The sequence below is a fragment of the Pseudoalteromonas sp. OOF1S-7 genome (assembly GCF_022347765.1).
Lineage (GTDB): Bacteria > Pseudomonadota > Gammaproteobacteria > Enterobacterales > Alteromonadaceae > Pseudoalteromonas.
In genome coordinates, this window is the sequence record NZ_JAKRFZ010000003.1 from 115,344 (window position 1) to 230,686 (window position 115,343).

54 protein-coding genes and 1 tRNA gene (2 of these 55 cut by a window edge) are annotated in these 115,343 nt (G+C 49.2%); 38 read left to right on the plus strand and 17 right to left on the minus strand.

What is annotated here, in order from left to right; translation table 11 throughout:
* The 8 genes from MHN33_RS05625 to MHN33_RS05660 form a co-directional block, all read left to right on the plus strand.
* Positions 1-478, plus strand: the 3' end of a protein-coding gene (locus MHN33_RS05625) for an NAD-dependent succinate-semialdehyde dehydrogenase (protein ID WP_239397004.1). It extends 959 nt beyond the left edge of the window; only the last 478 of its 1,437 coding nucleotides appear in the window; the start codon falls outside the window, past its left edge; the stop codon is at positions 476-478.
* Positions 479-717: 239 nt separating this feature from the next.
* Positions 718-1,602 carry an NTP transferase domain-containing protein gene (locus MHN33_RS05630; protein WP_239397005.1) on the plus strand — a complete coding sequence of 295 codons (885 nt, stop codon included), beginning with the start codon at positions 718-720 and terminating at the stop codon, positions 1,600-1,602.
* 43 nt (positions 1,603-1,645) lie between these two features.
* Positions 1,646-2,719, plus strand: a complete 1,074-nt coding sequence (locus MHN33_RS05635) for an aminoglycoside phosphotransferase family protein (protein ID WP_239397337.1) — start codon at positions 1,646-1,648, stop codon at positions 2,717-2,719.
* A 197-nt stretch (positions 2,720-2,916) separates the two neighbouring features.
* Complete coding sequence (locus MHN33_RS05640) at positions 2,917-4,293, plus strand: Gfo/Idh/MocA family oxidoreductase (RefSeq protein WP_239397006.1); 1,377 nt, start codon at positions 2,917-2,919, stop codon at positions 4,291-4,293.
* 101 nt (positions 4,294-4,394) lie between these two features.
* Positions 4,395-4,931, plus strand: a complete 537-nt coding sequence (locus tag MHN33_RS05645; RefSeq protein WP_239397008.1) for a nuclear transport factor 2 family protein — start codon at positions 4,395-4,397, stop codon at positions 4,929-4,931.
* A gap of 29 nt (positions 4,932-4,960) precedes the next feature.
* Positions 4,961-5,215, plus strand: coding sequence for a hypothetical protein (locus tag MHN33_RS05650; protein WP_239397009.1), 255 nt, complete (start codon positions 4,961-4,963; stop codon positions 5,213-5,215).
* A complete protein-coding gene (pnuC, locus tag MHN33_RS05655; RefSeq protein ID WP_239397338.1) occupies positions 5,215-5,835 on the plus strand; it encodes a nicotinamide riboside transporter PnuC in 621 nt (206 codons plus the stop codon). Before MHN33_RS05650 ends, pnuC begins: the two co-directional genes overlap by 1 nt.
* The gene (locus MHN33_RS05660) at positions 5,789-6,610 is read left to right on the plus strand and encodes a phosphotransferase (protein ID WP_239397011.1); all 822 of its coding nucleotides are present in this window, start codon (positions 5,789-5,791) and stop codon (positions 6,608-6,610) included. Before pnuC ends, MHN33_RS05660 begins: the two co-directional genes overlap by 47 nt.
* 90 nt (positions 6,611-6,700) lie before the next feature.
* Here MHN33_RS05660 and MHN33_RS05665 read toward each other — a convergent pair whose 3' ends face one another.
* Entirely contained in the window at positions 6,701-6,883 is a 183-nt protein-coding gene (locus tag MHN33_RS05665) for a helix-turn-helix domain-containing protein (RefSeq protein WP_239397013.1), read from the minus strand.
* Positions 6,884-7,104: 221 nt separating this feature from the next.
* On the opposite strand from MHN33_RS05665, the gene MHN33_RS05670 reads away from it, so the two are divergent.
* Positions 7,105-7,179 (plus strand) — tRNA-Arg (locus MHN33_RS05670).
* A 35-nt stretch (positions 7,180-7,214) separates the two neighbouring features.
* Here the strand turns inward: MHN33_RS05670 and MHN33_RS05675 are convergent.
* A complete protein-coding gene (locus MHN33_RS05675) occupies positions 7,215-8,174 on the minus strand; it encodes a zinc transporter ZntB (RefSeq protein WP_239397014.1) in 960 nt (319 codons plus the stop codon).
* A gap of 59 nt (positions 8,175-8,233) precedes the next feature.
* Positions 8,234-8,980 carry an alpha/beta fold hydrolase gene (locus MHN33_RS05680; RefSeq protein WP_239397015.1) on the minus strand — a complete coding sequence of 249 codons (747 nt, stop codon included), beginning with the start codon at positions 8,978-8,980 and terminating at the stop codon, positions 8,234-8,236.
* 1,107 nt (positions 8,981-10,087) lie between these two features.
* Between MHN33_RS05680 and MHN33_RS05685 the strand changes: the two genes are divergently transcribed.
* From MHN33_RS05685 to MHN33_RS05725, 9 genes are all read left to right on the plus strand, one after another.
* Positions 10,088-10,249 (plus strand): hypothetical protein, encoded by a 162-nt coding sequence (locus tag MHN33_RS05685; protein ID WP_239397016.1) that lies wholly within the window; start codon positions 10,088-10,090, stop codon positions 10,247-10,249.
* Positions 10,250-10,377: 128 nt separating this feature from the next.
* Positions 10,378-11,133, plus strand: coding sequence for a 4'-phosphopantetheinyl transferase superfamily protein (locus MHN33_RS05690; protein WP_239397019.1), 756 nt, complete (start codon positions 10,378-10,380; stop codon positions 11,131-11,133).
* A gap of 814 nt (positions 11,134-11,947) precedes the next feature.
* On the plus strand, positions 11,948-13,204 hold the full coding sequence (locus MHN33_RS05695; protein ID WP_239397020.1) for an HlyD family efflux transporter periplasmic adaptor subunit: 1,257 nt from the start codon (positions 11,948-11,950) through the stop codon (positions 13,202-13,204).
* Positions 13,205-13,228: 24 nt separating this feature from the next.
* Complete coding sequence (locus MHN33_RS05700) at positions 13,229-13,933, plus strand: ABC transporter ATP-binding protein (protein WP_239397021.1); 705 nt, start codon at positions 13,229-13,231, stop codon at positions 13,931-13,933.
* Between the two features lie 12 nt (positions 13,934-13,945).
* The gene (locus tag MHN33_RS05705) at positions 13,946-16,357 is read left to right on the plus strand and encodes an ABC transporter permease (RefSeq protein ID WP_239397022.1); all 2,412 of its coding nucleotides are present in this window, start codon (positions 13,946-13,948) and stop codon (positions 16,355-16,357) included.
* Positions 16,358-16,604: 247 nt separating this feature from the next.
* Positions 16,605-28,160 (plus strand): non-ribosomal peptide synthetase, encoded by an 11,556-nt coding sequence (locus tag MHN33_RS05710; protein ID WP_239397025.1) that lies wholly within the window; start codon positions 16,605-16,607, stop codon positions 28,158-28,160.
* A 14-nt stretch (positions 28,161-28,174) separates the two neighbouring features.
* Positions 28,175-29,179, plus strand: a complete 1,005-nt coding sequence (locus MHN33_RS05715) for a TauD/TfdA family dioxygenase (protein ID WP_239397027.1) — start codon at positions 28,175-28,177, stop codon at positions 29,177-29,179.
* A 97-nt stretch (positions 29,180-29,276) separates the two neighbouring features.
* Entirely contained in the window at positions 29,277-35,588 is a 6,312-nt protein-coding gene (locus tag MHN33_RS05720; protein ID WP_239397029.1) for a non-ribosomal peptide synthetase, read from the plus strand.
* Between the two features lie 48 nt (positions 35,589-35,636).
* Positions 35,637-36,338 (plus strand): hypothetical protein, encoded by a 702-nt coding sequence (locus tag MHN33_RS05725; protein WP_239397030.1) that lies wholly within the window; start codon positions 35,637-35,639, stop codon positions 36,336-36,338.
* Between the two features lie 92 nt (positions 36,339-36,430).
* Here the strand turns inward: MHN33_RS05725 and fabG are convergent, their stop codons facing one another.
* From fabG to MHN33_RS05760, 7 genes are all read right to left on the minus strand, one after another.
* Positions 36,431-37,168 carry a 3-oxoacyl-ACP reductase FabG gene (fabG, locus tag MHN33_RS05730; RefSeq protein WP_239397031.1) on the minus strand — a complete coding sequence of 246 codons (738 nt, stop codon included), beginning with the start codon at positions 37,166-37,168 and terminating at the stop codon, positions 36,431-36,433.
* 91 nt (positions 37,169-37,259) lie between these two features.
* Complete coding sequence (locus MHN33_RS05735) at positions 37,260-38,903, minus strand: cyclic peptide export ABC transporter (RefSeq protein WP_239397032.1); 1,644 nt, start codon at positions 38,901-38,903, stop codon at positions 37,260-37,262.
* A 54-nt stretch (positions 38,904-38,957) separates the two neighbouring features.
* Positions 38,958-40,493, minus strand: a complete 1,536-nt coding sequence (locus tag MHN33_RS05740; RefSeq protein ID WP_239397033.1) for an NAD(P)-binding protein — start codon at positions 40,491-40,493, stop codon at positions 38,958-38,960.
* Positions 40,483-41,382: a diiron oxygenase gene (locus MHN33_RS05745; RefSeq protein ID WP_239397034.1), complete on the minus strand. Its 900-nt coding sequence runs from the start codon at positions 41,380-41,382 to the stop codon at positions 40,483-40,485. Before MHN33_RS05745 ends, MHN33_RS05740 begins: the two co-directional genes overlap by 11 nt.
* A gap of 15 nt (positions 41,383-41,397) precedes the next feature.
* On the minus strand, positions 41,398-41,649 hold the full coding sequence (locus tag MHN33_RS05750; protein WP_239397035.1) for an acyl carrier protein: 252 nt from the start codon (positions 41,647-41,649) through the stop codon (positions 41,398-41,400).
* 32 nt (positions 41,650-41,681) lie between these two features.
* Positions 41,682-42,494 carry a MaoC/PaaZ C-terminal domain-containing protein gene (locus MHN33_RS05755; RefSeq protein ID WP_239397037.1) on the minus strand — a complete coding sequence of 271 codons (813 nt, stop codon included), beginning with the start codon at positions 42,492-42,494 and terminating at the stop codon, positions 41,682-41,684.
* Positions 42,495-42,521: 27 nt separating this feature from the next.
* Positions 42,522-43,772 (minus strand): beta-ketoacyl-[acyl-carrier-protein] synthase family protein, encoded by a 1,251-nt coding sequence (locus MHN33_RS05760; RefSeq protein ID WP_239397041.1) that lies wholly within the window; start codon positions 43,770-43,772, stop codon positions 42,522-42,524.
* A 631-nt stretch (positions 43,773-44,403) separates the two neighbouring features.
* On the opposite strand from MHN33_RS05760, the gene MHN33_RS05765 reads away from it, so the two are divergent.
* Positions 44,404-48,384, plus strand: coding sequence for a type I polyketide synthase (locus tag MHN33_RS05765; RefSeq protein ID WP_239397043.1), 3,981 nt, complete (start codon positions 44,404-44,406; stop codon positions 48,382-48,384).
* A 60-nt stretch (positions 48,385-48,444) separates the two neighbouring features.
* Here MHN33_RS05765 and MHN33_RS05770 read toward each other — a convergent pair whose 3' ends face one another.
* Positions 48,445-52,344 carry an amino acid adenylation domain-containing protein gene (locus MHN33_RS05770; protein ID WP_239397045.1) on the minus strand — a complete coding sequence of 1,300 codons (3,900 nt, stop codon included), beginning with the start codon at positions 52,342-52,344 and terminating at the stop codon, positions 48,445-48,447.
* A gap of 568 nt (positions 52,345-52,912) precedes the next feature.
* On the opposite strand from MHN33_RS05770, the gene MHN33_RS05775 reads away from it, so the two are divergent.
* The 11 genes from MHN33_RS05775 (at position 52,913) to MHN33_RS05825 (ending at position 80,509) form a co-directional block, all read left to right on the plus strand.
* A complete protein-coding gene (locus MHN33_RS05775) occupies positions 52,913-53,911 on the plus strand; it encodes a TauD/TfdA family dioxygenase (protein ID WP_239397047.1) in 999 nt (332 codons plus the stop codon).
* 126 nt (positions 53,912-54,037) lie between these two features.
* Positions 54,038-54,904 (plus strand): 3-hydroxyacyl-CoA dehydrogenase family protein, encoded by an 867-nt coding sequence (locus tag MHN33_RS05780; protein ID WP_239397049.1) that lies wholly within the window; start codon positions 54,038-54,040, stop codon positions 54,902-54,904.
* Positions 54,905-55,035: 131 nt separating this feature from the next.
* Positions 55,036-55,278, plus strand: coding sequence for a phosphopantetheine-binding protein (locus MHN33_RS05785; RefSeq protein WP_239397051.1), 243 nt, complete (start codon positions 55,036-55,038; stop codon positions 55,276-55,278).
* An 11-nt stretch (positions 55,279-55,289) separates the two neighbouring features.
* Positions 55,290-56,411 carry an acyl-CoA dehydrogenase family protein gene (locus tag MHN33_RS05790; protein ID WP_239397053.1) on the plus strand — a complete coding sequence of 374 codons (1,122 nt, stop codon included), beginning with the start codon at positions 55,290-55,292 and terminating at the stop codon, positions 56,409-56,411.
* 24 nt (positions 56,412-56,435) lie between these two features.
* Positions 56,436-57,509, plus strand: a complete 1,074-nt coding sequence (locus MHN33_RS05795; RefSeq protein ID WP_239397057.1) for an HAD-IIIC family phosphatase — start codon at positions 56,436-56,438, stop codon at positions 57,507-57,509.
* A 205-nt stretch (positions 57,510-57,714) separates the two neighbouring features.
* Entirely contained in the window at positions 57,715-64,311 is a 6,597-nt protein-coding gene (locus MHN33_RS05800; protein ID WP_239397060.1) for a non-ribosomal peptide synthetase, read from the plus strand.
* A gap of 210 nt (positions 64,312-64,521) precedes the next feature.
* Positions 64,522-75,165, plus strand: a complete 10,644-nt coding sequence (locus tag MHN33_RS05805; protein ID WP_239397062.1) for a non-ribosomal peptide synthetase — start codon at positions 64,522-64,524, stop codon at positions 75,163-75,165.
* Between the two features lie 303 nt (positions 75,166-75,468).
* A complete protein-coding gene (gene prfC, locus MHN33_RS05810; RefSeq protein WP_239397064.1) occupies positions 75,469-77,058 on the plus strand; it encodes a peptide chain release factor 3 in 1,590 nt (529 codons plus the stop codon).
* Between the two features lie 198 nt (positions 77,059-77,256).
* A complete protein-coding gene (gene argS / locus MHN33_RS05815) occupies positions 77,257-78,999 on the plus strand; it encodes an arginine--tRNA ligase (RefSeq protein WP_239397066.1) in 1,743 nt (580 codons plus the stop codon).
* Between the two features lie 95 nt (positions 79,000-79,094).
* Positions 79,095-79,733: a pyridoxamine 5'-phosphate oxidase gene (pdxH, locus tag MHN33_RS05820; protein WP_239397067.1), complete on the plus strand. Its 639-nt coding sequence runs from the start codon at positions 79,095-79,097 to the stop codon at positions 79,731-79,733.
* 11 nt (positions 79,734-79,744) lie between these two features.
* Positions 79,745-80,509: a TatD family hydrolase gene (locus MHN33_RS05825; RefSeq protein WP_239397070.1), complete on the plus strand. Its 765-nt coding sequence runs from the start codon at positions 79,745-79,747 to the stop codon at positions 80,507-80,509.
* On the opposite strand, the gene MHN33_RS05830 is transcribed toward MHN33_RS05825, so the two are convergent.
* Positions 80,476-81,096 (minus strand): AhpA/YtjB family protein, encoded by a 621-nt coding sequence (locus MHN33_RS05830; protein ID WP_239397072.1) that lies wholly within the window; start codon positions 81,094-81,096, stop codon positions 80,476-80,478. The two genes, MHN33_RS05825 and MHN33_RS05830, sit on opposite strands and share 34 nt — an antisense overlap.
* A 120-nt stretch (positions 81,097-81,216) precedes the next feature.
* Here MHN33_RS05830 and serB point away from each other — a divergent pair, with 120 nt between their 5' ends.
* From serB to MHN33_RS05845, 3 genes are all read left to right on the plus strand, one after another.
* Positions 81,217-82,230, plus strand: a complete 1,014-nt coding sequence (gene serB / locus MHN33_RS05835) for a phosphoserine phosphatase SerB (protein WP_239397073.1) — start codon at positions 81,217-81,219, stop codon at positions 82,228-82,230.
* Positions 82,231-82,437: 207 nt separating this feature from the next.
* Positions 82,438-82,824 carry a hypothetical protein gene (locus tag MHN33_RS05840; protein WP_239397074.1) on the plus strand — a complete coding sequence of 129 codons (387 nt, stop codon included), beginning with the start codon at positions 82,438-82,440 and terminating at the stop codon, positions 82,822-82,824.
* Between the two features lie 60 nt (positions 82,825-82,884).
* On the plus strand, positions 82,885-83,556 hold the full coding sequence (locus MHN33_RS05845; RefSeq protein ID WP_239397078.1) for an abortive infection system antitoxin AbiGi family protein: 672 nt from the start codon (positions 82,885-82,887) through the stop codon (positions 83,554-83,556).
* 90 nt (positions 83,557-83,646) lie between these two features.
* Here MHN33_RS05845 and MHN33_RS05850 read toward each other — a convergent pair whose 3' ends face one another.
* The 4 genes from MHN33_RS05850 to MHN33_RS05865 form a co-directional block, all read right to left on the minus strand.
* Positions 83,647-103,413, minus strand: coding sequence for a non-ribosomal peptide synthetase (locus MHN33_RS05850; protein ID WP_239397081.1), 19,767 nt, complete (start codon positions 103,411-103,413; stop codon positions 83,647-83,649).
* A 108-nt stretch (positions 103,414-103,521) separates the two neighbouring features.
* Positions 103,522-105,261, minus strand: coding sequence for a carbamoyltransferase C-terminal domain-containing protein (locus MHN33_RS05855; RefSeq protein WP_239397082.1), 1,740 nt, complete (start codon positions 105,259-105,261; stop codon positions 103,522-103,524).
* 66 nt (positions 105,262-105,327) lie between these two features.
* The gene (fabD, locus tag MHN33_RS05860) at positions 105,328-106,383 is read right to left on the minus strand and encodes an ACP S-malonyltransferase (RefSeq protein WP_239397083.1); all 1,056 of its coding nucleotides are present in this window, start codon (positions 106,381-106,383) and stop codon (positions 105,328-105,330) included.
* A gap of 17 nt (positions 106,384-106,400) precedes the next feature.
* Complete coding sequence (locus MHN33_RS05865) at positions 106,401-107,816, minus strand: PfaD family polyunsaturated fatty acid/polyketide biosynthesis protein (RefSeq protein ID WP_239397084.1); 1,416 nt, start codon at positions 107,814-107,816, stop codon at positions 106,401-106,403.
* 191 nt (positions 107,817-108,007) lie between these two features.
* On the opposite strand from MHN33_RS05865, the gene MHN33_RS05870 reads away from it, so the two are divergent.
* The 3 genes from MHN33_RS05870 (at position 108,008) to MHN33_RS05880 (ending at position 111,382) form a co-directional block, all read left to right on the plus strand.
* A complete protein-coding gene (locus tag MHN33_RS05870; protein ID WP_239397085.1) occupies positions 108,008-109,054 on the plus strand; it encodes a fibrinogen-like YCDxxxxGGGW domain-containing protein in 1,047 nt (348 codons plus the stop codon).
* Between the two features lie 388 nt (positions 109,055-109,442).
* On the plus strand, positions 109,443-110,585 hold the full coding sequence (locus MHN33_RS05875; RefSeq protein WP_239397086.1) for a hypothetical protein: 1,143 nt from the start codon (positions 109,443-109,445) through the stop codon (positions 110,583-110,585).
* Positions 110,586-110,707: 122 nt separating this feature from the next.
* Entirely contained in the window at positions 110,708-111,382 is a 675-nt protein-coding gene (locus MHN33_RS05880; RefSeq protein WP_239397087.1) for a penicillin-insensitive murein endopeptidase, read from the plus strand.
* A 147-nt stretch (positions 111,383-111,529) separates the two neighbouring features.
* Here MHN33_RS05880 and MHN33_RS05885 read toward each other — a convergent pair whose 3' ends face one another.
* The gene (locus MHN33_RS05885; RefSeq protein WP_239397088.1) at positions 111,530-111,865 is read right to left on the minus strand and encodes a hypothetical protein; all 336 of its coding nucleotides are present in this window, start codon (positions 111,863-111,865) and stop codon (positions 111,530-111,532) included.
* A gap of 512 nt (positions 111,866-112,377) precedes the next feature.
* Here MHN33_RS05885 and pdhR point away from each other — a divergent pair.
* Positions 112,378-113,127, plus strand: a complete 750-nt coding sequence (pdhR, locus tag MHN33_RS05890) for a pyruvate dehydrogenase complex transcriptional repressor PdhR (protein WP_046003630.1) — start codon at positions 112,378-112,380, stop codon at positions 113,125-113,127.
* Positions 113,128-113,195: 68 nt separating this feature from the next.
* Positions 113,196-115,343, plus strand: the 5' portion of a protein-coding gene (gene aceE / locus MHN33_RS05895) for a pyruvate dehydrogenase (acetyl-transferring), homodimeric type (protein WP_239397089.1). It continues 519 nt past the right edge of the window; 2,148 of the gene's 2,667 nt are visible here — the first part of the coding sequence; the start codon lies at positions 113,196-113,198; the stop codon falls past the right edge of the window.

Below are 115,343 nucleotides of genomic sequence, written 5' to 3' on the forward strand. Positions count from 1 at the left end.
GAACACGGATATCGGGCCACTGATCAATGCGAAGGCCAAAGATAAGGCCGAATACTTGGTTGAGGATGCGCTTAGCAAAGGTGCTCAGCGGGTGTTCCAGGGAACAGCAGGCGCTGGTCACTTTATGGCACCGACGATTTTGCGGGGTGTCAGCGAAAAGATGGACATTTACCATCAGGAGATTTTTGCGCCGGTGGTCAGTATCATTGCATTTAGTGATGAATCCAGTGTTGTGCGTCAGGCAAATGATGTAAAAGAAGGGCTTGCCGCTTACTTCTATTCTCAGGATGTGTCTCAGATCCATCGGGTGTCGATGGCGCTTGAATACGGCATGGTCGGGATCAACGAAGGCGCAATTTCAAATCCGGTTGCGCCCTTTGGTGGCGTAAAGCAATCTGGACTGGGGCGTGAGGGGGCCAAAGAGGGACTCCAGGAGTTTCTGGAAAGCAAATACCTGTGCCAGAAGTTTTCTAGCTGATTGTTCCGTATACTGGAACTTTTCTCTGGTTCAGGTGAGTATGATGCGGATAAAACCATCACTTTATCCGCGGTGTCTTTCGATTATTGTTAACAATATCAGGTGGTTAACCTTCTGCTTTTGATTTTTTCTGGTCTTGTTCAGTACCTGTCTGCTATCGCACTTTTTACAACGACTTTTAATTTATGTCGAAGCTATGTACACTAGCCGTTTAATTTTTGAGTGGCTGGAAAATGTCTATGTACAAGGGGAAGGAACCGACTCTGGTGATCCTGGCGGCAGGCCTGGGCACCCGGTTTGGTGGCAATAAGCAAATCGCGCAATTGCCAGACTTTAACTGTACTATCATGGAACTGAGTATTCAGGATGCCTATGCCGCCGGAGTACGTCATCTGGTGCTGGTGATTAACCGTCAGGTTCGTCCGCTGATAGAGCAACAGACTTTGCCGCGCTTACCCACCGCTTTGCAGGTAGACCTGGTTGAGCAGGCCGTTGATAATCTACCTTCGCGCTTTGCCAGTAAAGCGCTATCGCGTGAGAAGCCCTGGGGGACCGGGCATGCGTTGTTATGCGCAAAACCTTATATACCCGGGGCTGCGATAGTGATCACGGCGGATGATTATTATGGTCCAGGTGCTTATGTGCAGCTTGTCCGACATTTTGCTGATGCAGGACAAAATGATATGGCCATTGTGGGCTATCCGCTGGCACAAACTTTGTCACAACAAGGTGGCGTAAATCGCGGAATATGCCAAACTCAAGATGATTACTTACTTGAAGTTGTTGAATATTTGGATATTCAACAAGATAGCACGGCTTTGTCAGGGGTTGCGCCTGATGGCAAGCGTGTAAACTTATCGGGCACCGCACTGGCTTCTATGACTTGCTGGGGCGTTACACAAACGCTGTTAAAGCAGCTGGAGATCGAATTTTCCCAGTTTCTAGAAAGTTATGACAGCGATGTCAAAAGCGAGTATTATTTGCCTGATTGTATCCAAAGCTGTATTCAGCAAGCGCTATTTCAGATCAGGGTTTATAGTGCATGTGATCGCTGGTTTGGTATCACCTATAAAGAAGAATTAAAGAGTGTCTCAGGATTATTATATGAACTACGTCACGGATGAGCCTATCACCTGCCACCATATAGAAAGTGGCAATGAGGTAACAATGAAAAATCGTGTAATTGCAGAGGTCTTGTCGCAGCAATTTGGCTTGCAGGGCGAGTCTGTTTCTCTACGTCCTATCGGTAATGGACATATTAATACAACGATGTTGCTAAAAAACAAGCAGCGCGCTTTGGTTGTGCAAAAACTCAATACCGGTGTTTTTCCAGAGCCTGAGCAATTAGTAACAAATGCCAGAAAAATAGAGCAACACTTGGTAAGCAAAGCACGTGACGGTGACTATGAACTGGCGATCATTCGCCACGTACCGACTCTAAAAGGTGAGTATCTTGTGCACATTGAAGGTGAAGTCTGGCGTGCACTGGAGTTCATTGGGGGCAGTTATAGTGAAGATGTGGTCGACACTGAAATCAAAGCGAAAGTCGCGGCCAATGCATTTGGTCAGTTTGCAGCGGCATTAGATGACTTTGATGCAACACAGTTACATCATGTGATCCCGGACTTTCATAATCTCGCTATGCGTATAGAGAAATTTGAGGAGACACTCAGCCAGGATCCTCAGGGGCGTGCAGCCTTGTGTCAGGCAGAAATTGCTTTTTGCCGGGCGCAGTTTTCGCTTGCTCAGGAAGTTGAGGATGTCGAAGCGCAATTACCGCTGCGAGCTTGTCATAACGATACTAAGATCAACAATATGTTGTTCTGTTCAGAGTCAAATAATGCACGTGCGGTGATTGATCTGGACACCTGCATGCCTGGTTACTGGCTCTATGATTTTGGTGATATGGTCAGAACATTTTGCTCTCCTGAAGCGGAAGATTCAACCAACCTGGCTAATGTCCGGGTACGTGAGGAAATTTTTGCGGCTTTGGTGAAGGGATATAAAGGACCTTTATCGGCCAGTCTGACAGACACCGAGAAGCAGAGTTTTATACTGGGTGCGAAAGTCATGCCGTTTATGATTGGCCTGCGATTTTTGACGGATTACCTTGATGGTGATAACTACTTTGCCACCAAGCACGCGGAGCATAATCTACAGCGAGCGCAAAATCAGTTTGCGCTCTACCAGGATATTGTCGCCAAGCAAGACCAGCTAAGCGCCATTATGTCGAAAATATAAGTCCACAAGTCATAATCCATCGGCACGACAGGTGGTTTTGGTTGGTTGTACCCTATCAGTAAAAAGCGCCGAAACGCGCTTTTTTTATGGCTAACAGAAAACTCTGTACCGATTAAATATCTATTTGTCGCAATGTTTTTGCAACGCAGAATACAATCCGTTAGCGTGCAGAGGACGTATCTTCGAGGACAATAATAATGACAAATTTAAATCGCCGTGATTTTCTCAAGGCAGCGGGCGTTGCGGCGGCCGCCGGGGTCGTTTCAGGTTGTACACAAACTAACGTGGATCCGGTGCAGGCCGTCCCTGAGCGGCAGGGGAAATCCGTGATTGGGCTGATTGCGCCAAAAATGGAGCGCGTACGAGTTGGCTTTATCGGGGTCGGTCAGCGGGGCTATGGTCATGTAAAACGTATGAGCCATATTGAAGGCGCAGACATTGTTGCCCTATGTGACACGCATGATGAAGTGTTGCAGCGCTCGGCGAGTTATTTAGCGGGGCGAGGAATGAAGGTGCCGGCCTTATATCAGGGCTCTGAATTTGCGTACCGTGAAATGCTTGCCCGGGACGATATTGACATCGTGATTATTTCAACCCCGTGGCGCTGGCATGCCCCAATGGCTGTGGATACCATGGAAAGTGGCAAGCATGCGTTTGTCGAGGTGCCACTGGCCCTGACAGTTGAAGAGATGTGGCAGCTGGTCGATACCGCCGAGCGGACCCAGAAAAACTGTATGATGATGGAAAACGTCAACTATGGTCGCGACGAGTTGATGGTGCTGAATATGGTGCGACAGGGGTTGTTTGGGGAGCTATTGCACGGCGAAGCCGCCTATATCCATGAACTGCGCTGGCAGATGAAAGAGCTGGAACACAAAACCGGCTCCTGGCGTACGCAGTGGCACACTAAACGCAATGGTAATCTCTATCCCACTCATGGTCTTGGCCCGGTTTCTCAGTATATGAATATCAACCGGGGCGACCGGTTTGATTATCTGACGTCCATGAGCTCCCCGGCACTAGGCCGTGCGGCTTATGCTGCGCGTGAGTTTGCGCCGGACCATCAGCGCAACCAGTGGCGATATGTGGCCGGGGATATGAATACCACTTTGGTAAAAACGGTTAAAGGACGCTCTATCATGATCCAGCATGATACGACGACGCCGCGCCCTTACTCCCGACACAACCTGATCCAGGGTACCAATGGGGTGTTTGCCGGGTTCCCGAATCGCATTGCACTGGAACAGGGCGGCACAAAGTCGTTTCATGAGTGGGATGAAGATATGAGCGCCTGGTATGCCAAATACGATCATCCTCTGTGGTTAAAAATGGGGGCCGAAGCGGAACGTAACGGCGGTCATGGTGGTATGGACTTTTTAATGTTCTGGCGGATGATCTATTGTCTGCGAAACGGTGAACCTTTGGATCAGGATGTCTATGATGGCGCCGCCTGGTCTGTGATCTCGCCCTTGTCAGCAATATCGGTCGCTAATCGCAGTGAGTCAGTCACCATTCCGGACTTTACCCGAGGGGCCTGGCAAAGTGCACAGCCTCTGGGGATCGTCGGCGCCTAGCAGTGTGTCTTCGGCACAGATCATTCCGGTTAGGTATGATACAATCGACAGGCCCTCATGCGGGGCCCGTTTCAGGTTGATACTCATACCCGGAGGTAGATTTGCGCGCAACAATAATCACACAGCTCACAGTGTGCCTTGTGTTAATGGTCATGACTGCGATGGCAGGCTGTGGTGTAACACAACAGGCCCATCAATCTTCACAAGCACCCAGTGTGCTAAAACAAACGCTCATTGACTATATAAGTACTTATCAGGCACGTCAGAACTTTGAGCAATTCTTATCTTTTTATGCCGACGAGGTGCAGCTGGAAGACATGCATTACGGCTTTGCCGTAGAAAACAAGCAGGCTTTGGCTGAGTTTTTTAACTGGTCAGCCGGTAATGTAAAAATTCTGGACGGTGAGCAGACTTTTACATTGAGTGAGGTGATCCTTGACGAGCAGCAACGGCGCGCCGTGATCCGTGGCACTTATGTCCGCTTTGAGTATGAAGGGCGAGAAATGGGACCGTGGCGCTTCACAACCGTGTTACACTTTAATTCTGACAACAAGATCACCTATCAGCAGGACTGGATCAATTATTGGCCCCGTTCATTAACCGATGGTGGTCGCAACTTAAATCATACTGCAAACTAATCCTTTATTATTCTGGCGAGGACACTGAGATGCAACTCTCTGTTGAGATCAGCAAATATCCATTACATTCTGACTATATCCCTTTTATTAAAGATTTTATCGAGCGCCTCAATCAGCATCCACAGCTCAAAGTACAGACCAATACTATGTCTACCCAGGTCTTTGGTGAGTATGAACTGTTGATGCGCACCTTATCGGCAGAAATGAAGCGCTCATTTGAGCAGTTTGGTCGAATCGTGTTTGTCTGCAAGTTCATCAGTGGCGATCTGTCTCCCCAGTCATGATGCAGTGGCTCATTGAAACCCTGGCCGGGTTTACCGCGATGTCGGTGTGGGAATATCTGGCCGTGATTTTATCCGCAGCGTATTTGTTGCTGGCTATCCGGGAAAACTCCTGGTGCTGGCCTGCGGCCTTTGCCAGCACCTTTATCTACACGGTGATGTACTGGAATGGCGCATTGCTGATGGAGTCCTTGCTGAACTTTTACTACATGTTTATGGCGGTAGTGGGGTGGTGGATGTGGCGCAGCGGCAGGCAAGATACGTCACTGGCGATTGTTTCCTGGTCTTTATATCGACATAGCATCATCATCCTGAGTACCTTAGTTGTGGCACTGGCCATCGGCTATGTGATGGATAATTACACCCATGCTGAACTGGCCTATCTGGATAGCCTGACGACGTGCTTTGCCGTGGTGACCACCTACCTGGTAGCCCGCAAGGTGCTGGAAAACTGGTTGTACTGGATAGTGATCGATGCCGCGTCGATGTACCTCTACTATCTCAAAGGCTATTACCCGACTCTGGTGCTATTTGGTTTTTACACCGTCATGGTCTGCTGGGGTTATGTACGCTGGTATGAAGTACATCAACGAAAAGAGGGTAAACCCCTTGCCGCCTTGTGATACGCAGTTGAGGGCGCTGATCAGGCAGGCCTTCCCTGAAATGGCAATTCACTCGCTACGCCCACTCAACAAAGGCTTAAGTAACAAAAATTACTTTCTGGAGCAGGCGCAGCAGGGGTTTTTGCTAAAGCACTACTCAGGCACTCTGCCTGTCAAAGCACTGGATGCACAGTCACAGCTGGCTCAGCTTGGCGTGGCACAGCCTTTAATTGGGTACCATGCAAAAACCCGGCTGGCGTTATTTGAGTTTATGGATCAGAGTGATGACGCAATGTTGCTCAGCGATGGCTTGTTAGAGCAGCTACACATGCTACATAGTCTTGCACCGCCCCGGGTGGGGAAGCTTGACCTGTATGGCGCGCTCACTGAAGCAGGTCAGGTACTGGCCTGCTCAACACAGGTTGCACAGTTAGGTCAGCTGCTGGCTCAGTATGAGGCTGATATGTGTTTTTGTCATAATGATCTGGTTAAAGACAATATCCTGGTAACGGCGCAGGGGCCTGTATTTATTGATTTTGAGTATGCACAATACAACGATCGGTATTTTGATTTGGCGGCATTATGTGTGTCTTTTGCCTTGTCTGTGGCTGACGGGCATAAGATGCTCGAGCGGTACTATCGCCTGGCAAAACTGCCGCTGCCAGGATATGGCGGAAAAAAATTGACCAGCTATGTACAAGCTTACCTGTTACTTTGTATTGCATGGTATCAGCAGCGTGATTTAAAGCGGTACATCGGCCCTTTACAGAGCCAACTTAAGGTGTGGCAGAGCTAGTTGCTTCGCAGACAGCTGAGGCCCGAGGATCATTCGGGCACTATCATTGTCTGGTGTCGAAGTTCTGCCGGGCAGTAGCTTGTTTCGCAGTTAAATCCCTCCTAAACGCTGCGCCAGCTCTTTGTATTTTTCAACGTCGTCTTTGTCAAAAATAGGTTCGCCCTGATCATCCTGCTGTTTGGCAACCAACAGGTTCTCTCGTGCCAGTCGTCTGACACGCTCCACTTTAACATCTAAAAATTCAGCAACTTGTTCAGTGGTCATTGGAGTCATAATACGGTCCTCTCAGATGATGTCGTGTTAATACAGGGAGACCAATTTTCCGCATATCAACAGGTCGTCATTATTGTTATTGTTCTAAGCATAGTTAAATATCGCGAATTTCGCTCTGTGTGAAGTCTTTTTTCGAGTTTTAGGCCATAAATTAAGCATATAGACAACAATGACTGGTATTTGCCACAGGATATGATTATTATTGGCACCACTAAGATGATGCTCTCGTGGTGAAATGGATATCACGTGGCCCTCCGGAGGCCAAGTTCTAGGTTCGATCCCTAGCGAGAGCGCCATTTTACGTTACCCTCGCAATTGCAAATTCCACCCACTATATCCATTTTCGACGTTTAAACAAGATGGCAACGGCAACGGTTAGTATCACCAGCGCAATCACGAAAATGCTAAATGACCAGGGGTGCTCGGTGCCCGGAATGCCACCAATATTGACACCCAACAGGCCAGTTAAAAACCCCAAGGGTAAAAACAACGCTGCGACCACCGACATAATATACATGCGCTGATTAAGCTGTTCATTAAGCTGATTGGCAATACTTTGCTGCAGCACCTGCGCCCGCTCAATGCTGGCTTCAAGCTCTTCGATATAGCGGCTCAGGGTGTTATTGGCTTCGCCGAGCAAGCGGCGCTGCTCGAGGTTCAGCCAACTCACCTTAGTATCAATTAAATCATAGATAGCCTGACGCTGGGGTTTAATATAGCGTTTTAAAGAAATAACCTGACGTCTCAGCAAGGTTATTTGGTGATAGTCGGGCTGGCATTCTTCTTTGTCCAACTGCTCTTCAAATTCGTCCAGCTGTTCTTCGACTTGCCATAATGTATCCTGCATTCGGTGCGTCAGGCGATCAATCAACGCACAGATCAGATCACTGATGGTATTGGCTCCGGCGCCATCCAGCAGCGCGTTGCGTAGATCTTCGATAGAGATCAACACTCGTTTGCGGCAGGTGATGAGCACGTTTTTACTGACAAAGCAGCGCACTGAGACCATATCTTCCGGGTTTTGCCTTGGGTTGAGGTTGACACCGCGCAAAAACAGCAACAATCCATGATTGGCACGGGTCACACGAGGGCGCGTTTCTTCGGCGAGTAAGGCTTGCCATTCCCACTCTTGCAGAAAATCCAGCTGACTTAGAAAGTGCTGAACCATCTCGCTGGTATAGTCAAAGTGCAGCCACACAGGCGCATCGTCTTTGAGCGCCTGTGCCAGATCTGTTACCGGAGTTGCGCCACCCTGACCATCGAGTACGAGCGCATGAAGTAAACCTTCCATTTTATCACCTACACATAAACTGATGTGTTTATCATTGGTCAACTTAGGGGTTTTGGCAATCAGTATTGTAATATTTTACCGAGCACCTGGTTAACCGTCCGCACGACGTCATCGCGGCATTGGTTGATGAAAAAGTGACCACCATTAAAGTAATGAATGTCAATCTGATGTTCACTTAAATCCTGCCAGCTGTGCAGCTGCTCTGTGCTGATCTCAATATCATCATGGCCATGGAATACTGTGATTGGGCACGGCAGACGGGTCGCCTGCGCCTGATAGCATTCGGCAATCTGAAAATCTGCTCTGAGTAAGGGCAGCAATAATTCCATCAATTCTCTGTGTTGCAACAGCTCCTTTGGTGTGCCATTGAGTTTGAATAGTTCTTCAACAAAGGCATCATGGGGGAGATCATAAATAGGTTCTTTTACCGAGCAGGTATGGGGGGCACGGCTACCCGATGCGATAAGGTGACACGGTAGCGGTGCATTTTTCTCGACCAGATGTTTTGTGACTTCAAAAATCACCCGGCTACCTAAACTGTGGCCCATCAGCACATAAGGTTTCTCTGTCAGAAAGGCCTGGTGAGATAACAACTCACTCACCTTGTGTTGCATCTCGACGTGAGCGACTTCACCCATTCGCGCACCGCGGCCTGGAAATTGCAGAAGAACCAGTTCTACCTCAGGAGGCAACGCACTACTCCAGGGCATATAAATAGCTGGTGAGCCACCTGCATAAGGAAAGCAAAACAGCCTGAGTTTGGCATTGGGGTTGGGTTTAGGTATTACAAAAAGCTTGCTGTTCATGATGATATATCTTTTTCTGAAATTGGGAACTATCCTACCAGACGAGCTCCAATCAAGTCATTTTATTCAAGCAATATTCACATCACTGTTATCCGGAGATTGCCAGGGCCGATGCCAAAATGCTGAATAATGTTTTACTTACCACTGTTATGCCGGATTCGGGGTGTTAAAGCAGTGAATGGTAATGCGACACAGAACCGGATTGACGACCCTATTCCTTTTGATCGTTTGGTTTTTATCAATGAGGTCGTTTCAGTGGATCAATTTAAAGTCTGCGGAAGATACTTTATTGTGTAAATCGGGATAAATGTCGGGTGGAGGTGAAAGTAGAAACGACAGTGCTTGCAACACAGTGAATGCCTTCGACCAATGTGCTGCGCGCGACAGGGACTGTTGCAGTGCCAGACTAACGCTGACAATAGCAAATCAAGGGGACTCAGCTGGATGCAGTGACCAAGAGGGCATTCAGATAGTCGGCGCTTTGAAAGCGGTGCGTTGCAGTGTCATTCAGTTTGACCGATATTCTGACGGGATGTTCGCCCCTGAATACACAAGGAAGCACTCAGCTTTCTGTCAGTGTAAACGTGATACACAAAGCAGCTCATGCTCAGTTTAATGCCATCGAATACAAGCCAGCCAGAGCGGGTTGTTTAAATTGTCACCGCAACAGGTGGTTACTATAAGAAAAATCAACTTCAATTGAAGATAATAAGTCCGTAAAATCGCCGCGAACAGGGGCCGGGCGTCTGAGCTAACTGGTAACACAACCGTGCTGTTTTTCTCTGGGCAGTTAAACAATACAGCGCATTCAGTAGCCAGATATGACTGAGCCGTCGACTATCAAACGCATATGGATTGCAGTTAGGGCCCTTATTTGGTACAAAGTGTGTGCCTAAAGCGTAAAAAATGTCTCACTACCTTATCCGTTACAACCCGTTTGTTCGGAGTTACATCTCTATGGTCATTTTTACATTTGCAATAGTTTGGTAGCCAATATGATGAGGAATAAACAGCGATCATCGTTGAATACGCTATAGTTTCGTTATGAAAATAATGGTAAGGTTCGATTCGAAAGTATAATAACTCATTTTGTGAGGTAAAGGAAGTATGAATAATAATAAAAAAAAGAAAAATAAAAGTTACATTTTCGAGGTAAAAAAAGCGCTCTTAATGGGATATAATTTGGGGAGAAAAGATGAGTCCGAAGGGGTCTACATCGATGAAGAGGCCTTGGTTTCATTTTACTTAGAAGAAAAAGTGAAGTTATGATCCAGCGGTAACATGCGTCTACCGTCACTATCAAGTCTGCAATGCTCAGCAAAAGTCACAAGTCAATAAACAGAACAAACCGTTGCTTATTATCAACCCAGTTCTGGAAAGCAAATTAGGAGTTTGTATTGATATCGGATACTGTTCATGTATGGATATGTGACCTGAAGCACCGCAGACTTGCACTGCAAGGTGAGCCTGATCCACTGAAGATACTGAATCAGGCTGAGCTGAACCACTATTCTTCTCTTGGAGACGAAGCGCAGAAAATTGCCTATTTGTATTCAAGAGTTATGTTACAGCGATTACTAACTGATTGTTTCATAGGAAGTAACAGAAACATTTCAGTGTCTAAAAATGCGAACGGTAAACCAGTGTTACTGGGGCCGGAGAAGGACATTGAAAACCTTCATATCAGCATAAGTTATACTGAGCACTGGGTTGCTGTTGCACTAGGGAAAGTTGCAGCAATGGGTATCGATATCGAGTGTATTGATCAGCTTTTTGCAACAAAAGAAATTGCCCAACGCTTCTTTCATAAAAATGAAGTGAGTGATTTATCCAGGCATCACACAACGTACCCGTTTCGCTTTGCGCAGTTTTGGACCTTGAAAGAGGCCTTTCTTAAATGTACTGGCACCGGGTTGGACATGCCGCTGGATTCGATCGAATTTGCGCTGGATGCAAAGCAGATCGTCTATAAAATTCATGATCGTCAATATGACGGGCAATATCAATTTTCTCAGTATCTGTTGAATAATGAGGTATGTTTATCTGTCTGCACCAGTCCGATGGGAGGAGATAAGGTTACATTGAGAGTTAGTGCTTTTCCTACAGATACAACTGACACCCCTGGGTTGTGTACTCAGCTTGGTGACTGCTGAGCGAATTGCAATTGTTAACATGCGCTGGTCTGCTGATAGTTGCGCCAGGAAGCAGGGAATATCAGCTGTTATCAGTATCAGCGTAAATAGAAGCTGTATGGCGAACATAGCCTGATCGGCGAAGGAGTTATGCTGGATTACGGTCGGGATCCCGGTATGTCAGTGACTGTCATAAGTGGCACTGAAATTATTTATACTGCATTGATTTTAATAAAAAGATTTATTATTGATTAATTGGTAGTCGCTTCTTGGGTGAGTCAGATGTACAACTCACATAGTGGATAAAAGGATGGTTTGTAATATTTTTATAGTAATTAAGTTGTAATCAGATGGGGGCCCCACACGTCGTATTCGTAATTTGAAGCAAACTTTGATTTAGCATTTTACCTTTACTTCACTTTAGTGTTTAATACCGATACTAAGTATTTTCGTAAACAACAGGTGCTATGCCTGTGATACTAGCAACCCATTGGATAAACCTCTGTCTCATGCGTGAGACACTTAAGGTTTCTTTGTTGTGTTTAGACACTTAATCGCTATTGTGTAGTTACATGCTTCCAGAAAGTAAATCTTGGTTATTAACTAAGTTGACGGAAGAACTCAATTCAATGTTTCTCTGCAATTTCAGTGTGTTAAGGTGGGGTTGCTGTATGTACTTAGATGCGAGGAGAACGTAAATAGCAAACTGATACGGGTATTGAAAAGTCGTCTTTCTGTCGAAACAGCTAACCTGCAGCTTATTATAAACACACTGAGCATGAGCGCATTGCAACATGCTGGCGTAATAACTAACTACTAATTTCAGAAAATTGTGATGGATGTAATTAAAAAAAAATCAAGTAAGTCAATTAATAAAAAGTTGGCTCTGGCAATACTCTTAGCGATTGGTGTAGGACTCGTTTGGTATTTTTTGAAACCGTCAACCCTCGCATCGTTTTCGGTAGACAGAAACCGTTTAACCATCGCAAAGGTCAATACGGGTCAATTTGATGTCAAAATCGCGGCAATCGGCACCCTGGTCAGTGATAAAGTACAGTGGGTAACTTCGACGGTAGATGGGGTTGTGACCGAAGTGCTTGTGCGTCCGGGAGAAGTCGTTGAGCGAGGCCAGGTGATGGCTATTCTTTCCAACCCTCAGGTTAAACAAGAAATGGATGAACTGTCCTGGGATATTGAATCACAAGAAGCGGCATATCAGGCTGAGCAGATAAAGACAGAAACTGAGCTATTGCAATCTGAATATCAATTTTACAAGACTCGGATGTCATTTGAAGAAGCCAAAATGCGCTTTGAAGCCTATGTAAAGCTTGAAGCATCGGGCGATCTTTCGGTTTCAAACCTGGAATTTCAGCAGGCCAGGTTAAAAAAAGAACAGTTAACAGAGTCTATCAGAATAGAAGAAAAGCAGCTGCAACAGTTAAGGCTGAGTTTAAATGCATTGCTCGATGCTGAAGTAGCGGCATTAAATAAGTTGAAGAAAAAATACCAACGTGCCAAGGAGCAAGTCGAAGCGCTGACAGTCAGAGCGAGTGCTTCTGGTATCGTGCAAGAAATGCCCTTGGAGTTGGGGCAACGGGTCAACATTGGTGATATGGTTTCAAAACTTGCTAACCAGGAAGATTTGATTGCAAGGTTACAGGTCCCTGAGCACAAGATCAGCAAAGTGGCAAAGGGTCAGAAAGTTCAGGTTGATACTCGCACCTCAGTGATCAACGGAGAAGTCTTCAGAATTGAACCCAGAGTGGAAGGGGGGAATGTCAGTGTGGATATTCGGCTACCGGCTGAGTTACCCCAGGAAGCACGCTCAGACTTGAGCATCGACGGTGAAATTTTTATTGCCGAAAAAGCAGACGCCATGTTTGTCCGCAGACCGGCATTTTTTCAAGAAAATCAGGAAATGATCGTTTACAAGGTAGACGAGTCTGAGTCTTTTGCCGAGCAGGTAAAAGTTAAATTCGGCATTTCTTCCAGCACTGAAATTGAAATAGTCGAAGGACTACAGGCGCTGGATCGCATCATTATTTCCGAACAAAACAATTTTGAAAGATTTGAACGGATTGCCCTTAAATAGACTAATAAGAAAAAGGTATATGGCATGAACCCCCTCATTCACTTAGATAATTTCAGTAAAGTATTTTCAACTGAAGAAGTTGATACTCATGCACTGCAGAGCATCAATTTGTCCATAGACAAAGGCGAGTATGTCATTATCACAGGCCCTTCAGGTTGTGGAAAGTCTACACTTTTATCTATGCTTGGCCTGCTGGACAATGGTTCATCAGGTAGTTACAAGCTTGGAGAGAAGGAAGTAACAGGTCTCAATGCGTCAGAAAGGGCAAGGGTACGCAATACAGATATTGGCATCGTGTTTCAGTCATTCAACCTGATCAGCGACTTAACCGTGGCAGAAAATATCGGCTTGCCAATGACTTATCGCAAAGATATTGCAAAGAAAGAGCAAAAAGAACGAATAGAGAACGCGCTTCAGCAAGTAGATATGTCGCATCGTGCGAATCACTATCCCGGGCAACTATCAGGGGGACAGCAACAACGTGTCGCGGTCGCCAGAGCAATCGTGAGCAGCCCTTTAATACTGCTTGCTGATGAACCTACCGGTAACCTGGATAAAAAGAATGCCGAAGCGGTGTTGGCACTTTTTGATAAATTGCACAAGCAAGGCACTACCATCTGTATGGTTTCCCACGATGTAGACGTAGCCAGGCACGCACAACGTGTCGTCCGCATGCTAGACGGAAAAATAGAAAGTGACAGTGGCCAGCAAGCAGCGATAGTGGCTTAGAGGTTAATTACTATGAATGGGATGATCCTCGATATAAAGTATGCGCTGCGCCTGATGCTGCGCAATCCAAAGTTTACGATTCTGACACTGTTTGTGATGACAACCGGTCTGACTCTCTCGATCTTTCTTATGTCATTCTTACCGACGTCGGTTTCTGCAACGATGCCGTTTGAAAATGGTGAAAAGTTGCGCCGGATCGATGCGATGTCTAAGGACTTTGTTTACAACACGCCTTTCATTACCCTGCACGAAGCCGAGTTTATTGCAGAGAATAGCAATAACTGGGAAAAAATGGGGGTTTTCACCCAGCGAGATGTCAGTCTTGGAATTGGTGAACGTGCCATTTCCTACAACGCTACGTTTGCACAATCTGAGTTTTTCGAAGTGTCTGATGCCGTTCCTCTGATGGGCCGTTTGTTCGATACCAAAGATCTGTCTTCCGGGGCTTCTCCTGTTGTGATTATAGGTTATCCAGTGTACCAGAAGTTTTTTGCACAACAGGATGACGTAATAGGGCAAAAAATTCGTGTGAATGGCGTGCCAACCACCATTATTGGCGTCATGCCAGAGTCCTATAAATTTCCAGATGCTGCTGAAATCTGGCTGCCACTCACTGAGCGGGCAACAGACTTTACGTTTCCTGAGGGCAGTCGCGTGATTATGTTTGGCCTGTTAAAAAATGGCATAACTGATCAGCAAGCTAACTTTGAAGTAAAACAGCTGGCGCGCGAGTTCCACAACAACCAACCCAAATCAGACAACTCCGGATCTGTGCATGTTTGGAGCTTTCAGGACGCCAAAATGGGAGATGGTCATGAAAAGCTCGAACTGGCCATGCAACTGTGTGTCGGCTTTATTCTTATTCTGTGTTGTATAAACGTCGGTAACTTGTTGTTTTCTCGTGCAATTGAAAAAGGTAAAGAGACCGCGATCCGAATTGCCATCGGAGCACCTCGTAGTCGTCTTATTTCTCAAATCATGTGGGAAAGTGCCATCATCTGCGTGGTCTCCGGCTGCATATCTGTCGCTATTGCCAGTGTGTGGCTGGACATAGTGAACGAGCGCTTACCGACATTATTACCATTTCCCGTGCCTTTTTGGTTCGATATTCGCATCACGGGTTTCAGTATTTTAATGGCAGTTTTGTTAGTCATAGTAACAGCCGTAATCACGGGTATTTTGCCCGCGGTCAAAGCGACGGGAGGGAACTTTAACGATGTGTTGCGCGCAGGCACCAGAGGCGCACAAAGCAAATCGCAAGGCCGGGTAAGTAAGGTCTTGGTCATTGTTGAAATCCTGCTTTCTTGTACGCTATTACTGGCCTCCACCGCGATGGTGAAGACTATTTTTGACCAGCACCGAACTGACTACGGAGCCGATATTGACAATATTTTGCGCGCCAATGTGACGTTACCGGACACCTATGACACCGCGAAGAGGCAAAGATACTACGATGATTTATCTGGCTTATTACAGCGGGATGCAAGAGTGGAGAGTCTGTCCCTAAGCACTAATCTCCCCAGCGAAACAGCCTGGTATGCAAAGGTCAATATTGAGGGTAAAAACTATGGAACCAATCAGTTTGATGCTGCCCACAATGTGTTTGTCGATGAAAACTATTTCACAACTTTTGGGATTGAACTGTTGGAAGGGCGTGATTTTAACCAACACGACAGGCCTGACACCACGTTAGTGGCCGTCGTAACGGAAAACTTTGCGAAGCAGCACTGGCCAGACGAATCGGCGGTGGGTAAGCGAGTTAAGATCCTGGCCAAAGATCCGGTCTGGTATACAGTCGTCGGTGTGGTAAATAAAGTTGTACACGGAAAGGAGAACCGCTGGACGAAATCCAGAGGCACTGTGTATATCAAGTTAGATCAGAACCCCAAACTGGGTATTCGCATTGCACTGAAAACAACGGGTGATCCCTATGAGCTCAGTGAAACGATCGTCAAGGCCTCGTCACAGCTCGATTTTAATGCGCTTGCGTTTGACATTAACTCATTGCGGTACAACGTAAATAAACGCATGGCGGCGATGGATTTTGTGAGTGAAATGTTCCTTATTATTGCGATTGCGTCTTTGATCATCGCTTTTTCCGGGATCTACGGTGTGGTGTCAAAATCTATTTTCCAAAAACGCCACGAAACCGGAGTGAAAAGGGCTATTGGTGCACAAAATGCCGATATCTATAAGTTTTTCATGGTATCTAGCGCTAAGCAGTTGTTTGTTGGCCTTTTACTGGGTATGCCGTTGGGGATCTTCACGCTGCAAATGCTGGGCTCCACTGGGGTTGCAGAGATGCACAATATTCTTTTGATAGGTATTCCGGTTTCGATTGTATTGATCATTGCATTAGCAGTTGTATTACCCACCAGAGCCGTTTTACAAAAAGAGCCTAGTGCGGCTTTAAGGCACGAATAGTGTCTATGCCAGTGCCTGGCAGAGTCGTCAGGTACTGGCATAGCAGTGAAATCTGGCGGTAATCTCTGTGCTGAAGTGTTTCATCGGTACGGTTAAAAAGTGTCGTCGCAGTTTTCGTATTTTAATTTTGGCATTCACAAATAGCGTCCACATGCAGGAAGGCTTCCTGACATCAGATTAAGGCTATTTATCCACCATATTGAGTGTGTGGTATTTGCACACAATGTTAGTTTAATAGGTAAAATCCATGGATTTTCAAAACAATTCTGTTTCAGCGGATCGCAAGGCTCTGCTTAAAGCAATTCTTGAAAAAAAAGGCATTTCAAATAATAAAACAGCCACGGAAATTCCTAAGCGGAGCACGTTGACTCCGGCTCCGGCCTCTCTTGCCCAGCAGCGAATGTGGTTGCTGGAGCAAATTGAATCAAATCGCGCTGTGCAAAATATGTCGGGTAAGTTGAATATCGATGGAGATCTGGACACTCAAAAATGGTGCGAGACATTTCAGGTTTTAGTACAACGCCATGAAATATTGAGAACCCACTTCCAGCAAAGAGAGGGGGCAGTGTGTCAGATCATTGCACCGCGTTGCGACATGCCTCTGGAGGTGATCGATCTGTGCGGAAATTCCGTTGCTCAGCAACAAGCGGTGCTCACTGAATGCGAAACGGAAGAAAGCTTGCGACCTTTTGACCTCGAGCACGGGCCTTTGCTCAGAGGTAAACTCATTGCTTTAGAGCGCAATAAACATGTGTTCTATTTGACTATGCACCACATTATTTCAGACAGTTGGTCTCTGGGCGTGCTCTTTCAGGAAATACAAGCCATTTATCAATCATTGATTGATCCTGAGGCAAGTTTACACCCGGCACCACAACTGCAATATGCCGATTTCGCATGCTGGGAAGGCCGTGACGACAAGGCATCGACTGGGGTTGAGTACTGGCGTAAGCACCTGGAAGGCGCGCCGGAGCTGCTCAGTTTACCGACTGATTTTGCCAGACCTGCGCAGCAATCTTTTAACGGTCAGCGTATCAATGTCGCAATAAACCCTTGTCTCACGCATGGTCTGAAACAGCTCGCCAGAAAGCACAATCTTACGCTATTTCAGCTCTTGTTTGCCGGCTGGAGCGCGACTCTGTCTAAGTTAAGTGGGCAGTCAGACGTTGTGCTGGGGGTGCCGGTAGCGGCACGGGGTAACAAAGCACTGGAAAACATGATTGGGTTATTCACCAATACACTGGCAATACGCAATAACGTTCCATCAGGGGCGTCCATTTTGCAGTATCTGCAAGACACTAAAAGCAATGTTGTTAATGGCTTTGGGCATCAGGATGTGGCATTTGAGCGGGTCGTTGAAGCGTTACAGCCATCGCGTAACATGAGTCATAGTCCAGTTTTCCAAAGTTTGATTGTGTTGCAAAGTGCGCCGACTGCTCAGGCCGCTTTACCGGGACTGACAATCGACATGACTGAGGTTGCCAGTAATTCGGAGCTCTTTGATTTATCTTTGAATTTGGAAGAAAAGGGCGATCAAATAGTTGGCTGGTTGAATTTTGCTACCGATCTCTTTTCGGACAGCACCATCAGCACTTGGTTTTCTTATTTTAACAATGTGCTCAATCAGTTTGTCATCGATGAGCATCAGCAGCTGGCTGATGTAAGCTTAATGACAGAAAGTAACAAAGCGCGCATCTTACAATCCCGGAATGACACGGCGGGACCTTTATCAGAGAGGGAGCAGATCACCGACAGGCTGGAGTCAGTCGCGGTATCTCAGGCAGACAAAACCGCGCTTCTATTTCGAGATAGCACGGTCAGTTTTGCACGGCTGAACGGACAGGCGAATCAGCTTGCCAGACATTTACTGGCACAGGGCATAAAGCCTGCAGACAGAGTCGGTGTTTGCCTTGAGCGCTCAATTGATATGGTCGTTGCGCTTTTGGCTGTGTTGAAGGCCGGGGCTGTTTATGTGCCTTTGGATCCGGCTTATCCAGTCGCCAGACTCAATTACATGCAAAATGATGCGGCACTCAGGGGGATTATTACTCAAGCAGAGCTCAAAGAGATCTTATCTGCGGATACGCAGCAAGCGCTGATTCAGACGGTGCTGGACGACGCGAATACGCTCGCAGCGATTGCTGAGCAGTCTGCCGACAATTTGAACATCACACCGGAGCGGGACAATCATAACCTGGCTTATCTCATTCATACTTCAGGCTCCACCGGCCAGCCCAAAGGCGTGATGGTAACGCATCGCAACGTTATCAATTTCTTCAATGCACTGGACAATCATTTTGGTGTCAGTGAATCATCCGGTGTTTGGTTAAATGTAACCAGTATTAATTTTGATATTTCGGTCCTGGAGTTGTTCTGGACGCTGAGCCGAGGCGAAACCATTGTTATTGCACCAGAGAAACCAGCCGTAACACATCGTCATGAGCTTGCCCGAGTTGAGTTACGACCTGCATGTGCAACAACGTCATGCTCTGCGGCGGGCCTGAAAAATGTGATTTTCTCTGACCTTGCTAAGCCAGGCGACGTAGCCAACCAGCCCCTGAAACTGCACCTCTGCGTGGTGACAACAGCAGGATCTGAGGAGCGTGTAAAGGCGCACCTGGAGCATCATCTGGTGGAGGCGTTGAGCGATAATGCCTCACAAGGAGCGCAGGATACAATTCACCAATATGTGCACCAGCATGCCATCATTGGTGATGTGGAGTATTGCCATGCTCGTTTACTGGATTATTCTGAACGCGGAGTTGCCCATATTGAGCTATTCATTAACGAAGGGCTTTCTGCCGAGGAGCAACAGCAACAACGCGCGTTGGCTGATGCTTTGGTGCAGCGGTTTGAGCAAACTCGTCGGCAGCAAATTTGGCTTGCAAAGTGTGTTGATAATGCGCAAGCACCGGATCAGTTAATGCGCCAGCATGGCGTCAATAAGCTGCAATGTACGCCATCTCTTGCCAAAAGTTTACTACAACAAGCCGGAGGCCGAGAGGCTTTGTCCGCTCTGGATCTTTTGTTAATTGGTGGTGAGGCCTGTTCGGCCGACCTAGCAACTAAACTCACCGCGCTGTCAATTGGCAAAATATGCAACATGTATGGGCCGACCGAAACGACGATTTGGTCTGCAATCAGTGAGATTAATTCTGCCCGGGTCACGCTGGGCGGGCCGCTGCTTAATACTCAGTTTTATGTCCTGGATGAGCATTTGCAACTGCTGCCTGAAGGGGTTGTTGGCGAGCTTTATATTGCAGGTAGTGGTGTCTCAAAGGGGTATTTTAATCGCCCTGAACTCACAGGTGACAGATTTATCCCCAATCCATTCCATGCACATTACCCGGCCCATGGCGACATCATGTACAAGACTGGTGATCTGGTAAGGTGGACGGCAGCCGGTGAACTGGAGTTTATTGGCCGGGCCGACAATCAAGTGAAAGTGTCGGGTCATCGTATTGAGCTGGATGAGATTGTCGCGAAACTGAACACTCATCCCCTGGTATCCGATGCCGTGGTGAGGGTGTCTGAACAAACTGAACAGCTGGCTGCCTGGGTGACACTCAACGCACAGCCACAGGACGGCAATTTAAGTGCATCTTTCAGGCAGTTCCTGCGAACCAAGCTGCCCGAATTTATGGTACCATCGCATTTTGTTGCGGTTGACGAATTTCCTCTTACCCCCAACGGTAAAGTCGATCTGAAAGCACTACCCGCATTGTGCTCGGAACAGTCTGGCAATAGCAGACGCAGGCCTGAAACTGAGATAGAAAAGCGCTTGGTTGCATTGTACAGCGCCGCTTTGGCGCTTCCAGGCGATTCGATCAGTACCGATAGCAGCTTTTTTGCACTGGGGGGGAGTTCCTTAAAGGCCGTCAACCTGATATCTGAGCTTAGGCAATGTCTGACAACGGCCCTGCCGGTAAAAGTGATTTATCAATATCCATCCATCCTTGAACTGGCCAATTATTTGACGACGGAACTGGGCGTTGAATCCCTCAGTCAGACGCATGCTGAGTCTGAATTCCCAATACTGGATGAAACTCAGCAGGACTACGCATGCTCATTTGCTCAGCAAAACATGTGGTTTGCTGAGACCATTTCTGCGCCTGAATACTCAGATTACGCCATGACTGGTATGTTTGAGCTAAAAGGCACGCTCGACGTGGCGCAATTGCAAACAGCACTGGACAAATTACTGGCTGATAATGCCACACTAAGAACCTCTTTTGCCGAACGTGATGGTGAGATAGTACAGCAAGTGCACAACAGTGGCGTATTTCCGCTTGCTGTCACTGAGGTTGAGGCGGGGGGCACTTATCAGACGCGGTTGTCTGCAATTGTGGCGCAATATGCGCGTTACAAGTTCGATCTCAGTCAGGTGCCATTGATCCGCGGTACACTACTCAAAGTATCAGACAGGCAGAGTTTTCTGGTTATTTGTTTGCATCACATTGTTGCAGATGACTGGTCTTTAGAGTTGATCTATCAGCAAATCTGTCAAAACTATGCGCGTGAAACGGTGCAGCTCGGAGTGCCATATGCACGCTATGCTGAGTGGCAAAAACAGCAGTACGGCAATGTCAACGATGTGCCAGGTGCTGCGGATCTGAATTATTGGCAGGCCTATTTGCAAGGTGCACCTGCCACCACGTTATTGCCCTATGATTTTCCAGCCAGCAACAAAGCGGATTTGTCGGGTAAAACGCAGGAGTTCACGATTGAGGGCGCCCTTTTTGATGCTTGTTTAGCATTCTGTCAAAAGCATGAGGTGAATTTATTTACCCTGACCTATGCTGCATGGGCATTGGTTGTACATAAAGTCACCGGGCAATCTGAAGCCGTTCTGGGGGTCCCGGTTGCGAATCGACCACAAAAAGAAGTGTCAAATACGATTGGCTTATTCATGAATCTGGTGGCATTGCGTACCCGGTTTAACGAGGAAACCCCCGTATCAGCGTTTCTGAACGACATAAAAGCGTCGTTAATTCAGGCGATAGAACATCAGCAATTACCATTTAGCTTGCTGGTTGAAGCCTTGAAAACCAACCGCGTGACGGATCATCACCCGCTATTCCAATCCATGTTCAGTTTTCACAATAAAGTGACCAATAATGCAAAGTTGCAAGACATGGAAATTATCCCTCACTCCGTGGAGCAGGGGATCTCAAGGTACAACACGGTATTTAATTTATATGAATCGGATGACGTCCTGACCGTAAAACTGGACTACTCGGCGCAGCTTTACGCAAGTGCCACAATATCACAATGGCAAGATTTGTTTTTGTCGGTGTTAAATCAAATTACGACTAAAGGAACGCAAATTTTGAGTGATATCAATGTTGAAGGTAAATCCACTTCTCCAGCTCTGCTGCCTGTGCAATCTATTTCCGACGTGCCGTCTGGGCAGCAAACTGTGCAGTGCTGGCAGCACTGTGTAACAGAAGCAGCGCAACAGTTTCCGGATACCATTGCTGTGTATTCTCAGTACAAACAGCTGACCTATGCAGAACTGGAGCATCAATCAAATCAGGTGGCTAACTACCTCTGTGCTCAGGGATTTGGACCGGGTGACAACATCGCCATTGTAATGAACAATTGTCCGGAACTGCTGGTGGCGACTCTGGGAATTGCCAAGTCTGGGGCGAGTTTTGTGCCTGTCGATCCTGATGCGCCACAAAAACGCATTGAGTATATTGTCCGTGACAGTGGCGCCCGATTGATTTGTACCGACGATACTGCATCCGCAAAAGCGCAGGCCTGCTTGCGTGAAACCCTGTCTTTAACCGATGCTGAGGGGCGCGCGCTACTGGCTAAACAAGATGCATTGGCTGAAAGCCTGTTGAGTATTAGTGATCCTGACGCGCGTTGTTATGTGCTTTATACTTCTGGCTCTACCGGGAAACCCAAAGGGGTGGAGATTCAGCACAGCAACCTGATGCACTACCTCAGACATGCCACCCATCACTATCTACGGAAAAATGTGACGCTATCTGTGGTAAGCTCGGGTCTCTATTTTGATGCAACGATCACCAGCTTACTGGCTCCTCTGTGCAACGGGTTAACTGTTAAACTGCTTGATAAAGAGCAACTTATTGACGGCTTAGTTGCCTCTCTCAGTAGTGATCAGGCGAGTTTGTTTAAGCTGACACCAGCCCATCTGGAAATGATCTCAGCCAAACTCTCACAGCCGGTAGCGACACCGCATCTAATGGTCATTGGCGGAGAGGCCCTTTACCGAAGTACAGTACAACGTATACAACACTGGTTGCCCGCTGCAACCCTGATCAACGAATATGGTCCGACTGAAACTGTGGTCGGGTGTAGTACTTTCGACTGTTCAAATGCGGAGCTGACCGAGGAACGAGTACCTATAGGTAAGCCTATTGAAGGCATTGACTTTTTTGTACTGGATGAGCAGCAGCGTTTGTTAAACAAGGGCATGGAAGGGGAGTTATACATTGCCGGTAATGGCGTGGGGCGAGGCTATCTCAATGATCCTGAAAAAACAGCTTTGGCCTTTATTGATAATCCATTTTCATTTTCTCAATACCAGACATTTTATAAAACCGGCGACCGGGTAAGGGAGTTGGCGGATGGCAACTTTGAGTTCCTGGGTCGCACAGATGAACAAATAAAACTTCGTGGCTATCGCATCGAGCCTGACGAGATTGCATTACAGATGTCGGCAATTGATGGCATAAAAGACAGCCTGATCTTGCTTGATGAATCCGATCCGCAGGACAAAAAACTCATCGCTTTTTATGAGCAAGACAGTGCGGGGCCGTTGTCTGCTCCTCAGGTGGGCGAGATCAAAACGACGCTGCAACAAAGCTTGCCGGACTACATGGTCCCGGCCATTTTTTGCCAAGTCTCACAGTGGCCATTGACAGCAAATGGTAAAGTTGACCGTAAAGCGTTACTCGCGAGCGATTACCAGTATTCTCAATCTGAATATGTGCCACCTGCTCCGGGTGTTGAAACCCAGCTTGCCAGTATCTGGTCGGTCTTGCTGAAAGTCGAGCAGGATAAGATCGGGGCAACAGATAGTTTCTTTGACCTGGGCGGCCATTCGCTATTGGGCGTGCGGCTGGTATCTCATATTCGTAAAACACTCAACAAAGAACTGCCTATCAACGTCGTGTTCAATGCACCGACAATTCGCGAACTGGCAGAGCTGATGACCGGAGCCGAACAGCAGACCAGTCAAAGCATGGCAAAGATCCCCAGAAATCAAACGCAATATCCGGCTTCTTCCGGACAAAAGCGCTTGTGGTTTATCGATCGATTAAATGACGGAAGCTGGGGCTACAATATGCCTGGCGCATTTATGGCAACGGGGCCGCTCGATCTCGATATCGCTAATCAAGCAATGCGTGCCGTGATACAGCGTCAGGAAGTGTTGCGCACCCGCATTGCTGAGACTCCCGAAATCGTTCAAATTCTGGATGCTGAATTTGAGTTCAATATTGATGTATATGATTTCTCTGATCGCGAAGACAGCATTGAACACGCTCGCCAATTAGCAGAACAAGAAAAGTACCGGCCTTTTGATTTGTCTTCTGACTTGATGATAAGAGTGCTGTACATCCGTGTTGCTCCGGATGCGAACAACAATCCCAGAGGGGTTATCCTGTATAACATTCACCATATCGCGTCGGATGGGTGGTCACAAGGCGTGTTGCTGAAGGAGTTTATGGCTCATTACAACGCCATTTATCATCACACCAAACCGGACGTGCCAGAATTAGATGTTCAGTACATTGACTACGCTCACTGGCAGCATGAGTTGCTACAAAAGGATGAAGTGGAGAAGCAGGAAAAATACTGGCAGGAACAATTTCAGGGGGTGTCTTCACTGCATAGTATTCCTTTGGATTACGAAAGACCCACAATAAAAAGCTATCAAGGCAAATTTGTACGAGGTCTTGTGAATAACGAGGTGCGTGACAAGTTGTTGCAGGTGGCAAAAAAGCACGATATGACCCTGCATATGCTACTGCATGCAATGCTGAGCCTGGTGATCAGCAAAAACAGTAATAATCACGACGTCGTCATTGGCATGCCTGTGGCAAACCGCACGAAAACAGAACTTGAGTCTATTATGGGATATTTCATTAATACTCTGGTTATTCGTGTCGATACCGACTTTGCCAATATCAGTGATTATCTGGCACATGCCAAACAGGTGATCCTTGAGGCGCATGCCAATCAACATGTGCCGTTTGAAAAGCTGGTGCAGTTAAGTGGTGTGCACCGCAGTAATCAATTCACCCCGCTGTACCAAATTCAGTTCAACATGAATACGAATGAAAATGTTGAGCTGCAATTGCCGGGTATGGCCTTTGAGCCGTTCGATATTCAGGATGCACAGGCTAAATTTGATCTGGAGTTTCTGGCCAGTGAAACAGAAGCCGGACTGCATCTTGATTGGTTGTACGATGTGACGGTATTCAAAGAAGAGACTATCGCGCGTATAAACGCGCACATGGAATACTTACTTAACAATTTATGCGAGCAAACTGTCGCAGAGGCGCCGTCAGATAAGATGAGTAATCTGGCGCTGATGTCGACGGCGGAGCAGCAGCGATTAGTTGCGCAACACGTGTCGCCGGCGCGCTACCCACACCCCAGTTGTATCCATCACTTTTTTGAGACTCAGGCGGCACAGTACCCAGAGCGTACAGCAATTAAATTCAAAGGCGAACAGATTAGCTATGAGCAGCTCAACGCCAGAGCGAATCAGCTGGGGCACTATTTGCGAGAGCAGGGAGTCGCGCCCAACCACATTATCGGCATTTGCTTGCCGCGTGGCATAGACATGATAGTGGCTATTTATGCCGTTTTAAAAGTCGGCGCTACCTACTTAGCACTGGACCCGCAATACCCAGAATCGCGGTTACAAACTATGATAGCAGATGCCGAGCCTGTTTTGGTTTTGGGTGAGCAGCCAACACGTAATATTACAGCTGACAGCACAGTCCAATATCAGGTGTTCGCTGAGCTGCAATCAGAAGTGTCGCGCTACCCCGTGGATAATCTGCCTGCACCTGTTGCTCAGACTACAGACAGCCTTGCCTATGTGATTTACACGTCCGGTTCTACGGGTAAGCCTAAAGGCGTCGCTGTGGCCCATAGCAGTGTTTCTTTGTTAATGCATTGGTGCAAAGAGGTATTTACGGAACATCAAAGAACCGGGGTGTCTGCATCGGCCTCTATTTGCTTTGATTTTTCGGTATTTGAAATATTCCATCCGCTAAGCTGGGGCGGCACCTTGGTATTGCTGGATGATATCTTCGATGATACACAGCTCAATGATGAGATAGTGTTGCTCTCTGCCGTACCGTCCGTTTTTGCGACACTGCTGAGTAAAGGTATGATCCCGGATTCTGTGGAGTGCGTGGCATTTTCCGGAGAAGCCGTGACCAAAAAAGTCGCGCAAGATGCTTATAAAACCAATATCAAGTATGTCTACAATCTGTACGGTCCAGCGGAAGATACGGTATTTACCACCTTTAAGCTCATTCCGAAAGGAGATGACGAGCCCGTCTCCATAGGGGAGGTCATCGCGGGTAAACGAGTCTATATTCTGGATGATGCACTGAACCCAGTGCCAGAGGGGGTCCCAGGCGAGCTGTATATTGCTGGTGCAGGGTTAGCAAAAGGTTACCACAATCAACCAGAATTGACCGCGGAACGGTTTTTAACGGACCGGTTTGCGCAAAACGGCGAACGTATGTATAAAACGGGCGACCTTGTAAGGTTTAACCGGGCCACCGGCCTGGAGCACTTAGGGCGCCTGGACGATCAGGTCAAAGTGAATGGCTTCAGAATAGAGCTGGCTGAAATCGAAGCCAATATCAGTTCCAGAGACTATATCGAACAGGCGGTTGTGGTTGCCCATAACGACGCACATCGAGGCAAAGTGCTGGTGGCCTACTACACGTTTAGTGAAGCCATGAAGGATGATAAATCCGATGAATTACGGGAATACTTAGGCTCAGTATTGCCGAGATATATGGTACCTGGCGTTTATATGCAGCTGGATAAGATGCCATTATCCAGCAACGGTAAGTTGCTGCGCAAGCAATTACCCGATCCATTTGCCAAAGAAATTGTGGCAGAGCAAAATCAGCAACCAATAGGCAAAGTTGAAGAAGACGTGGCGGCAATTTGGCAATCACTGTTCAACATCCCCCATGTCAGCAGACATGACTGTTTCTTCCGTCTGGGTGGACACTCACTTATGTCGATTGAAATTATTCGCCAAATCAAAGCACGCTTTGGGTTGAATATTGCTGTAGCGGATATTTTTAAACATTCGGTGCTGGCAGACTTCTGTCGCCATTTGGAAAGCCAGACTCAGACTCACAGTCAGAGCCAGCTACAGGCATTCAGTCGCGGTGCGGTTGATGAACCTGCCCCTCTGACTTATTTACAAGAAGAGTTTTGGTATCTGCACCATTATCAGCATGCCGAGTCAGTGAATAATTTAAGTATCGAAATTGATTTTTCCGGGACGCTGAACAAAAGTGCGGCGAACTCTGCTTTGCAACAAGTTGTACAACGACATGAAAACTTTCGCACACGTTTTGCGTATTCTGACGGTCAGTTGCTGCAAAGTGTAGCGCGAGATTTTCAGCCAGAATTTTCCCACGCGTGGATATCAGTAGCCGATTTTGAAAGCTGGAAGCGTGATTTCGTTAAGCAAGCTTTCGATTTAGCGCAGCCAGGGCAATTTCGACTGCAGTTTGTAGAGTCTGTGTCCGGGCACTATAAGATGGTTCTGGTGGTGCATCACATCATTGCCGATTATCAGTCTTTAAATGTGTTTATTCAGGAGTTTATCGAGCTTTATAGTGCCGAAGTGGAAAACCGGGCTGCCAACCTGACTGAGATGCAGTTCCAGCTGAGTGATTACGCTCGCTATTTACGTAGCGAAGCACAATCCTCACTGATTCAACAGGACAGTGAATTCTGGCGTGACAAGCTCAACCCGCTCCCAGCACCCTTGGCGTTGCCTTATGACAATAAAGTCGATGAGCACTCGCGCTTTAGCGGTCAGGCGTTAGCGCCATTAACGTTGGATATAGCGGCAGTAAAATCGATATCAGAAAGTTGTGCGATTACCCACTATATGACCCTGAACATTCTGTTTTCTCTGGTACTTAATCAATACAAAGTAACAGATGATTTCCTGATATTTTCACCCCTGGATATGAGGGATGACGAACTGTTCAATCGCATAATAGGGCCCATGCTCAACGTTACTGCTTTTACGCATAAAATTGATTTGTCTGCTTGTTTCTCTGAGCTTGCACAACAGTTCAAGCAAGATATGTACGACGCCTTTAAGCACAAACATGTGCCTTTTGGCAGCCTGTTTAGAGAAGTAAAGGAGCAGCAGGGTGAGCAAGAAACCGGCTATCAGATCTGGTTCAACTACCTTAATGGAATGGAGTCGACATATGAGCTGCCGGATGCGTCGATGCACCTTAATCTGAAAGATGATGATGTGTCGAAATACGAACTGATGCTGGTGGTGACGGAATTGTCTGACCGACTGGAGTTAGTGTTCAAATTTAACGCCGGCTTGTTCAGGTCCACCACAATTGAATCAATCAAGCAGGATTTCGACCTTATTTTTAAACTGCTACATGAAAACCCGACGCGAAAGATAAACGACATTTTAATGCGCTTAGCACAAAGTAAAAAACAGCGTGCAGCAGTTGAACAAGAGCAACTCGTAGCACGTGGTGCTTCAACACTTAAACAATTTGTAAAACGAAAAAATCGTTGATAAGGAGAGTCATTGTGTCACTCGATATGCCCAAACTTAAAGAACAAAAAAGAACAAAAAAGCTCATTGTGCCGCAGACACCTTTCACTGAATCTCATTTATTCGGTGCAGATGAATTTGGCTGGTTGATCGATGTCTCAAAGAGCAAACCAAATGCCGCATCCTGGCTTGCGCAAAACAAAGCGTTGATCAATACCAGATTAAATGAAAAAGGTGCAGTGCTGATCAGGGGGACCGCTTTTGATGGTATCCCGGATTTTGATGATTTCATTTGCGAGGTGGGGGAAAAGCTCAGTTACGAGTACCGTTCGACGCCTCGTTCGGAGTTAAAAGGCAGAGTCTATACCTCCACAAACTATCCTGCGTCCGAATGGATCCCGTTGCATAATGAAAATGCCTATTCGGCGGTTTATCCCAATAAAGTGATTTTTGGTTGTCAGCAGGCCCCTGAGACCGGAGGCTCTACAACATTGGCAGACAGCAATCGCATATTTGAGTTATTGCCTGAGCAAGTCAGAGAGAAGTTTCAACGCTTTGGTGTCAAATATGTACGTAATATGGGGATGGGCTTTGATTTACATTGGCATGAAGTCTTTCAGACTCAGGACAAGGACAAAGTGGCACAGATCTGCTCAGCGATGGGGATCAACTTTACCTGGAATGGGGAGATGTTGCGCACTGAACAAACGTTGCCGGCAGCAAAAATCCACCCCGTTTCGAAGTTAAATATTTGGTTTAATCAAGCCCATCTGTTTCATTATTCGTCTATCCCTCAAGACATAGCGGAAGAACTGATCAGTGCCTTTGGCGAAGAGGCGCTGCCTCGCAATGCTTATTATGGTGATGGTAGTCCACTGGAAGTTGACGTACTGGACACCATTAATCAGACCTATGAACAATGCTTAAAAGCATTTCCGTGGCAAAAGGGCGACTTACTGGTGGTGGATAACTTGCGTGTCGCCCATGGCAGACAGCCGTTTACCGGTGAGCGAACCATTCTAACGGGGATGACTTTATAACCCGGAACATGTTTGGACTGTCAGCCCAGTAAGTGTGTAAAGCACGGAAAATGAACACAACTTGTAACCTGTGAATTATTATCAATAGGACTCATTAATGGACACTTCTTCTCACGAAGGTTATGCCTTATCACCAGAACAAAAGTTTCAATGGCAGCAGAGCCAGCAATTTAATCGTCATAGCCTGCTAAGCGTCGGAGCTACGATCGAAGGGCAGTTTCAGCCTGTGGCTTTTGAACAAGCCATTGCAGAGCTGTTAGCAAAGTTTGAGATCTTACGGTGTGACTATACGGAGTCAGGACAGGATGGCTTTCCTCTGCAGTTTATCGTTGATAACGCCGCTGCCACGAAGATTACGCTACCCGGTTTCGAGTCACCAGAAAAAAGTCTGGCTGACTTTCATCAGCAATTACGGCACCAGACGGGACATTTTTATTGGTCCGTTCAACAAACCGCGGATGCGGATAAGTCATTCATTGTGTTTGGCGGCTCGCAATTGCAACTGGATACCCGTAGCCTGCAGTTGCTGATACAGGACGTGGTGACTCGTTTGAACTCTCAGGGGTGTGCGGATCATGATGAAGAGGTACTGCATTATATTGACCTGGTCGACTGGTTTACAGAGCAAACAGAGGAACAAGACAGTTCCTCTCAGCAGCTGATAACCGTACCGCAACGAGAGAAGCAGCCCGGGTGTTTTCTCCGTAATCAACTCCCTCAGTGCGATGTCAGTGCGACGACTTTTGCGCTCAATGAACAACACTGGGAGCGAATTCGCGACATAAGTCTCACGTCAGAGATAGCGCCGGAAGATGTGATACTGTCTGTGTGGCAGCTAACTTTGGCAACGGTTTTGGACGCGTCGACCTATAGTATGACACTGGTCACTGACGGCCGTAATTACCCTGAATTAAAAGACGTGATTGGTCCTTTAGCCAGGCAAGTGAATTACCAGGCTGAGATCCATAATGAGCAATCTTTTCAGGCTTTTTGTGTCGAGACATCCCATGCTTGTGCGCAGTTAAAAACAATACAAAACTATTGTGATCCGCTCGATTGTGGATTTGTACTTGACAGATTAAATCTTGGCTTTCAGTCACTTCGCTTATGGGATGGCAGCAGTACTGCGCGCTCACTGAAACTGACATCGGGTTGTGTAATCAAAGACATGAATCAGGATGTGTTTCTTCATTGCTGTAGTGCGGACAGTGAGATGCGCTTAACACTGGGAGTAAATCAGGCGCGTACTGAAAAGGGACTGATGGACTATCTCAGGTTTACCTTTGAGCAATTGATGCAGCACTTTCTCTGTGCGCCTGAGCAATTGACTGCTGACAGACACCAATTCAGAACGCAATATTCAAAAGTCCTTGCTGCACGTAATTTCACTGGTGATACGGCAATAACAGTCAAGCCCACATTCCACGGACAATTCGAATATCAAACCAGTTTGACGCCTGACAATATTGCCGTGATTGGCGTCGATCAACAAGAATATACTTTTAACGACATAAACCGTCTTGCAAACAGCCTGGCGCGACGCTTAGTGTCAAACGGCGTCAAACCAGGCGATCGTGTTGCACTGTTTTTGGGGCGCTCCGTTGAAACTCTGGTGAGTATTTTGGCGGTATGTAAAGCAGGGGGGTGTTATGTGCCGGTGGACGTTGAATACCCTGAAGCACGTATCGCTTATATTTTTCGCGATGCCAGTATTCGACAGTGTTTGACTACATCACATTATGTATCCAGGTTAGCGTCCCTCAGCGATGCCGGTATTATGGTATTACCTGAGCTGTCGGTGATGTGGGATGAAGCTGCTGAAAACCTGGCTTTGGCGGTGTCAGCTGCTGATCCTGTATATACGATTTATACTTCTGGCTCTACCGGGGAACCCAAAGGGGTGCAGGTACGGCATCAGAATTTAATGAATTACCTCAACTGGATAACACAATTAGTCACTTTAACGCCGGATAACATTACCCCGTTTTTTGCCACGGTGAGTTTTGACTCAACGGTGAGTAGCTTATTTCCACCTTTAATGACGGGTAATCCTGTTGCTGTTATTGCGGAAGGGCAGGAACTCGAAGCACTAAAGCACTTTTTGTGTGCCGATAAGCAATCGGGGATCTTAAAAATTACCGCATCCCTGATGCAACTGGTTTTAGAGCAATTACCCGACGGGCCTTTGCCTGCCGGACCAAAGTATATCTTGCTGGGCGGAGAGACACTGCCGAAACAACTGGCAGAAGCTCTGCGGGTTCGTTTTCCACACAGTAAAATCATTAACCATTACGGACCAACTGAAACGACTGTAGGGGCATGTTTTTCCGATCTCACCGATACCTGGCCCGAAACGGAACTGGTTCCTGTTGGGCGGCCAGTGAGCCATGGGCAAGTGTACATTTTGGACGATCAGCAGAACTTAGTTGCGCCGACTCTGGAAGGAGAAATTGTCATTGCCGGAAAAGGGGTGGCGCTTGGCTATCTCAACCGGCCTGAACAAACTCATGCCGCGTTTGTCAGCAATACGATTGACCCGAAGTTGAGTGACAAAATGTATCGCACCGGTGATATGGGCAGGCAGCGTCTTGATGGCCAAATCGAGTTTTTAGGCCGTAAAGATCAACAAATTAAACTCAATGGCTATCGGATTGAACTACAAGAAATTGAAGCCGCTATTCAGGGGTTTGAGGGCGTGATGAGTGGCCATGTTGTGGTTACGCAATGGCAGGATGGCCGGCAGAAGCTTAATGCTTACGTGAAAACCCGGACACCGGATTTTGACAGTGTGGCTTTACGCAGTCACCTGAATGCCGTCCTGCCCAGGTTTATGGTACCAAGTGATTACTTTCAGATAGCAGAAGTCCCGCTTAACCACAATGGTAAGCTGGACCGCAAGGCTTTGTTGGCATTGAGTGACAATCCAGTTTCACTGGATACGCAGTTTGAGGCCGCTGAATCAGCATCCGAGATCGCTCTGGTTCAAATCTGGGAAAAGTTACTAAATAAATCCAATATCGGTGTGGGCCATAACTTTCTGGCTCTGGGGGGAGACTCGATCAAGCTGATTCAGATGCGTGTCGAACTAAAGAAACTGGGTTACGACGTATCGTTGCAGCAGATGCTGAAATCAGCAAATCTCAAAGCCCTTGCTGCCACACTGGATAGTCAGGTGGCATCGGTGACGCAATCCGAGCGTCTGCAACCGATGCAGCTGGTCCCGGCGCAGGACCGGAGTGCGTTGCCTCAGACATGTGAAAATGCCTACCCTCTATCAAGACTGCAACTTGGCATGTTGATGCACAGTCAGCAAAACGGTCTTTACATCGATGTGGACAACTTCAAAATTGCTGCACCGGTGGATCTGGAAAAGCTTCAGTCTGTGGTGGATGACATCGTAGCAGCGCATCCGGTGTTAAGAACCTCATTTGATTTAACGAGTTACTCCATACCGCTGCAACTAGTCAATAAAACGGTTAAAGTACCGGTGGAGTATTATGATTTGTCTGCTGAAAGCAGCACATCTCAGCAGGCGCTTATCAGTGAGCTAGAGCACACTATTCAGCAAACTGGTTTTGACTGGCGAAAGCCTGGTTTACTGCGTCTGGCTGTGATTGCCATCTCCCCAACAACTTTCCATTTAATTATCAGCCGACACCATGCCATTCTGGATGGCTTTAGTTCAGCACGGTTATTTGCTCAAATTGCCGAGTTATACAGCAACGGGAAGCACCACTTCGAGGACCATGATGTACTAGGTTATGATGCCTATATTGCACAAGAGGTTGCCAGCCTTGGCTCGGAACACCAGATAAAGTACTGGTGCGAAAAACTGTCTGATGCAACAGCGCTGCGATTAGATGATACGCACCGTGTTCAGGGACAAGCGAGTACTAACCTGCGTCAGGGCGTGTATGAGTTTGAGTTGCATCGTGACTTGGTATGCAAAATTAAACACCTGGCAGGGCAATCGTCGACCAATGTGAAAACGGTGCTGCTTAGCGCATTTATTAAGATGCTGGGGCATTTTTCTGGTAGGCAGGATGTGCTGACTGGCCTAGTTACCAACGGCCGTCCGGAGGTTGCTGGCGCTGAAAACACCCTCGGGTTGTTCCTGAACAACATGCCTTTCAGAATTGATTTGGTCGAATGTTCGTGGCGAGATCTTATCCAGCGGGTTTTTAATGAAGAGGTCGAAACACTGCCGTATCGCCTTCTGCCACTGTCTGAGATCTCGGCAAACACGGCAATTGAACTTCACTGTCTGTTTAATTTCATCAAATACGATTTTTATCAGGCTCTGGATAACCTGAATGAATTTGAGGTGCTGTCTGCAAAGAGTCTGGCACGTAACAATATCGATCTGATGTTGTCTTGTATGCATTCAGCGAATGGCGAGCAATTAACTTGTTCCTTCTATCACAGCCAGAACCACAGTTTAAACTATGTAAAGCAGCTTGCGAGTGTATATCAACACGTGCTCACTCTGATGGTGAATGACCAGAATCAAAGCCATTGCAAACAAGTATTATTAGAGTCTGCTGACGTGTCCCGGATTATGGCATTGGGTAAAGGAGCTGTCACTCCGTTATCTGAGCCGACATTCATCCACGGCATGTTTGATGTTGCAGCAAGACGTTACCCCCAGCAGCTGGCAGTAAATACCACACAATCTCAGCTAAGCTATGCACAACTGAGCCGCAAAGTGGAGCAATTGGCAAGACATCTGCAACATTCCGGAGTACAGAAAGGGGATCGCATCGGTGTTTATAAAACCCGGGACACAGATCTGATTGTGACCTTGCTGGCGAGTTTAAAAGTAGGGGCCTGCTATGTGCCACTGGACCCTAATTATCCTGAAGAGCGGATCCGCTATATTCTCTCGGACGCACAACCTCGTGTTATTGTGACCGAACAGCAGTTCGTTTCAAGACTCGGTGAGAGTAAAACGCCGCTGTTGGTTTTGGATGAAGTCGTACTGGAAGAGTGTGTATTCTCCGATGTGATTGTCCCGGACGCTCATCCGGATGATCTTGCTTATATTATCTATACCTCAGGCTCAACTGGCGCACCAAAAGGGGTGAAAATATCCCACAAGGCAGCGACAGGGCTTATTTCATGGGCCGCAGATACCTTTAGCCCGGCACAATACCGTGGCATGCTTGCAGCAACCTCTATTTGTTTTGATCTGTCGGTATTTGAAATTTTCTTTCCTTTAACTCAGGGGGGAACTGTGCATCTGGTGAATGATGTGCTGGAATTTGCATCCCTGGATGCGGCGGATAACATCACATTTATCAATACTGTGCCCTCCGCGATTGAGAGGTTGCTTGATGCCGGCGTATCTTTGGCACATGTACAGGTTGCGGGTTTGGCAGGTGAACCGTTATCCAGAACTCTGGTCAACAAAGTGTATGGTGCTGGCGTTGAACACGTTTACAATCTGTATGGGCCGTCTGAGTACACAACTTATACGACTTTTGCCCGGATTGATAAAGCGCTTGACGGGCCTGTCCCCATTGGTACTGCGGTCGCCAATACCGAGCTGTATGTGCTCGATCAGGCAATGAATCTGGTGCCAGCAGGAGTCCCGGGCGAGCTGTTTATCGCAGGGCGTGGCATTTCCTCCGGCTATTTCAATAAGCCGGAGCTGACCTGCAAGAGTTTTATCAGCCATACCTTTGCAACGGGAGAAACTCGAACCCTTTATAAAACCGGAGACTTTGTCAGGTATGATGAAAACGGTATGCTGGAGTATCTTGGTCGCATAGATGAGCAAATTAAAATTCGTGGCTTCCGTATTGAATTAGGAGAAATACAGGCTGTCGTCAGCCAGTGTCCGCTGGTAGAGCAGGTGGTATTGACAGTGACTGGTGAAGGGGCTGATAAGCAGCTGCTTTGTTATGTGCGTACCTGCAATGAAAATGCGACAGAGCAGGCCGTAAAAGCACTGGTACACAGCCAGCTACCTAAACACCTGCATCCGGACTTTTTCATCTTTGTGGAAGCATTTGTGTTGACGCCAAATGGTAAAGTGGATAAGCAAAAATTGCCCGCACCGGTGCAAAAGCGCAGTCACAATGTGATGGTACATGCCGAAAGTGAAAAAGAACAAATGATCGCAAATCTATGTCGGCAGGTACTGAACTTGTCGGAGATCTCTGTGACCGATAACTTCTTTGATCTTGGGGCCAATTCCTTGAAACTTTTCAGCCTGTTTAGCAAATTGCAAAACCATTATGGAGACTCTGTGACTCTGACTATGGTGGATCTATACACCTATGGAACCGTCCGACAACTTGCCAGTTTTATTCAGGGTCAGGATGATCAGGATAAGATGAAAGATGAAGTGTCACAGCGAGCTGAAAATCGACGTCGTAGCAGACGCAGGAAAAACCTGATAAGCTAGCCGGGATTTCTAGCCCATAACATTGATATTGTTAGCTAAAGGTAGGTAATGAAAAGCATATTGAAGCTCGGCGGACTCGTTGCCTTCCTGACGGGCAGTTTGACCGCCTGGTATGAACACCAGGTGGTCTTGCTGTCGTTTTTAAAATACGGCAGTTATCAGGAAGTTTTACCAGGCTTTTATCTGCATGACAGTATTGATGACGCACAGCAAGAAAACTTTTTGCAGATCAAACAAGCCGCAGAGCACAGAGTACTGAAGCACTTCGATACGCTAATGTCGGACGCTGTTATCTTTGTCTCAAATGACCCTTGGTTATTAGATATCGGCTTTAATCCTGCGGGTATGAGTCGCAGTTCACCGTTCACCCAATATATATTTATCGGCCCAAAGGGGCAGAATGTTGATGTCATGGCGCATGAACTGATGCATGCTGAAATGGCAGTACGCGTCGGTTATCTGGCTGACAGACATAGATTACCCATCTGGTTTAAGGAAGGTTTTGCATTGCAGGTGGATAAACGAAGCCCGTTTGTTGAACAACTTAATGTAACGCAGCAAGAAATAGATGCAGTGCGACAGCTATACACCATAAGCCAGTTTCAAAACGCACCATCAGTAAAATTACGCAATTATCAATTGTCACAACTGGCGGTAGCCCAGCTTAATCTGGACAACCTAGATGAAAAGCTTTTGGCAATTAAGCAAGGCAAATCATTTGAGTCAGTCTTTGTGAGGAATTCGTACTAATACTCATCATAAAAAACCCTATCATGACTGGGCATTAATAGGGTTTTTTCGCGCGTTTACAGGGGAGTCCCTGCCTGGGGGCGTGAACACAACTAAATTGTTAAACCGCCATCCACCGTGAAACTTTGCCCGGTGATATAACTGGCCTTTGATGATGCCAGAAAGAGCGCCAGTTCAGCAACGTCGTCAATTTCGCCGAGCCTTCTCAGGGGGATTTTCCTGCGAATACTTTTCTTCTCTGTATCAGGAATGCTGTCCAACATTTCTGTATTGATGTAGCCTGGTGCAATCGCATTTACCCGGATACCAAAGCGGCTGAGTTCGGCAGCCAGTGAGCGAGTCATACCTTCTAATCCCGCTTTCGTGGCGGAATAATTACACTGCCCGGCACTGGCATGGCTGCCTGATACCGAAGACATATTAATAATGACGCCTTCTCCAGCTTCAATCATACAGTTTACAAAGGCGCGAACCATAAAAAATGAGCCGTTCAGGTTGGCATTGATCACATCCAGCCAGTCGGAGGACGGCATCGACATGAGTAATCCATCCCTGGTGATACCTGCATTATTAATAATCGTTGCAGGCGCGCCTTTTTCGGCTATCAACTTTGCGGCAAACGCATTGACCTGCTGTTCATCTGTACCATTACAGCGATATCCGCGTGCACTGTGGCCTGCAACTTCAAGCTCTTCTTGCAATTTACACGCGGGTTCGCTGGAATTCAGATAGGTAAAAACGACTTCATAACCTTGCTGGCAAAATGCTTTGACCAGGCCTTTACCTATACCTCGAGACCCTCCTGTTACCAGGACCCATGGTGTTTTCATGATTATAGTTCCTCAATTTTTTTACAGTAAATATCGTGCAGTCATACTCTGTCAGCCTGATGCTGCACGTCTGTCACGGGGAGTTGCTTCCTCACCAAACTTTCTCTGTATCCTTCGATTCGGATGCCTGTACGGTCTGTTTGGAAATTAATCCATCCTGTAATTTTATCGTGTGCTCAGCTCTGTCGAAGTAGGCATCATCATGGGTAACGACAATGATGGTCTTACCAAGCTGCTTCATTTCAGGGATGATTTCTGTATAGAAAATTTCTTTAAATTCAGGGTCTTGTTCTGCTGCCCACTCATCGAATAGGTAGATAGGTCGATCTTCGATGAAGGTGGAAATCATTGCCAGACGTTTGCGCTGCCCTGTAGACAGTGCGGTAGTCGAAAAACGCCCATTGCTGATGCTGACTTTGTGGTCGAGACGAAACTTTTTAAGATAATGTCTGGCGAGTTCGGCTTTGTCCTCAGAGCATGCCTCTGGCAACTCTTCGAAAACGTAGCCATCAGAAAAGATTGCCGAGAAATATTGTCTGTAATCCAATAGGTTGTCTTTATTGATCTCTGTAGAGTTAAACCTGATCTTGCCTTCTTCCGCCTGAAATAATCCCAGAATAAGCATGCCCAAGCTGGTTTTTCCTGAGCCGTTGCCACCGACAATGAATAAGATTTCTCCAGGTTTGATCTCCAACGAAATTGGCCCGACGGTAAAAGATTCGTCATTTGCATTGCTGTAGGTAAAGCTAATTTCTTGCAGCGCCAGTGACTTGAACTCCTTGCCAAAGGCATGTGATTTGGCAATGCTGGTGTCATTGGACAGTTTGTCGTCGATTTCTTTGATTTTGTTGAGGCTGACAGTGGCTTGCCTTATGCTGGGCATGGCAAACAGTATCTCGCTGATGGGGCGTATAACATAAAGCATGACCAGTGTGGCTGCGATGGTTTCTTCTGCAGGAATATCGAAAAATAACGGGGCGATAAACAAGGTAGCGGCAATACTCTGATAAAACAAAATATTGCCCACATTATTGGTCCAAGTGTAACGTCCCATACTGTTGACATACAAACCAGCAAATTCTTTGGCATGATGTCCTATATTGTCATTGATATAGGCATTGCTGCGGTGTTGGTTTAATTGTAACTCACGGCTGCCATCCACGAGCCCACGCAGGTAACGATAGAGATCACCAAGCTTTTCACGTGCCATAGACAGTTCTTTCATTGGGCTTCTTTCTGCCACCAGGTAGCCGCCTACACAAATCACCATCGTAATGACAAAAATGACAAACACTTCTATGGAGATCCAGGCGGTGTACGCCATACAGGCCGTGAGCACAATAACGCTGCTTAACACGCCAGGGATGACCTGAAATGCGATGGCAAAGTTATCAATGTCTCTGGTTAAAATAACCATCAGGCCGTCTTTGCCTATTTCTTGCAGCTTTTTCGGAGACGTTGATAGTAATTTGTGTCCCAGCCTGAGACGCAATTGGATCATTTTATTTTGTGTAAGCTTAAGCAGCGCCACTTCCGACAAGGACTTGGTCAACACAAACAGCAGGCAAACCCCCAAGAACATGAACCCTAACTGGGATGCATCGCCATCACCCGTCACTGCTTTGCCAATGATAGCAACCAAAGACGCACCAGCAATACCCGATACAATTGAGGCGGCAGATATGGCGCTCAGTTTTGCAACTGAGTCTTTAAATAAATAGTTTAAAAGTCTCATCAGAGATGCCTTTTGATTGTCCTTTAATGAACGTTAGAAATCTGGATTCTGGATTCAATTTTGCGGTGCAGACTGCCATTTTTGCGCCATCATTTCGGCATAGACAAATGCGGCTTCATAGCCAGAGCCTGATGCCCATGCGCTCAAAAATTTCACGTTTTTGTACGGGAAAAAATGATGGAAGTTATGCGCTGAGTTTTTTGTCTGAACTACCGCGCCATATCCGGAACCTTGTTCGTTATATGTATACCTGTAATATGTTCTCGGTGTGGCCAGCTCAGCATGTACTATATGCCCTTCAAGCGCCGGTTTGGCTTTGAGCAGTCTTGCCATCATCACCGACATTGCTCTTTGTTTTTTCCCTTTATAGTCTGGGTCTTTGCGGTCAGGCCAGTGTTCAACGCTATCCAATACATTGACGCACAACACGTTGCCACCGTCGGGATTCAAAGTGTGATAATTCGTGACTTCCATTGGGCCGGTATGCCAAAAAGCATTTTCATAATCCTGCTCAGGAGAAGTCTCATTCAGGGCACTGCGGGCGGCCATACACTGTTCCTGAGTGTGACTGAATATCATAGATTCACTGGACTCAACGCCCAGCGTCTGAGGTGGTTGCTTAGTTACAAGGTACAAGGTTGTGGTGGAGCGCGCTGGTTTTAAAACCGATAATCTCTCTTTGGCAGCTTCAAGTTCCGGAGCACTATCAAAGAGTTTATTCAATGCATGGTGGGGTGCGGCATTGACGTATACCTTCCTGGCAAAGAACGCTTCTTTTTTGGTTTCGACCTTAAAAAGAGCGTCTTCCAGTTTGGTGATCCGCAACACCTCGGCTTTAGTCTTAACCTGGCCGCCACTGTTGTTGATCCGCGCGACCAATACATCAGAAAGCTGTTGCGCAGATCCTTTGATGTAAGCATTACCCTGGCACAGGGTGGCATACACCACGTGTAAATAATAAAGGTAACTCATATCTTCTGCAAAACCGCCGACATAGATGGTGGCCGCGGCTAAAATTTCTTTCAGCATACCGTCTTTAAAGCGGGCATCGAGTGCTTCTGCGACGGTTATGTCTTTCAGGTTGCGGTGTGCAAAACGTAAGTTCTTGATATCTACATCGTAGCTGCCGGTCATTATCTGATAGTGATAATACGCGTCTTTGCCATGAATCAGCAGCTCATCAAAGTATTGTTCAAGGCCTGCTTCTTCATCAGGGAAGTGGGCCAATAAGATCTCTTTGACCTTTTTATGATCATTAGGCAATGAGAACTGCTTCTCGGGCAAGCACGTTTGAAAGTGGTCGGGATGTTCCACCATATCCAGCTCTTTTCCAAGATCCAGGTTCTCAAACAGTCGGCGAAAATTACCGCCGTCTGTCCGGGAGCCTGATATCTTGTGCATACTACAGTCAAAATACGCTTGTGCTCTGCGAGGGCGTGTAAACAGTGTGGCGTACCCACCCGCCACACTGTGTTTTTCCAGCACGAGTATTTTTGCATGTGGATCTTTAGCGACCACTTGCGCACCAAATGCCAGGCTGGTGATGCCAGAGCCAACACAGATAGCATCCCAGATGTTGTCAGTCTTCATACAGGCCTTGTTCTACAATCCAGCGGGTCAATGGCGCAAAGCGTTTTTCGTTCAGAGCCTGATTGCTCTGACTGTTGCGAATTGCTTCGTGTACTTCTTTATCATCCGGAGAAATCGGGAAGTCAAAAGAGGTATATCTGGCGATTTCCGGGTTATAAGAAAATGCTGGCAGCAGACGCTTGATCATGGGTGAAACCATTTCAATGATAGCCTTGCGTTGTTCTGCAGAGGCATTCTTTATGTGTGACTCACACAGCCACTTACCAAAAGAAATGTGTCTGGCTTCATCCACATGGTGCTCATAAAACATCTTTTTGGTCAGAGGTTCAATGTTGTCTCCCTGAGTGGAGTACAGCGCACCAAGTTCAGCCACCCATTCCAATATCAGGGTATAAAGTACACCCATGATAGGCGGCATGTCCGGTAATCTGCCCAACAGGTTCTTAATGGCAGCGTCACCGCTGTACATGGGCAACTCTGCCTTTTTCAGATAACGCTTAAACATCATCGTATGCACGATTTCTTCTTTCGAAAAAATCATCAGGTATTCAGTGATGTCTTTTGGGATCTCACTGCCATACTTGTTGATGTAACCCATGTAAAGTACAGGCAAGGTCTGTTCAAGGGTAATGAACATAGAGACATCTCGGGCTGTTTGCAGCCACAACAGCTCACTTTTTTGTTGCTCGCTGAAGTTGTCGTAAAATGAAGTTCCGTACAACCAACAATGGGTTGGTTCTTTTGGAGCCACTGATTTATCTATGGTGTTTTCCCAGGGTAAGACATCTGCCAAGTTCATAGGTCGCCGGTGCGACGTGTCAATGAGCTTTGTTAATCCCCGTTGTCGTTGTGGCTCTACACCAAACTTACCAAGTTCTGCTGAGTTCATAATTATGTGTCCGTATTAGGCGAGTTCAGGCGACTTTTCCTTGTGTGTATCGATATACTCAGCAAAATCACCCAACGTATTAATTTCACCCGATTCAAAGAGTTCTGCGTTGATGACCGAGCCGTAAGTCTTTTTGAGCACCACCTGAATTTCGATGTAATCCAGGCTTACCAGTCCCATCTCTTCAATTGTGGTGTCTGCATCCAGGTCAGTGTCTACGTCTACCAGTTCTTCAACAGTGTCAATTAACAATTCCAGTGTGTTCATAATTTAGCCTTTTTCTATATTAGTTTTTAACTTCAGTTTTTGTTTAGTAAAATTAAGCCCATCTCAACAGCCATCAGCTCAGAATTACCTTGTTTAACCAGCACTTTCACCAGACAAATTATTTTGTTTGATTCCACAATTAATTCCGGTTCTGGAATAAAGTACTCAACCTCACCAGTCACGCAGTCCGCCAGATCTTTGCCCTGCAGTAACGTGGCATTCATGAATACAGAGTGATTACCATGGACAACGATCAGGTTGTCTGGCACTTCACCAAAAGCGCTGGTGATTTGCTCTGCAATATGATTACGCAATGGTTTAGCCTGCTTATTCATAAATTCAGAAAATACGATTGCGTCAAGTACGACCCAGCTGGCGAAGTTTTCACGGTAGTGGTGCTTAAAGCTCGAAAGCCGCTGTGACACGTTTATCTTGCCCGAAAGGACAGGTGTTGCATGCCATGCATCAGGCTTGCTAACGTCCCATTTTATACTGCCTTTGAAATAGTCTGCGCCCGACGCTTCACACTTACCTTTGTAGTTAAGCGATTGGCGTTTTCGTACCGGAGCCAGTAATAATTGTTTATTGTAAGGCAGTGGGTTGCAAATCATTGCTTTGAATGCGTGCCAGGTTTCCTGCTCCGGGGGGCTGTGTTCAACTGGCTCAGTCAGATGTTGTTTTAAATGCAACATTGCCAGCATACCGTGAACCACCAGGTTCTCGACACCGAGTCGCTGCGCCCAATCAAGATCAAAATGAATTGGGTTAAAATCACCGGAAAAATCCGCCCAATTTTTTACCTGATCTGAGCCAAATTCAAGGTGACAGCTTTGTATATCGTACAAAATGCAATTCCTGTTCTGTGCAAAATATTATTGGTTGAATTTTTCTAGGATTAACGCGCAATTCGCACCACCAAATCCAAAGCTCAGGTTCAGGGCCCTTTGCATATTGTCAACCTGCCTGTGTTTGTTAGGCGTGTAGTCCAGGTCACATTCCGGATCAGGTTGGTTTAGATGCACTGTGGCGGGAATGGTACCGGTTTGCAAAGCTTTCAGACACAATATGGCTTCAAAAGAGCCTGCCGCGCCGATAAGGTGACCTGAATAAGACTTGGTGCTGGACATCGGAATGTCATACGCTGCGTTGCCAAGCGCTTTTTTGATGGACTCGGTCTCATTTTTATCATTCAGCGGAGTCGAAGTGCCATGTAAGTTAACATAGTCTATTTGCCCCGGAGTCAGGTTTGCTTCGTTCAAAGCGACTTCAATGGACTTTACCCGGGCGCCCATATCTTCAGCCGGAGCCGTCATATCATAGGCATCGGAGAAATTTGAATATCCGGTAATTTCACCAAGGATAGTGGCATTGCGAGCTTGCGCGTGTTCCAGCTCTTCGAGACATAAAATAGCAGCCCCTTCAGAGAGAACGAAACCACTTCTTCTTTTGTCAAAGGGACAACAGGCGGTTTCGGCTGACTCTTGCTCTTTACTCAAGGCCTGAATGACGTCAATGGACCAGACATTGAAATGCTCTTTTAAGGATTCACTGCCGCCTGCAAGCATCACTTTTTGGCGACCAGATTTAATTATTTCGTAGGCATCACCCAAAGCCATTGTGCCGGTAGCACAGGCCGCAACAGGGGTGTTTTGATAGCCACGTAAGTTCCAGGTCAAAGAGACGGCTGCGGTTGCCACACTGTTCATCGACATCAGTGTTGAGAACGAAGTGGCAATGCCGGCATCACGAAAATCATTGTTGTTGTAGTTTACGTTATCAACGCCACCCCAACCAGTACCTATAATAACCCCAAAGTCAAAAGGGTCAACAAAGTCATTAGGCTGATTGCCAACACCAAAGGCCATGGTTAGCGCTTGTTTTGATGCCAGGACCGCGTACTTAGAAAAGTCCGGAGACATCTTCATGATGCTTTTAGGCAACCCTTTGAATCTTTTCCTGTCAGCTTCGATATAGCCAAAAAACTTAGCATTTACGCTGTCATTAGGAAAATCAAAACGCTGGTAACCAATTTGGTAGGCCATAATAGCGTCCCAGATTTCCTGAACATTTTCACCTAACGAACTGATGGCCCCATAACCTGTTACAACAACACGTTTATTCATTTACAACTTCCATTATTTTAAAGTGCTAACGAAATCAACCCACGACAAGGTGCAACGATACATCACGCGCACGGGTGCCGCAGAACAGTTAAGCGCTCGTCTGATGACAGACGTGCAGGTATCCCAAAGGATTTATTTGTGAACTCGTTAGCGAGTGAAAAACTAATTGAATATGTTTATCAGGAACATTTATTTACAGGCAGAAAAGTTCACTCTCGTTGAGAAATGAGGATCATTAGCCTGATTTGAGCCGTACGATAGCACTCCTTTTGCATTTACTCAACCACAATAATACCCTTGCTTTGCACTTTTTACATGAATATTGACGCAGGTTTGCCGAGATGTGATTTACCTGTCATCATTTTTCATGTTTAATGTACCCGATATTTTTCAGGTGCCTGCGTCTGTGGGCATTTATTTAATAATACTTAAACGTTTAATTGCGGTGTCTCACGCATGAGACAATGTCTGGTTGCTGATTGTTGTGGCTCTGCCTCAACACAAGATTCCTTTACGTGATTGAGCGGCCTGTAAAATTGAATATTAAAAATAATGAACTTCATGGGCAAAGGAAGGGGTGTGTGCTACTCATTTTCTATGTCACCCAGTCTAAAAAGTGGAAGAATAAAATATGTCTGGTTTGCAATCTATTGGTGAGAGCAATGATATTGCTATCGTAGGAATGTCTGGCTTATTTCCGGGAGCCCGGAATCTTGATGAATATTGGCGTAATTTGAAAAGTGGTGTTTCATCAATAAGTTATTTTGGAAAAGAAGAATTGAAACAGGCTGGTGCACCAGCTGACATTATTGATAACCCATCGTTTGTACCCGCCTATGGCTGTTTGCAGGACAGAGAGATGTTTGCTGCGGATTTCTTTAACTTTACGCCAAACGAAGCCATGTTCACCGACCCGCAAATCCGGTTGTTTATAGAGTGTGCCTGGCACGCTTTTGAAGATGCGGGCTATCATATCAAGCAGTATGATGGCAAAGTCGGGGTATTTGCTGGCGCGGGACTAAACACGTATTTTATGCATAACCTGCAAAATCACACCGCGCTAGACAGTGCCGGCGCACTGGCTGTGGCTATCGGTAACCAGGTCGACTTTCTGCCCACTCAAGTGGCTTACAAACTGAACCTCAAAGGCCCTGCTGTAAATATCAATACTGCCTGCTCCACCTCGCTTGTTTGCATTCATATGGCTTGTGAAAGTTTATTAAACCATGAAAGCGACATCATGCTGGCAGGGGGGGCATCTGTAAACGAAACCGCTTATCCCGGGTATCTTTATCAGGAAGGCGGTGTCTTTTCAAAAGACGGGTATTGTCGAGCTTTCGACAAACAAGCCAGTGGCACTGTACCGGCTGATGGTGTAGGCGCAGTTGTCCTTAAACGACTTGATGATGCGATTGCTGATGGGGACAACATCTATGCAATTATCAAAGCGACGTCGATTAATAATGATGGCGCACAAAAAGTTGGATTTACCGCACCTGGTATTCAGGGGCAAACGGATGTGATTGCGTCAGCGTTGGCGTTGGCGGAAATTGATTCTGACTCTATTGGGTACGTCGAAACCCATGGTACAGGCACCCAAATGGGTGATCCCATTGAAATTAAAGCCCTTACAAAGGCCTTTCGCCTCAGCGCAGAGAAAAGCAAGCATTGCGCAATTGGCTCAGTGAAGTCAAACGTAGGTCACCTCGGGGCGGCAGCAGGTGTGGCCGGTTTGATAAAAACCGCGCTGTGTTTAAAACACAATACCCTGGTGCCGAGTCTCCATTATGAACAAGCGAATCCTGAAATTGACTTTGAGGCTTCTCCCTTTTATGTCAGCGACAAGCTCCATGCGTGGCCAGAGTCTCCAGCATTTCCGCGCCGGGCAGGTGTAAGCTCTTTCGGGATTGGTGGGACAAATGCTCATGCAATTCTTGAAGAATACAAAGTTCCTTCAAAGGGTACTGGTGATGCCAAGCGCAACTGGCGCATCTTGCCTGTATCGGCACAAAATCAAAGTTGTCTGGCACAAGCAAAAACCCAGTTAGGACAATGTCTTGAGGCAACCTCAGACTTACCGATTCAGGATGTGGCGTATACGCTACAGGTTGGCCGGGAAAGTTTTGCCCAACGCAGTGCTTTACTGGCAAATAGTGTGCAAATGGCTGTTACTGCCGCCACCGCCGAGTGCCCCAGATTGCTTGTTAACGGGGAGCAGGTGAAAGATAACCGCGTCGTGTTTATGTTCCCTGGAGTGGGAGAACAATATCAAAATATGGCCGCTCAGCTATATCAGGTTGAACCTGTATTCAGAGCATGTGTTGATCAGTGTAATGACCAAATCATGTCGCAGTTTGGTATAGATTTAAAAGCGTCTTTGTTCGGCACAGATGGCAGGCAGTTTGATCCAAACAAGGAACTGGCAGAGCTAACCGGCAGTGGTAAAATTGACCTGCGCAGTTTGCTGATGCAGCAGTCCGATGAAGGGGCGCGCAGTGAAGTACTGTCACAAACCCGGTACGCACATGTGGCACTGTTTGTCGTGCAGTACGCGCTGGCGCAACTGTGGCAGTCATGGGGAGTTCGTCCCAAAGCGATGATTGGTCATAGTCTGGGCGAGTACGTTGCCGCCTGCCTTGCTGGCGTGATGTCTTTGGCTGATGCGCTCCACATTGTGGCTCAAAGGGCACTGTTTATCGATGCGCTGCCAGCAGGCAATATGCTGGCGGTAGGTGACTGCGCAACACGGCTGGATGGCCTGCTGACACCAGGCGTTAACCTGGCGGCCGTTAACAGCGACAACTCTTGTGTACTGGCTGGTGAGGAAGCGGAGTTGCTGGCATTACAAACAAGCTTGCAAGAAAAAGGAGTGGTGTCGCGTTTGGTTAACTCCTCTCATGCCTTTCACTCTGCCATGATGGAACCCGCCAGGCCTTATCTGTTGAACTTATTCAACAATGTGACGCTGAATCCACCTGAAATTCCGTATGTTTCCAATCTCACCGGTGACTGGATCACCCCGGAGCAGGCGACAGATCCGGCGTACTGGGCTGCACATACCTGCCAAACGGTGAAGTTTGCAGACGGTATCAATACGCTGACTGATAAAGCCATGAATGTTTTCCTGGAGATCGGGGTAGGTAACAGTCTGGGCAGCTTTGTGCAGCAGTGTCAAAGTCTGCGTTCAGTGCAAGACGGTATAGTGTTACAGAGCTTACCTGCACGAAGTGATAAGACAGGTGATGAATTTGTTATTAATCATGCGCTTGCTACATTGTGGTGTCGAGGCGTGGAAGTTGACTGGCATGCGTACCAGCTTGAAGAGCCGTTGAGCCGCACCAGTTTGCCCGGCTACCCATTGCAGCGCGAACCTTTTTGGTTTGAGCCAGAGGCCGCTGACACAGACAATGGGCAGTATCACCAGCCGGCGAAGGTGATGAAAAGTTACACCATTTCAAAAGCGAATGCCCAACAGGCTTCACGAGAAGAGGTCCATGCAGCGCCAAAATATGCAGCACCTGAGGGGGACATTGAAGCGCTGTTAGCAGAGCAGTGGCGACTGATACTGGGGGTTGACAGCATAGGGCGAAACGATCACTTCTTCCGCCTTGGAGGTAGTTCTTTACTTGGTGTGCAGATGATCTCCAGGCTTAAGGAAAACCTTGAAATTGGCATCACATTGAGAATGTTATTTGACCACCCTGTGTTGCAAGACTTTGCCAGTGTGATTGAACATCTGCTGCTGGCAGATCTGGAGGGCATGAGCGATGAAGAAGCCAATGCTTTGATTGCGCAAAATAGCGAACCTTCTCAACCTGACTTTCAGGCCACGCCTTATGTTCTCCCTAATGGCATGGAAATCATGCAGTTTAATCGGGTAGAAACGGACCATTTTTACCACGACATTTTTGATACACGTGTTTATGCTAAAAATGGCATCGTATTAGATAACAACTGTACGGTATTCGACGTAGGTGGCAATGTTGGTTTATTTTCCTTGTTTGTGGTGAATACGGTGAAAGGGGCCAATATCTATACATTCGAACCGGCACCGCCGGTATTTGACGTGCTCAGTCAAAACCTGGCCAATGCCGACGCAAACATCAAACTGTTTAATATGGGGATTTCCAATACCAACCATGAGAAGCAGCTGGTGTTTTATCCAAATAGTACAGGTATGTCTTCGTTCCATGCAGACAAAGATGAAGAGAAAACGGTACTGCGGGCTATCATAGAGAATCAAGGGGTTAGCAGTGACACCCTGATGGATGATATCGGTGGTTCAATGGATACCATTCTGGAACAGCGGTTCCAGGAGATCCCATTTAATTGTCAGTTAAGAACCCTGTCCAGCATCATTGAATCAGAGGCTGTTACTCAGATTGATCTACTCAAAATAGATGTACAGAAGTGTGAACTGGAGGTACTGGAAGGTATTGAACAACAACACTGGCAACGCATCAGGCAGGTAGTGATTGAGGTGCACGATGTGGGTGAGCAAATGCCACGTGTCATCCGTCTTCTGGAAGGCAATGGATTCAGTGTCTTTAAGGAGCAGGACGACCTCTATGAAAACTCCAATATCTGGAACCTCTATGCGACCCGTCCATAATCGGTCAGCATACTAACAAGAGTACCTGTCGGAACCTCAGTTCCGACAGGTACTCAGCACTTAGTGCAGTTCCGTGTTCTTTAAACTTTTCAGTTCCTCTTCTGACATACTGGCCAACAGTAAATAAGTTTCAGATATTTCCTCGACGATGTCCTGATCTCCGTAGTGTGATACCAAAAACTGAATGATGTCAGCCACATTTTCCGATACCAGAGTGGTTTGCACAGGAATGTTGACCTGATAAATATCTTCTAATTGCAGTGCTGCTTGCGCCGCCAGGATGGAGTGCCAGCCGTTGGCAAACAATCCTGATGTAACGCCAAGCGCACTGACGCCTAACAGCGTACTGCAAATTTGTGTGACGACGCGCTCGGTTGCGGTACTGGGTGAGACGAAATCTTCATGATTAAGGTCGGATGCCGGTAACATGTTGATCAGTGCTTTACGGTCCAGTTTACCATTTAGTGTCTGCGGAATGCGCTCAACTGTGACTATTTTACCGGGTACCATATATTCAGGTAAGACGGTTTTCAGGTGTTTCTGAATCTCGCTGGCGCTGCTGGTATGTTCTGACGTTACGGTGATAAAGGCCGCCAGATCTGTGGCTGAATGGGCGTTCTGAACACCTATAACAACCGCCTGGGTCACGGTTTGCAAACACTGCAGTTGATGCTCTATTTCGCCGGGCTCAATACGATGCCCTCGTATTTTTAGTTGATCATCCGTACGCCCCAATATTTCAATGGTGAGATCTTCAGTCCATTTAGCACTGTCCCCGGTTTTATAAAGCCTGATGGAGGAACCATCCGGCAATTCATAAGTGATAAAGCGATCCTGCGTGAGTTCTGGCATGTTGTGGTAACCTTCTGCAAGACTCTCGCCGGCAATGTATAGCTCTCCTTGAACACCAATGGGTTGTGGCGCAAGAAAGTCATCCAGAATATAGTGACCGTAGCCTTTCAGACTGGCGGTAAGACAGAGTTGTTGGTACTCGCTTTGTTGCTCAGAGATCTCCCTGACCATCGACCAGACGGTGGCTTCTGTTGGCCCATAACAATTCCACAGACGTTGCACTTTAGGTAACAATCGCTTTATCAGGTTACTGTTGATGGGTTCGCCGCCAGATAGCGCTGTGAGTGCGTTGTTGCCTTGCCACTGATGATCTAAAATCATCTTCCATGAAGAAGGTGTGGCCTGTAAAAAGTTGACGTTATACTGACCTATTAAACTTTCAAGCCGTTTGGGATCCAAAGATTCCCCGGGCTGGACCAGGATCACTTGCCCGCCATGCGCGAGTGGACCTAATAGTTCCAGCAACGAGATATCAAATGCTATCGTGGTAATGGCAAGCCAGCGGGTATTTTCATCAAGGGCAATACGTTCACCCATGGCAGATATGAAGTTACTTAGTGCCCGCTGAGAAATGACCACTCCTTTTGGTGTGCCGGTTGAGCCAGACGTAAATAGCATGTATGCAGGCTGCGTTGGCGAGGCGGGCGGATTGGTAAAGTGCTCAGATGCCGACAGCCAGTCGACCCTGGTTAAGTCCACCAGCCGCGGATCCTGCGTATCGGGTAAGGCCGTTTTGCTCAGTTCATCGACAAGGATAAGCTGCGGTTTTGCACTGCGAATGATGCTGGTAATTCTGGCATCGGGGTATCCCGGATCTACAGGCACAAACGCAGCACCGACCTTTAAGGTGGCCAGCATAGCAACCAGTAAATTGTGGTCACGGCTAAGACAGATAGCAACAAAATCCCCAGATCTGATGTGCTGACTTTGCAGGTAGTTTGCCAGCTTATTTACCCTGGTATTGAGCTCTGCGTAGCCCATGGCGCTGTTGTTGGCATATACCGCCGTCTTGTCAGGGAAGGTGTGACATTGTTGCTGCACAAGCTGGGGTAACAACACCCCCTCTGTCGTGTCGCTATTTGTGTGCTCTGTCATGAGGATGCGCTGTTGTTGCGCTAATGACAGCAGTGTAATGTCGGCAAAGGAGCGTGCATGCCCGTCCGTGAGCTGGGTCAACAAGTTACTGAGGTGATCTGCCCAGCGTTGTACGGTGTCGCGAAGTTGCGATGCCGTATCATGCCACAGTTGCAGGCTGAAATTGCCCTCTGCCAGCGTAATGCTCAACGTCATATCTTTGTGGCCAAATAATTCAGATGTTGTGCTGGCATCAAGGGGCACTGTATTTGGTAAAAACATCACTTGCGTCGAAACATCATTAATCTGCCATGAATCCGGCTGTATTTTGGTTGGATCTGGCATCAGACTTTGCAAAGTTGATAGCTGAACATCCGCGGGAAACTGCATGGTCCAGTTAGGTATTTGCTGAACTGCCTGCGCTGAGCAAGACAGGCCCTGGACGAACATTTCTGGCAATCTGACGATGTCAGCAGAAATGTACGCTTGTTGGCTTATTTTTGCCAGTAATAAGAACCAGCTGAGGCTTATGAGATGCCCGCTTTCTGTTTCAGGAAGCTGCAACAAGGCATGATACGTCGCTTTGGTTAAGGGAACACAAACTGGTTCATGTGCTGGCTCAGCGGCAATCTCAGTGGCACCCTCTTTATGCTTGCAGTAGGGTAACAGTTTAGTTGAATTGTGGAAATAAATGGCACTGTGTAATGCGTTCAGACTGGCTTCACAAGATGCATTGAGATGTGGAACCTTAAGGGGGGAAAATGAAATCTGTGTGAGCAGAGAAATTAAGATATCCGCCAGAATTTGGCTGTGATATTGGCCAAAAATACTTGCCACTTTCAGTGTCATAGGCTGTTGTTCGCCGTAATCGCACAAAGTGATGTGTATTGGGGTATCATCTATTTTTGAAGACAACTCGTGAAACGTCACTTCCATCCCGTTTACACCGGGAGTCTGATAGAACGGTTGAAAGTTCGCGACCACATCAAATAACCTTTGCTTGTCCTGATGGCTTTCCCTTATCTGTCTTAACGTATGCGACCATGGGTATTTTCTATGAGCCAGATCTTGCTGTTGTGTCTCTTTAACACGCTCGAGCAGCGTTGTGACTGTGTCCGTTTCTGATACAGAAGTAAACAAGGGCAATATGGAAGACAGCATGCCGTACATACGTTTTTGGCTCTTGTAAACGCGATTGTGAATTGGGTAGCCCACAACCACATCTGAGGCATCCGTGAGTTTGCTTAGCAGGAGTGTCGTCACTCCCAGCAGTGTTTGGTGAACGGAATAGCCATTTTCTTTACAGAATTTTAACAGCGTGTCTTTTGTCTTCGATTGTAACGGGTATTCAACTTGTCCCCTTTTTTGTTGCTTGCCAAATGCTGTTGTGGGTAGTGAGGGGGCGTGATTGATGGCCGCTGTTTTAGCCTGCCAGTAGCGCTGATCTTCATGGTATTGTTCAGAGTCAAAGTAACTCGCGGCTTGTATCGATTCTTGCTGATAGCTGGGGAAGTCAGGTGTTACTGCCTGTAGCTCTTCACCGTTAACCAACGCCTGATAGAATGCCAGTGTATGCTTAATGCGTAATGAGATGGACATGGCATCGCAGCAGATATGGTGATGGCGTAAGAAATACCAGTGTTCCTGATCATGTATTTTTAGAATGGCCTGTTCTTCTAGTGCCTCTGTTTGCAGTTCGTAGCTGTGGTCCATTCTACTTTGCATCCAGTTCACGGCGGCTTCTCGAGGTTGATTATTCAGGTCTATCCAAGCTATAGCGGGCATCGTCAGTTGTTCAACCCTTTGCTGCCCTTCGCCTTGTACTGAAGTGATAGATATTCTGGTTGTTTCATTCAGCATCCAGAAATGTTTGGCAGCAGTCTCAAGGTGATCTCGTGCGAATTTCCCCACAAAGCGCACATAACCACCAATGTTATATTTGGCTGAAGCGCCATGGATCAACTGCTCAATATATAAACCTTTCTGTGCCGGGTGCAACGGGGTGCCCAGGTTTGACATAGGGACTGATAACATACTTTAAACTCTTTACTTTTTGAACATGACGTATCATAAGCTGAGCGCTATCCATCGCAATTGATATGGAAGCCACAGTGTGTGCCTGACGCCAGTGTATATTGCGAAAACCGATGACTCTCCAGAGCAAACACATAGAATTTGCAGATACGTCGAGACTGTTGTCGGAAATAAGAACAACTATGTTATGCTTACCTCACTGTAAACTCAACAAAAAGCGTGTATGCGGATAAATTAAGAGGCGGCCCTTTTAAAAGCATCTCACGTGTGAGACAAAGTTGTTTTATCTATTTCGACAATAACTACATGACAATGATTGATGAAGTCTGATATCGTTAGTCGTTGATTAGTGTGATCAAAATCACTACTATATCAGCGAGCTATTTTTTCATAAAAAAACACTGTGGCGAAATTGTATGTGCGTCCGCTTGGATAGCAGCGCCACTTTTGAACTTTGAATCAGAATCATTGACCTAGAGCGACATTCAAGGTGATCATGGCCAAAGATGGCCCGCTTTTGATGCTGCGCATAACCTGGTTAACAAATTGGACTAGCATTAGCATGCGAGTGAGTAACGAATATTTTGACGGCATGAGTCTGACTTATGCATCTGATGAACAGGAAATTCCATTGATCATCACTGCGCAAGACCCGACCTTGAGCCTCTCGCAATGGGCGAGCAATAATAGAGATAAGATTAACCACTTATTGTCTACATATGGTGCGATACTTTTTCGCAATTTCGATGTGAATTCTTCGACGGCTTTTGAACGCTTTGTTGAGCAGGTATCCGGCTCAGCCCTGAGATATACCGAGCGCTCATCTCCCAGGAAGCAGGTTGAAGGCAACATCTACACGTCAACGGAACAACCTAAAGAAGAAAGTATTTTCTTGCACTCTGAGCAGTCTTATAACAACCAGTTTCCGCTTAAACTGTTTTTCTATTGTGCGCAGGCAGCCGAGCAGGGAGGTGAAACTCCCATAGCCGATGCGCGGGACATATTAGCGAGTCTACCCGCATCGGTTGTCGAAGAATTTCAGCGACGAAAATATCGCTATGCCCGTTATTTTTGGCCTATGATGGGCATGACCTGGCAAAAAGTATTTCAGACTGAAGATCCACAGGTGGTAGAGAATTACTGTAAGCAAAATGATATTGAGTATCAGTGGATGCCTGACGGTGCATTAAAAACCCACCAAATCAGGGCAACAGTGGCCAGTCACCCTGACTCAGGTGACAGATGTTGGTTCAATCACTGTACTTTTTTCAATGTATCGACACTGGCTCCCCATACTCAGGAAATTTTATTGGGGTCGTTTGCCGAAGATGAACTGCCAAACAACACTTACTACGGTGATGGTAGCAAGATCCCGGATGATGTGCTCGACACCCTGCGGGCTGCATACGAGGATAATAAAAAGGAATTTACCTGGCAAACCGGTGATGTGTTGATGCTGGATAACTTACTAATGACGCATGGCCGAAATCCATTTTCAGGTGACAGAAAGGTCCTGGTCGCTATGAGTCAAACTGGCCACTGGCAAGAGCTTGAAGCGAAGCCTTAATGCGTTTAGGGGGAAACCTCAAATTACTTTATAAAAATCTGCAGTGCTTGTGTGCTGTGGAAAGTGAGTAAACCCGCCCCGGTCGTGGGTGACTCAAAACATACTATTAATTGGTTTGGAAAGTATATGAATAAACTACAACATATCGCTGTCATCGGAGCAGGCGTAATGGGAGTGGGTGTTGCCCAGTGTGCAGCCGAAGCGGGATTTAAGGTCACACTGGTTGATACCAGCTGGGAAGTTTTAGATAAAGCTAAAACCACGATCGCCAACAATGTGCGCTTTGCCGGCCTGATGAAAGGCATTAAGTCGGTGGCTAATAGTGCAGACATCATTGAAAAGATTAGTTTCACAACCACTTATGAACAGCTCTGTGATGCTGACCTGGTGGTAGAAAATGTCACTGAAAACTGGCAGGCCAAACAGGAAGTCTATGGACATCTGGAGCAGCATTGCCCGCCACAGTGTGTTTATGCCGTGAATACCTCTGCCATTAGTATTACTAAAGTGGGCGGCATTACGAAAAGGGCGGCAAATGTTATCGGTATGCACTTTATGAATCCCGTGCCGTTAAAGGGTACTGTGGAGGTCATCAAAGGATTCCATACCAGCGAAGCAACGATTGCCACTGCTGACGCATTCCTGAGTGCGATGCAAAAGGAAATGGTTTTGGTCAATGATTCTCCGGGATTTGTAAGCAACAGAGTCTTGATGTTAACGGTGAATGAAGCTGTAAACCTGGTTCACGAAGGTGTGGCAACCGCCGAGCAAGTGGATAAAATATTCACCTCTTGTTTCAGCCATCAAATGGGACCGCTGGAAACTGCAGATTTAATTGGTCTGGACACCATTTTGTATTCAATCGAAATGTTATACGAACAATTCTCAGACAGTAAATATCGTCCTTCAACATTGTTGAAAAAAATGGTGGATGCCGGTTTGTTAGGTAAAAAAAGCGGAGAAGGGTTTTTCAAATACAGCAGCCTGGAGTAACTGGCGTGCCCCATTTTGTTTGCTCAGATAGCGGTGAGTAACCAGCTACTTTGCACAACAAACACCAGAATGTATCGCCGCTGTCTTTTCGATAGCGTAAAAAATAACCTAATAAATACAGGAATAAAACTATGTCACAGGCAATTGTCAACACAGTACGACAGTTTTTAGAAGAGTACATCCGAGTCGAAAAATTTGAGAATGATGAAAATATCTTTGCCAAAAAATACGTCAACTCTCTGTTTGCTATGCAGTTAATTCTGTTTATTGAAAAAAGCTTTGGGATCAAAGTGGAAAACGAAGATCTGGACATTGACAACTTTAGCAGTGTCAACGCCATCACCGATTTTGTCTCATCTAAATCAACCGTCTGACGTATTTTATAATGAAAAATAAGCAATTATTGGAAAGCCTTTCAGCGTATAGCAAGGAAGTCTTGATACCACAGGCTGGCGAATATGATGCTTGCCAGGCTGTACCGCAAAGTGTTGTCGCTGAATTGGCGAAAATGGGAGTATTTGGGGCCAATGTTGACACTGAATACGGTGGTCAGGCTCTGAATGCGTTTGAAATAGGTAAGGTGAGTGAGTTACTGGGCTATGCCAGTGGTTCTTTGTTGAGCCTGTTTACGGTACACTCTATGATGACCTTTGCCTTGCAGCGCTGGGGGAGTGATTGGCAGAAGGACCGCTGGCTAACGCCTTTGGCCGCGGGCAATTTAATCGGTGCTTTTGCTGTTTCAGAGCCTGAGGTCGGCAGTGACGTGAATGGACTGCTTACGGAATTCACTTTGGAAGATGACTGTATTGTGGTTAATGGCAGCAAACAGTGGATTTCTTTTGCACAAACGGCCGATGTTTTTTTTGTCGCAGGAAAACTAAATGGTGCGCCAGCCACTTTGGTTGTTGAACGAGATACTCCTGGGCTGGAGATCACCCCTATCAGTAATATGTATGGGTTTCGCGCAGGTATGCTGGGCAAGCTGACCTTTAACCACTGTAAAGTGCCCAAAGCCCACATGTTGGGGCAGAACCCGCTGATCCTGGCCCAAATTGTAGGCTCTGTTCTGGATCATGGCCGGTTTACCATTGCCTGGGGAGCATTGGGTCTATCCAATGCCTGTGTTGACGCCAGCATTCACTACACTAAAACGCGTTACCAGTTTGGTGAACCGCTCTACCAACACCAGTTAATACAACAGATGTTAACCAATATGCTGGTGGCTACGCGTTCTTCCCGGCTTATGTGTATGGATGCCGCGAGCGCGCGCGATGAGTCGGACGCTGACATGATTATTAAGACGGCAGCGGCCAAGTATTGCAGCGCGGAAAACGCCTTGAAAACCGCCAATGACGCAGCGCAAATTCATGGTGCCAATGGGTTAAGCGATCAGTTCCCTGTAGAACGCTACCTTCGCGATGCCAAAGTGTTCGGCATCATAGAGGGCAGTGTACAGATGCTGCAAATGATGATTGCCTCTCAGGGTAATCAGTGGATTTCGCATTAAAATTCAATTTTTAAGGTGATTAAAGTGGAAAAAACTAAAGCCCCCGGGCAGGTTAAGTGCGTTGTCTGGGACCTTGATAATACACTGTGGGATGGCATCCTGATTGAACAGGATGAACTTCAGCTGTCGCAAAGTGCAGTGGATACCATAAAAGAACTCGACCGTAGAGGGATCTTACAGTCCATCGCCAGTAAGAATGATCATGACCTGGCTATGCAAAAGCTCGAGCAATACAATCTCGCAGAGTATTTTCTCTACCCTCAGATCAACTGGGGAACGAAAAGCCAGTCAGTGAGCAACATTGCACAATCTTTGAACATAGGCATTGATACTTTTGCATTTATTGATGATCAGCCTTTTGAACGTGAAGAAGTTTTAAGTTGTCATCCGGAAGTGCTATGCATTGACAGCCTCGATATTCCCCAAATAATTGATATGCCAGCCTTCATGCCGCGATTTATTACGGATGAATCCGTTAAACGACGGGGGATGTACCTCAATGACATTGAACGCAACAAAGTTGAGCAAAGCTTTGAAGGCCCTGCCGATGAGTTTCTGGCTTCTCTTGGCATGGTGTTTAAGATTGAGCAGGCCAAAGAGGTCGATTTAAAAAGAATGGAAGAGTTGGTCGCCAGAACCAATCAGTTAAATACCACTGGCCGCATTTATAGTTATGAAGAGCTGGATGCGTTTCGTACTTGTCCGCAGCATGAGCTACTGGTGTGTTCATTGCAGGATAAATACGGTGAGTATGGAAAAATTGGCTTGGCATTGCTGGCGTTGTGTCCGGGTGGGTGGACGATTAAAGCCTTCTTAATGTCATGTCGGGTGATGTCCAGAGGCGTAGGTTCTATCTTTTTAAACTATCTGATCAATGAAAGTATTGAACAGCGACAAACCTTATATGCTGAGTTAATACCCAACGACCGCAATAGAATGATGTACACAACCTATCGTTTTGCCGGTTTCAGTATTTACAGCGAAGACGCCGGGGTCGAAACATTGCACTATTCCAGCGGTGCCCGTCAGGGGTATCCGGAGTTCGTCAATATCGAATTTCCCGCCAGCGGCCTGTTTGAATCGGTAAAAGCCAGCTAGTCGTCGCCAAAATAACAGAACTCGTCATTACTAATAACTATCCCGGGAGCCAGAGCGACAAGGGCTCCCGCCAAAATCGAGTTTGTAATCACCAGCAATAAGCGGATGAGTGATGCCTCACCTCACTCTCCTTACAGGAAAATACGAATCATCCTTTTTGTTTCTGAGTGCCCATTGACACTGAAATGTGAGAGTAATAAAGACTATGAATGACAATCAAATAAACAAATCTTCGGGGTTGCTCTCTAATAGCGCAAAACTTTCTGCTGAAAAGAAAAAACTACTACAAATGCGCTTACAGGGGAAAGTAAAAAAGAATAAAAATGCTATTTCAACTCGAGATAAACAGTTGAATATTTTACCATTATCTGCGACTCAACGTCGCTTGTGGGTGGTGGATCAACTGGAGAAAACGGGCACCCAGTCAGCATACAATATTTCTGGTGGTCTGGAAATTAACGGTGAATTAAATATCGACGCTTTGCGACAAGCTTTAAACCACATGGTGGCTCGTCATGAAAGCTTACGTACCACATTTAGCAAAGACGCGGATGGCAACGGGGTGCAGATTATCAATGATGACTCTGCTTTCGAGTTGCTGTTTACCGATGTTTCCGGGCAGGCAGACAAGCACACAGAGATCAAACAGATAGCACTGAATGAAGCCAAGGCGTCATTTGATTTGGCTAAAGGGCCGCTGCTGCGCACCAGGCTTATCAAATCTGGGGAAGATAGCTATGTTTTTGTTTATACGTTTCACCACATTATCTCAGACGCCTGGTCATTGAGCGTATTTTGCACTGAATTACTGGCGTTGTATCAACAGTATCAGACGAGTGGCGTTGCAACACTGCCACCTTTGCCTGTACAGTATGGCGATTTTGCGCTGTGGCAGAATAAACAGCTAAATGACTATCCGCAGCAGTATCGGGATAAAGTGGATTTTTGGAAAAAGCATCTCAGTGGTGCCCCCGATTTATTGGCACTCCCGACCGATTATAGCAGGCCAGCGGCTCAGAGCTTCAAAGGCAGCGTGTTACCTTTGACCATTGATTCAGCATTGCGAAGCAAGCTTATCAGGCTGAATCAATCTCATAACCTCACTATGTTTATGACGTTATTTGCGGGGTGGGCCATCTTGCTTGCCAAGCTGACACAGCAAGATGATCTGGTTATTGGTATGTCTTCGGCAAACCGGGGGCAGCAAGATATTGAAGGATTAATTGGGTTTTTCGTCAATACCTTTGCACTGCGACCAGACCTTACTTCATCGCAACACATATCTGAGTTTCTGAAACAAGTCAGACAATTATTGCTCGATGGCTATGCCCATCAGGACGCGGCCTTTGAAGATGTGGTGGAAGCGGTCAATCCGGCACGGAGCTTGTCGCACAGTACTTTATTTCAGACGATGATTGTACTTGTTAATACTCCGCTGGATAATTCGGCTGAGCAAGCGATGGGGCTATCGCCTTACCCTATTTCATCGGGTGGTGAAAAATATGATGTCACCCTGGTGCTTAATGATACTGGCAGTGAAGTGACTGGTCACTTTAGCTATGCCACCGATCTTTTCAAGGCCGATACGATTGTCAGATGGCGTGATTATTTCCATCGGGTATTACATGCCTTGTGTGACTCTGCAAACCAGACACTCGCACAGCTCAATATTCTGCCGGGCGATGAAACAGCGCGCTTGCTGACTCAATACAATGATACATCATGCGAGTTGCCGGAACCGGCAGCACTGGTGCATCAATTATTTGAGCAACAAGTCGCCTTGCACCCAGCGCAAATTGCATTGCAGTTTGCAGATACCCAGATAAGTAATACGCAGCTCAATGAAATGGCCAATCGGCTTGCCCACTACTTGCGCGAACAAGGGGTGGGCCGTGAGACGATCGTGGCTATTTATATGGAGCGCAGCATTGACGTTGTAGTGGCAATATTGGCGACTATGAAAGCGGGAGGGGCGTATTTAATGTTGGATCCCGAGCATCCTGAACAGCGCATTACCGCGTTGCTGGACGATGCCCGGCCGGGTCTGATTTTAACCCAGCAAGACCTTAAGGAAAATTTGCCAGAATCGGCGTGTCCCAAGGTCCAGGTGGATTCAGAGGGGGCTTTTGATGCTTATTCCGCAGCTAATCTCTCTTTACTACCTGGGGCGTCAATCGATGATCTGGCGTATGTGATTTATACATCCGGTTCTACAGGTCTGCCCAAAGGTGTCATGGTGGAGCACAGTGCGCTGCGCAACCACCTGCACTGGATCCAGGATACCTACCCACTGCACCACGACGATGCCGTCTTGCAAAAAACGGCCTTTAGCTTTGATGTCTCTGTGTGGGAAGTATGGTGGCCTTTGACCACGGATGCCCGGCTGGTTATGGCGATACCAGGAGGACAACGAGACCCGGATTATCTGCTCGATGCTATTGCACAGCATCAGATTAGCCATATTCATTTTGTGCCTTCTATGCTCAGTGTCTTGTTAGAACACCCGAGTTGGACAAACTGTGTTTCGTTGAAGCGTGTGTTTAGTGGTGGGGAGGAACTCTCTGTCAGTTTGCAAAATCAGTTCTTTAGCACCAATATGCAGGCGGACTTGGTGAATTTTTACGGACCCGCAGAAACCACCATCGAAGTGGCTAGCTGGGTGTGTCAGCGAGACGCGCAGGAGGGCGAGGCGAGTGACATTCTCAGAGTACCTTTAGGGTATCCGGTGCACAATTGTCAGCTCTATGTGCTGGACCAGAATCAAAAACCGGTTGCTACCGGGGTGACAGGCGAGCTCTATATTGCGGGTAAGTGTTTATCCAGAGGGTACCTCAACAACGCAGAACTCACTGCACAGCGTTTCATCGCGAACCCTTTCAGTGATGATATTTCTGCCCGAATGTACCGCACCGGTGACAGGGTGAGGTTTAATGAGAATGGGCAAATTGAGTATCTCGGCCGAAACGATGTGCAGTTTAAGATCAGAGGAATTCGAATTGAACCCGGTGAAATTGAAGCGGCACTGAAGGCGCAAACAAATGTACATTTAGCGCTGGTAACCTGTCGAGAGGTGTCGCAGGGCGATAAACAGTTACTGGCTTATGTTATCCCCGCATCAGGACAGCAAATTGATATCGAAGCACTGAAACGTCAATTATCGGTGTCTTTGCCTGAATTCATGATCCCTGCATACATTATGACACTGGACGCCTGGCCTTTAACGGTGAACGGTAAAATCGATGTTAAAGCTCTGCCTCTGCCTCAGGACGATGGCAGTATTGCCTGCGCTGAACAAGCTCCGCAGGGGGAAATCGAAACCTTTTTGGCGACTATTTGGTGTGATTTGCTTGGGATTGAGCAGCCCGGGCGCAATGAAAGCTTTTTCGAGCTAGGTGGACACTCTTTGAGCGCTGTCCGTTTCCTGACGTCCATAAAGCAGCAAAAGGGGTGGTCACTCACCTTAAAAGATTTGTTTGCCTGCCCGACTATCCAACAGCTTGCTCAGTTGATACCTGATGAGCAAGAGGCAGCAGCCATGCCCGTCGCAAAAGTTGACCGCAGCCAGCCTATCCCCTTGTCATTAGCACAGCATCGTTTGTGGCTAATTGATCAAATGGGGCAGACCAACAGTGCTTATAACCTTGGCGGCTCGTTCCGGCTACGGGGGGAGCTGGAGCCGGTGCTATTGCAACAAGCGCTAACCGCGATTCAGGACAAGCACGAAATTTTGCGTACCCGATTTGTCAAAGCAGATAGCGGTGAGGCTTGTCAGGTCATTGAACCCGCAGGCTCTTTGCAGCTGGATGTATGGGAACTGCTGACGGAAGATGATGCAACGCGCTTTGAGCAGATCCGGGAAAAAGTGGCAATCACATTAAACGCCCCTTTTGACCTTGAGCAGGGGCCTCTGGTTCGGGCTTCTTTACTGAAGCTGCCTGAACAATCCTGGGTATTGACGCTTGCCATGCATCACATTGTATCTGATGGCTGGTCTACCAATATTTTGCTGAACGACCTGATCACCAGTTATCGTCAGTGTGCACAAGGACAGTCCGGGGCGCTGCAGCCAATGCCGTTACAGTATGCCGACTATGCACAGTGGCAACGTGATGAGTGTCAGGGAGGCAAAATTGCTGAGTCTCTTGACTATTGGCAACAAAATCTCACAGGGGCATTGCCGTTACTGGAGTTACCCTATGATAAATCGCGACCAGCGGTGCAGTCATTCAAAGGTGATATCCACAAGTTTCAACTGGATAATGCATTGGTAAGCCAGTTGGAGCAACTGGCAAAAAGCCATAACATGTCTCTGTTTATGGTCTTATATGCAGGCTGGTCTATCTTAATGGCAAAACTAAGCGGGCAGTCGGACATAGTGACAGGGGTGCCTGTTTCAAACCGGGAAAGAGTTGAGTTTGAGACAATCATTGGCTTTTTTGTGAATACGATAGCCTTGCGGGCTGAGGTAAATGACACCGATACCATCACGGCATTTTTGCAGCATGTAAAACAAGTGGCCATCTCTGGCTATGAGCATCAAAGTGCGCCGTTCGAAAAAGTGGTAGAACAAGTGCAGCCTCAGCGAAGCATGAGTTTCACACCTGTTTTTCAGACCATGATTTCACTTCTCAATACGCCTAATGATGTTGCCGGTATGCCGGGTGTCGAGGTGCAACCGAATACGTTGCCAGTGGCATCATCACAGTTTGATTTAATTCTTGCAATGCAAGAGTTTGATGGTGTTGTAAATTGTGGGTTGACCTTCGCAACCGATTTATTTGAAGCCCAAACCATTCAGCAATGGGCACAGTATTACATTAATGTGTTGCAAACCATCTGTCGTGATACACAAGTGCCACTGGCGGAGATGTCGCTGCTGGACTCACAGCAACAACATGCCCTGCTAGACGTATTAAGTGGCCCATCAAGTAAAGCGACTCAGCAGGACACCGCATTGCACTTGTTTGATAGTCAGGTCGTGCAACGTCCCGACAGCCTCGCACTCACTTGTGGCTCAGTCAGTTTGTCGTATGATGAACTGAATAAACGCGCTAACCAACTGGCCCGCTACCTTGGCAAACAAGGGGTAGGTAACGAGAAAGTAGTTGGTGTTCTGCTGGATCGTGGCATAGACATGATAGTGTCCATCATGGCGATCTTGAAGGCAGGGGGCGCATTTATGCCACTTGATCCACAGTACCCTAAAGAGCGCATTCGTTTTATGGTGCAAAATAGCCAGCCTGTGTTGGTTATTGCGCAAGGTGCTTATGTACCCGAACTGCGTGATGCCGGGGTGACTTGTTTCGATCCTGATGCTGACTGGGCTGTGGTTGCATCGGAGTCGACTGGAAATCTGGTGCTGGACCAGCCCATTACACCGGCAAGTCTTGCTTATGTGATGTATACATCAGGTTCAACCGGTGAGCCCAAAGGTGCCATGTTAGAACATGGCAATCTGTATAACCTGATGGATGATTTTGCTGACATTGCCCATTCACCCAGTGAACAAAATGCGATGTGGTGGGCTGCCTCAAGCTTTGATGCGTCTGTGTATGAGATATTTACTGCCCTGTGTTTTGGCATGAATCTGCACATAGTAGAAGACGATGTCAGGTTTGATCCTACTTTGTTGTTCAACTGGATGGCGGATACTGCCATTCATTTTGCTTATATACCGCCATTTTACGTGCAACCTTTGCACAAGCGCTTGGCTGAAAGCGGCGATTTGCAACTGCGTCATATCATGGTTGGAGTGGAGCCAATTCCTCATGACACCCTGTTAGGAATGAAGCGTTGTCTGCCGGATCTGAATATCGTTAATGCCTATGGCCCGACAGAGGCCGCGGTGTATTGTGCCAGACATGTCATTTCGCAGGAGAGCCGCCAAAGCAATAAACCCGCGCCCATTGGCACGGCCGTCAAAAATACGCAACTTTATGTCTTGTCGCACGATCAGCAACCGGTACCCAAAGGGGTAGTGGGAGAGTTGTATGTGGCTGGCAAAAGTGTGGCCAGAGGCTACGACAATAATGTGCCAATGTCTGAACGACACTTTGTTTGTATACCGTCACTCGCACCAGGTTTAAGGCTGTACAGAACCGGAGACATGGTTCGCCTGACAAATGATGATTTACTTGAATATGTCGGCAGAAATGATGAGCAGGTAAAGATAAGGGGAGTACGCATTGAACTCGGCGAATTGCAAGGGCAGCTGAAGGCTCTTCCGGAGGTCGAAAACTGTGTTATTAAGCTGATTGCTGATACGCAGGGCCAGAAGCGCATTATTGCTTATGTTGAGCCAGTGGCTGAATTTTATCAGCAGCAGAGCGATGAACAGTTGGAAAGTATATTAAAGACCAAGCTTGCAAAGCATCTGCCTGTCTACTTAATGCCCTCGGGTTGGGTTGTTATGAGCCGCTTACCTCGGTTGCCCAACGGCAAAATTGATCGCGCAACGCTGCCTGAGTATCAGTTCCAGTACACAGAACGTCCGTATAAAGAGGCCGTGACTGAGACCCAGAAGCAGTTGCAACGCATCTGGTGTCAGTTGTTGAATAAAGCCGAAGATCACGTTGCGATTGATGTCAGCATGTTCGAGTTGGGTGGCCACTCCCTACTTATGCTCAAGCTGCGAAGCATTGTTCAGGAGCAAATGGAGGTGCAATTAGATGTGCGGCAGATATTTGAAAACCCAAACATCGAAGATATTGCCGTGTTAATTGACAGGGCGAAAAGGCAGCAAACGCTACAAATGCAGATAGAGAATACGCAAGACTCTGAGCTGGAAATCATGGAATTTTAACTCAATCACTCTATTTTGTTTTGCCAACACAGAAACGGTTTCCTCTGTGTTGGCGCACAGGCTCTGGCAGTCACCCGGGCCAAGAGCTGATGCTGAGCCTTCTGTTGAAGGTTTCTAAAAAGCACACCGGCATCTGCATACCCAGCAAGCATGGTCATGCTTGCTGGGTATGCAGGATGTTGAGTAACAAACAATTATGGCTAGTAGGATATGAAAGCAGAACATTTATTTGATCGTCTGTCACAAAGTGGCATTTTGGTGACTTTGGACACAGGAAAGCTAGTGGTTAAAGCGGCCAAAGGGGCTATGACCCCCGACTTTGCGGCGCAAATTAAACAACATAAAGCGGCGCTGATGGCTTTTCTGGAAAAGCAAAGTAGCTATCAGTCGGCGCCAAATTATCCTGCGATACAGCCTGTTGAGCGCACACCGGAGAACCTGTATCCGGTGTCGTTTAATCAGCAGAGGTTATGGTTTATTCATCAGATCTCCGGAAATAGTGCAAACTACAATATCCCCATGGCATTTATGGTGGAGGGGCAGCTTGATTTTGAGGCAGCACAAACCGCCTTAACGCAGATTGTGCAGCGGCATGAAATTTTGCGCACCAGCTATCACGCAGTAGCTGGCACGCCGATGCAAACAGTGCATGATGCCGAGCATTTTTCCATACAGTTTTTCGATGTTACTCAGTTGCCCCCGGAGCAACAGCTTATTCGGGCGAAACAAATAGCAGCAGAAGATGAACGTAACCCCTTTGCACTGGACAAAGATTTTATGATCAGAGCGGGGTACATACAGATGTCGCCGCTTCAACACACGCCTCGCTCAGTACTGCTACTGAATGTCCACCACATTGCCTTCGACGGATGGTCGCTGGGGATTTTGCTGCAGGAGTTCTCTGAAAATTATCAGGCATGCCTGCGCAAAGAGCCGGCACCACGTGAACCGCTGGCGATCCAGTATCTGGATTTTGCCAGCTGGCAGCAAGATAATTTCAATGAGGTGACACTGCAAAAGCAATTAAACTACTGGCAAGAAAAACTAGCTGCACTGCCTGAATCTCATGGTTTGTATATGCCGGCCAAGGCGTCTGAAGAGAAATCAGGGAAAAGCCAGTTTGACAGTCAGTTGACGGTCAGTGTCACAGCCAAGATGAAGGGGCTTTGTCAGCAATTTAATACCTCGCCTTTTATTTTTATCCACGCGGTGTTTAGTATACTGCTGGCGCGTCACAGTGGTCGAAATGACATTGTGATTGGGACTCCTGTGGCTAATCGGCAGGTCAATCAACTTGAACCACTGCTGGGGTTTTTCGTTAATAGCCTGGTGTTGCGTACAAGCTATCATCCTGAGCAGAGCTTTGCCGAGTACCTGGCTTATGTTGGTAAAGTTAACCTGGATGCTCAGGCGAATCAGGATGTGCCCTTTGAAAAATTAGTTGAGCACTGCGCCCAGACTCGCTCTCGCAGCCACAGCCCTTTATTCCAGATCATGCTGAGTATGAATTCTAACGACAGCGCCGAATTGCCCATTCCCGGTGTCAATATTAAACCACTACAGCAGCCAGAGCCGGGACTAAAATTTGATATCAAACTCAATGTGGCAATGACCGAAGAGCATGTTGCACTGAAATGGACTTTTAACCCGGAACTGTTTGATGTCGCCAGTATACAAGCGTTGGATGGGCATTTGCATAGTCTGTTTACAGAAGTGGTAAAAGACCCTGCGGCCCCATTGCATAAATTGCCGATGCTATCCGTAGCTGAAATGCGTCAGGTGCTGGCAGCCGAAAATATCTCGCGACAGAGCGAACAGCACGCTCAGAGTCTGATTGAACTATTTCACCGACAAGTCGTTGCCACTCCAGAAAAAACGGCGCTGATATTTGAACAAGAAAAGCTCAGCTACGCCCAGTTGAACAATTATGCAGAGCAGTTTGTTTGTCAGTTAAATCAGGAGACACAACAACCATACATAGGTATTTGTCTTCATCGGTCTTTTGAGTTGATAGTGGCTATCCTGGCAATCTGGAAAATCGGCAAGGCATATGTCCCTATTCACCCCGAGACGCCCGAGACCTTAGTACAGCACATGATCACAACAGCGGATCTGCAACTTGTTGTCAGCACCAGACAATTGCGTGATGCTGTCATGGGAGATCTTTGTCCGGTGCTTGAAATAGCACTTAATCCCGATGCTGAGCAGAGCACCGTCGCGACGATGGCAGACTGGCAGTACAATTCAGACAACACGCGTTATGAAGCAAGCGATCCTGCCTATATCATATTTACATCAGGCTCGACTGGTATGCCAAAAGGCGTGGTCGTTGAGCATAAAGGGCTGCTTAATCTGGCTGTCAGTTTGCAGCAATTGATAGACGCAGAGCCCGATAGTGCCTGGGGTTGGACTGCGTCATACTCATTTGATTCATCGGTAAAAGGTTTAACTCAGTTAATGCTGGGACAGCCACTGGTTATCATCAGTGATAGCATGAAAATGGACCCGGAACTACTGCAAAGCTGCGTGCAACAAAACGCCATTGGGATCCTGGATTGTACCCCGTCTCTACTGGAACTGTGGCGGCCGCTTGGCCTGCAAAACCTGCCACAGCTCATTATAGGAGGGGAGGCAATTAATGAAAGCCTGTGGCAGGAACTGGCTGAGCGAGATGAGCAGACCCCGGGCCGAAAAGCCTTCAATGTATATGGACCGACAGAGTGTTCCGTCAATAGCTGCTGGACACGGATTAGGGGCACAGCACCACACATAGGTCAGGCCATTCCAAATACGCTTTGTGTGGTTATCGGTCAGGATGGCAATCTTGCCCCAACCGGGGCTGTTGGTGAACTCGCTATTGCTGGTATCGGACTGGCGAGAGAGTATTTACAGGATGAGGCGCTGACAGCGGCAAAATTCATCCCTAATCCTTTTTCTGACAGCGCTGATTTTCCTCGTTTGTATCGCACTGGAGATTTGGTACGTCGCTTACGTAATGGCAATTTTGAATTTATTGGCCGGGTCGACAATCAAGTGAAGATACGGGGCTACCGCATTGAGCTGGATGAAATTCATCGGCGGGTAGCGGAATGCGCTCCCGTGGAGTCGTGCTTGATCCTGGTTGATGGTGACAATGAGCACAAGCGGATTGTCGCGTATGTACAGTTACATGATCAACAAGCGGATGCCGATCAGCATCTTATTGACATAACACAGCAATTGTCTAAAACGCTACAAGCATACATGCTGCCTGCTGCCTGGGGCGTGGTCACACAGTGGCCGCTAACAATTAACGGCAAAATCGATAAAGCACGGCTTCCGGCAGCGCAAGTGGTCAGTAGCAACGAAACAATCGTACTACCCGAAACCGAAACTGAGGGAGTGCTGAGACACATTTGGTCCCAATTGCTGGGACTTCCTGACGATCTTATTGGTGTGACACGTAGCTTTTTTGAACTTGGCGGACACTCACTCTTAATCGTTCGTCTGACTGCAGAGATACGCCATCAGCTTGAAAAAGAAGTGAAAGTAAAAGACATCTACGAGCATATTACGCTGCGTGACCTGGCTGCACATGTTGATGAGCTCACCGCCATTACTCAGCAGCCACGCATTGTGCCTATTGCGCGGGAGCAGCCTCATTACCCGGTATCATTTACTCAAAAACGACTGTGGTTTATTCATCAAATGGATCCGGGCTCTGCAGAATACAATATGCCTATGGCTTTTGATGTCAACGGCGCATTTTGTCTTGCTACTGCTTCACGGGCCATGTCCGCCTTGATTCAAAGACATGAGTCATTGCGCACTGTGTTTGTAGACGTCTCAGGGGAGCCGGCACAGAAGGTCTTAGAAAACGTTGATTTTCAGCTTCAGTACCGGGATTTAACACTGGCGGGTGATGAGCAATACACACGGCTGCAAGAGTTTATTCGCAATTCTCGCAATCATCAGTTTGACTTATCCGCTGAGCTCATGGTGAGGGCAGAGTATGTTGCATTGGTAGATAACGGTCATGAAAAATCAGGTGTTTTATTGTTTAATATGCACCACATTGCGTCTGATGGCTGGTCTGTGGATATTCTCATTCGGGAGTTTACCGAGCTGTATAAGCAGCAACTGTCAGGCAACCCTGTTGAGCTGCCTTCCTTACCCGTCCAGTATCTGGACTATGCGGCATGGCAGGCGACGCACTTTACATCGCACAATATGCAAAAGCAGTTTGAATACTGGCAAAAACAACTGGATGATGTGCCTTCATTGCATGGTATCGCATTGGATAGGCCTCGCCCTGCGGTCAAAGCTTATGTGGGTGGGAAGGTGAGTGCAAACCTCAATAAAAACACAGCGCAGCGCATCGCTGCTCTGGCACAGGATCACCAAATCACCCCTTTTATGCTAATGCACGCTGCCCTTGCGCTGGTGATTTCTCGGCATAGCAATAGTTCGGACATTGTGGTGGGGACACCGGTCGCCAACCGCAGATTTGTTGAGCTGGAGGGGTTGATCGGGTTCTTTGCCAATACCCTGGTACTTAGAAACTCAACAGATTTTACTACCCTGAGTGCGTATTTATCGCATATCCGCGACACCCATATTCAGGCACAGGACAATCAAGACGTACCTTTTGAACAGCTGGTGGAGAAACTGCAAATCCCACGTTCGCTGTCCCATACGCCGTTGTTTCAGATCCTCATCACGACTCAGACACAAACGCAAGGTGCAGAGCATGCAGAACAAAGAGACATGACGCTGCCCGATGTGAGTTTGCAGTTGCGCAATGACCCTGAGCCGATTGCCAAATTTGACTTGCACATAGCCTGGCAGCAACACGATGATGGCATCAAGGTGAGCTGGATATTTGACACTCACATTTTCAATCAGGCGCATATTGAACAACTGAGTCAACATCTGGTGAATACGCTGGAGTCGATGGCACAGATGTCGTCAGCAAGCCCACAACAGGGGGACGCGAAATTATCAGACATTGTGATGCTGAGTGCCGTTGAACAGAAATCTCTGGAAGCGATGCAAGCGAAAGTGACGTCATTGCAAAGTATGCCTGCCAGCATTCAAGCACTGGTGGAACAAAACGCCATACAAGCGCCCGACAAGATTGCGCTTAACGGCGCTTCCGGCGTCATGACGTATAGCGAATTGAATAAGACAGCCAACCGTTTGGCAAACTTACTGGTGGCAGAAGGGGTATGCGCGGGCGACCTGGTGGGGATCAGTTTATCTCGTGATCTGGATTCGGTGATTGCCATTTTAGCGATATTGAAAGCGGGAGCCGGATATGTCCCATTTGATACCCAGCTTCAGCAACAGCGAGTTGCTTATATTGCTGCTGAAACAGGCATTACCTTGAGTATTACTCAGCGAGATAAAGCCTCAGTATTCACAGAATGTGGTGTAAACCTGTGTATTTGCCTGGATGATACCGACACCCAAAAACGACTGACAATGCAGGCGTCGCATTTTACGCCCACCCGTGCGACCACACATGATGATATTGCTTATGTGATTTATACTTCAGGTTCAACGGGTAACCCCAAGGGAGTGGTGCAAACTCATGGCACAATTGTGAACTTGGTGACCAGTTGCGCTGAGTCACAGCATATCTTCCAGTCTTTGAGAACACTGCATTATACTTCCGTGTCATTCGATGTGTCGATCCAGGAGCTGGCAACCAGTTGGGCGACCGTCTCAGAACTGGTTATTTTATCTGATTTGGATAAGCAAGAGTTGCATCGCTTTGGTGATTATCTCATTCATACCCAAATTGAACGGGTCTTTGTGCCGCCAGCCATATTACAAATGCTGGCAGAACAGTGCATTGATCAGCAACTGATTTTAAGTCATCTGCGTGAAGTAATCGTGGCTGGAGAAGCGCTTAAACTGACCCCAGAGATCAGGGCATTTTTTGTCAAACACCACAATTGTGTTTTGTGGAATCACTATGGCCCGACCGAAACGCATGTTGTCACGACACACAAGGTATTGACGACCAATGCGGATACGCAACCATCACTGTTCCCGCCCATTGGTCAGGCGGTCGCTAATCACCGACTGTATGTCCTTGATAAGCAGTTAGCCCCCGTGCCCGCAGGCTGCATTGGTGAGCTCTACGTTGCAGGTCCCGGTGTTGCAAAAGGTTACCTGAATCAGCCAACTTTAACGGACGAGCGATTTATCCTCGCTGAGGAAGGAAATACTCAACAACGCTTGTATAAAACCGGTGACCTTGTGCGCTTGCTGGACAATGGTGTATTGCAGTTTATTGATCGAGTCGATCAGCAAGTAAAATTAAGGGGGTTCAGGATCGAGCCCGGGGAAATTGAGGCAGTGATCAATCAGCTGGAGGAAGTACGTTCATCGTTAGTGATGTTAAGCAAAGAACACAGCAGCGATGGGCAACTGATCGCCTGGGTACAACCTGAACAAGACCACGCCGAGCTGGCCGATGAGCAGCATACAGCTGCCTTTAGAGCGTCTGTCAAAGCGCATGTGCAGGCACAATTACCGGCGCATTTGCATCCTGGTGATATTGTTCTGGTGGCGCAATGGCCTGTGACAATCAACGGTAAAATAGACAAAAAAGCCTTACCGAAGCCACAATGGTCGCATGTAGCCAGTGAGATCAAGGCGCCTGAAGGCTCAACCGAAATTGCGTTGCGAAGAATTTGGGCGGTTTTACTGAAAAAAGAAGCCGCTGTAATCAGTGTTGAACAGGACTTTTTTGAACTTGGTGGACACTCTCTGCTGACCGTGAAAATGGTGGGTAAAATAAGTCAGGAATTTAACAAGGCGATATCTGTCCGGTCTGTCTTTGAACATGCCACCATCAGAAGTCTGGCGGCTGCGATAGATGCGCAAACTCCCCTAAAGCAAGCAGACTCGTTGCATAAAATACCGCAAACAGGACCCTATCTGGCCACCTCTTTTGCTCAGCAAAGAATGTGGTTTATTGACCAAATGCAAGGCGGAAGCGCCGACTACAACATGCCTATGGCGTTGCGGATTAGTGGTAGTTTTCAGCAGTCGATTGCCATTCAGGCACTCGCGCAAGTGACACAAAGACACCGGGTATTAAGGTGCATTTATCAGCAAACACCGGAGGGCTTAAAGCAGCTGGACACAGGCCAGTCTGTACCTGTGGCTTTTCACACGCTTTCTCATCTGGCACCTCAAGAGAAACAAGTGCAACTGCAGCAGTTGCTGAATCGTGATGCCGGCACAAGTTTTATGCTGGACTCTGAGTTGCCAGTCAGAGTAACGCTGGTGGCATTACAGGATAAGACAGAGACATCTGACGCTGAGGTGGCACTGCTAGTTAATATGCACCACAGTGTTTCTGACGGCATTTCCTGCCAGATCCTGATACGCGAGTTTAGTATCCTCTACAATCAGATGCTGCAACAAGGCGCCCCGGTTCTGCCAGAATTACCAGTGCAATATAGTGATTATGCGCATTGGCAACAGCAAAAAATGCGCAATGGTGGATTTGAACAGTCTCTGGTCTACTGGAAAAACCAATTGAATGGCATCCCTCTTACTCATGGCCTCGAATTAGTACATCCTCGCCCTGAGCGCCGACAGGCTAAAGGAGAAAGAATTCAGCAGCAGCTGACGGGATATGAGTTTCAGCAGATACAGGCTGTGAGTCGTCGCTACAATGTAACGCCATTTATGCTGTTACAAGGACTATTCGCATTGTTAATTGCTCGCCACAGCAACAGCACCGACATCGTCGTAGGTACGCCAGTCGGCAACCGCACACAGCACGAGACGGAATCGCTCATTGGTATGTTCGTTAACACTATCGCACTGCGTGTGGACACCCACCAGAAAACCCTGAGCGATTATTTTGCGCATGTAAAGCAGGTGCATGTGGATGGCCTTGAACATCAGGCGCTGCCTTTTGAGCAAGTGGTCGATGCATTGCAAATACCCCGCTCAAATGCCTTTAATCCGATATTTCAAATTATGTTTACGCTGGATACTCAACCGGAAGAGGCGTTGGGTTCAGAAGTCAACCCGGTGGCATTAAGGGATTGCCAGATCCAGCCGCTGTCGCGCGATGCCGTTGTGGCAAAATTCGATTTGGATGTCAGCTGCCAGCTCAAGGATGAAACGTTATCGCTGAACTGGACTTACGACAGCTGTATCTTCAATCGAGCTCAAATCCAGCGCATGGCAGGTCATTTTGAAAATATGCTGAGTAGTTTGCTAAGTGATGCGGCACAATACACCTCAGGTTTGACTATGCTGAGCCCGGACGAAATGCAGCAGTTATTGCAACGTCCAGAAAAGGTCGCGGCTAGTAATGGTCGCCAAGATTACACACAAAACTGTGTACATCATGTCTTTTCCCGGATTGCCGCGCAGCATCCGGATGCCATCGCCGTGGAGTTTGGTGAAACTCAGTTAAGCTATCAGGCGTTGGAACAGCAGTCCGATGTGCTGGCTGAATACCTTATTCGTCAGGGAGTCACTCCTCATTCTATCGTCGGGCTGTACGGCAAACGCAGTGAACAGCTGATCATCGCCATTCTGGCAATATTGAAGGCGGGAGCGGCGTATCTGCCTATTGACCCGGAATACCCTGCAGAGCGCATTCAGTACATGCTGGAAAATTCCGGTGCACAACAGGTTTTATGCCTGATGCAAAGTATCAACGTGGATGTGGGGGATATCCCAGTCTTATCCATGGAGACTGCTCTGGCTTGGTGCAATGACGGGGCTGCCAACTGTACGCAGTTGCCACATTCGGTGTCACAGGACACGGCATACGTTATTTACACCTCTGGTTCGACCGGACAACCTAAAGGCGTGGCGGTCAGTCATAACAACTGGTGCAGCTATGCGCAATCTATCAGCGAGCATTACGATCTGGGACAGGAAAGGGTGCTGCAAAGCGCTTCTATTTCGTTTGATATATTTATTGAAGATCTATCTGCATCGCTGCTGAGCGGAGGCACTTTGATCATCCGTGAAACGGATTGTGCCATGTCCTGTCGGGATTTCTGGCAATTTGTAAAATGCCAGGAAGTGAGTTTTGTTTCACTTTCAACGGCTTATTGGCATTTACTCAGTGCGGACGCAAAATTAGCGGAGGATACTGCAAACACGCCGTTGAGGACGCTTATTACAGGCGGTGAGGAAATGTCGGCGATGCGTTTGCAGCACTGGCAAGCACATGCCTGTAAGCACATCAGGTTATTTAATACTTATGGACCAACCGAAGCCACAGTCATTGCCACTTTTGTTGACGTAACCCGGTTGCAGCCGGTACCGGAACGACTGCCCATTGGGAAGCCCATTGCCGCGGGATATACCCTTATTCTGGACAGGGATAAAAACTTAGTACCCGATGGCGTGCCAGGGGAGCTGTATCTCGGTGGTGCGACGATTAGCAAAGGGTATTTAAACAATGCACCTCTGAACAACGAAAAATTCATCAACAACCCTTGGAGTAAAGACCAGCAGGGTAAGATTTACAAAACAGGCGATTTGGTCAAGCGCCAGCCAGACGGCTCGATTGTCTTTTTGGGGAGGATTGATAGTCAGGTCAAAGTGAATGGCTTTTTAGTTGAACCACTTGAAATTGAGGCCGTACTTTGCGCTCATAAGCTGGTATCTGAATGTGTAGTAGTGCCCCAAAAGTTGACCGGCAACTGGCGTATTTACGCGTATGTTACCCTGCAACAAACAACCGCCGATGGCAAAGCAGGTAAAACACTGGCAAGTTATGCAAGAAGCAAATTACCTGCCTATATGCAAGTGGATGAAATCATCGTACTGGATGAGTGGCCTGTCGGGGTGAACGGTAAAATTGACAAGTCAGCGCTGCCACAGCCCCAAGGTATCACTGCTGATGAGGAGCTGCTTCCCTTAGCTAACGAGTTCGAAATCAAACTTGCGCAGATATGGGCACAGGTTATGGGATTGGACACGCATCAGATCGGCAGCAATAGCCACTTTTTTGAACTAGGCGGGCACTCTCTGATGGCAGTGCAACTTGCTTCATTACTCAAATCTGAGATGCAAGTGACAATGCCGATAAAAGCGCTGTTTGAAACTCCCGTGTTGTCGGATTTAGCGCACAATCTGCGCAGCCAGTCAGCAGCTGACGAAATAGTCAGTCGCTATGGTTGTATGACATTCAGTGACGACCCCACGCTGCCTAATCTGTTTGTGGCCCCGGCAATGGGCATGACAGGGGCGGCGTATCAAGGCTATGCGGCGCAGCTGGCAAGTGCATTGAATGTGCATATTCTCACCACCCCTGGCATTGATGAACTGGTCGCCATTGATTCGCCGTTGCTGACACTGTCGTACGAGCAGCGTATTGAAAGTTGGTTTGCTGCGATAAAAGACAAGCAGGGTAGCGGCCACTACCGCCTTGCCGGGCATTCACTCGGTGGGGATTTTGCTGTCTCACTTGCTCATCGACTGGAGCAAAACGGGGACTCTGTGGAAGTGCTCCTCATTGATGCTGTGCTTGGCTTACACGCTGGTGTTTATGATGACAAAAAGCCTCCGGTGCCAGACTTGGCTGATCAAAACGTGGGTATTGATAGCCAACATCAAGCCCTGTATCAACAGAGTTGTCACAACCAGCTAGCACTTGTACCATCCGTGCAGTTTAAACAAGCGGTGATCAACAAAATCAGTGTGCTCATGGCCCAGCAGGGGCTTGCAACTGCACATAACAAAGAAGCAGTATTGCAACGGATCCAGGACAGGAGTGTCAATAAAATTAAGCAAGTCACATGTGCCGGGGATCATTTATCGATCCTTAAGCACCAGGATGTGGCTGAGCAAACGTTATTGTTAAGCGAGCCTGGCTGATTTCAGTGGATTTCGCAGTATTACCGGGGCTCACGCAGTTATAGAGTGCGCTGCCCCGAGCTTTAGACAAGGTGGTTAATGAGCAGTACAAGTCATAAAACAAGCAATTTGGGCTGTGCCGTGGGGGGGGCGCTAAGCGTAAATGGTGGCCGATTGGATAACCATTGATTGTTTATAAAGTCAAGATAAGCGAAAATAGCGGTCAACCTCGATTAACATGACGGATTTGGCAAGCGAAGCACTGAACAGAGAGTACTTCCGATCAGGTGCATAAACCCGTATAGAAACCAAAAGAATTGACTAATGGCAGATCAGACTTTCCTCAATGAAATAAACAAGCGACGTACTTTCGCTATTATCTCGCACCCGGATGCGGGTAAAACCACCATCACAGAAAAAGTCCTGTTGTTCGGCAAGGCCCTGCAACAGGCGGGTACCGTAAAAGGCCGTGGCTCTAACCAGCATGCAAAATCAGATTGGATGGACATGGAGAAAGAGCGTGGCATCTCGGTGACCACGTCTGTGATGCAGTTCCCGTACAACGACAGTCTGGTAAATCTGCTGGACACCCCGGGACACGAAGACTTCTCGGAAGATACGTATCGCACACTGACCGCTGTGGACTCTTGTTTGATGGTTATCGATGCCGCCAAGGGGGTTGAGGATCGCACCCGTAAACTGATGGAAGTGACCCGTTTGCGCGATACGCCCATCGTGACTTTTATGAACAAACTGGACCGTGATATTCGCGATCCAATGGAGCTACTGGACGAGGTTGAGACGGAGCTGAACATCATGTGTGCGCCGATCACCTGGCCGATTGGCTGTGGTAAGGAGTTTAAAGGCGTTTACCACATTCACCGCGATGAGACCATTTTGTATCAAACGGGTCAGGGTCACACCATTCAGGAAGTCCGCACCATTAAGGGGCTCGATAACGCTGATTTGGATGCTGCCATCGGTGAAAGCCTGGCAGAGCAGCTGCGTGAAGAACTGGAGCTGGTCATTGGTGCGTCGCACGAATTCGATAAAGCGTTATTCCTGAGCGGTGAACTGACACCGGTGTATTTTGGTACTGCATTGGGTAACTTTGGCGTTGACCATATGCTGGATGGCCTGACAGAGTGGGCACCGTCACCGTTGCCGCGTCAGACGGACGAGCGCGAAGTGAGCGCCGACGATGAGAAATTCACCGGCTTCGTGTTTAAAATTCAGGCCAACATGGATCCGAAACACCGCGACCGTATCGCCTTTATGCGTATCGTGTCAGGTAAATACACGCAGGGCATGAAAATGAACCATGTACGCCTTGGTAAGCAGGTGAGCATTTCCGATGCCGTGACCTTTATGGCAGGCGATCGTGAACGTGCTCAGGAAGCCTTTGCCGGCGACATCATTGGTTTGCACAACCATGGTACGATCCAGATTGGTGATACCTTCACCCAGGGTGAAAAGCTCAAGTTCAGCGGCATTCCGAACTTTGCACCTGAGCTGTTCCGCCGTATTCGTCTTAAAGATCCGCTCAAGCAAAAGCAGCTATTGAAAGGCCTGGTACAGTTATCAGAAGAAGGCGCGGTACAGGTGTTCCGTCCGCTGATCAACAACGACCTGATCGTCGGCGCCGTTGGTGTGCTTCAGTTCGACGTGGTTGTGGCACGTCTGAAGTCTGAGTACAACGTCGATGCCATTTATGAAAGCATTAGTGTACAGACGGCGCGCTGGGTGAATTGTGATGATGAGAAAAAACTGGCCGAATTCCGCCGTAAGTGTGAGCAGAACCTGGCGCTTGATGGGGGCGATAACCTGACCTATATCGCGCCAAGTCGGGTTAACCTGAACCTGTCGATGGAACGCTACCCGGACGTCCAGTTCCATCAGACACGCGAACACTAGCCTGATTCGGGGTGGCCAGCTCGTCTGACTGCCCCAAAAGTGACTCTGCGGGTTGATTTGACTCACGGGCTTCCTATAAGCTGGTGCATTCGATCCGACTGTTCGCTTACTGTATATTAGCTGCGTTTTATTCCGGCGCCTGAGGGCGCTGATGATGTTTGCTCAGTGCACACTTTGCACTGAGCCAAAGGAAACACAATGAACATTAAAAGTATTCTAATTGAAAAAGCTCTGTCTGCGATGGCCGCGGCAGGGATCCCTGAAGGCACCAATCCGGCGGTGACGCAAAGCACCCGTGCGCAGTTTGGTGACTATCAGATCAATGGCGCAATGGGCGCTGCGAAAGCCCTGAAAACCAATCCGCGTGAGCTGGCACAGAAGATCATTGATAACCTGGATGTCAGTGATTTGGCTGCTAAAACCGAAATTGCAGGCCCGGGTTTTATCAATATCCACTTAAAGCCTGAGTTTCTGGCAGCTAGCCTGGAAGCGGCCAATCAGGATGCCAAGCTGGGTGTGGCTGAACATGCTCAGGCGCAAAATGTGGTCGTCGATTTCTCTTCGCCCAACCTGGCCAAAGAAATGCACGTGGGTCACCTGCGCTCTACTATCATTGGTGATGCGGTGGTACGCGCCCTTGAGTTTCGCGGTGACAAGGTCACGCGTCAGAACCACGTGGGTGACTGGGGAACTCAGTTCGGTATGCTGATCGCCCATCTGGAAGATATGCTGGCACAAGGCATCGATCTGGAAAATGTGGCCCTGGCCGATTTAGAAACTTTCTATCGTGATGCCAAGAAGCGCTTTGACGATGAAGAAGGCTTCTCAGATAAAGCCCGTGATTACGTAGTTAAACTGCAAGGCGGCGATGCGCACTGTCAGAAACTCTGGCAGCTGTTTATCGATACCTCAGTGAAACACTCTGAAGAAGTTTATAAAAAGCTCAATGTGACGCTGACTCGCGACGACATCATGGCCGAAAGTGCCTACAACGATCGTCTGGCTGGTATTATCGAGCTGCTAAAAGAGAAAAACATTGCGGTTGAAGATCAGGGCGCGCAGGTGGTGTTCCTGGATGAGCTGGCAAACAAAGACGGTGAACCGTCGGTGTTTATCGTGCAAAAATCGGGTGGCGGCTTCCTGTATGCCACAACCGATCTGGCGGCCTGTGACTATCGCTCCAATGAGCTGGGTGCCGAGCGTATCCTGATCTTCGTCGATGCGCGTCAGAGCCTGCACTTTAATCAGGTTGAGCTGACTGCCCGTAAGGCCGGTCTGCTGCGCGACGAAACCAGCTATGAGTTCTGTCCGTTCGGCACTATGATGGGCAGCGATGGTAAGCCATTTAAGACCCGTACTGGTGGCACCGTTAAGCTGGCTGAACTACTTGATGAAGCCGTCAGCCGTGCCAGCGAAAAGCTGGCCGACCGCGCGTCTGAGCTGAGCGAAGAAGCCCGTGCCGAAATCGCCCGCAAGGTGGGTATTGGTGCGGTGAAATATGCGGACTTGTCGAAGCATCGTACCAGTGATTACATCTTTAACTGGGATACCATGCTGAGCTTTGAAGGCGCCACGGCACCTTATTTGCAGTATGCTTACACCCGTGTGCGCAGTATCTTCCGCAAAGCCGGTATAGACAGTGCCGCACTCAGTGGCAGCATCAGCATTGTTGAGCCACAGGAAAAGGCGCTGGCACTCAAGCTGTTGCAACTGGAAGAAGTGTTAGATCTGATGATCGGCGAAGCAACACCGCACGTATTGTGTGGTTATCTGTATGAGCTGGCGAGTCTGTACATGACCTTCTACGAAGCTTGCCCAATCCTCAAAGACGATGTGGCTGCAGATGTTCGCGAAAGCCGACTGTTGCTGTGTAATCTGGTTGCCAGAACACTGCACACCGGTCTGGAGCTGCTGGGCATTGAGGTGATGGAGCAGATGTAAGCACCGGGTGAGATCATGCAGCTCACACAGCGCATTACATGTTAGACTGAGGCCGCAATATTGCGGCCTTTTGTGTTATATAAGGAATGACCACCATGAAACTTGATGATATTCGTCGCGAATATACCAAAGACGGCCTCTCCCGCGAGAAGCTGGACAATAACCCCATAGTACAGTTTGAGCACTGGTTGCAACAGGCGGTGGATGCCAACCTCAGCGATCCGACCGCCATGGTGGTGGCTACAGTAGATGAGCATGGCCAGCCGTCACAGCGCATTGTATTGCTTAAGCAGGTGGACGATAACGGTTTTGTGTTTTTCACCAATACCGGATCGCGTAAGGCACAGGAACTCAAGGGCAACAATAAGATTTCATTGCACTTTCCCTGGCATAATCTGGAGCGTCAGGTGATAGTCTATGGCGAGGCCGAGCCAATGCCGACCTCAGCGGTGGCTAAGTACTTTCTGTCGCGTCCAAAGGAAAGCCAACTGGCTGCCTGGGCATCACAACAGTCACGTCCGGTTTCTTCTCGTCAGGCCCTGATGCAGACTTTTAACAGCATGAAAGCCAAGTTCGCTAAAGGTGATATTCCGCTGCCGGATTTCTGGGGTGGGTATTGTGTTAAGCCCCACCAGATTGAGTTCTGGCAAGGGGGGGAGCACCGTTTGCACGACCGTTTTATGTATCGCAAAGAAGCCAGCGGACAGTGGCTGGTCGAGCGTCTTAATCCATAGTGTCATGCCTCATGCGCTTTATTGATACCCACTGCCACCTGGACTTTGAAGCACTCAGAGACAACTTGCCACAGCATCTGAGCGAGGCCCAGGCGCTGGGCGTTGTGCACTGTGTGGTGCCGGGCGTGACCTTGGCCCAGTGTCGCACCTTACCTGCCTTTGCGAAGCTGCATCCCGGTGTCAAAGTCGCATTTGGCCTGCACCCGTATTTTATGGCACAGCATAAAGCGGGCGATATGACGCAACTGGTCGCGCTTGCAAACCTGCATAGTTCAGAGCTGGTGGCCATTGGTGAGTGTGGCATAGATGCGATGGTGGAGCATGTTGACGCACAGCAACGCTTGTTTATTGAGCATATTGCGCTGGCTAATGCACTCGGGCTGCCACTGATTGTGCATCACCGCAAAAGCCATCACCTGCTGGCGGCGGCGTTTAAACAGTTACCGCCTCTACATGGTGGTGTGATCCATGCCTTTTCCGGTTCATTGCAAGATGCCAGCATCTATCTGAAACAGGGATTTAAACTTGGCGTAGGCGGCACCATCAGCTATCCACGGGCGGCGAAAACCCGCACCACGCTGGCACAAGTACCGTTGGATGCATTGGTATTGGAAACGGACGCGCCGTCGATGCCGTTAGCGGGCTATCAGGGCCAGGTGAATGTGCCAAAACGGGTGGTTGAGGTATTTGAGCACTTGTGCGCTATTCGCGACGAGTCACCTCAAGTCATCTCTGACGCCCTTTATTCCTCATCGGCAACGCTATTTCGGATCTGACGTTTCACTTCCCAGCGTTTTAGTGCGCGCCCTATCTGCCAGGTAAAAATACAGGCGATGCCCAGCATCAGCAGTACCACGCGACCCAGTTCATGAAAATGGCGGTGGCTTTGTGCCATGGCAGCTTCCGTTAAGTACTCGACGCTGACAAAGCCTACAGGTTGCTGTTGAGGGTCATAAATGGGCTCAACAATGGGTTGTTTTGACTGGGTCAGCCCGGCCAAATGGCGAGGCAAGTCAGTTATTTGGGGTGGTGCATTCTGGCCATCATTACCAATTATAAACTGACCCTCGTGGTTGTAGAGCCTGACCGACAGCACATATTCGTCACTGGCGAGGTGATTGCTCAAGGCTCTGAGTTGTGGGGTATCCATACGGCTCAACGGCAAAGCGGCGTTGAGCGCCAGTTGCTTAGTCAGGCTGCGGCCGGTGTGATCGGCATTGGTGTGCAATAGTTGGTGGCTGCGAAAGCTGGTGTTAAAGGCCAGCCAGGTAATGGTTAAAAAGCACATTGCAGCGATAAGCAAGCGCAGCAAGCGGCGGCTGCGTGAAGAAGAGAGGTACTCAAGGGCTTGTGTATTTTTCATAGATCTTGTTTGCCTGCTGACATGCCATGATTAAGATGTTACAAAGGGCGCATACCGTTACCAAGCAAGTATTCACACTTAGGCTCGATGAGCCGGGTATGACCCCAATCAGGAGTATCCATGTCAAAGTCATTCGCGTCAATCCAGTTGTGTGCCACCGCTGAGCCTGCTCTGCAGTATCTTACCTTAGCAAATTGGTACCAGATTGAAAACGATGATCAACTAACGCCGTGCGCCAGTCCCGCGTCGCAAGCGGGCCAGTATCTGTGTTTCTTCGGTGCTGAGCTTAGCGGTGTCACGGTTCTGGAGATCCTGAACTTGTGCCGCGAGGCAGATATTGAAGTCACTCAGCTTGCACTGTATCAGCCCACAGCTGACATGACACCCGGACTGGTTTTGTCCACTCAATCGACACGAGATGTGCGTGCGCCGGTTCGTGCTTTAGCGGCGCAGTGTGGTCTGCAAGGCGCCGCCATCAGCCAGCCACCCAGCATACGCAAGCCCGGCTTACTGGTGATGGATATGGATTCCACGGCAATTAAAATCGAGTGTATTGATGAAATCGCCAGGCTGGCCGGAGTCTATGATGAAGTTGCAGCTGTCACCGCGCAAGCGATGGCAGGTCAGCTGGCATTTAACGACAGTCTTTACCAGCGTGTTGCCAAGCTGGCCGGCGTTGAACTGCCGCTTATCCAGCAGCTCAAGGACAACCCACCGCTAATGGAAGGCATTGTTCAGCTATGTGAGGTGCTCAAAGCCCATCACTGGTATCTGGCGATTGCTTCTGGCGGATTTACCTGGTTTGCCGACGCGCTAACAGCGCCGTTGCAGCTGGATGCCGTGTTTGCTAATACACTGGAAATACAAGATAACAAGCTCACTGGTAAAGTGCTGGGTGAAGTGGTCGATGGCAGCAAAAAAGCCGAGGTTCTTAAAGTCCTGACTGAACAGTATGGCATCTCAGCCAATCAAACTGTGGCGATGGGCGATGGCGCCAATGATTTAATCATGATGGCCGCTGCGGGACTGGGCGTCGCTGTACATGGCAAACCTAAGGTGGTCGAGCAAGCCGATGCGGCGATTACCAAAGGGTCGTTGACTCAGTTACTTTATCTACTGAATGTCCCGGTCTAGGCTTCTACCCTGAGCATGAATGAACTTTATTTAAAAGCGCGTGTTTAGTGAACCTTATTGCTTCTTGAGCTTTGACATTAAAGTGGTTTTCTTTAATTAGTTTGTAGCTTGTACTATCTTTAAAATGCAAGTTTTATTGAAGATTGAGTTTTGGATTGTTTGTATTTTTAAATTTTAATTTTATAAGGATAATATGTAGGTGTTGAAATGAGTTTTGAAAAAGTCGAAAAATATTTAAGTATCTATAACTCAAAAGATAAATTAATCTCTTCTTCTAAAGGGATAATGAAGAAAAGAAAAAGTCCATTAGCGCGTAAAGTTCAAATTGGAGACGTTAAATCTATTTGTGCTGTTTCCAGTTCTAAATTTTATGGAGGACTTTCAAAAGAGGAAAGGCTCAAAGTGTGTCAGCTTTTTTCAGACTATTATGAATCTAAAAAAGAAAACTTTCCATGGGGTTCGGAAGATGATTCTAGAAGAAAGATAATTGGCGATATAATTGAACTTATTAGCCCGTCGAGAGGGTTGATGATCTGTTTTTTAATTATATTGAAATATAGGAAGGTACATAAGGTCTGTAAAAAATACAGATAAGGCATTGTTATGCTCGCAAGATCTGCTTCTTTATTTCATTTCACTAGGAATAGGGATAATTTGAAAAAGATATTGGAAAATGGTTTTTGGCCTAAATATTGTTTGGAAGAGTTGGACTGGTTTAAGAGTAGCAAAGGTAGTGTAGCATACCCGATGGTGTGTTTTTGCGATATACCTTTATCACGAATACAGGAGCATGTCGGAAAGTACGGGGAATATGGTATAGGGCTAACAAAAGAGTGGGCCAAAAGAAACAAGCTTAACCCAGTCATATACCTGCAAAAAGACAGCGAACTTGGATTTAGTTTTAATAAAGTTTATGGTCAGAGTTTAAAGGGGGCTGGTGAGCTTTCGATGAATAAATCGCTTCGTTTTAACCTGATGAAAATGCTATCTTATATTAAGCCAGTTCAAAGTGTAGATGGTTATGATTATTACCAAGAAAATGAGTGGCGATATGTCCCTGTGCATTCAAAGGTCGAACTCTGGGTCAATGAAGGGGAGTTCTCTGATCCGGAGGTCGAGGAGTCCTTGAATGAAGTAACCAAAGATGTTTGTATGTTAAAAATTGAGCCTAAGGATATAAAGTACATTTTTGTAAAAAATGACTCTGAAATAGATGACATGATAAGATTTATAGGTCGAATATACTCTAGATCCTATCAATCATCAGAAGTATCTACATTGATGTCTAGGCTTTTATCTGTAGAAAGGATTAGAGAGGACTTGTGATTTCATTTGTTTTTCTGGGTTAAAAACTCATTGTTGAATCTCTAACCCAGAAATTTAGATGTCTCTTGTATATTGGGGTTTCTCTTACTATCAGTCAGTTTTATTTTCCTGCCAGATCTCCCGATAGTGTCTGTCTTCCAGCCACTGGGTAAAGTAAGTATCAAACAAACGTTCCCAGTCACCCAGCATGATGTCATAGCGCTCTGTCAGTGCGATAAAGTTGTCCTTATCATACGGGTCCATCGGCATAAAGTAGGCTTCAAACAGGTATTCGTCGTAGCCAGGGCGTGATGACAATAAGCCCTGCATAATGACCTGATCTTTGCCTTCACGCTGCGCCGCGTAGGCTTCACAGGCACCGATAAACTCGGCTTTATCCGTGTGTGTAAAGTGCAAACCCCGCTCAGCGGCAAAGTCATAAAAGGTCGCAATGCTCAGAGGCGCTGGGTTGGCGACATGATAGACCTGATTGCGTTTTTGCGGGTCACTCATGCCTGCAACGATACACGTAGCCGCGCGGTCAACCGGAATAATATCCAGCATGTAGGGGCTCTCAGTCGGGCGCACCTCAATGCTGAGCATCATTTTCAGAATGCGGTGGAAGACATCATCCGTGTTGCCAATGCCGGTTTTAGATGACCCCGAGATTTCCGAAAAACGATAAACCGTGTAGGGCACACCAATGAGTGATGCCTGGCGAATGTTTTCTTCCTGCACCCATTTCGACTGACCATACCCGCTGCACAGCAAGGCCGCTTCGTCTGTTGGAATGAAGGATTCACGCGGGTTAACCGAGAAGTGGGAATCCTTGATCTGGGTGCTGGTGGTGGTGCTGGAGACAAAGTGGATCATCTTCAGCGTGTCCGTGCAGCATAGTGTTAGCAGGGCATTGGTACCAGCCACCGACTTTTTAAAGGCAAAGTAGGGCTGGATATGATTCACATACGAGGCTGTATGTACCACATGCTGGATGTCCCGGCACAGCAGTGCCCAGTGCTCATCGGATACGCCTAACCGGGATTGCTCCATATCTCCCGGGACAGGCACGATGCGTTCCAGATCCAGAGTCAGCGCATACTGTTTGGCATTATCGGCAATGCGAGTCAGTGCTTGCTCTGCACTGTCGGCGCGCACCAGGCAGTATATTTTTGCCTTGGTGGTGGCCAGCAGCTCTGCCAGCAGGTGACTGCCTAAAAAGCCGGTTGCTCCGGTGAGCAGCACATGACGGACGTCGCCCTCATAGGCATGCACTATCTCATCGGGCAGCGTCGGCAGGTTAATGCCCGCATCGACAATAAACTCAGGTAACGATGCATCGTCCTCATGCTGAACCTGGCCGTGGGCCTTGTCGATTTCGTCGATCAGTGCCTGAATGGTATTCATGTTCTTAAAGGCATCGGCCTGAATATCAATATTGAGCCGGGCTTTGAGCTGCTGGAAGGTTTTCAGCAATGAGATGGAGTCAAAGCCGTAATCATACAGATCGCAATTCAGATCCAGCTCATCGGGAGCTATTCCCAGCACCTGGCCAACAATGCTTACCACAGTGCCAGCAATATCCTGAGACGCGTCAGATAAATCTTCCGATACTTGCTCCAGACGTGTATGCGTCAGGCGCTTGCGCTGCAATAGTGCCGCTGTGTTGTGCATGATGCGTTCGGGCTCTGTGGTGCAGATGGCCGCCAGGGTACTGCGCTTGGTGCTGAGCAGCTTGGGTAGTTGTGCAAAGGCATCCGACATCTGGATCAGCTGATAGCCCTTTTTCTCGGCAAAGCTGTTTTCAATACTTTTCAGCGGATCATCTGAGTGCCAGTAACCCCAGTTAATTGCCAGGGTCTGACCATAACGCTGCCGCTTATCCACTTGCTGGTTTCGGGCCCGGGCAAAGGCATTCTGAAAGCCATTGGCGTATGAGTAAGACAGATGATTCAGGCTGCCAAACACGGCCATGGAAGAGAACAGCACGAAAAAGTCCAGCTCACAGCTGCTGAGCAGAGCGTCCAGCTGCTGCGTGCCTTGTACTTTGACCTGCATTGAGCGGGCAAAGTCGGCCCAGCTGTTTTCTTCTTCCGTATAGGTGGTGCCGAGGTGAAACACGCCGTTGAGCTCTAGTGACTTGTCGTTCAGTAGGGCACTGAGTAGTGCCAGCTGTTGGGCGTCGGCAATATCACACGCCAGGTAATGCACTGTGCCTTTACCTCTGAGCTGGGTCAGTTGTGGCTGCACGGCTTGCTCATCGCGCCTGCCCAGTAAGATGAGGGTCGCATCAAAGTCTTCCAGTAAGCGCTGGCTCAGTGCCATGCCCAGTTCACCCAGTGCCCCTGCGATCAGATAAGTACCGCCGTGACGTATTTCATACTCAGGCTGAGTTATGTCGTTTGCGCCCGGCAGTTGCGTTAGTTGCAGTGCAAAGCGCGTACCATCGCGGTATTGCACCTGATTTGGCTGATGCTCAGATGTGTTTAGTAAGGTACTGGTAAACTCCTGCAGCAATAATTCGCCCAGACAAGCAGCCTCATCGAGTTGCTCGACTAACGTCCAGCTGTGCTGCGGATTGCGCAGGTTGTAGCAACGCAGCAGGGCACTCAGGTCGTCCCGGGTTTCAATTTGCGAGTCGGTCTGAGTGGCATAAAACAGCTGCATCGCGTGAGTGTCGTGACGGGCGGTGAGCTGCATCAGCTCGAACAGGGGTTTTATCTGCTGCTGCGGCTCAATCAATGAACCACAGCCCAGCACAAAAATGGTATCCGGCAGATCTTCTGGATCCAGCGCTGAGTGGTCCAGTTGTTCAAAGCACAGTGAAGTCACCTTACAGCCACTTGCGTATAACGGCTTACTGAGGGTTTCAAATTCGGCCTGGGTGTCTGAGACCAGCAAAATATGCCTGTGTGCCAGTTGTGTACTCAGTGACGTTTGCCAGTCCTCCGGCAGAGTCAGTGCAGCCGGTTGAAATTGGTTGTCGAGCAGCAGCCAGGGACTTGTTTGTTCAGCCTCAACCGCGTTTTTGCTGATAAAAGACGTACCAGGCAGGTGCAGTTTTGGCAAAGACGTTGGGTAAAGCGGTTGCCAGCTCACGACTTTGCCAGATTGCCACAGACGCACTATGGCGGCATATTCCTGGGTTTGATGCAGTGTCAGCAACTGCTCTGCTGTTAGCTGCTCGCTGGTGTTATGGCTCACTTTTTGGGTTTGTTCTGGCATGGCTTCGCTCAGGGCGGTGCGCAGCGCGTCCAGTGAGGACACTACCCAGCCGAGTCTGTATGCCTGTGCCGTGCGGCCCAGCGCTAGGGTCGCGGCCAGCTGCGCTAGTATTTGCGGCGTGTCAGGTAAAGTAGCAACATGATTGGCAAGCTCAGTGACTTTTTGTGCCAGTGCTGCTTTGCTGGTGGCCGAGAGTACCACCATCGCCGGGGCGTCTGGTAAAGCTGAGTGTTGCTCAGTGATGTTCGGCTGATACTCTTCGAGCACCACATGGGCATTTACGCCACTGATCCCAAAGGCACTGACGGCTGCCCGCCGTGGTGTATCGCCATGCTCCCAGGGCTGCGCCTGGGTTTGTACCGTGAGCGGCGTATCCTCGAGCGCCAGATAGGGATTCAGTGCCTGCACATGGAGCGATGGCACCAGGGTCTGATGCTTAAGTTGCAAAACAACCTTGATAAGCCCGGCGATACCGGCGGCAATTTCGGTATGGCCTATGTTGCTTTTTACTGAGCCCAGCGCACAGTGTGCTGGCCACTGATGTGTATTAAAGGCAGTCTTGAGCGCATCCAGCTCAACCGGATCGCCAAGCGTGGTGCCGGTGCCATGGCACTCAATGTAACTGAGTGTGGCCGGGTTTATGTTGGCGTTGCGCCAGGCTTTATCTAGTAGCTGAGTTTGTGCCCGGGCATTGGGCACGGTAAAGCCCTGTGATTTTCCGCCATGGTTAACCGCCGATCCCAGCAAGGTGGCGTAAATGGCATCCTGATCGCGCTCGGCGCTGGAGCTTTTTTTCAGCATGATCATGCCAACGCCTTCACCGCGCACTATGCCATCGGCATCGGCAGCAAAGGTTTTGCATCGTCCATCCGGCGACAGCGCACCTATCTCCTGCATCGCCACAGAGGCGGTGGGAGTGTCTATGATATTGACGCCGCCAACAATGGCCTGCTCACATTCACCCATGCGGATCGCCGCCATGGCCTTATGTACGGCAACCAGCGATGACGAGCAGGTGGTATCTACCCCTTCGCTCGGGCCGTGCAGGTCGAGGAAGTAGCTCATGCGGTTCGGCGCGAATGCGGGGGAGGTGATCAGCCCTTCGTGATATCCGGACTGACAGCCAATAAACAACCCGGTGCTGGTGCCTGCCAGCGATTTGGGATCGTATCCGGCATTTTCAATACACTGCCAGACATGCATCATCAGCAGGCTTTCCTGCAACTGAATGCGCTCACTCTCTGCCGGGGCAATATTAAAAAATAACGGGTCAAACTCAGTGTCGCGTCGCAGGCGGCCCAGCCAGTTAATTTCGCCGGGCCAGCTGAGCTCGCTGTCTTGCGGCTGTGGCCAGCTGTGGCGGGTCACACAGTCTTTGCCTGTGCTCAGGTTGTGCCAGAATTCGTCGAGGTTACTCGCCTCGGGGAAGGCGGCACTGATCCCGACTATGGCAATCGCTTCATCATTTGAGGCATTCACCGGAGCTTGTTCTGCTACTGTAGCCGTTGAGCTTGTATGCGTCTCGTTAGTCGTGGCGATCAGCACATCGCCATACTCGGCGATAATATGGGCTCTGAGGCTGTTCAGGGTCGAGTGCATAAACAGCACGCTGGGTGACAGCTCAAGCTGATAGCGGCTGTTGAGCTGATTGATAAAGGTAATAAAGGCAATGGAATCCGCGCCAAACTCGCCCAGATCGATATCTCCATCCAGTGTATCCGGTTGCACGCCAAGTAAAGCCGCCACCATAGTGTTCAGCTGCTCGGTCAGGGCGGCATCCAGCGCGGCTTCACTGGTAAACTGGGCCGCTGGTGTAGCGGTATCACTGACTTGCTTCTGGTTTGTGTTGGCCGGGGCATATTGCACCAGCGTCTGAGGCTGTTGCAGTGCCCGGTAAAAAGCGTCTATGCCACTGTTGGTGGGCATGGCCGCATCCGTATGGGCAAACTGGGCATTGCGCTGCATACCGCCGTCTTGCCAGAAAGGCCAGTCGATACTGGCACTCAGGCCATGACGCTTACCGCTGATAACCTGAGCATGACGCTGATGCATATAGCTGTCGAGAAATGCATTGGCCATGGCATAGTCACCCTGAGAGGCGGCGCCGTGTACGCCACTGAGCCCGGCAAAACAGGCGAAGAAGCGCAGCGGCAGATCCGCTGTGGCCTCATCCAGCGTCACCACGCCCGTGACCTTGGGCGCCAGCACTTGCGCAAAGGAGGTCGGGGTTTTGTTGCACAGTAAAGTATCCTGCACTATGCCGGCCGCGTGGATCACACCGTTGAGTGTGCCAAATTCGCGTACTATGTCGCGCACCAGCAGCAAGGTATTCATTTTCTGAGCCACGTCCAGCTGACGATAAACCAGTTGTACCCCACCTTGTTTAAGGTTGCGCAGCTGCGTCTCTACCTGAACGTCATCAGCGGCTCGTCGACCTGTCACGACCACTGTAGTGGCAAACGGTAAAGCGGCCAGTTCGGCAATAAAGTGACGACCAATGCCACCAAGCCCGCCGGTGATCAGATACACGCCATCGGGTTGCCACGCACTGACCGGGTTCACATCGCTCACTGGCTGATAGTCCAGTACTGTGCGGCTCGTGCCCTGATAAGCAATGACCGAGTCGGGCGCATTGCGGTTATCTCTCAGCAGAGTGTGCAGCGTATCTGAGCTCAGCGTCGGGTCTACCAGCAACAGCTGTGTGCGCAGCATAGGGTGTTCAATGCTGGCGGTTTTCAGCAGGCCGTGCAGGCAACTGTTGAGGTTAGCCAGCGGCTCGGCCTGAGTGTTGCCTATCACCAACTGTAATAGAGTCGGCTGTCTGGTTTTCGCGAGCGACTGTATGATGTCGAGCAGCTGAGTCCCATAGTCACTGACCTGCTGCTCCGGTGCGTAGTGGCTTGAGCTAAGCACCTGGGTGATGGCACCGGCGACTTCCAACTCCGGCAGGTCGCACAGCACCACACAGTGTGACGCTGCACTGCCGGACGCAGCGGTATTACTGTTTGTAACCACAGGCTGGGTGCGCCACTTGGGTACACTCAGCGTGCACGTGACCAGCTCTTCTGATTGAGCTTGGCTCAGGCCGAGTGTGTACGGCTTCAGATCAAACGGGTAAGTTGGCAGGCTCAGTTTGCCTACTTGCTCTCCCTGATACAGGAAGTCCCAGTCTTCAAAGCCGCTGTCCAGCCAATGGCTCAAAATAGCCTGATAGTCGCCCTGTGCCAGCCAGCTGGCTGGTGTACCAGTGGAAACTGGCTTCAAAGATGTTTGTTCACTCCTTGCTAGGTAATGCGTCAACTGAGTTTTAAGCTCGTTTAGAGAAGACACCACAAAGCCTGCGCGATGCGCCATCACCTTGCGACCGGTTTGCAGGGTGTAGGCCAGGCTGACTCTCAGTGCATCATCGCACAGGGTACGCTCAAGCCAGCACAACAGCTCATTCACCTGACGTTGCAACACTGCTGGTGTGGCTGCCGACAGTACCACGATGGAAGGCTGGCTGCTCAGTGCATTCTGTGTTTGCGCAACCGGTGCTTCTTCCAAAATGGCGTGGGCATTGGTGCCGCCAATCCCAAATGAGCTGACTGCGGCCCGCCTTGGTAACAAAGGGGTTTCCCACAGGCGCGTACTGTCGACGACATAAAACGGCGAGTTAGCCAGGTCCAGGTGTGGATTCGGCTCGTTGTAGTGCAAGGTGCCGGGCAGCAGTTTGTGGTGCAGCGACAAGCTGGTTTTCACCAGTCCGGTAAGCCCAGCCAGGGTATCTGTATGACCCAGGTTCGATTTTACGGCACCCAGCCCACAATATTGTTTTGCTTCGCTATGCGGCTGATAAACCTGTTGCAGCGCAGCAAATTCAATGGGATCGCCCAGCGCGGTGCCGGTGCCATGGGCTTCGACATAACTGATACTCGCCGGTGAGACATCAGCGCTTTGTAGTGCCTGGGTGATCACCTGCATCTGGCCTTCCGTGCCCGGGGCAAAGAAACCGGCCTTGTTGTTGCCATCGTTGTTCACCTTCACCGCCTTAATCAGGCTGTAAATGTGATCGCTATCCTGGGTTGCCTCATCGGCCCGTTTGAGCACCACCACAGAGACGCCATTGCCGCCTATCATGCCATCGGCTTGGGCATCAAAGACTTTGCAGCGCGCATCGGGGGCAAAGTTGAGGCCTTTTTCTATTTTGTATCCTGTGCTGCGCTGCGGGAATAAACAGGCTGCGCCGACAATGGCATAGTCAATGTCACCGGCTTTGAGTGCCGAACAGGCCAGTGCCAGTGCGCTCAGGGATGAAGAGCAATTGGAGTGCACAAACAGACTCGGACCGGTCAGACCCAGATGATAGGAAATACTGGTTGCCAGCGTGCCGGGCTGATTCAGCGTCGATGCAACATAGTCCTCGGCATTAAGCACAAACTCCCCGTTGCTGAATTTTTCATACAGGTTAAGATCGGTCAGGTCGCCGCCTGAGGCGGAAATATACACGCCGGTATTGGGGATTTGGTCACAGCGATAACCGGCGTCTTCCACCGCTTTCCAGGCATGCAGTAACAGCTGGCGCTGTGCATAGCTCATGGTACGGGCTTGCTTTTCCGAGAGATTAAAAAAGCCGGGGTCGAATGCATCCTGGCCTTCAACCCAGGTATCGAGCCAGATCATAGACGCGTCTGACTCGGCTCTGTGGCTGTGGCGAACCAGATTTTTGCCTTCAATGAGGTTTTGCCAGAATGTCTGCGCGTCGGGGGAGTCCGGGTAATGACAGGACAAGCCAATCATGGCGATGGCCTGATTGGCGGTTGTCGGCTTTGCAGGGCGCACCGGCTCTGGCGTTTGTACAGGCGCTGCAATCGGGCTGGTGACTTTGGTCGATAAATAGTCGCACTGGGCGTTAATGGTACTGTACTGAAACACCTCCGCCAGCGGCAGGTCGATATTGAACCTGGCGCTCAGTTTGGTGGCCAGTACATTGGCCAGCAGGGAGTCGCCCCCAACCGTGAAAAAGGGCGCATCCGGCGCAACCTGACTCACGTCCAGCACATCACACCAGACGGCCGAAATCTCGGCCTGTATGTTTCGCTCTGGTGCGGCTGCGCTGAGGTTTGCTTCCAAAGTTGAGAGCCCGGCCTGCGCGGTGTGTGAGTTAAACGGCAACTGGCTGAGCAGCGCCTGTTTATCCACTTTGCCATTGTTGGTCAGCGGCAACGCGGGCACGGAGACAAAATACGCCGGCACCATGTATTCGGGCACAAGCTTTAACAACTCGGCACGGATCGCTTCATCGGATAGCGGCACCTGGGCGACCAGGTAAGCCACCAGTACGTCACCATGACGTTTGCTGGCAGCCAGCACGCAGGCATCCTGAATGGCCGGGTTGCTCAGCAGGGCATGCTGTACTTCGCCCAGCTCTATGCGGTGTCCGCGGATCTGAACCTGATCGTCGCAGCGGCCCAGATATTCATATTGACCCTGCGCATTAAGGCGCGCCAGATCGCCGGTACGATATAGGCGCTCCTCGCTTTGTCCGGCAAGCGGATTAGGGATAAAGCGCTCTGCGGTCAGTACCGCTCTTTGATGATAACCCCGGCTGACGCCGCAGCCTCCAACATACAACTCGCCGGACTGACCCGCCGCGACAGGACTTTGCTGTTCATCCAGTAAGTACAGGCGGTAGCCGGGCAGCGGCTTTCCTATGATGCTTTTGCCCGGGTTCTGTTCGACCAGCTCGCGGGTGATTAGCATCTCGGTGACATGCACGGTGGTTTCTGTGATGCCATACATGTTGACCAGCTTGGGTAGCGGCTGTGCTGCCTCAAACCAGGGCGTGAGTTTACTCAGCTCCAGCGCTTCACCGCCAAAGATCACAGTGCGCAGAGAGCGTGTCAGCGCTGGTTGCGCCAGCAAATGCGTCATCAGCGGATAAAACGCCGATGGCGTCTGATTTAAAATGCTTACCTGATTGTCGTGAATAAAGCGTGCGAACGCAGCACTGTCTTTTTTGCAGACATCATCCACAATCACCAGTTTGCCACCATGGGCCAGCGCGCCCCAGATCTCCCACACCGAGAAATCAAATGCAAACGAGTGGAACAGGCACCAGGTATCCTGGGCATTAAACCCAAACCCAGGCTGGGTGTTGTTCAGCAAAGCGGTAATGTTGCTATGCTCAACCAGCACGCCTTTAGGCTGACCCGTTGAGCCCGAGGTATAGATGATATAGGCCAGCGCTTGCGGCGCCAGCGCTATGCCCGGAGCTGTGACGGGCGCCATAGTGCTGCTTTGCAGGCAGTCACTAAGTCGGTACGCCCGGCTGTGCGCGACAGGCAGTGTTAGCTCGTCGCTCATCAGTACCAGCGCGGGATCGGCATCGGCCAGAATAAAGCGGGCTCTGCCCTCTGGTGAGCAGGGGTCCACAGGTACGTAGGCACTGCCGGTTTTCAGCACCGCCAGCATGGCAACTATCATGTCCACACCCGGGCGCAACAGCAAGGCAACCCGGCTGCCGGGCCGCGCGCCTTTGGCGATTAGGGTATGGGCCAGCTGGTTGGCCTGCTGCTCCAGTGCCTGATAACTCAGCGTGGCACCGGCAAACGAGACCGCCGTCTGGGTTGGGCGCTGCGCGACCTGTAAGGTGAAGCTGTCAACCAAAGTAGCGGGTTTTGCGCTCGGTGCCTGTGGCTGACCATCGGGTGGTAAGTCACCGCTAAGCAGCACATCTTCCAGTAGTTGCAGATAATTATCTGCCACGGTTTGCACGCTGTGACGTTCATAAGCGTTGGTCGCAAATTTAAAGGCCAGCTGGTAGCTGCCACCCAGCGGGGTGACCTCCAGGCTCAGATCCAGCTCGGCATCTTGCTGGAATTCCTGCCACAGTGCGTCCAGCAGTGCCTGATTGTCCTCTACCCAGTCGGCCTGAATAAAATTATGACAGGCATAGCCTATCTGAAACAGCGGGTGAACACCCGGTATACGCGGGGCATTGACGGCACTGAGCAGCTCAGACAAGGGCAGGGCACTGTGACTGATCACGGCGTCCAGCTGTGTCTGATTCGCCCGTGCCTGGCTGACAAAATCGGTGCTGTTATTGCGGGTCAGCGGCAGAGGTAATTGATTTACAAACAGACCCAGCGACCGCGCCATACTGGCTTTTGGTCGCTGCATCACAGGCGTACCCAGTATCAGCTCATTGCGGCCACACAGACGGCTCAGTAATGCCTGAAACACAGTTAAGAAAAACACCGAGGTGCTAAGCTTGTAGCGGGTTAAAAACTGCTCGAGTTGCTGCTGCGTGCTGGCTGGCAAGCTGAGTGTCACGCGCGCACTGTTTGGCTCGTTCGGGCAGATCTCCGTCGTGCGCTTACCCGGTAAGGTCAGCGGTGCGTACGCAGGATTCAGAGACTGCTGCCAGAATTGTTTCAGCGTGTCTGCGCTCGGACTGGCCAGCAGCTGTTGTTCCCAGTCAAGATAGTCGAAAAAGCCCTGATCAGGCTCTGCCGCTGGGATGCCTTCATGATAGGCCTGCCACAGCTGAGACAACAGTTGGGTGGCGGAGACCCCGTCAATGATCAGATGGTGCAGCACAATCACCACCACATGGCGCGACTGAGCGCCCGACGCCACTTGCCAGGCAGTTGCGCGCAGCAATGGACCTGATAGGTCAAAAGGCACCGCAATGGTCTGTTGAATTGCGTCAGTCAGGGCTGCCTTAGAGGTCGGTGCCAGAGACGTTTGTTCAATCCGGATTGTGTCCGGGTGGATCTGTTGCGTGGGTCGGCCATCCTTTTCGTGAATACGCAGGCGCAGCACCGGGTGGCGCTGACAAAGACTGTCCAGCGCTTGTTGCATACGGGCAACATCCAGGCTGGCAAGCTCGAATACCAGCGGGATATTGTAGCTGCTCAGCGTCGGGTTTTGCTTGTGCAGTAGCCACAGGCCTTGCTGGGCTTTTGACAGCGGCAGAGGACCTGTTAGCGTTTGCTGGCTGAGCGGCTCTGCGTGTGTTGCCTGCACCGTGGCGATATTGGGTTGCTGTTTAACAAGGTAAGCATGCAACTGGTTGAGGGTTTTCACCTCAAATAACAATGCTGGTGGCAGGGCGTCCAGGCCAAGCTGAGGGTCGGCCTCAAGCTGTTGTACCACGGACATCAGCATAATGGAATCAAAGCCCATGTCCCGGAAGTCAAGGTCGCTGTCGAGTTCTTCCACCGGCAGTTTACTGACTTGCGCCACCACGGTTTTAAGGTGATCCATTAAAGCGCTATCACTCAGCGCAGCCGTGTTATGTGCTGCGGATGTCTGGGCGTCAACCTTGGCTTGCGGGGTTATCCAGCGTGTGAGTTTATCCGGGTTACCGTATAAAAAGCACTGTTGTGTATGCGGCTTGGCAAACAGCTGATAAAAGGCCTTTAAACCAATGCCATCAGGCATAGCAGCAAGGCCCTGCGAGCGCAGTAAACTTTGCTTAATGGCGTCCATTTGCATGCCACCCTGTGCCCACAGCGGCCAGTTTACCGACAGGCTCAGGCCATGGCGCTGACCCTGCTCACCCCATTGCTGGCGCTTGAGCATATAGGCGTCCAGGAAAGCATTAGCGGTGGCATAATCGGCCTGACCCGGGTTACCAAAGCACGCGGCGATAGATGAAAAGCAGATAAAGAAGTCCAGCGGTACTGCTTTGCTGGCCTCATCCAGCGCCATCACCCCAGAGACCTTGGGCGCCAGTACGCGCCGGACTGCCTGCGGAGTTTTGCTCGCAATCAGTTGGTCGTCAATCACACCGGCGCTGTGCAAAATCCCGGTCAGGGCTCCGTGCTGCGCACCAATGCGGTTAAGTAGCTCAGCACACTGGGTTTGAGTGCTGATATCGGTTTGGTAATAGTGAATTCGGCTTGTATCTCCCATGTCGCTGAGCGACTCTGGTGCGGTGCGACGACCTGTGATAATCACCTGAGCATGGCGGGTATGAGTGAGTATCTCTTTGGCGAAGCTCTGGCCCAGCTGGCCAAGGCCGCCGGTGATCAGATACAGGCCATTTTCTTTCCATGGCATCAAAGCGGGCGCGTCGCTGTGTTGTGGCGTCAGCGTTTGTATCTCGCACTGACCCTGAGTAAAACGCAGCACCTTGTGCTGGGTATACTGGCTTGCCTGAACAAGGTGCGCCGCAGATTGTGCAGGTGTATCGCTTTGTATTAGCTGGACACTCAGCAGGTGATGTTCCAATGCGGCGGTTTTCAGCACCCCAGCCAGCGCCATTAGCAGAGGTTCACTCGCAGGCACAAGCAGCTGGATAAGCACAGGCTCGGTGGTGCTGGCAAGCTGTTTGATATGTGCAATCAGGGCGATGGTCAGCGCCTCAATACGCTGTGCTGTGTCACCCGATGTATCTTGCAGCACAATGGCATCTGGCATGTCGTTGTGTGGCGCCAGCGCGATGACCTGGCGTTTGCCAGACCAGCTTGCCTGTGAAGTCACATCCAGTGGTTGCCACTGCGGGATGAGGTGCAACAGCGAGTCTTCTGCGATGGCAGTCGGGGCTGGTTGCGGATTCATCTGGGTGAGTTTGGGTGCCCCGCTAAGCCAGTACGGTGTGCTGGCAAACGGATAGGTCGGTAAGCGCAGTAAGTTTGGCTTAGCTGAGTAAAATGCAGACCAGTCGAGTTCGGCGCCGACTACCCATAAAGCGAGCAGCTTGCTGAGCTCACCGGCTTGCGTCCAGCGGTTAAAATCGTCTTTGTCCAGCGCTGCCAGAATGGCTTTGCCTTGTTTACTGTTGCCCTGTTTATAGGTGCCGGCTTGTTGGTTAGCAAAGTCACTCAGCTGGGTGTGTACCTGGGCCAGCGTTTCGGCAACAAAGGCCATACGACAGTCCATGGCTTCGCGCGCACTTTGCAGTGTATACGCCAGGGCTTCCAGTGCGCTGTCATCCAGTTGCGCCTGAGCGAGCCAGTCCGCCAGTTTGCGGGCTTTGTCGCGCAGCACCTCGGGTGATTTGGCTGACAGTGCGATGATCACCGGCTGTGAGTTTGCGTTTTGCACCGTGGTTTGTTTCGGTTGATATTCTTCGAGGATCAGGTGTGCATTGGTGCCACTGAAACCAAATGAACTGACACCGGCGCGGCGCGGATAGCCATCCGGCACGCTCCAGGGTTGCGTTTCCTGCGCGACATAAAACGGCGTATCCTGCCAGTCGATATGACTGTTACCCTGCTGATAATGTAGCGAAGCCGGAATGGTTTTGTGCTGCATGGCGAGGATGGTTTTGATCACACCGGCGACGCCTGCGGCGGTCAGGCAGTGGCCGATATTGGTTTTGACCGATCCCAGTGCACAGAACTGGCTGCGCTGGGTCGCTGCACGAAATGCCCGGGTCAGGGCCTGAAATTCAATGGGGTCACCCAGCTTGGTCCCGGTGCCATGGGCTTCAATCAGGCTCAGAGAGTCCGGGGCAATATCAAATTGTTCATAAATGCGGTTATGTAACTGTTGCTGAGAAACTGAGCTGGGCGCGGTGATCCCGCTGGTGGTGCCGTCCTGATTGGTGGCTGAGGCTAAAATAACCCCCAGAATATGGTCGCCATCACGCTCGGCATCACTCAGGCGTTTTAATACCACCACACCGACGCCTTCACCTGGCACAAAGCCATTGGCTCTGTCGTCAAAGGTATAGCAGGTGCCATCGGCACTGAGCATGCCGGCCTTACCGGCATGTTGTGAAAACTGCGGGGTGCATAAGGTGGCAACGCCCCCTGCCAGTGCCGCGTCTATTTCGCCGTTTTTCAGCGCCTGGCAGGCACTGTGCATGGCCACCAGTGACGACGAGCAGGCCGTGTCTATGGCCAGCGCCGGCCCCTTGAGGTTCAGATAATAAGAAACCCGTGCCGGGATCACCGAGCCCGCATTGCCCCAGAACAACTGCGCCGGAGCATCCTGGGATGCCAGCGAGGCATAATCGCCCTGCGCGCAGCCCAGATAAACGCCGGTATTGCTGCCGGCAGCGCGAGTGATCATGTTAGCGTCTTCCAGCGCCCGGTAGGCTTCTTGCAAAAACAGTCGTTGCTGCGGGTCCATCACCTCCGCTTCTTGCGGTGTGATGGAGAAAAACGGTGCGTCAAAGCTGGCAATGTCATCCAGCAGGCTGGCATAACGACACCAGTTTTGTGCTTCGGATGATAAGTCGCTTAAATCCCAGCGCTGCTGGGCACGCACCGAGGTACGCTTGTTGCTCAGCATCTCCCAGAATTCGTCGACACTGCTGGCATCACCAAACTGACCACTCATGCCCACGATGGCAATTTTGTCTGTGTTGTTATGGCTGGTTTTGTGAGCCGGTTTTACTTCATCTGTAGCGGGTTGAACCGACTTTGGCGCAGCCTGTTGTGTAGTCGCCATGGCAGGCTGCGTTTTGTGCATGAGAGCCATTGCCTTATCGCGGTGCTCAGCCACTATGTGCGCGCTCAGCGTCGCGATGGACGGAAAGTCGAACAACAAGGTTGGCGGCAGACTCAGGGTAAAGCGAGTGTTGATCTCATCGAGGATCTGAATGGCCAGGATCGAATCCACGCCGTAATCGGCAAACGAGTCATCCGGGTCTAATTCATCCGCCGTCATGCTCAGCGCCTGGCTGGCGATCCCCGCGAGGGTTTGGACGACGAAGTCGCTCAGGGTTGCGCTGTCTGTTGCTGGCTGGGAGTCGGTCTGTGTCTGTTCGAGTTGTTGCATTGCTGTATCGTGGTTTGAAATTTGTGTGGTCTGTTGAGCCGGTTTTGCGCGTTGTTGCACCAAACGGCCATTACTTTGCGCGTACAGCACTTGCTGCGGCGATTGAGCGTCTGTGGCAGAGGCTGCAAGAGTAAAGCCATTGCTGCTTAGTAACTGCTGCCAGCGCGGCTGCGACAACAAAGGTGAGCCTGGCAAGCGCAGCGTGGTGTCTTTGCTCAGCCACCAGCCTTCGAGCAGGCCAAAGGTCAGCTGAGTAAACAGCGACGGCTGAGTCACTTCGTTGATCAACAGCAGGCCTCCGCGCTTCAGACAGGCCTTGGCGTTGTTCAGCGTGGTTAGCATGTCGGCGGTGGCGTGCAGCACATTGGTGGCAATCACCACGTCATAGCTGGCTAAGTCAATATGCTGCTCCGAAAGTGGCTTGCTGACGTCAAAATAGGCGGTCTGCACAAAGGGGTAGTCTGATTGAAATTGTGCTTTGGCATGACTGAAAAAGGCCTGTGATAAGTCGGTGTAAGCGTATTCAGTGACATTAAAATCACGCAGTGCGGGCAGTACAGTGCGCGTGGTGCCACCGGTGCCTGCGCCAATCTCCAGGATCCTAATGGGCTGCTCACCTAAACTTGCCAGATAGTGGGTAAGCTGAGTAACCAGCGCCTGATTGGCGTGCATGGCCACCGGGTTATCCCGGTATACCGATTCAACCAGCGCCAGTGAGCCGCCGGGAAACAGCACATCAGTGGCTTTACGCTGGCCGGATAAAATTTCGGGCAGTGCCGCCAGTGCTGCGTTGAGTAAGGCATAGTCATCCTGAACCAGTACAGTTTGCACTGTTGGTGGCTCGGGCAGAGTCAGTACGTCGTCTTGCAGTAATCCCGCCTCGCTCAGGTAGCGGGCGGTTTCCTGCCACCATAATTCAAAGTAATCCGGCAAGGCTGATAGCGCCTTGGTGCGCTCAGCCGGATGCTGCCAGCCTGCACTGATAAGTGCCTGACACAACGCATAAAAGATCTCGGTGTCAGCAGGTTGGGTATCGAGTGCCAGCGCAGGAGCAGCTTGTTCAGACTGAAATACGTTATAACTGGACTCTGAAGAATAACTGCTACGTACCAGCGCCGCCTGTGCCCGCTCTGGTGTCATTTTCACCACGCCCACCTGCGTTAGCGATGAAGACATGAACTTTGCCAGTGCCGCCATGCCTGCTTGCGCGTCGACAGAGCCAATCCCGGCCTGGCGCATTTTACGCTGATAATACGGGTCGCTGACCCGGCCAACGTCGCCCCAGTAACCCCAGTTAACCACCTTGATGGGTAGTTCAGTACTGGCCGAACGGGCCAGACCATCCAGATACTGACAGCCCGCAGCATAGTTACTCTGGCCAGGGGCAGGTGAGAAAGACTGCATTGAAGAGAACAGCAGGACGAAGTCGAGCGACTGGTCTTTACACACGCTCAGTAAGGTTTCGCCACTGACTTGTTTGGCTTGGTAAGCTCTCAGGAACTGGGCGTCGTCCATGTTGGCCAGGCTCTGATCTTCCAGATGCAACACAGAATGCACCACGCCATGGAGTTGCCCATAGTCTTGCTCAATGGTGTGCATCACGGCACGCATGGCTGCTTCATCACAGGCATCGGCCTGAATATACTGCGGTGCAGGGCCCAATTCACTCAATCGGCCGATGGCCTGCTCTATGTCCTCGTTCAGTACGCGACGACCAACCCAGACAACCTGCGCCTGATGCTGGCGGATCATCCATTCACTCCAGACCTGACCCAGACCCCCTGCGCCGCCTAGTACCAGATAGACGCCATTCTTGCGATAGGCTGACTCTCCTGAATCCAGGTAGGTGTGCTCGCAGGCGCTGAAGGTATGCCAAATGTCGTCGCGGTGTGCATAAAAGCCCGCAGGCAAGTGAGTCGCCTGTTGCCAGTGGCTTGTGTCTTCTTTGCATTCAGCACTTAAATCGACAATGCGCACATGCCAGCGTGGGTATTCCTGGGCCACGCTTTGTAGCAATCCAATCAGCCCGGCGCCGTGCGCCTTAACTGTTTCGTCATGCACTTGCTGCGTCTGGAAGGTAAGCAAAGTGATGGCCAGCGGCTCTGTGCCATTACCTTGTTCTAGTAAGGTTTTTAGATGAGTAAACAGCTTAAGTGGATCTGCGTACTCGTCCTTGGCGACCCACAACAGGTGATCAGCAGGCTCCGCCGAGTCTGAGCACCAGGCTGGTTTGAGCGACGCGGGCCCCTGATAATCAAAGCGGGATTGAGTCGTTTCAGCAGGTGGCAGTGCTGTCAGATGCTGCCAGCCAGGGAGTACCGTAAACAGCTGAGTCGCATCGGCATCGTGCGCCATTGAGCGGGTCGAAAAGCCTTGCAAGCGCGCATACACCGCACCTTGTTCATCGCAGATATCTACATCGAACTTCTGGCTGCTGGCATCAGTATGGGTGGTTTGGGTCGCACAGGCTGTCAGTGTTTTACCCGATGGCAGCGGCGTGAGTAATTCAGCCTGTTCCAGTGCAAAGGGCAATCCCGGGCGGGGATCTTGTGTAAAACCCAGCAGGGTATGGAGGGCGCTGTCGAGTAGCTCTGGGGCAAAGGCAAAGTCGGGGGCAATAACCGGGTTGAGTTCGCCTTGTGCCTGTTGGTCTGCTACAGATAATGAGGTAATGCGCTGAAAAGCCGGGCCATAGTCAACGCCTGCGGCGCTAAATTGCTGATATAACTTAGAAGCTGCGACTGTGCGGGCGTCAGGTAGTGCTTCGATGGCTCGCGTTGTGACACTGTGATCTGTGACCTCGGCCTGACCACCGACATACACCTGGCGCGCATCGTGTGCTTCACGGTATAACTCAAATGTTACTCGATCACCGGTTTGTTTTAGCGACAAATAAATCGGGCCGCTTTGCGCGTCGACGGTCACAGGTTTGCGCCAGTTCACCTGACTCAGGCGCAGCGACTGGTTATCCGTCAGCTGGCCTGACAGAGTCATGGCGGCATGGACCATTTCAAGCGTACAGACGCCGGGCAGCATTGCCTGGCCATGCACCTGATGGTCACGTAAAAAGTACTCATTGCCTGTAAAGTCACTGGCAAAGATCAGCTCTCCCAGCGCTGGTATACTGCGATGCAACAGCGGGTGCAGATGTGAGGGCTGCGCTTCGTTTTCTGTATCGAGCCAGTAAGGTTTATGTTCAAACGGATAGGCCGGCAGACTAATACGTTGCGGGCAGAGCTCACCATAGTTGGCCTGCCAGTCGATGACATCGCCTTGCACCCAGCCGGTTATGCGCGCAGCGAGTGTATCGTGGGTGACCTCGCTCTGCTCTGCAGTAGCGGCAACTTTACTATAGTGCCAGTCGCCAGCCTCACTTGAGACAAACTTGCTCAGTTGTGCTTTGACAGAAGCCAGTGAGTCTGCTGCAAATCCCATCCGGTGTTTCATTGGCTCCCGGCCCTCCGTGAGCGTATAACTTAAATCCAGCAGCTCAACCGGGTTATCCGATTCAAGGTAGGCAAGCAAGTCTGCGGCGCGCTGCGTGAGCGCGGTCCGGGTTCTGGCCGACAGCAGTATAGGCAGGGCGGAGTCTAACGCTGGGCGCTGTGGGTTGAGGCGTTGTGGTGATTCTAAGATCACATGGGCGTTCACCCCGGCAAAACCAAAGGAGGATATGCCGGCAAGGCGCTGCTCGCCCGCCCAGGGCATACACTCGGTGGCTAACTTAAATGGCGATTTCTCCAGAGAGATTTTCGGATTCAGCGTCGCAAAGTTTTGCAGCGGCGGCACCTGTTCATGCTCAAAGGCCAGCAAGGTTTTGATCACCCCGGCAATACCGGCGGCTGACTCTAAATGGCCGATATTGGTTTTCACGGTACTGAGATAGCAAGGCGCATCGGGCGTTTGCTGTTTACTGGCGCGAAAGGCGCGTTTCAGACCCTGGATCTCCAGTGGATCCCCCAGCACGGTGCCGGTGCCATGTAATTCGACAAAGCCAATCTGATCAGAGCCTACCTGCGCATGGTCGATGGCTTGCTGGATCACCCGCGACTGTGAAAACGGGCTCGGTGAGGTCAGGGTATTGGTTTTGCCCGAGTGCCCCACCGCGCTGCCTTTGATGATGCCATAAATGGTGGCATTCAGCGCTTTGGCGGTCTCTACCGGCAGCAATAACACCATGCCGACACCTTCGCCACGGACATAACCATCGGCCTCGGCATCCAGGGTTTTGCAGCGCCCCTGAGGTGACAGCACGCCCAGCTTACTAAAGCTGACATAGCGGTTTTTGGTGATCAGCAGGTTAACACCACCAACCAGCGCGGCACAGATCTCGCCTGAGCGAAAGTCATTTATGGCCTTGTGAATGGCCACTAAAGACGAAGAGCAGGCGGTATCGACGGTTTCACTCGGTCCCTGAAAATTAAAATAGTGTGAGATGCGGTTAGCAAACACCCCAGTCGACATGCCGGTCAGAAAGTGCGGGTCGATATTGCCGGTCGAAAACTCCTGATAGTCGGTATTGCTGCACCCCAGATACACACCGGTGGCAGTATTTTTAAACTGCGATGGCGTGAGCCCCGCATCTTCAAAACAGGCCCAGGCCAGCTCCATACTCAGGCGCTGCTGGGGGTCCATACTCTGCGCTTCTTTGGGGGAGATAGCAAAAAAGCCGGCATCAAACCCGGCGATATCACCAATAAAGCCGCCCCATTTGCTGATGGACTTTTGCGCCTGCTTATCAGGCTTTGGGTCGTAGTATTTTTTCCAGTCCCAGCGCTCAGCAGGCACTTCGCTGATACTGCTGATTTTTTGACTGAGGTTGTGCCAAAACTGATGTTTGTTATCGGCGCCCGGAAAACGCAGAGACAGGCCGACGATGGCAATATCCGGTGTCTTGTCTGGCAAAGAGGGAGTCTGCGGGTTGTGTTTGCTTGTCATGATCTGTCTCGATAAACGTCTAGTCGGGCTGCGCGGACGCTGTTGTCGATGCGTCGCGCGGGTCTTTCTCAATCGGGCAGCCACATCAATACAGTGACTGCCACAGGGTTACTTCTCGTAAATGGTGTTGTTGATCACCAGCACATCAATGCCAGACATCAAAAACACTGCCAGCATGTCCTCAACCGAGTGGACAATGGGCTTACCCATAATGTTAAAGCTGGTGTTCAGCAGCACCGGCACACCGGTGATTTCACGGAAGCTGTCGATCAATTTGTAGTAGGGCGCGTTCCACTCTTTCTTCACGCTTTGCAGACGCCCGGTGTTGTCGACATGCACCACGCCCGGGACCTTGTCGCGCACCGCTTCTTTAAACACCAAAGTACGCTCCATATAAGGAGATTCCTGATAATCCTCAAAATACTCGTCGCCATATTCATGCAGAATTGATGGCGCAAAGGGGCGGAATTCTTCGCGGAACTTAACCCGGGCATTGACGGTGTCTTTAATGTCCACCAGACACGGGTTGGCGAGGATTGAACGGTTGCCCAAAGAGCGAGGACCGAACTCGGCACGGCCCTGTGCCCAGCCGATAATTTTACCTTCTGCCAGAAACTCAGCGGTTTTCTTATACACGTCTTCGCCGTAATCGGTGGCCTTAAGGTGGCTGTAACGGTGCAGTTTATCCAGTGATTTTTGCTTCACCTCAGAGCCGGTATAGGGGCTCTGAATTTGCGTAGCAGGCTGCCAGTTTGGGTTATCCTGCTGGTAGCACAGCAAGGCGGCACCAATGGCATTGCCATCATCTGCCGGGGCCGAGGGCACAAAAATGTTTTCAAATTTGGATTTCGCCAGCGCGGTACCCATAAAGGAAGAGTTCAGTGCGCAGCCGCCGGAAATCGCGAGGTTTTTCGACGGAGCATGCTCATAGATGGCATCGATCAGATCCATAAAGATTTCACTGAATACCAGTTGTCCGGTGTAGGCAAAATCTTTGTAGGCTTCGATGGATTCGCCGGGCTCGCGTGCCATGGCTTTGATCTCTTTCATGATGGCATTGAGGTTTTTCGGTACCACGAAGTTGCCATTTTTCACCTGCAAAGACGCGCGCAGCAGGTCGTAGATTTTCTGATCTTTTTTACCATAAGGTGCCAGGCCCATGACTTTCCATTCTTCGCCCTTAAGCGGATCAAAGCCCAGGTTTTCACAAATAATGGTGTAAAACAGGCCCAGACTTTTGAATGAACGTTTTACTTTGATAGGCGCCGGGGTGATCTTGCCATCTTTATAGGTGAAGTAGTCGATACTGCTTTTCTCGCCCATCCCGTCTACCACCAGGCAGGACGCTTCGCTGAATGGGCTGTTAAAACAGGCATTGGCGGCATGCGTAAGGTGGTGGTCAAAATAGCGTACTTCAGTGGGCTTTTTATTGCGGTAGTTACCCACGATAAAGTTACGGCATGAGGCTTCAAAAAAGCGCGACAGGGTGCGCCCTGCAGCGGCCTGTGACGCTCTGGCAAAGTAGAACTGATCTTTGATGTCGCGGGTGTTCACGTCGATATTAAACGAGAAGGTTTCGAGAATGCTCAGTACCACGTTTTCGAGAATGTTGGTGCTCTTTTCCCGGCCTTTACTCCAGGTTTTGGCTATCACCAGTTCAGTACAGTCGCTGCAATAGGTCTTCAGGACTTCCTCGATGTAATAGGGGTTATCCGGCAGGCAGTACAGGCCCCGTTTGTAGCCCAGAAAACGCTCGGCGTCTTCGGCAAAAATCACGTCACCCTGCTGATTGACAATCGCAATGGCAGGATCATGAAAGGAGGTGGCAAGGCCAATATAGTATTTCATCGTTTCAGTCCAAAAGTTGGGTCATTATTCTGTGTCCGGCCTGGGCCGGGGCATATTCTTTCTCTGTTACAGCGCTGTGGCTTCGTCTAATGCGATATAGCCCTGCGCGCCTTCCACATACACCGCGGGTCGGTGGCCAAACAGCAGCATGGCCGGGGTACGGGTGCGCATTGGCTCGCTAATATGGGCGACTTTGATTGTTGTGCCGACGCCATGCGTTTGATTCCACTGCTCAACCTGCTGTGCCAGCGTTTGGGTATCGCGTTGTGCGTACTCAGCTGCGTATTGTTTGATCTCCGCCACTAATTTAGTGAGGACCTTCTTCGGGCCCAGCTCGATAAATGTCATGTCACCCTGCGCCAGCAGGTAGGTAATTGTTTCAGTCCAGCGCACTGAGTGGGTCAACTGCGCGACCAGCTGTGACTGGATAGTGTTGCGCTGATGGGGCAGAGCGCTGACGTTGGCAATCACAGGGACTGTGGTGGCTTTGAATTCAACCTCTGCCACGCAGCGTGCAAAATCTGCCTGTACATCGGCCATATAGCGGGAATGGAACGCGCCGCTGGTGTTAAGCCGGATAAACCGCCCACCGGCCTGCTCTATGGCATGCTGAGCGCGACCGATGTCGTCGCTCAGGCCTGAGATCACGCTTTGCTGAGGGCTGTTGAGATTGGCCATGTCCAGCGTATCCAGCTGGTACTCTGTCAGACAGGCTCTTATCGCAGCTTCGTCTAATGTCAATACCGCGGCCATTGCACCACCGTTTACCTGGCTCATCAGGGCGCCACGCTGCTGCACCAGTCGCAGGCCATCTGCAAAAGACAGTGCACCGGCGGCAAACAGCGCCGTGTATTCGCCCAGACTGTGCCCGGCCATAAAGTCCGCAGGTGCCGGGTCGCGCTGCTGGTGTGCCAAAAATGCCAGCACACTGACCACATACAGGGCAGGCTGGGTATATTCAGTCTGGTTCAGCTGGTTACGCGGGTCGTCCAGACACAGGGTTTTAATGCAGTAACCCAGCATGTCACTGGCTGTCTGGGTTTGCTCGGGAAACAAGTCAAACCAGGCCTTGCCCATGCCAACGTATTGCGCGCCCTGTCCGGGAAATAAATAGCTTTTCATTGTTGCCTCGCCTGTGGTTAATCGACGTGTGCTGGCGCCAGCCAGTGACGGGTTCGGGTTGTCAGCACGGCGGCGGTCTCTGTCATCAGCAGCTGAGCAATGCTGGCCACGTGGCGCTGTTGCCACGGTTCAATATCAGTGCCTTTCACCCATTGATTAAACGCCCCCAGCGCCGGTCCGGTATGGACCTGAAAATTGACCCGCTCCTGAGTTGCTCCGGCAAACGCCAGCTTCATTGAATGGGCAAAGTACCAGCGAAACACGCGGGCCATCTTGTACTTAGGGTCCCGCTCTGCACGCATGACTTCCTCATTGCGCCCTTGCTGGTGTAAGTACTGACGGGTCTCCTGCCAGATCTCAGCAAAGGTCTTTTTAAATACTTTGTCTTCCAGCTGGGCACGCTGCGTCGCGGGGATGGCATCCAGTGACGGGTAGTGCTGATAAAGCTGGTAGAGTTTTTGCGCCCGGGCAGGAAAAAACACGCCTTTTTTCAGCACCTGTACTTTGGCACCCAGTTCAAACATGTCTCCGGCTGGGGCATAGTCGGTGTCCTGCACATTGATGTCCTGCAACAGGGTTTTCACCGCCGCTGAGGTATCGGCTTCGACCGTACACTGATTAATTGAGCCGGTCAGGATAAAGTCTGCGCCCATCATAAACGCGGCCGCCGCAGAGGCAGGCGTGCCAATGCCCCCGGCCAGACCGACGCGGGGCGCGTTGTTGAATTGATACTGCGCACTGAGGGTGTCGCGCAGCAGTTGCATGGCAGGCAGTAGCACCGCCGGCATACCCTGATCGGTATGACCGCCGGAGTCGGCCTCCACACACAGGTCGTCACACATGGCAATCTGCTTACTCAACTCGGCCTGCTCTAAAGTGACTTGTTTATCTGCCAGTAGTTGGGCAACGATATTATCCGGGGCCGGACTTAAAAACGCACTGGCAACTTCCGGGCGTGACACTTTGGCCATCAGCTTGTTGGTCGACACCACCTGGCCCTGCTCATCTCGCGCTAAACCACGCAGGCGATACAGTACCAGTGCCGGGGTAATACGAATAAAGGCCGCGGCTTCCAGGCAACGCACCTGGCGTTTCAGACACAGTTCAACCAGCGCCATTTCCTGCTCTGGTTGGGTCAGATTGCAGACCAGGTTGAGGCCAAAGTTTTGCTTCTCTGTGAGCGTGCTTTGTATTTCATTCAGAGCCTGGTCAACGACATCGACAGACAAGCCGCCTGAGCCAAAAAAGCTCAGTAAGCCGGCCTGTGCCATGGCGATGACCAGCTTTGTCGAGGCAATGCCCCGGTACATGCCGCCGCTGGCATAGGCATACTTAACGCCATAGTCGCGCCGAAACGATGCGGCGCCCAGCTGTTGCGCTGAAATGGCTGGAAACTGGTTTGGGCTGGTGTCGCCTGAAAGAGTATGAATCAAGAATCAATGCCCGAGTATGATAATTACACTGAACAGTAATACATAATTATGAAAACATAATGGAGAAGCAGGAAGTTGGCGGAGTCTAAATTATCGTCACAGGAATAGGGTATTTATCATCATCTAGTCGTATTGAATAGTGAAACAAATGACTTTAAAGTTTATTTTCTTTATAAGTTAAGGATTTAACTATGAGCTCTTATCGGACTTTATTATCACTCGCCGTACTCAGCGGCAGCGTTTTTGCTAATCAGTCACCGACACAATTCGAAGGCACCTACTTACTCAATATGGATAACCATCACAATGGTGTACTGGTCAATGAGCTGACCTTTGATTTTACGATGCAGGGGTTTAGCAAACACTTTATCGCTACGACAGAGAACAAAATTCTGTCTGGCTCCACTAGCACGAATGGCACCAGTATTCGTTTTGAAGTGAGCGATCGAGTATCAGGTCAGAGTCAGTATTTCTCTGGCCACCGCGGTGCATCAGGACACTATCAGGGCAGCTGGCACAGTGACGATGGTCGCGCGGGGGACTGGGGCATGGCGAATGCGGCTGATGAAGCATTCAGAACCTGTCAACAAATTTTGGATGCCGGTGCCAGTATCGGCGATGGCGTGTATCAGATTGTCGACGATAACGACGAACCGCTCTCTGTGTACTGTGATATGACAACCAATGGTGGTGGGTGGACACTGGTTGGCAGTTACCCAAATACTGAGCCGGGCGGCAAGGCGCGGATCTCTGATTACGGCACAGTCCCCGAAACAAACCCTCTGGCACCGACTAAGTTGTGGTTGTATCAGGGCGATTTAACCCGCTTTGCGGATGCTCGTGAGCAAATTGCCTGCCGAGTAGGCGCGGGCTGTAATAACAACAAGAATGCTTTTGGTGACAATCTGACAGCGCAAGAGCTGGATCTGATCCGATATTCATGGGGCTTCCTCGACCGAGGTGAATACATGAAAGAGTTAAGAGAGATCCCGAGTTGTCGCACCGATTATGACGATTCTAGTACGACTAAAATCGGTTGTGTGAATCCAGACTATCTTGCCTGGGATGATGATGTTTATCGCAGCAGTTATCAGGTGGGCTGGCAGATTGACTTGTATGGCTCCACTCACTGCTGGGTTGCTCGTGGCAGTTATAATTCAGACAGGCTAGGTTCAACTTCCTGTATTTCTAAAGTGGAGCCGAATGGCCAGAACTTCGCGCTACTTTGGATGCGTTAAACGATAAATTTTGGCGGGGTAAAGTGATTTGCCTCATTCCTGCAGCTAGACATGACTTTATGGATAAAGAGGCTGTGGCTGGTCCGTCAGACTCTTTCATTTTAAAGAGTCTGTTATCATGCCCAGATTTCCTCAAGGCGACGACCATCTCTTCATCTGTCCCCCAGATTTGCATAAGTAGAAACAGCACGTTAGAGGTTTAAAATTATCGCTGTTAAGATATTGTAGCAAGTGTTAATTTGTTGGTTTGCGGTTTGCGGTTTGCGGTTTGCGGTTTGCGGCTTGCGGTATTTGCTGTTAGATCTCAGCTCGGTAGTAACGCAGTGCCGCATTACTAGGAGCAGTTTATGGCTGCTGAGAAACATTTAATCACTTCAAGGACTAGATCATGACAGTTTTATCACGTTTTTTATTGTTGACTACATTGATATGCAGTCACGTAAGCCTGGCCAGCATTCACTTGGTAGACAACGAATGTAGTGCAGTACTGAATGCGCGCGGAGGTGCGCAGAGTGAGTATTCGCTCAGTCAATCCGCATTAGCTTCAGACCCTTTATTACGCTTTCTCGGTTTTGACATTATAGACAAACAAGGGGAGCCACATCTTCGGGCGCGCTTTGCTGCAAGCCAGCTGGAGTTTGCATTTTTTGATATCTACTCAGGTCAGCACTCTTTGCACTGTGGTATTTTTATCCCCGAGCGGGTTCAGAGCCAAAGGCAGGCCTGGGCCGCAGATCTGCCCGTGCGTGAGGCGCTGGCCCGGCTGGAAGACAACAATACGCTGAATATCTGGATAAATAGTGATCGCCAGGTTGATGGCAAGTCGCAGAGCTTTTTAACTCAGCTATCTTATAGCCGGACTGCACTGTTGAACTTATTGCAATATAATGACGAGGCACGCCTCCCATATGCTCTGAAGGTTCAGCATCCCAGCGATCTCAATCAGGTTTCAGCTGACAATGAGATTGTGTATTGTCTCAACTCACAGTTTGGAGACTGTGACTATAGCCACCCAGGCTACGGTGAACTTGCACACCTGATCTTGCCTATCAAGGGTGAGGTAGTATTGGAAGGCTATATCTCCCGCTTACTGTTCAAAGAAGACGTGGAACAAGGCGGGCTGACTGTGGCGGTAACCGACTTTGGTGTCTGGAGCCGGGAAAACCCGGTTTACGAGCTGGGCGCATTGCGTGGCAATGCCAAAGACTTTCTGACGCCTTTTTTTACTTTAAGCTACCAAAGCGCACCTGATTCAGAACGGATCCAGACCAAAATTGCCTGGGATATTCCCTTGCAGTACGGGGGATTTCTCAACCCGAATTCCTATGCCCGCGATTATGAAACTTACTGGCTGATGCGCTTTGCGTTTGAGCACAACCCGCTTGGCAGCCCTGAGCAGGCCAAACGCCTTGGTTATTCTGAGGATCACTACCAGAGCCAAACCCAAACCAGCTTTATAGCGTTAACGGGTCTCAATGAGGCAAAGCAGGGCGCGTTTAAACTGGCACCGCTGACAGTAACTTACCCTTAAATCCTCTGAAAACTGGCTGGGCCTTATTTGGCCCAGCCTGGCGGGTAGTGCCAGCTGACGGTTGTCAGACGGCCGCAAATTTTGTCAGCAATTATTCAGCTCTTTGCAGTTACCTTGTCGCAATGATATATCGCAATTTATTACTATTCATTATTCTCGTCCCTGTGTTTGTGAACGCTAAAACCAGCATCTGTTATGGTACAACGGCACGAGGCTCATTGGCCGATGGGGTAGAGCTACCGTATTCAGGGAACAACTTCGAAGGTTACAGCCAGTTTGCGCGCCTGGCCGGGCGTACCTATGTGCATTCTGAGGTATATGCAATTGTTACTGCGTCCTATCAGGCGCTGGAAAAAACGAACCCCAAAAAAGTCTATAAGTACGCTGAGACAGGCTTTGCCAAAGGAGGCGAGTTCAGGCCACATAAAACGCATCGCAATGGTTTATCTGTGGATTTTATGACGCCTGTTGTCAATAACGCGGGTAAGTCGGTACATTTGCCAACACATCCGTTCAACAAGTTTGGATACTTCATTGAGTTTGATGAACATGACCAGTTTGGCGGTCTGCAAATAGATTATGAGGCTATGGCAGCGCACATTATGGCGTTGCATAAACAAGCAATACACCGAGGTCATGATATCTGGCGCGTTATTTTCGATCCTAATCTGCAGCCAAACCTGTTCAGCACACAGTATGGGGAATATTTGAAATCCCATATTCAGTTTTCTAAAAAACCGTCCTGGGTACGTCATGATGAACACTACCACGTTGATTTTGATATCCCTTGTGAGTAGTTATATCAAACACCGGGCGAGCACACGCAAAGGCGCTGGACTTGTGATATTAGAACGGCACCTGGCGTACCATTGATGTGCTGACAAACGTGCGACATGGAATGATGATAAGAGAGGGTGAGCTGCACCCTCTCTACTCAGACGAGTTTAATATACCCAAATGCTTGTAATTCTGGGGTACTGATTATTCTGGCCAGAACATCCACTCACGTAGAACTTGACACGCTTACCTGCAAATTTAGCAGCGAGTAAGGTTGAATGTAATGCTTCATAGTTTGGGTGTGTTGGCACGATAGCGTAATAGCTTGGTGTAGAGGTGTTTCCACCACAACTATCAGGATTACCGGTGATACTGGAGCTGTGTACCTGAGTCCAGTAATTGTTGACATAAAGTGTGTCTATTTCGCCTTGCGTTGTATTACCGCCCGCAAGTACCTGGCCAGATAAAAGTAGCGCACAGGCGCTCATTATTAGTTTTTTCATAATCTTCCCTTTGATATTGGCTTGGAGGCGTACATTAACATACAGAAGTGTAAACGTGTATAATTTCGGGCCTGCATTGCAATCTGACTTGTTGACACTTTACCCCTTTGGTGCACCGATTTATTTCCCCGCCGATAGTCTCATTGTCGTTTGTCTGAAGTCGCGCTTATGTGTGTTAGCAAAGGAACTATGATGTAAACCAGTGATTAGCTTTCTATCTGGTCTGACCATTTTATTTTCCTTTTTTAAATCATTTAACTTGTATAAAGTTTAAACACTTTGTGGTGGCTTTTTTTGTATTACTTTTAGCCGCAAAGCGCCGAATTTTGACAGTTGCGCTTGATTTTGATAACGTAGTGCACAAATTTGGTATGACCAATTTACCTTTAGGGTTGGCCTTACCGGATCTGTTTAAGTAAAGAGTGAGCTGGATCAGCATCTTGCCGGGTTTTTGCCGGTAGTGTTTGAGACAGCTGGCTTGGGGTTTCACCTATAAACTCGGCGTTTAATCAATGTCTTTAAAGATAAAAGCAGCGAAATTATCAGATGTCATTCTGGAACAACTGGAAAATATGATCCTTGAAGGGTCGTTGATGCCAGGGGAAAAGCTGCCGCCGGAGCGTGAACTGGCTAAGCAATTTGAAGTGTCGCGGCCATCACTGCGCGAAGCTATTCAAAAGCTTGAAGCTAAAGGGCTGGTTACCCGACGTCAGGGTGGCGGTACCTATGTGAAAAATCAGCTTGAAGAGGGTCTGACTGATCCCTTATTCGAGTTGATCAGCAAACACCCCGAGTCGCAGTTTGATTTGCTGGAGTTTCGTCATGCCCTGGAGGGTATCGCAGCGTATTATGCGGCCATGCGTGGCACGCAAACGGATCTCGATAAAGTGGAACAGAGCTTTGATGACATCGCCAGCGTTGGCGATGATTTGGTGCAAAAAGCCAGAGCCATCAACACTTTCCATTTTACTGTAGCAGAAGCATCACATAACGTGGTGTTGCTGCATCTGATGCGTGGCATGCAGTCTTTACTGGAACAAAATGTATTGCAGAACTTAACCGTGTTAGTGCAAAAGCCGGATGCCAGCGCCCAGCTTGCCCACCATCGTGAGGTGTTAAAAAACGCCGTGATCGAAGGCAAGCCAGAGCAGGCAAGACTGGCCAGTAACGCGCACTTAGCCTTTATTGAAGAGGCGTTGCTGGAAGCCGGGCGGGAGCGGTCGCGCATTGAGCGCAGCTTGCGCCGCACTAAAGCGCAGTAATATACAAACAGAGCCATAAGCTAACGCTATAGAATAAATTCGTATTTTAAACATAAGGAACACTCCATATGTCTGAAGTCAATAAATTTGACGTAGACGCGCTAGAAACCCAAGAGTGGTTGCAGGCGCTTGAGTCGGTTGTAAAAGAAGAAGGCGTAGAGCGCGCGCAATTCCTGCTTGAGCAGGTACTTGAGCAGGCGCGTCTGGATGGCGTTGATATGCCAACCGGTATTACGACCAACTATGTCAACACTATCCCGGCAGATCAGGAGCCGGCCTATCCGGGGGATGTCAATCTGGAGCGTCGTATTCGTTCTATCATCCGCTGGAATGCGATCATGATCGTACTGCGCGCTTCCAAGAAAGATCTGGAGCTGGGCGGACATATGGCGTCGTACCAGTCGTCTGCAGCGTTTTATGAAATGTGTTTCAACCATTTCTTCCGCGCACCGAACGAAAAAGACGGCGGCGACCTGGTTTACTATCAGGGCCACATTTCACCGGGCATTTATGCCCGTGCATTCGTTGAAGGCCGTTTGACTGCTGAGCAGCTAGACAACTTCCGTCAGGAAGTAGACGGTAAAGGTTTGTCTTCTTACCCGCACCCTAAACTGATGCCTGAATTCTGGCAGTTCCCGACTGTATCTATGGGTCTGGGTCCAATCGCGTCTATCTATCAGGCACGTTTCCTGAAATACCTTGATGGCCGTGGCCTGAAAGACACTGCCGAGCAGCGTGTATACGCCTTCCTGGGCGATGGTGAAATGGATGAGCCAGAGTCTCGTGGTGCGATTTCCTTCGCGGCCCGTGAGAAGCTGGACAACCTGTGTTACCTGATCAACTGTAACCTGCAGCGTCTGGATGGCCCGGTAATGGGTAACGGTAAGATCATCCAGGAACTGGAAGGCCTCTTCAAAGGTGCTGGCTGGAACGTGATCAAAGTTGTCTGGGGTTCAGGCTGGGATAAGCTTCTTGCAAAAGACACCACAGGTAAGCTGCTACAGCTGATGAATGAAACCATCGATGGTGACTACCAGACCTACAAAGCTAAAAATGGCGCATATGTACGTGAGCACTTCTTCGGTCGTTACCCGGAGACGGCGGCACTGGTTGCTGACATGACAGACGAAGAGATCTTCGCGCTGAAGCGTGGTGGTCATGAGCCGTCGAAACTGTTTGCAGCGTTTAAAGCGGCACAAGACACCAAAGGTCGTCCGACGGTGATCCTGGCTAAGACTGTAAAAGGTTACGGCATGGGTGAAGCGGCGGAAGGTAAAAACATCGCCCACCAGGTGAAGAAAATGGACATGACACATGTTCAGCACCTGCGTTCACGTCTGGGCCTGGAAGATCTGGTATCTGACGAAGAACTGGTTAACTTGCCTTACCTGACGCTGGAAGAGGGTTCTGCAGAGCACGAATACCTGCATGCACGTCGTAAAGCACTGCACGGTTACACGCCGCAGCGTTTGCCTAACTTCTCAGAAGCACTGACGCTGCCAGAGTTGGATGCATTCAAGCCGCTGCTGGAAGAGCAAAAGCGTGATATCTCAACGACTATGGCCTATGTTCGTGCGCTGAACATCCTGCTGAAAGACAAAGGCGTAGGTAAAAATATTGTACCTATCATTGCGGATGAAGCGCGTACTTTCGGTATGGAAGGTCTGTTCCGTCAGATTGGTATTTACAACCCGCACGGTCAGAACTATACCCCTCAGGACCGCGACATTGTTTCATACTATAAAGAAGCGACGTCTGGTCAGGTACTGCAAGAAGGTATCAACGAGCTGGGTGCAATGTCTTCATGGGTGGCGGCGGCAACGTCTTACAGCACCAATGACCTGCCAATGATCCCGTTCTACATCTACTACTCTATGTTCGGTTTCCAACGTGTTGGCGACATGGCATGGATGGCGGGCGACCAGCAGGCACGTGGCTTCTTGCTCGGTGCAACAGCAGGTCGTACAACGCTGAACGGCGAAGGTTTACAGCACGAAGATGGTCACTCGCACATTCAGGCGGGCACGATCCCTAACTGTATTTCTTACGACCCTACGTTCGCGTTTGAAGTCGCGGTGATTCTGCAAGACGGTATCTGTCGTATGTACGGTCCTGAGCAGGAAAACGTGTTCTACTACCTGACGCTGATGAACGAAAACTATCACATGCCTGCCATGCCAGAAGGCGCAGAAGAAGGTATCCGTAAGGGTATCTAC

Excerpts from the sequence above, each read along its gene's own strand:
- MHN33_RS05630 (WP_239397005.1), top strand. The coding sequence starts at position 718 with ATGTACAAGGGGAAGGAACCGACTCTGGTGATCCTGGCGGCAGGCCTG.
- MHN33_RS05635 (WP_239397337.1), top strand. The coding sequence starts at position 1,646 with ATGAAAAATCGTGTAATTGCAGAGGTCTTGTCGCAGCAATTTGGCTTG.
- MHN33_RS05640 (WP_239397006.1), top strand. The coding sequence starts at position 2,917 with ATGACAAATTTAAATCGCCGTGATTTTCTCAAGGCAGCGGGCGTTGCG.
- MHN33_RS05650 (WP_239397009.1), top strand. The coding sequence starts at position 4,961 with ATGCAACTCTCTGTTGAGATCAGCAAATATCCATTACATTCTGACTAT.
- pnuC (WP_239397338.1), top strand. The coding sequence starts at position 5,215 with ATGCAGTGGCTCATTGAAACCCTGGCCGGGTTTACCGCGATGTCGGTG.
- MHN33_RS05660 (WP_239397011.1), top strand. The coding sequence starts at position 5,789 with ATGAAGTACATCAACGAAAAGAGGGTAAACCCCTTGCCGCCTTGTGAT.
- MHN33_RS05665 (WP_239397013.1), bottom strand. The coding sequence starts at position 6,883 with ATGACTCCAATGACCACTGAACAAGTTGCTGAATTTTTAGATGTTAAA.
- MHN33_RS05675 (WP_239397014.1), bottom strand. The coding sequence starts at position 8,174 with ATGGAAGGTTTACTTCATGCGCTCGTACTCGATGGTCAGGGTGGCGCA.
- MHN33_RS05680 (WP_239397015.1), bottom strand. The coding sequence starts at position 8,980 with ATGAACAGCAAGCTTTTTGTAATACCTAAACCCAACCCCAATGCCAAA.
- MHN33_RS05685 (WP_239397016.1), top strand. The coding sequence starts at position 10,088 with ATGAATAATAATAAAAAAAAGAAAAATAAAAGTTACATTTTCGAGGTA.
- MHN33_RS05695 (WP_239397020.1), top strand. The coding sequence starts at position 11,948 with ATGGATGTAATTAAAAAAAAATCAAGTAAGTCAATTAATAAAAAGTTG.
- MHN33_RS05700 (WP_239397021.1), top strand. The coding sequence starts at position 13,229 with ATGAACCCCCTCATTCACTTAGATAATTTCAGTAAAGTATTTTCAACT.
- MHN33_RS05705 (WP_239397022.1), top strand. The coding sequence starts at position 13,946 with ATGAATGGGATGATCCTCGATATAAAGTATGCGCTGCGCCTGATGCTG.
- MHN33_RS05710 (WP_239397025.1), top strand. The coding sequence starts at position 16,605 with ATGGATTTTCAAAACAATTCTGTTTCAGCGGATCGCAAGGCTCTGCTT.
- MHN33_RS05720 (WP_239397029.1), top strand. The coding sequence starts at position 29,277 with ATGGACACTTCTTCTCACGAAGGTTATGCCTTATCACCAGAACAAAAG.
- MHN33_RS05725 (WP_239397030.1), top strand. The coding sequence starts at position 35,637 with ATGAAAAGCATATTGAAGCTCGGCGGACTCGTTGCCTTCCTGACGGGC.
- fabG (WP_239397031.1), bottom strand. The coding sequence starts at position 37,168 with ATGAAAACACCATGGGTCCTGGTAACAGGAGGGTCTCGAGGTATAGGT.
- MHN33_RS05735 (WP_239397032.1), bottom strand. The coding sequence starts at position 38,903 with ATGAGACTTTTAAACTATTTATTTAAAGACTCAGTTGCAAAACTGAGC.
- MHN33_RS05740 (WP_239397033.1), bottom strand. The coding sequence starts at position 40,493 with ATGAAGACTGACAACATCTGGGATGCTATCTGTGTTGGCTCTGGCATC.
- MHN33_RS05745 (WP_239397034.1), bottom strand. The coding sequence starts at position 41,382 with ATGAACTCAGCAGAACTTGGTAAGTTTGGTGTAGAGCCACAACGACAA.
- MHN33_RS05750 (WP_239397035.1), bottom strand. The coding sequence starts at position 41,649 with ATGAACACACTGGAATTGTTAATTGACACTGTTGAAGAACTGGTAGAC.
- MHN33_RS05760 (WP_239397041.1), bottom strand. The coding sequence starts at position 43,772 with ATGAATAAACGTGTTGTTGTAACAGGTTATGGGGCCATCAGTTCGTTA.
- MHN33_RS05765 (WP_239397043.1), top strand. The coding sequence starts at position 44,404 with ATGTCTGGTTTGCAATCTATTGGTGAGAGCAATGATATTGCTATCGTA.
- MHN33_RS05770 (WP_239397045.1), bottom strand. The coding sequence starts at position 52,344 with ATGTTATCAGTCCCTATGTCAAACCTGGGCACCCCGTTGCACCCGGCA.
- MHN33_RS05780 (WP_239397049.1), top strand. The coding sequence starts at position 54,038 with ATGAATAAACTACAACATATCGCTGTCATCGGAGCAGGCGTAATGGGA.
- MHN33_RS05785 (WP_239397051.1), top strand. The coding sequence starts at position 55,036 with ATGTCACAGGCAATTGTCAACACAGTACGACAGTTTTTAGAAGAGTAC.
- MHN33_RS05790 (WP_239397053.1), top strand. The coding sequence starts at position 55,290 with ATGAAAAATAAGCAATTATTGGAAAGCCTTTCAGCGTATAGCAAGGAA.
- MHN33_RS05800 (WP_239397060.1), top strand. The coding sequence starts at position 57,715 with ATGAATGACAATCAAATAAACAAATCTTCGGGGTTGCTCTCTAATAGC.
- MHN33_RS05805 (WP_239397062.1), top strand. The coding sequence starts at position 64,522 with ATGAAAGCAGAACATTTATTTGATCGTCTGTCACAAAGTGGCATTTTG.
- prfC (WP_239397064.1), top strand. The coding sequence starts at position 75,469 with ATGGCAGATCAGACTTTCCTCAATGAAATAAACAAGCGACGTACTTTC.
- argS (WP_239397066.1), top strand. The coding sequence starts at position 77,257 with ATGAACATTAAAAGTATTCTAATTGAAAAAGCTCTGTCTGCGATGGCC.
- pdxH (WP_239397067.1), top strand. The coding sequence starts at position 79,095 with ATGAAACTTGATGATATTCGTCGCGAATATACCAAAGACGGCCTCTCC.
- MHN33_RS05825 (WP_239397070.1), top strand. The coding sequence starts at position 79,745 with ATGCGCTTTATTGATACCCACTGCCACCTGGACTTTGAAGCACTCAGA.
- MHN33_RS05830 (WP_239397072.1), bottom strand. The coding sequence starts at position 81,096 with ATGAAAAATACACAAGCCCTTGAGTACCTCTCTTCTTCACGCAGCCGC.
- serB (WP_239397073.1), top strand. The coding sequence starts at position 81,217 with ATGTCAAAGTCATTCGCGTCAATCCAGTTGTGTGCCACCGCTGAGCCT.
- MHN33_RS05840 (WP_239397074.1), top strand. The coding sequence starts at position 82,438 with ATGAGTTTTGAAAAAGTCGAAAAATATTTAAGTATCTATAACTCAAAA.
- MHN33_RS05850 (WP_239397081.1), bottom strand. The coding sequence starts at position 103,413 with ATGACAAGCAAACACAACCCGCAGACTCCCTCTTTGCCAGACAAGACA.
- MHN33_RS05855 (WP_239397082.1), bottom strand. The coding sequence starts at position 105,261 with ATGAAATACTATATTGGCCTTGCCACCTCCTTTCATGATCCTGCCATT.
- fabD (WP_239397083.1), bottom strand. The coding sequence starts at position 106,383 with ATGAAAAGCTATTTATTTCCCGGACAGGGCGCGCAATACGTTGGCATG.
- MHN33_RS05870 (WP_239397085.1), top strand. The coding sequence starts at position 108,008 with ATGAGCTCTTATCGGACTTTATTATCACTCGCCGTACTCAGCGGCAGC.
- MHN33_RS05875 (WP_239397086.1), top strand. The coding sequence starts at position 109,443 with ATGACAGTTTTATCACGTTTTTTATTGTTGACTACATTGATATGCAGT.
- MHN33_RS05880 (WP_239397087.1), top strand. The coding sequence starts at position 110,708 with ATGATATATCGCAATTTATTACTATTCATTATTCTCGTCCCTGTGTTT.
- MHN33_RS05885 (WP_239397088.1), bottom strand. The coding sequence starts at position 111,865 with ATGAAAAAACTAATAATGAGCGCCTGTGCGCTACTTTTATCTGGCCAG.
- pdhR (WP_046003630.1), top strand. The coding sequence starts at position 112,378 with ATGTCTTTAAAGATAAAAGCAGCGAAATTATCAGATGTCATTCTGGAA.